Consider the following 94,890-nt stretch of genomic DNA (forward strand, 5'->3'; position numbering starts at 1 on the left):
TATACAGGAGAAGGTAAGTCAGGCATACAAGGACAAAGACAACTGGGCCAAGATGGCGGTTATAAATACAGCGAAAAGCGGTAAGTTCTCCAGCGACAGAACAATAAGAGAATATGCTTCGGAAATATGGAATATAAAGCCTCTTCATATTGAGATTTAAGCACTTGTGTGCTCCGGGCTGCATATAATAAAAATATATGGCGGCTTGGAGAGGTTTATATGTATAGTTTCGGCAGAGATTTTGATGAAGGACTGAAAATGGACGGCATTTTCAGAGAATATATTGAACGAAAAAACAGTGCTGATTTTATGGACAGAGCTTCGGAGGCTCTGTCCGGAAACGGCATTGAGATACAGAAAAAGGTTTTTGATGCGGTGAGCATAAAGCTCGCTCCGTTTGTTCAGGCGGCTGTAAACGGCATTGAAGGTGCAGGCTTTCTTGATATTGAGAATGTATGCAATAAACAGCTTATTGAGGCTGCGGCATCAGATGCCTGTGATGCAGCGTTTGCCTTTTATGGACAGTTTGAAGAATATGCCGATATGATACGATCCTTCTGTGCAAGAAGATTTCTTATCGAGTGCATATGCAGACAGATGATAATTACAGAATTTTTATATAGAATAAATTGCTTATGATAAGCACCTTTGGCTTAATGGATAGAGCGTTCGGCTCCGGACCGAAAGACTGCCGGTTCAATTCCGGCAAGGTGTATTAATAAAATACCGACATCGGCTTTGTTCCGGTGTCGGTATTTTTGGTATTATACTTCAACTATGCCTGTTGTTGTAAGTCGTATTTCGGGAATAACCGTAAGGCTGACAAAGCCTAAGGTCATAAACGGATCAATTTCGGGATTTACACCGAGCTCAGCGGCTGTTTTATGCAGATTATCCATTATTTCGGTAACTTCTTCAACACTCTTATCGCACATAAGGCCGGCAAGAGGCAGAGGCAGTTCGCCGATGATTTTTCCGTCGAGAGCTATGGCAAAACCACCGTTGTTGTTTCTTACGCAGTTTGCGGCAACAGCCATATCCTCTTCGGTTTTTCCGGCAACAATAAGGTTATGTGCATCATGTGCGATACTTGTTGCTATTGCGCCTTTTTTAAGACCGTAGCCGGAAAGATAGCATTTGCCGATATGTCCCGTTCCTTTATGGCGTTCCGCAACGGCAAGCATAACGCAGTCCGAAACATCCGATGTAACGATTTTTTCTGTTGTTATTTGCTTGTTATGCAGGCCGATAACTGTGTATTTATCCTGTTTTTCTATTGAAAAATCGGAAGGCTTTAATTCCTTTATGTTGAAGGTATGGTTAATTCTGAGCATAAGCTTTTTGTCAACCTTCGGCTTTTCAAAAGGAACAAGTCCCGTCTGCTTGTTGTAAATTTCCTTTCCTTCCTTGTATACTGACAAAATATTCAATGCACGAATATCATCAACGATTGAGAAGTTTGCTTTATAGCCTATGCCGATAGCACCTACATTGTCTATTCCGAAATGCTTTGCCGTATTTATTGTAGCTGTTTTGATAGCAAGTATAGGATTTGCGCCGAGAGAAACAGCTTTTTTGATTATATAATCCATATGTCCGTCATGGTATAAATCGCCGGGATGTTTGTCGTCGGTACAGGTCATACAGCGAAAATGATATTTTTCATCAAAAAGTCTTATGAGAGCCTCAAGATTTTTTGCGGCAGTACCTTCACGTATTATTACCCACATACCTTTGCGGAGCTTTTCAAGAGCTTCATCAAGATTTGTACATTCGTGGTCGCTTGTTACGCCGGCGGTTATATAGGCATTTAGTGCCTTTCCTCTTACTCCGGGAGCATGACCGTCGATTTTTTTGCCGTAGGCAAGTGTAGATGTAAGCTTTTCGATCATTTCAAAGTCTTTATTAAGAACGGCAGGGCAGTTCATAACCTCACCAAGACCGAGAACTCTCTTTTCTCTTAAATATGGAACAAGCTCATGGTGAGTAAGAACAGCTCCGTTTTCGTCATCGGGCATTGCCGGAACACAGGAAGGAAGCATAAGAAATACATCAAGCGGCATATCTTCTGTGCTCTGTAGCATATAGTCGATTCCGTCTGTTCCCATAACATTGGCTATTTCATGCGGATCGGCAACGACAGCTGTTGTTCCGTGAGGAATTGTTGCTCTTGCAAATTCGTAAGGCGATACAATGGATGATTCAAGATGAATATGGCCATCTATAAAAGAAGGAATGACGGTGTTTCCTTTAAGGTCAATTTCCGTAATACCTTCGTAATCTCCTATTCCCACAAAATAGCCGTCTTTTATGGCGATGTCGCCGTCAAGAAGCTCGTTTGTAAATACATTTATGTATTTTGCATTTCTGAGAACTATATCAGCCTTCTGGTATCCGAGTGCAGAATCAATTCTGTTTTCCATAAAATAACCTCCTTAAAATATATTTTATACAGTATACTATAAGAAACGGTCAATTTCTACTGCGATTTGAATTTCTGTACTATATTTTTTGACAAACAATATTGGCAAAGGATATAATAAAATATAAACAACAGGGAATTTAGGGGGCATTAATATTTATGACAAAAGTGACTTATCTGCATCACAGCGGATTTATGGTTGAAACAGAGAAAAACTGCCTTGTATTTGATTATTATACAGACGGCGGAAAGTTTGACAACATAGATTTGTCGGCGTTCAACGGAAAAAATGTATTTGTTTTTGTATCTCATTTTCATCAGGATCATTATGACAGAAATGTGATATTCAAATGGAAGGATATGAATGTAAGATATATTCTTTCAAAGGACTGTATGTATGATAAAAGTCTTGAAAATGTTACGGTTGTGAATGCAAATAAGGGTTACATAATTGACGGTGTTGCCATAGAAACGCTTAAATCAACAGACGAAGGCGTTGCATACATTGTTCATTCGGACGGAATAACCATATACCATGCCGGAGATTTAAACTGGTGGCATTGGAACGGCGAAAGTGATGCCTTTAACAACATGATTAAAAAACAGTATACCTCGGAAATATCGAAAATAAAGGGCGTAAGCATAGACATAGGCTTTGTTCCGGTTGATCCGAGACTTGAGGATAAGTATATTCTTGCAATAGATTACCTTATGCAGAATGTAGACATCAAGCATGTATTCCCTATGCACTTCTGGCAGGATTATGCCATATATAACAAGCTTATGGGTGATCCGAGAACAAAGGAATATTGTGAAAGAATAGAGAAGATTACTAAACCGGGACAGGTGTTCAAGTTATGAATAAACAGGAGCTGGACAAGAAGCTGAGAGAACTCGGCGATGAAAAATATAAAGCCTTTCATTCAAAGCTTAAGCCTTCCGAGTCGGAGGTCATAGGTGTCAGGTCGGTGGAAATCAGAAAGCTTGCCAAGAAAATAGCTTTTGATGATTTAGAGTATTTCGTTGATGAACTTACTGTGAATGACAGCTATGAGGAAAAAATAATAACAGGTATGGCTATATTTTATTCCAAGCTCGGCATAGATGAAAAAATAAATTTGTGCAAAAAATATGTTCCGTTTATAGACGGCTGGGCAGTATGCGACGGTGTATGTTCAACAATAAGATTGAAAAAAGCCGAAAAAGAGCCGTTCTGGAATTATATAAAGGAATGCTGTAAATCAGATAAGGAATTTATCGTAAGGTTCGGACTTGTTTCAGCAAGACATGACTACATAAATGATGAATATATAGAAGAAATACTTGCCATATGCAGAGATAAGGAATACATAGGATACTATGACAGAATGGCATCGGCATGGCTTATAGCCGACTGCATGGTGAAGTATCCTGAAAAAATTTATGAATATCTCAAAAATGAAAGCATTGATATATGGGTAAGAAATAAAGCGGTATCTAAAATAAGAGAGTCTTACAGGGTAAGTGACGAAATGAAGGAGAAAACAAATTTACTTACCAAGGCTTAAGGGAGGTGTTTTTATGCTCGAATACGAGATCAAACGAATGGTAAATAACGATATAGAATACTGTAAGCACGAATGGGACGAATATTCCTTTGATGTTGAAAAGATGGCTGTGCTTTTTGACAAAATGCTGTTCAGATATGAAAAAATAATAAAGAATTTTGATGAAGATATGAAGGTTGTTCTCGCATATGAAACGGACAGTGATGCCGGTGATGTTTACAGACATAATGTAAAGCTGATTATTAAAAAGCTTGAAGAATTCAGAGATAACGGTTATAAAAATGACGGACTCGGAGCAGAAAACAATCCCGAACAGGATATACTGCCTTATGATGCCAATGAATTTGATTCGGCCAGACTGTTTTTCGAGCAGTCCGAACAGCTTAGTGAAAGTCAGAAGAGCGAAGCAATACAGAAGATAGAAGAAATAGAGGAAATCTGTATGTCGGATAAGAAACCTTCATATAAGTGGGAACAGCTTAAACCATATGTTGTATGGCTTACAGGGAAAAATTTGATAATTGCCTCCCATATAATGCCTTTATTTATGCTTGTTAAGTAATAGTTATCAAAATATGATAAATTTAACGGTTTAAAGTCTCAAAACATATTGACAGGATAGGATATAAATATATATAATAGACGATAAAGCATACAGTCATTGAAAATCATAATGACTGTATTTTGATTAGGGGGAAATAAAAAAATGAAGAAAAATTTACTTAAAATCTGTACAGGAATTATGTCTGCTGTACTTCTGGTCGGAGCTTTTGCAGGCTGCTCAAGCTCATCATCAACAACCGATAACAAAACAGAGGACAATGCAGCAACAGATGAGGCTGCCGACGGAGAAAGAACACTTGTTGTAGGCGTTCCCGGAACACCCAAGCCTTATAACTATGTTGATGATTCCGGTGAGCTTGTAGGATATGAAATTGACATGCTCAACGCTATGGCAGAAAAGATGAATGTAAAGCTTGACTATCAGGTAACGGAATTTGAATCAATGTTTGCCGGTCTTGATGCAGGACGTTACGACCTTATCATCGGTAACATTTCAAAGAAACCCGAACGTGAAGAAAAATATCTTTTCAGCACAGAGCCGTATTTCAAAAACAAAATCGTTCTTGTAACAGCTAAGGACAACACAGACATCAAGAGCATTGATGATCTCGGTGGCAAGAGAGTTCCCGCAGGTTCAGGCCGTGCAAATGCACTTTTCATGGAAACTTATAACGAACAGCATCCCGATAATCCTATTGACATCCAGTATACAGATGCCGACGCAAGTGCAGCTCTTGTAGACCTTTACAACGGACGTTATGATGCTTGTATCTATAACCAGACATACGTAACAGGCGTTATGGACGAATATGGTTATGAATACAACGTATATGAAATACCTAATGCTGATGAGATCGAAATCCCTGAAGCTTGGATTCTTTTCAGCAAAGACAATACGGAATTAAGAGACGAAATGGACAATGCGCTTGCTGAAATTAAAGCAGACGGCACTCTTTCCGAAATAAGCGTAAAATACTTCGGAGAAGATTATGTTCCTAAAAACTAAGGCTTTTAAATCCTGCTGAAACAACGAAATTTAGCCACTGCCGAGATATTTCGGCAGTGGTAATTTGCTATAAAGACAGGTGTGAATTACAATGGAAAATATTTTTAAACCATCCGCAATACTTGAAGGTATAAAAGGAATTATTCCCAATATTCCGATTACACTTGAGATTGCGGTTGTTGCTGCTATTATAGGTATAATTTTAGGCTTTATTCTTGCACTGTTCAGAGTTAAAAAGCTTCCGGTGCTTTCCCAGCTTGCTACGCTTTATATATCTTTTATGCGAGGAACACCCCTGCTTGTACAGATATTCCTTTCGTATTACGGTATTCCGGTTATGCTCAACATACTTAATTACCGTTTCGGAACAGCCTTCAGCATAAATAAAATCCCTAATATGGTGTTTGTATATGTTGCTTTTTCACTCAATGAGGCGGCTTATATGGCAGAGGCAATACGTGCGGCAATTCTTTCGGTTGATCGAAAGGACATTGAGGCAGCTCATTCAATCGGAATGACAGGCGGACAGACAATGCGAAGAGTAATACTTCCACAGGCTATGATTGTTGCTATTCCCAATCTCGGCAACAGCGTTATAAGCCTTGTTAAATCAACTTCGCTTGCATTTACCATCGGTGTTATGGACATGATGGGACGAGCAAAGGTTATATCGGGAAGTAATATGCGATTTTTTGAGGTATATATAGGTCTTGCTCTTTTATACTGGGTAATGTGCATAATTATCGAGTTTGTTGTTAATAAGCTCGAAAAGAAATTTAATATTCGTGAGAGGAAAGTGGTGCAGAATGATTAAGCTTGAGGGAATAGAAAAATCGTTTGGCAATAATCATGTACTGCGAGGCGTTGATCTTACTGTTAATACAGGTGAAGTTGTATCTATAATAGGAGCAAGCGGAAGCGGAAAATCAACCTTTCTGCGTACAATAAATTTTCTGGAAAGAGCCGATGCAGGAAAAATAACTCTTGATGACATTTGCGTTGATGCGGCAAATGCGGATAAAAAGGATATACTGGCGTTATGCAGAAATACAGCTATGGTGTTCCAATCATATAACCTTTTTCAGCACCGTACAGCTCTTGAAAACGTAATGGAGGCTCTGACTATTGTACAGAAAAAGCCTGTACAGGAGGCAAGAGCCATTGCGGAGGAACAGCTCAGAAGAGTAGGTCTTTCGGACAGAATGAATTATTATCCTCATCAGCTTTCCGGCGGACAACAGCAGCGTGTCGGAATTGCGAGAGCACTTGCAATCAATCCGAAGGTAATGCTTCTTGATGAGCCCACAAGTGCGCTCGATCCGGAAATGGTCGGCGGTGTTCTGGACGTTATCCGTTCCATAGCTGAACAGGGACTTACAATGATTATTGTTACACATGAAATGGCATTCGCCAGAGATGTATCTGACAGAGTTGCGTTTTTTGCAGACGGAAATATAGTTGAATCCGGTACTCCGGAGGACATTTTTGTTAATACCCGTGAAACACGTACAAAGGATTTCTTAAAGCATATGCTTGCACGATGAAAGGAAGGAAAAAAATGCGTTTTATTGTTTGCGGTGATGCGTTGTTTTCAAGCCGTAATCTTGAAAACCGTTTAGATAAAAAAATTGTTGAAAAGCTTAAATCAGCCGACGGCGGCTTTGTTAATGCCGAATTTTGTACACCTAATCCCGAAACACCGCCTGCCTGCGGAAGAGGATACATGACCTCCGTAAGACCGGCAACGCTCAAGGAATTTTCGGATTTAAACCTTAAAATGGTCGGCTTTGTTAATAACCATACAGGTGATTACGGCTGGCAGGGAGTTATGGATACAATGAATGCGGCTGAAGCACATGGACTGATTGCATGCGGTGTCGGACGCGATTTAAGAGAGGCCCGTCTTCCTAAATTCCTTGATACACCTACGGGAAGAGTAGGCATTGTTGCAACAGGTTCAACACGTTCTGAGGTTTTTGCGGCAAGCAACAGCGGTGCCGGAGTTGCACAGCGTCCCGGTTCAAATCCTCTTCGTTGGGGAAGAGCATATGTGCTTACAGATGAGCTTTTTGAACAGCTCCACAATATAGATGTTGCACTCGGAACAAGAAAGAGTATGGACGAAGGCTGTAAGGTGGAAACCTATCCGCCTCAGGGCAATGATTCTTTTAAATTCGGTTCTCTTTTTGAAGGCTGTTTACAGATAGAAAGAGGAGAAAAATCTCATGTGCGTACTTTCGTAAATGAGAAAGATGCCGAAGAAGTGCTTAAGAGCGTAACAGACGCATCAAAGCGTTCTGATTTAACAATATTCAGCCTTCATACACACGAAGGACTTAACGAAAACTGGTATGCGGCAGAACCACCCGAATTTGTGGAAAAGATTGCACATGATGCCATTGATGCCGGAGCAGACGTTGTTGTCGGACACGGTGCCCATTTCCTTAGAGGCGTTGAGGTATACAAAGGAAAGCCTATATTCTATAATATAGGAAGTATACTTATGGAGTTTGAGGCCGGAGAATCCATAATAGCACCGGAAATGTATGAGGCATACGGATATGCGGTTGACAGCAGACCTTCCGACCTTCATACACACAGAGCTAAAGACAAGGATGGAAACTTCATAGGCTTTAATGCCGAAAGACGTTTCTCCGAAAACTGTCTTCTCCAGATTGACATGGACGAAAACGGTAAATTTACTTACGGACTTCTTCCTATCGACCTTTGTATGAATGCCGAAAAGCCTCTTCACAGAGGACTCCCTCGAGTTGCAGACACAAAGACTGCACATGAAATAGCCGAGCACATGACTAAGTACAGTGAGGCATACGGAACAAAGCTTGAATATGATGAAAAAGACGGAATGATTCATATAAAATAAAAAAGAATTTTATTTGGCGGTATGATTGTGCTTTAAAGCATTTCATACCGCTTTTGTCATGTTTATCAAAATACATATTTATATTGCTTTAAAATCGGGCATATGGTTGTTAATATTGTACAAATGTGTTAAAATGAATAAATAAGGTTGGTAAATCACAAAATATCCGCAAAAACCTGTGGAGGAAAAGAATGATTAAGCTTATTGCTTCCGATATGGACGGAACACTTCTCAACAGCAGAGGAGAACTTGACAACGAAATATACGATATAATAAATAGACTTAAAGAGCTTGGCATTATCTTTACGGCGGCAAGCGGAAGACAGCTTGAATCGCTTAAAAAAAGATTTCTGCCTGTTGATAACGATATAATATATCTTGCCGAAAACGGAACCTATGTTGTATACAAAGGCGAGGAAATATACAGCAATGTTATGAATAGAAATATTGTTGAAGAGCTTGTTGATAAAATCGAAAATATAGGTGACTGTGCGTGCTTTTTATGCGGAAAGAAAAGAGCATATTGCGAAAATGACGAACTTATTGAGTTTATGCGCCAGCCTATATTCGGCTATGATATAGTTAAAATAAACGATATAAGCGAAATAGACGATGACATTTTGAAGGTATCGCTGTTTGATTCGGTTGATCCGAGAGAGCGTTCCTATAAAATACTTGAGCTGGAATACAGAGGAAGAATGTACCTTGCCACATCGGGCTATAATTGCCTTGACATAATGAATATCGATGCAAGCAAAGGAACGGCAATAAAGGAAATATGCAGAAAATTCGGAATAGATAAAAAAGATACAGTTTCCTTCGGAGATAATTATAACGATCTGGAAATGTTTGCAGAAACGGGAATGAGCTATGCAATGTTCAATGCCGATGAATATGTGAGAAATAAAGCCGATAAGGTTATCGGCAGTAATGACGAAAATGCGGTTATAGAAACACTTAAAGGTATTATTGAGGAGATATATTGATATGAAAAAGGTTGCGAGCCATGCACTCGGCTGTAAGGTGAACCAATATGAAAGTGAGGCGATTGCCGAGCTTTTTGCGGAAAGAGGCTATGAGGTTGTCGGTATAGATGAGCCGGCAGACGTTTATGTTATAAATACCTGTACGGTTACGAATTTCGGAGATAAAAAAAGCCGTCAGCTTATAAGAAAGGTTAAACGCCAGAATCCCGATGCCATAGTTGCGGCAATAGGCTGTTATGCACAGACACAGCCGGAAAAAATAAAGGAAATCGAAGGTGTAAACCTTATAGTCGGTACAAACAAAAGAAGTGAAATAGTTGACCTTGTGGAAAATTATTCGGCACAGCAGGGAACGATATGTACTGTCGGTGAAATATTGAAGGACCACAGCTTTGAGCATTTGTCTATACAAAAGCTTGAAGGCAGAACGAGAGCCTATTTAAAAATACAGGACGGCTGTTCACAGTTCTGTACCTATTGCATAATTCCATATGCGAGAGGTCCGGTGAGAAGCAGAAGCATTGATGATATAGCCAAAGAAGTTGAAACACTTGCAAAAAACGGTTTTAAAGAAGTTGTGCTTGCCGGTATACATGTTGCCTCATATGGCAAAGATTTAGAAGGAACAACTCTTCTTGATGCGATAAAAAGAGTACATGGGGTTGACGGAATAGAAAGAATACGTTTCAGCTCCATTGAGCCGAATTTTGCAACAGAGGAATTTGTGAGCGAGCTTGCAAAGCTGCCTAAGGTATGCGACCATTTCCATCTTTCTCTTCAGAGCGGCTGTAACAAAACGCTTAAGCGTATGAACAGAAAATATACGGCCGAACAGTATATTGAATCGGCGGAAAGACTGAAAAAGTATTTTCCTAATGTTGCATTTACAACGGACATAATAGCCGGATTTCCGGGAGAAACAGAAGAAGATTTTGAGGAAAGCTATAAATTTGCGGAAAAAATCGGATTTTCAAAAATTCACGCCTTTCCTTATTCGCCCAAGACAGGTACTCCAGCGGCAAAAATGCCTGACCAGGTGCTGAATTCGGTTAAGAATGAGCGTACAAACAGACTCATAAGCTTAAGCAACAGAATGGCTGATGAATTCATAGAAGGCTTTGTAGGAAAAACAATGCCGGTTCTTTATGAACAGGAGATAGCCGAAGGAGTATACGAAGGATATACGACAAATTATATAAGAGTTCATTCAAAAAGCGACAAAAACCTCTGCAATGTTATTGCAGATACAAAAATAATGTCGGTTGAACACGAAACGGCAGAAGGAAGAATAGTTTAATTCATTGCAAAAAACTTTGAAATGGTATAAAATTAAGTATTACTAATGATGATATGATTTCTTTTACATGGGAGTGATAGTATGGAAAAGAAAAACTCGATTAACGAAACAATGAGATTCGGCGCAGTTGAAAAGGAATATACAAGCGAAGCAGAAAAAATAATAATGGACGTTACTGCGGCTCTCGAAGAAAAGGGCTATAATCCCGTAAACCAGCTTGTCGGCTATATACTTTCAGGTGATCCGACATACATAACAAGCTACAAAAACGCAAGAAGCATAATCCGTAAGCTGGAGAGAGATGAGCTTCTTGAGGAAATTATTACGGACTATCTGAAAGGAAAATGCTGATTTGCGTATATTGGGACTTGACCTTGGGGACAAAACCGTCGGTGTGGCTGTAAGCGATCCGTTCGGCTGGACAGCCCAGGGCGTTGAAATAATAAGAAGAAACAATCCGAACGAACATAAACAGAGCCTCGGAAGAATTGCCGAACTCATAGATGAATACGGCGTTGAAACAATAGTTCTCGGCTATCCGAAAAATCTTGATAATTCGGAAGGAACACGCTGCGAAAAAACAAAGGTATATAAGGATTATCTTGAACGCAGATTTCAGAAAATACCTGTTATTCTCTGGGACGAGCGGTTCAGTACCGTTGCCGCAAACAACAGTATGATGGAGGCAGGACTGAGCCACGAAAAAAGAAAATCCGTTATTGACAAAATGGCGGCTGTACATATACTTCAAGGGTATCTGGACAGCAAAAGAATAGAAGGAGAAAAATAAAATGGCTGATGATTTTGAAAGAGACGATATGGACGAAGAAGTACCTGTAATAACTATGGTTGATGATGAAACAGGCGAAGAAACAGAATGCGTTGTTATTGACAGAATAAGCAATAACGGTGCCGAATACATGCTTGTTATAGAAAGCCAGTATATCGACGATGATGAGGCTGATGCAAAAATACTTAAGGTTGTCGGAGAAACAGAGGACGACATTACATATTCGGTTGTTGACGACGGAGAAGAGTTTGAGGCCGTTGCAGCACTTTTCGGAAATGACGAATATGACGTTGAATTTTAATTTTGAATAATAAGTGAAAGCATTTATAAATATATAAGACAGGAGGTGTTTTTTTGGCTTCAAAGAAACCAAAGTTAAAAGTTATATCTTTGGGTGGATTACAGGAAATCGGAAAAAATATGACCGTTTTCGAATACGATAACGATATAATAATTGTGGACTGCGGTCTTGCTTTTCCGGAGGACGATATGCTCGGTATAGATTTGGTTATACCCGATATTTCGTACCTTGTTAAAAATATGGACAGAATAAGAGGTATTGTGCTTACGCATGGACATGAGGACCATATAGGTGCATTACCGTATGTGCTTAAGGAGATAAATGTGCCGGTTTTCGGTACATTGCTTACGCTCGGACTTCTTGAGAATAAGCTTAAGGAGCATGGCATAAACAAGCTTGTTACTCTCCATACGGTTGTTCCCGGGGAAATGGTTAAGCTCGGACAGTTCAAGGTTGAGTTTATCCATACAAACCATTCTATTGCCGATGCGGTAGCACTGGCTATAACAACACCGGTAGGCGTTGTTGTCCATACGGGAGATTTCAAGGTGGATTATACACCTATCGACGGTGGAGTTATGGATCTCCACAGATTTGCGGAGCTTGGCAAGGCAGGAGTGCTTCTTCTTCTGAGCGACAGCACAAATGCCGAAAGAAAAGGCTTTACAATGTCCGAAAGCTCGGTTGGCGGTGTTTTTGACGATATATTCAGCGAAACGCCTAAAAACCGAATAATGGTTGCGACCTTCTCATCAAACATACACCGTATACAGCAGATCGTAAATTCGGCATACAAATACGGACGTAAGGTTGCGATAATCGGCAGAAGTATGGTCAATGCGGTTAAGACATCTATCGAGCTTGACTATCTGAATATGCCTGATAATACACTCATAGATATAAGCGAAATAAAAAATTATACCGATGATAAGCTGGTTATAATAACAACAGGCAGTCAGGGCGAAACTATGTCGGCTCTTTCGAGAATTGCATCAAACGAGCACAAACAGGTTTCCATAAGACCTGGCGATAAAATAATAATCAGTGCTTCATCTATACCGGGAAATGAAAAAAATATTTCAAACGTAATAAACGAGCTTATGCGTAAAGGTGCGGATGTTGTATACGATGGCATTGCCGATATACACGTTTCCGGACACGCAAGACAGGAGGAGCTTAAGCTTATGCTCTCTCTTGTAAAGCCTAAATATTTTATGCCGGTACATGGTGAATATGTTCATCTGTTAAGCCACAGGGATTTGGCTTTGTCACTCGGTATTCCCAAAGAAAATATATTTGTAATGAATATCGGTGAGGTTTTGGAAATATCCAAAAAAGATGCAAAGGTGAACGGAACAGTTCCTTCGGGACAGGTGCTTGTTGATGGCCTTGGCGTAGGCGATGTCGGAAATATTGTGCTTCGTGACAGAAGAAACCTTTCGGAAAACGGCTTGATGATAGTTGTTGTTGCCATTGATTCGGCGTCCGGCTGTATTGTTTCCGGACCGGATATTATTTCAAGAGGCTTTGTTTACGTAAGGGAATCAGAAGACCTTATGGATGAGGCAAAGAGCGTTATTAACGATGCACTTATGAAATGCGAGGCTAACCATATTTCCGGTTGGTCAAACATAAAGAATACAATAAAAGATACGCTTAAAAATTTCCTTTGGCAGAAGATGAAGAGAAGTCCTATGATACTGCCGATAATTATGGAAGTATAACGACAGTATGGCTTTAGGTGAATTTAAGTGAAGGAAATAAACGAACTTATAAACGAGCTTGCCGCACAGATTTCTTATACAAACGAGTATAGAAGCTTTAAAGCGGCAGAGGAAAAAATCAGCTCCGATGAGCTGGAAAAAATCAAAAGATATAAATGCTTAAAAATAAAGCTTATTAATACGTTTTCTGCTGAAACGGAAAACACTGCAAACGAATTATACAGAGAGCTTTCGATAAACGAGGATATAAAGGAATATATGCTTTGCGAGAAAGTACTTTCGGGTATGGTTGCAGATATATATGATAAAATCGGAAAAAGATTGAATATTGTTTAAGTCAGAAAGTCCGCTGTGTTTACAGCGGATTTTTTAATACCACAAATTGACATCAAATAAAAATTGCCATTAATGCCAAAACCTTTTATAATTATGTCAAAAGGAGGTATTTTAATGGCAAAATTGTCAAAAATACTGGTTATTTCCGCTTTAAGCATAATAACGATGAGCACAACGGCATTTGCACAGACGCCGAAGGATACGGACAGCGGTCTGCTTATGCTTGTTAATGCCGAGTACAGAATACCGGACGGGTTTGATCCGGACAAGGTGATGTTTGAGGATACATATTATTTAATGCGTGAAGAGGCGGCAGAAAATATTGAAATAATGCTTGATGATATGGAAAATGAGCTCGGTGAGGCACCTATGGTCGTAAGTACATACCGCACATATCAAAAGCAGGTTGATTTGTTCAATACGGATTATAACGGAAAGCTTGCACAGGGACTTTCGCCCGAAGAGGCAATGAAACAGACAAGAAGATATGTTGCACTTCCGGGAGCAAGTGAGCACCATACTGCATTGGCGATAGATTTATCCAACGACGGAACGCTTGAAGAGAACTTTATAGACACCGAAGCCGGAAAATGGATAAAGAAAAACTGCTATAAATACGGCTTTGTTGTCCGTTACCCCAAGGCGAAGGAAGAAATGACGGGAATAGGCTATGAGCCTTGGCATATACGTTATGTCGGCAGACCTCATTCCGACATTATGTATGCGAATAACTGGTGCTTGGAGGAATACATAGCCGCACTTGAAAACAACGGAATGATAACATGGGCAGACGGTGAAACTATATGGCAGATTTATTATACCGAAAACGAAAATGCGGTATATTCAAATGTTGTCGATATATCAAACAGCAATACCGGCGGATATGTTGTTACAACGCATAAAGGCAAAGAAATTATTACAAAAGCAGAAACGGTAAGCTCGATTGCGTACAGAAGAAATAAACTGCTTTCAAGATTAAACGGATAAATTAATGACAGGCTCGGTACTTAAGGTATCGGGTCTTTTTTTGCGACTTTTTTACAGGTAACTTCGAAAATGTCAATGAAATTCGGGGACTTCTGTTACGGAACCAACGTCAATGTTACAGTTATGTTACAAAATAGCCAAAAGCCTTGACATTTTCGAGGGGGGTAAAATGAACATATACTAATTGATAGATATGTGCATGTTGTACATTGTGCATAACCGTTTACCCGACAAAACGGCGGAAAACAAGGTGCTCTATGAATGTATCGGTCAATTTGTATAAGCCAATACGTACATTTAAAATTAAAGGAGGAAATAAGATGAAAAGAAAATTGGCATTACTTATTGCCGCTGTAATGACAGTAGCAATGGTACCAGCAACAGCTTTCGCATCAACAAAACTTACAGCAGTTGATGAAATCAAAGTTGGTACAGATAAGATCTTCACATCAAGAGTTGAACTTTCAAAGAGCAACGATCAGGTAAACATCACAGATACTTACAAATATAAGGGTAAGAATGCTGCCGGTGATGATGTTGTTGATGTTGATGCATTTGATGTTTATGTAACACTTACAAACGGTACATTTGCATACGAAAAAGATGATGATGACAAAGCACGTTCAATGGAAGTTGCAGCTAACATGAAAAACGCAAAGGGTATTCTTGCAGTAGATGTTCAGAGCGATACAAAGGCTAAGATTACTCTTAATGCTAAAATGTTCAATGGAGAACATCCAGGCTCAAAAACTTGCGTACTTCCTATGATTGTAAAATCAGGTGAAGTTGGTGATGTTGTTGCTAAGTTTACAAGCAACGTAACAGCATTCAAGACAGCTTCAGAAGTAATTGCAACAGCTCAGACTGGTAAAGTTGAAATTACATCAGAGGGCGTTAGAACTTTCGTTGAAGATGCTACAAAGGATGAAGATACTGTAAAAGATATTACAATCAAAGAACTTACACCTGACGTGCTTAAGGGCGGTTCAATCAAACTTAAGTTGAGCGGAAATTGGAAGTTTACAAATGCAGGTACAGTATCATTTCTTAATGAAGATGGGGATGAAAAGGTTGATGCAACAGCTGCGATTGACCCTAAAAATGATGATACTATAATTATTACATTTAAAGACTACAATGAGAATGTTGAGGATGCGGATCCTGATTACAGATTTACACCTAACATGCTTACAGATATGACTATATCTGGCATTAAAATTCAGACACTTAAGAAATGTAAAGCAGGCGATGTAGCTACAATCACAGTTTCATCAATGGCTTCATCAAAGGAATTCTCAAATGTTAAGCTTGAGGTTGCTAAGATGGTTAAGGAAGCAGTTACATACTCAGTTGAAGACAAAGATCTTCCTCAGATCTGGTCAGGTGCTGACAACGATGATGAAAACACACTTAAGGTTTCAGTTGAAGAAAACACAGGCGATATCCTTAATACATCAAGAAAAGCTACATTCACATTCCCTGAAGGAATTGAAGTAGTAGAAGCTATTTTTGATGGCACAAATAATGATGATTTTGAGTACGAAATCGATGAAAATGTTGTAACAATCAAGAACTATTCAAAGAATAATAAAGAATCTGACAAGACAGACTTTGATGTTAAGTTCGTTCTTAACGCAGCACCTACATTTACAGGTGATGTAAACGTTACACTTGGCGGACAGTTTGATGACGTAACACTTAAGGTAGCTACAGTTAAGGCTCCTTACACAGTATCAGCTAAGACAAGCGAGGTACTTATCGACTACAGATATGTACCTGTAAACGATATCGTTATCACAGAAGCTGAAGAAGGTATCCTTAAAGAAGATGACCAGATTATCCTTGGTGTAGAGAAGATGGACTTCGAAGACGCAGGTAAAGTAGAAGTAACAGAAGGCGACATCGACGTTGATGTTGATATTGATGATTTAGGTGACTATGATCTCTTTGATGTTAAGGGAGATAAAGCATACCTTACAGTAACAGTAAATGATGAGTCAACAGAGGCTTCAACAATCGTTGTAAGCGGACTTGAACTTTACCTTGACAGAACACTTCCCGTAGGCGGATATGCACTTGAAAACATCGGTGGATATACAACTAAGACAATCGAAAAAGATGGAGAAAAAGTTACAGTAATTGATAATGTTAATAATATCCTTTGGGAAAACTCATCAAATGTAAAAGATGAATATGATGCAGAGGCAGTTACAAATGAAGCTTACCCTGCATACTTCAAGTACAAAGCAGTAACAGTAAACGACAGCTATGTTGACGTAATCACATCAGCTCGTGACCAGGATGACTCTACAACAAACAAGAAGATCATCATCACAGTTGGCGCTTCAACAATGGCAGTAGGAACAGAAACAGTTAACCTTGACGCTCCTGCATATATCAACAGCGAAAACTACACAATGCTTCCCGTAAGAGCAATCTCAGAAGCATTCGGTGCAACAGTTAACTGGGATGCAGCATCAAGAACAGTAACAGTACTCAGCGGACAGAGAATCATTTCTATGACAATCGGTTCAAGAACAATGTACATCAACGGTACACCTGTTGCAATGAACACAACAGCAGCTATCGTAAACGACAGAACATTTATCCCTGTAAGAGATCTTGCTAACTCACTTGGTATCAGTGCAATCAACTGGACAGAAGCTTCAGGTACAGTTACACTTAACTAATTAATCCGAATTAATTTAATTTAACATAGGATTTATCCCCTCCGTTTTACGGAGGGGATTTTTTTGAGACAATAATACATTAAGTCTCTTGTTCAAAGGAACGAAAAACATATTATATTTGCTATATACCGCCATATTGTGTATAATAAAATATTGAGGTGGTAGAATGTCACTGACTATAACAGAAATAAAAAATATATTGAGCACTACCGATTATGACGGACTTCCGGAGGTTCTGGACGGCTTCAGAGCCGACGAGCGTTCCGGTGTTATAAAGCTTATAAAGCAGTTTGAAAACAAATATTCAGCACATTTAGCCGAGCTGAAAAGGCTTGAAGAAATAACTATGTTTGAAAAAGACCTTTATTCTAAAGGCTACAAGCTTATTGCCGGAATTGATGAGGTCGGAAGAGGCCCTCTTGCAGGCCCGGTTGTTACGGCGGCGGTTATATTGCCGGTTGGCTGTAAAATAGAAGGTGTGAACGATTCCAAAAAGCTTACGGCACATAAGCGTGAAGAGCTTTCATCGATTATAAAGGAGAAGGCTGTTGCTTATGCCTTCGGAATGGCATCACCGATTGAAATTGACGATATAAACATATTGCAGGCTACATATAGGGCAATGCGTAAGGCAATATCGGCATTAAACCCCAATGCGGATTTTGTGCTTGCCGATGCGGTTACAATACCGGAGATAACCGTTCCGCAAAGAGGTATAATAAAAGGCGATGCAAAGAGCATTTCCATAGGTGCGGCAAGCATTATCGCAAAGGTGGAACGAGATGCCATGATGGACGAATATGCTAAAATATATCCCGAATACGGCTTTGAGAAAAATAAGGGCTATGGTTCGGCAGAGCATATTGCGGCAATAAAGGAATACGGCCCTTGTCCTATACACAGAAAAACATTTATTAAAAACTTTATATAATTATGAATAAACGCAGTATTGGAAACATAGGTGAAGATATAGCCGTTAAATGGCTTGTAAAAAATAAAAATTATAATATACTTGACAGAAATTATTCGACAGGCTATGGAGAAATAGATATAATAGCCGAAGACGGAAAAGCACTTGTATTTATCGAGGTAAAGTTCAGAAACGGAACTGACTTCGGTTATCCTTATGAGGCGGTAAATAAAAATAAACAACGCCGTATATGCAAAGCCGCATTGCGGTATGTGCAGGAAAAATATAATAATGATGATATAAATATGAGATTTGATGTTGCTGAGATTATAAATAAAGACGGTGTTTATTATATCCGTTATACTGAAAATGCGTTTGAATGGAGAGAATAATGAAATTAAATATAGATGGCAATTTTAAATATTATACATTTGAGAGTTTGGAAAAAATAGATTTTATCGGACATTGCTTTACATCAAGACATGGCGGCGTAAGCACCGGTTATCTTGAGTCGCTTAATCTCGGCTTTTCAAGAGGCGATGAACCGGAAAATGTTGATAAAAACTTTGATATAGTATGCAATACATTGGGCGTTAAAAAAGAGAATTGCGTAACACTTAAGCAGGTGCATTCGACAAAAATAATAACAGCCGATGAAAGCATTAAAGGCATGGGATTCAGAAAGGATATTAACAGAATAGAGGCAGACGCTTTTGTTACAAATAAAAAGGGTATTGTTCTTGTTACATTCCATGCAGACTGTGTTCCGTTGTTTTTTGTAGATACCGAAAATAAGGCAATCGGCATGGCGCATTCCGGTTGGAGAGGAACTGCCGACGGTATGGCTGCGGCCATGGTTGACAGAATGAAGGACGAGTTCGGAACAAAGCCGGAGAATATAAAGGCCGGCATAGGTCCGTCCATAGGAATATGCTGTTTCCAGGTGGATAAGCCTGTTGTGGACATATTCATGGAAAAATATAAATTTGCTGATAAATATATTGTAAACGATAAGCTTTGCGAAGGAAAATATAAAATTGACCTTTGGGGAATAAATAAAGAAATACTGCTTGAAAAGGGAGTAAAAGCTGATAATATAGAGATCGGCGGAATATGCACAAAGTGCCACCCGGAAACCTTCTATTCACATCGTGTTATGGGAGAAAAACGAGGCACAATGGGTGCATTCCTTTTTTTGAAATGAGGATTTAGTGTGGAAAATTTAAACACAGGCAAAAAAGAAAATGTTATAATCAGTGTTGAAAAGGGAAGTATAGCCGAAGAGATAGGAATAGAACCGGGCGATGTACTTATTTCTATAAATGATAAGGAAATAAAGGACGTATTCGACTACCGTTATATGATAAATGACGATTATCTGGAAATGGTTCTTGTGGACAGCAACGGTGAGGAATATATTGCCGAGGTTGAAAAGGACTATGATGAGGATATAGGCATTGTGTTCGAGAGCGGACTTATGGACGACGCAAGAAGCTGTCGTAATAAATGTATATTCTGCTTTATCGACCAGTTGCCGAAGGGTATGCGAGAAACGCTCTATTTCAAAGATGACGATACAAGACTTTCATTCCTTCAGGGCAACTATGTTACGCTTACGAATATGAAGGAAAGCGATATAGACAGAATAATATATTATCATTTGTCGCCGATAAATATTTCCGTTCACACAACAAATCCGGAGCTCAGAAAAATGATGCTCCATAACAATAAAGCCGGAAACATAATGGAGAGAATGAAAAAGCTTGCCGCCGCAGGAATAGAGCTGCATTTGCAGGTGGTTCTCTGCAAGAATGTTAATGACGGCAAAGAGCTTGACAGAACCATAGGTGATGTTGTAAAGTTATTCCCTCAGGCAGAAAGCATGTCGATAGTGCCTGTCGGACTTACGAAATATAGGGAAGGCTTATATGAGCAGGAGCCTTTCACAAAGGAAGATGCGGAAAAGGTTCTTGACCAGATAGAAGGCTGGCAGAAGAAAAATCTTGAAAAATACGGTTCAAGGATAATATATGCCGCTGATGAATTTTATCTTAAGGCAGAAAGAGAGATACCCCAGCCGGAGAATTATGAGGATTTTCCGCAGTTTGAGAACGGTGTCGGAATGCTTTCGCTTTTTAAGAGTGAATTTTATGATATGCTTCCGGATATAAAGGAGCGGACGGACAGAAAAAGGACTGTGTCGGTTGCGACAGGCGTTGCGGCTTACGGACTTATAAAGGAAGTCTGCGATAAAATTTCGGAAAAATGTGAGAATACAACAATAAATGTATATTGCATAAAAAACAATTTCTTCGGAGAAATGATTACCGTTGCCGGACTTCTTACGGGACACGATATAATAGACCAGCTTAGGGATAAGGAGCTTGGAGAATATCTTGTTCTGCCGGATACACTTCTGAGAAATGGCGAAACGGTGCTTCTTGATGATATATATTTGGAGGATATAGAAAAAGCGCTTGGCGTGCCTATAAGAATTGCACTTAATTCGGCGGCAAGCCTTGTTGGCAAATTGATGAATTTGGAGGATAAATAAATGAGCAGACCGATAGTTGCGGTTGTAGGCAGACCTAATGTAGGTAAGTCTACACTTTTTAACAGACTTGCTGGAGAAAGAATATCCATTGTACAGGATACTCCCGGCGTTACAAGAGACAGAATATATGCTGATATTGACTGGCTTAATTATAAATTTACGCTTATTGACACAGGCGGTATGGAGCCGGACACAGAGGATATTATTTTAAGACAGATACTTGTTCAGGCACAGATTGCCATTGATACGGCAGATGTAATTATATTCGTTACAGACGTTAAACAGGGTGTTACAGAGGCAGACTCACAGGTTGCCAATATGCTCAGAAGAACAAAGAAGCCTGTTGTGCTTGCTGTAAACAAGGTTGACGATATGCGTAAGGAAAACCTTGATGTATATGAGTTTTATAGCTTAGGCATAGGCGAGGTATATCCTATATCAGCCGGACAGGCATTGGGACTCGGTGATATGCTTGATGCCGTATGCAGTCAGTTCCCGGACGGAAGCGAAAATGTTGAGGACGAAGAGGTAATCAAGGTTGCTCTTATCGGTAAGCCCAATGTAGGAAAATCATCTCTTATAAACAGAATGCTCGGCGAAGAGCGTCTTATTGTAAGCAATATTCCCGGCACAACAAGAGATGCGATAGATACGCCTTTTGAATACGACGGACAGAAATATGTTCTTATTGACACCGCCGGAATGAGAAGAAAGAGCAAAATAAAAGAAGATATTGAAAAATACAGTATTATACGAGCCGTTGCGGCAGTAGAGCGTTGTGACGTTGCCGTTCTTGTTATTGACGCACAGGAAGGCATTTCCGACCAGGACGCAAAGATAGCCGGAATTGCCCATGAAAGAGGAAAAGCTGCAATTATTGCGGTAAATAAATGGGACGCTATCGAAAAAGACGATAAAACAATGAATAAATTCCTTAAGGACATTGCCAATGATCTTTCATATATGGCATACGCTCCGAGAGTGTTTATTTCCGCACTTACCGGACAGCGTGTAATCAAGATGCTTGATACAGTTAAGGAGGTTTATGCAAACAACAATCTCCGTGTATCGACAGGTGTACTAAATGATGTGCTTGTAGAGGCAATGGCTATGCAGCAGCCGCCGGCAGAAAAGGGCAGACAGCTTAAGATTTATTATATGACACAGGTCGGAGTAAAGCCGCCTACATTTGTTATTTTTGTAAACGACAGAGAGCTTCTGCATTTCTCATACAGAAGATATATCGAAAATCAGCTTAGACAGAATTTCGGATTCAAGGGAACACCGATTCATTTTGTAGTAAGACAAAAGGGAGATAAGGATTGATATGTTCAGAATAGTATGCCTTGTAATAGGTTATTTTATAGGCTGTATACAGACTGCCTACTTTGTCGGTAAGGCATATCATGTCGATATAAGCAAGGTCGGCAGTGGAAATCTCGGAACAACAAATACGGTAAGAGCACTCGGAGCAAAGGTCGGACTCTTTACATTCTGGTGCGATGTGGCAAAATCGCTTGTTGCGTTTCTTATCTGTAAGGCGATATTTAAGGCTGATCCGATAGTTGCCGGATTCTACGGTTCTGCCGGAGCAATACTCGGACATGATTTTCCGTTTTTCCATAAATTTAAGGGTGGTAAGGGAATAGCGGCAATGGTCGGAATGACCTTTGCCACATGGCCGTTCCCTGCACTTATTATATTTATTATTGCACTTCTTATATTGCTTTCGGGCTATGTTTCGGTTACATCATTGATATTGTCTGTACTTATACCGATATTTTTACATATTTGGGGTTACCCTTCGGAAGCGGTATGGGTGACGATAGCACTTATGTGTCTGGCAATATTCCAGCACAGAGCGAACATAAAACGTCTGTTGAACGGAACTGAAAGCAGATTTGATATTATAGGAAAGCTTAAGCCTAAAAAGAAGGAGAGGTAAGAATTATGAAAATTTCTGTTATCGGAAGCGGAAGCTGGGGCACTGCGCTTGCTGTAATGCTTGATAAATATGGACATGATTTAACTATATGGTCATGGAAGGAAGAAGAGGCAAGAAGAATTCGTGAGGACGGAGAGCATAAGGAATTTCTTCCCGGAGTACCGATAAGAAAAGAAATAAAAATTGTTACATCACCCGAAGAGGCTGTAAAGGACGCCGAAATAGTAATTGCGGCTGTTCCTTCAAAATTTGTAAGACTTAATATAATGAAATTTGCTCCGTATTTCAATGAAAAGCAGATTATCGTAAATGTTGCGAAGGGACTTGAGGACGGAAGCCTTAAAACACTTGCTGAGGTTATAAAGGAATGTGTACCTCAGTGCGAAGTGGCCGTTCTTTCGGGACCGAGCCATGCGGAAGAGGTCGGCAGAGGAATACCGACTGCCGCTGTTATTGCAAGTGAGAATGAAGAAATTGCAAAGATGATACAGCATGAATTTTCAAATCCTGTATTCAGACTTTACACAAATACAGATGTTATCGGCGTTGAAATAGGAGCTGCCATGAAGAACATAATTGCTCTTGCGGCAGGTATGTCCGATGGTCTTGGCTATGGTGACAACACAAAGGCTGCTCTTATGACGAGAGGTATGGCTGAAATAACAAGACTCGGTATGGCTATGGGCGGAAGAAGAGAAACCTTCTACGGTCTTTCGGGAATGGGAGATCTTATCGTTACATGTACAAGTATGCACTCAAGAAACAGAAGAGCAGGTATTATGATAGGTGAAGGAAAGAGCCTTCAGGAAACGCTTGATGCGGTGCATATGGTTGTTGAAGGTGTCAATACCGCACAGGCGGCATCGGAGCTTGCCAGAAAGCTTAATGTAAGCATGCCCATAACCGAAGCGATTACAGGCGTATTATTCAATGGCAAGGACGTAAGACACGTTGTTTATGATCTTATGATGAGAGATAAAATATCAGAGAAATAAATACGGTATACCAAAGGCAAGACCGATAAGTATTCCGGTAAGCACGTCAAGCGGATAGTGTACGCCGACAAGAAGCCTTGTTATGGCAACGACTATTGATACAATAAGACCGATAATGCCTAAATAGGGATTAATATAAAATAAAGATGTTGTTATAACGAAGGAGCTTGAACAATGCAGACTGGGAAAGCTATGTCCGCTGGAATGGCTTTCAAGCGGCGTTACATCGAGAACATCAAACGGTCTTGGACGGTCGACCTTATCTCTGAATTTAGTTACAAGAGTAAGCTCGATAAGCGGACAGGCGGCAAAGGCTATAACTCTTATGTCACGCATTACGACAAGTATAGGCATAAGACCGTAGAACAAAACCATCATAACCTTAGGAGCTTTATCGTTCAAAAATATTACGGGCTTATGGAGCTTTTTATGTTTCATAACGAAATTATGTATTTTCATATACAGGTTTGTGTCAAATAAAATTAACTTATCCAAATAAATTCACCTCACAGATATGTTTATTATGATAGCATATTCTGTGAGGTTTTTAAATGCTTATAAAAATATAAAAGCCCCACAATGTTTGACCACTGTGAGGCAAAAGGAGATATTTAAAGAGGGCAAAGTTATCAGCTTGCTTTTTGTTCAAGTCTTAGTCTGTCGGCAATCAGTGCTATAAATTCACTGTTTGTCGGTTTACCCTTATGGTTGTTTACCGTATAACCGAAAAGCTCATCTATTGCGTCTATTTTTCCTCTGCTCCATGCAACTTCTATGGCGTGTCGGATTGCTCTTTCAACGCGACTCGGAGTTGTGTTGCATTTCTTGGCAATGGCAGGATAAAGCTCCTTTGTTATGTAGTTGAGTACATCCATGTCATTGACCGACATTATTATTGCCTCTCGCATATAATGATAACCTCTTATATGTGCGGGAACGCCTATTTCATGCAATATTCCGGTTACCTTTGCCTCAAGGTCATATGCGGCGGCTTTTTCGGAGGTGCTTCCGACCACAAGCGCCTTGCCGTCTGATTTTTCACCTGTTTTTGTATATTTAAGCTGTCTTATTCTTAGAACAAGTGCGTCCATGTCGAAGGGCTTTACTATATAATATTCTGCACCGAGTTCGATTGCTCTCTGTGTTATTTTTTCCTGATTTATGGCTGAAAGCATTATACAGATTGGTTTCTGTGAAATATCCGAATGTTTCTGTAATTTTTCGAGAACACCAAGGCCGTCGAGTCTTGGCATAATGCTGTCTATGATAGCAATATCCGGTTTTAATTCTCTTATTTTGTTGAAGGTATCAATGCCGTCGTACGCAATTCCGACAACACTTATGTCTTCCTGTTTGTTTAAGTATGAACTTACAACATCGCAAAAATCCTTATTATCATCTGCCAGTATTACTCGTATCTTATTTTGACTCAAAATAATCCCTCCTGTGATTTAAGTTATTTGGTTTATGTAAAATATTAGAAAATATGTAAATAAATTACATCTAAAATCATTATAATGGAAAGATAAACAGATTGCAATATTTTAAATGAAAAAACGTGCAAAAAATATCGATAAAAATAACATGAAAATGACAAAAGATGGAAAATTGCACTAAAATGCAGTAAAAAAATACACCATGCTTTATAATATCGGCATGGCGTACAATTTATTCGGGTTTTCCAAACAATGAAAGGGCAGTGTTTTTATATCGTTTATCATCGGATATGTCCTTTCCGAACCATTTCGGAGGAACAAAAGACATACATTCGGCCATATCGGGAAATTCAACCTCAACGGTTAAAAGTCCGTCAAGATAAAGGTGGTAAATATCAAGCTCGGCATTAAGTCCGCCGTCTATGGGAATTATATATCTTGTCTTTGAAACAAACCTTGTTTCGACCTTTTCGGAAAGATTTTTGTATTGCTCTTCGGTAATTGAAAGCTCAAATTCTTCTCTTGCAACAGCACCTTTACCTTTTACGGTAAGTATATAATCGGAATCGCTTTTGCGTATGCGTATTGTAGGACTGGTGCTTATATAGGCCTGTTCTATTTCATTATGAGGATAACGGTCTAAATTTTCAGGTATTTCGGCAACAAGAAATTTTCGTTCAATTTCCATAATATCACTCCTTACGGTAATTATAATGAAATAATTGATTGAATTCAATGGAATGATTTTACATTAATGTTGTTATATACTTAAATTTATTGTATAATAATTAAAACAATGCGGACATTATTAAAGGAGGTATTTCATATGAAAAAGGTTTATTTATTTTTAGCATATGGCTTTGAAGAGGTTGAGGCACTTACAACAGTTGACCTTCTGAGAAGAGGCGGAATAGAGGCGATTACGGTGTCTGTTTCCACAAGTAATATAGTTACCGGAGCACACAAAATTCCTGTTACGGCCGATATTAAGATTGATGAGATAACTCTCAATGAGGCTGACGCTATTGTACTTCCCGGTGGTCAGCCCGGCGTTGATAACCTTATGACATGTGATACAATGAAGAAAATAATACAGTCTGCTTATGAAAATAATAAGCTTATCTGTGCAATCTGTGCCGCACCGATGATACTCGGAAAAATGGGACTTCTTGAAGGCAGAAAGGCAACCTGTTATCCTTCGTGTACAGGAGCGTTGACGGGAGCAGAGGTTTCCGATGACAAAGTCTGCGTTGACGGAAACATTGTTACATCACAGGGCGTAGGAACAGCCATTGATTTTGCTCTTGAAATAATAAAAATACTTGCCTCCGAAGAAATATCAAATCAGGTAAAAGAAAGCATACTTGCCTGAAAATCAGAGAATTATGTTTTCGAATAATTCTTCGAGCCTGTTAGCAGGTATAAAGGAAATATTCAGTTTTTTGAAAGCATCGGAAACCTTTTCAATATCAATATTGTAAATATATGAAATCTGTTCGGGAAAATATTTGCCGGGAATGCCGCATTCAAGCATTCTTTTAAACATACGGCAAAATTCGTCCGGACAGTTTTTCATTATAACGGGAAACGTACTTCGGTTTATTTCCTCAATATTATGTACAGACATTATAGTATTTATTTCACCATTCGTTATATTAAGAAGCCGTGCGGTATCTGATATATCATACGGTTCTTCTTCGGTTTTAAGAAATATATCAAGCTCCGAAATGCGTGGAGCTATATTTTGCCGATATACAGAAAGAAAGGTTTTTGGATGATTTTTGCCGTACATATATTGACTCCTTGATAAATATGTTTAAAAAATATATAATTATTATATCAAATAAAAAATCAAGTTCCATAAGTAATATATGGTCTTGATCGATGGGTGTGTAGTTATGAACGGCATAGAAAAGTATTTCCGATACAGACAAAGTCTTATTGACCAGTTTGTTAAGGGCGATATGACAAAAAGAGAATATTTGCAGGCAAATTATGAGGCGGTTGTATACAATGATATAAAGCCGTTTAAAAATATAGATACGGTTCTTAAGGGACTTTTTAACTATCAGTATTACAATGCAAGAGCGAAGGAGAAAAAGCAGGCAAGCACTATAAAAGATCTCGGATATGACGAAAAGAAGGAATATCTCGACAGCTGTAATTATTTTTACAGCCGTAAGGACAGGGCAACAATGAAGGTACTCCAGATGATAGATTATAAGGGTGTTGAGGCATATTTTGTTAAGGTACGTTCAAAGGAGCTTAGAGGAAGGCTTTTTGAAATAATACTTACCGATTACAACATGATACTGCATTCAACAAATGAGCAGATATTGAACAGCCTTAAGGAAGAAGGCGTTTTTTCGGAAGGCAGCAGAAAATCCTTAATAGACGGATATATAAACCAAAGGTACTAAAGAAATGACCGCATATTTTATATGCGGTCATTTCTTTTATTTTACTATTTTTTTAGCTACGTCTTTAGAATTTTCTTTTGAGAAAACAGTTAACTTTTCTCTGATAGTTTTCTTTTTCTTGTTTGCAAGATTCATACCGACAATACCGACAATATAAAGTCCGCTGAGCTCAACCTTATAAGTTTTTTTGGGAACCAATACATCAAATACATTTTTATCGCTTATAAGAGTAACAATCTGAGGCCCTACCTTAGCTTTGATCATGCAGAGCTTACGGTTTTTTGATTTGCTGTCAAGCTGTGAAAATACATTTTTGCCTAAATCCTTTTCAGTAGGTTTAGCATTTTTCTTATCAATAACAAATATTGAAGCAGTTTGTTTGTTTGCTGCGATAAAATCCTCTGCTTCGATTACTTTTTTGTAGTTTTTGCGGCTTACTGTATAAAGAATTGCAATAGCAATAGCAACCACAACAATAACGATTATAAATATATCGCTTACACTTAAATTCACTTTAAAATATCCCCCTCTTAGTATCTTTTTACAGACCGAAATTTAATGTACTCTACATTCTATCATTTATCCTAAAATAATGAAATAGTAAATTTAAAAGTCGGTACAAATTTTTTGCTGATTTTTTGCAAACTATATAATAATATAGTATAATATAACTCTAATAAAATTGCAAGGACGATAGATAGGTAAGGAGGCGTTATTTTGTCGATATCGGATATTATACAGATTATTGTAATACTTTTGTTTGTTGCAAACATTGTTTTAGCCGGAATTACGGTGTTTTTTGAACGCAGAAACCCTTCAAGCACATGGGCTTGGCTTACAGTTATATTTTTTGTCCCTGTTATAGGGTTTATTTTTTACTGCATTTTCGGAAAAGAAGGTAAAAAAGAGAAAATGTTCAAAAGAAAGGCTGAGCATGATGTGAATACATATGTCAGCTATCTGCACAGAATGGAAAAATACAGCACTATGATACGTGCACAAAAACAGGCAATAGAGGGCAGAATAGATATTATTGATGCGAAACACCATGATGACCTTGCCTATCTGCATATAAATTCCGGAAACTGTATTACATATGATAACGAGGTCAAATCATATTACGAAGGTAATTCAAAATATGAGGATCTGATAAACGATATAAGAAATGCAAAAGAATATGTTCATATGGAATACTATATATTGCGAAATGACGGACTCGGAAACAAAATAGTTTCGGAGCTTACTAAAAAAGCCGCCGAAGGCGTTGAGGTAAGATTGCTGTTTGACGGAATAGGAAATCACACACTCCCGAAAAAAATGTTTGCGGAATATAAAAAGGCAGGCGGAAAGGTCGGAGTATTCCTTCCTCCGCTTATAACAAGAATCAATTACCGTGACCACAGAAAAATATCCGTAATTGACGGAAAGATAGGTTATGTAGGCGGTCTTAATATTGGTGACGAATATCTTGGAAGGATTAAAAGATACGGACCTTGGAGAGATACACATATAAGAATTGTCGGAGATGCGGTTGATCAGCTTCAGCTCAGATTTATAATGGACTGGAATTTTGTATGCGATAACGAAATAAAGCTTTCCGATAAATATTTTCCGGCAAAGGAATCAAGAGGTAATGCGAAAATGCAGATTGTTTCAAGCGGCCCGGACACAAAGGAAGAAAATATACGGAACGGCTATTTCAAGATGATAAACGAGGCGGAAACAAACGTATATATAACAACGCCTTATTTTGTTCCGGACGACGGTATTTTTTCGGCACTTAAGGTTGCGGCACTTTCCGGAATTGATGTAAGAATAATTATACCGGCGAATCCTGATCACCCGTTTGTTTATTGGGCGAGTATGTCATATTTAGGCGAGCTTCTGGACGCCGGAGTCAAATGCTATCAGTACAATAAAGGCTTCGTTCACAGCAAAACCATGTATGTTGACGGCTTTGTTACGTCTGTCGGTACGGCAAATATGGATATACGTAGTTTTGCTCTCAATTTCGAGGTAAACGCATTTATATATGACAGAAAGTTAACCGAAGAGCATCAGGCACAGTTTATGAGAGATATTGAGGATTCAACGGAAATAACTAAAGAGTGGTATTCAAAGAGATCGGCTTGGTTCAAAATACGAGAGGCTGTATCAAGACTTATATCACCTATGCTTTAATTTTTACAGAATAGGAGAAAACATATGGAAAAACCTTTTGAAGACGTATTTTATGTGCATTCGCATGATACCGATATGAATGCGGTTATGAGTATACAGAATATTGTAAAGTATTATATGGAAACGGCTATTGACCATTCCGAAAGCGTAGGCTATACTTTTGAGTGGCTTGCTAAAGAACAAAGAGGCTGGGTTGTGCTCAACTGGTTTATAAAAATGTATGAGTATCCGAAATTTACGGATAATATAAAAATATCAACATGGGCGAAGAAGGGCAATTCTCTTCAGGCAACGAGATATTTTACAATGGAAGATGAAAACGGCAAGGTTTATTCCGAGGCTGCATCTCGTTGGGCATTCCTTGATCTTGCAAAACGCCATCCGACCAGATTTACCGAAGAAATGTATGAGGTATATACGTGCGATAAGGAGGCTCCGTTTGATCCCGGAAACTTTGCACTTCCCAAAGAAAAAGAGGAAATGCTTATATCTGAGAAAAATATCGAAATAAGAAGAAGTGAAACCGATACAAACGGACATGTTAATAATGTTTGCTATGTACAATGGGCATGTGATAATATACCCGATGATATTTATTCCGGATATATGGCAGAGGAGATACGTGTTCTTTACCGCAAGGAATGCAGATATGGTGACAATGTTACTGTAAAAACATATATAACAGATTATGATGATAACAAAAAACAGACAATTTCGTCTGTGAATGATGTAAACGGAAAGCCTTTATGTAAAATTGCCCTTGTATGGCACCGCAAAAATTGATTTCCGTAAAAGGAGGAATTATGGGACTTCAGTGTATGAGTCCGATAACAGAAAATAAAACAGTATTATCGGATTTTAAAAATTTTGAAATTAAGGATAAACCGCTTATTGACAGCTTTACAAAGCCTTGGAAGCTGGATTGCTCGGATTTGTCCTTTGCAAATATGTTTATATGGGGAGCAGACGGAAAATTCCAGTATACTATATATGAAGATGTGCTTTATATAAAGCTTAATTTCCAGACAGTTCCCGAGTTTTTCTGGCCGCCGATACCGAGATACGGCTCTGATTTTGATTATAAAAAGCTTATGGATAATGTTTATGATTATCTCAGAAGAAAAAATCTTCCGCTTATGATAAGAAACATATGGGAGCCGTTTAAAGAAATAATCGAAAAGGCTTATCCGGGAATATATATGGAGCCTGCGGATATTTCATGGGATTATGTATATCTCAGAGAAAAGCTTGCAACGCTTAAGGGCAAAAAGCTCCACGGAAAGAGAAACCATATAAACAGATTTTTAGAGAACTATCCGGACTATGAATACAGAAAGCTTAATTCTTCAATGTATGAGGAGTGTATTTCTGTATATGACGAATGGAAGGAAGGCAAAGATCTCTCTGAGGTTGAGTTTGCCAATGAAAGAAAATCTGTTGCACTTGCACTTCAAAATATGGAGGCACTCGGGCTTACGGGCGGAGCAATAGTTATTGACGGAAAGATAAAAGCCTTCAGTATCGGAGAAAGGATAAGAGAAGATGTCCAGCTTATCCATATAGAAAAAGCAGATGCAGAGATAAACGGTCTTTTTGCGATAATCAATCAGCAGTATGTTCTTCACGAATGTGAAGGAGTTACCTACATCAACAGAGAAGAAGATATGGGCGTTGAAGGTATGAGAAAGGCAAAAAGAAGCTATTACCCCGAATATATGGTTAAAAAATATTTTGCATCACCGGAAAAACTGACAAAAGAAGAAATGTCGGAGGATTAATAAAAAATAGAAATTTTTTCATGCTGTGCCATAATACGCACAGTATTTTTTTATTGTAAAGGCAAAAAATAATGTTGCAGTAAATATAAAGGAGGAAAAAGACATGAATTTTAAATATATCCCTCTTATGTTTTTAGCGGCAGCATTTTTTATGACAGGCTGCTCATCGGGCAAAAACAATGCCATGGATACCGCCGATAATGCAAAATATTATGACAATACCGGAAACGGAATGAATGATGCACCGACAGATGAGACAGACGGCATAAACGGTGTAAATGGTGTAAACGGAATAAATACACAGGGCATGAACAGTGTAAACGGTATAAATGATATGACCGGTACGAATGGCATGAGTGATATAGGCATGGAAAACAATGCCCATGGAACAGGAATAATGAACGGAACCGATGAAATGTATACAGATGGTGGAATGGGTTCATATTCTAAAACACAATCAATATATTAACCGAGGTTATGGGGTGTCTTTTGACGGCACCCCAATATTAATATATTTATGTTGAAATTTCAGATTGAATATGCGAAAATATGAATTAAATATATTTCAGAAGGAAAGATAAAGCATGATTCGTGTAAGTAACGTTAAATTGAATGTAAACGACAGTGACATAAAAAAAGCGGTATGTAAAAATATTAAAATCTCCGAAAAGAGCATAAAAGAGCTGTATATAAGACGAAAATCTCTTGATGCAAGAAAAAAGGACGATATACATTATTTATATACTGTGGATATTGTCGCTGATGACGAGAAAAAAATACTGAACAACAAAAAGCTCAAAAATGTAAGCATATCAAGCTATAAAAAATACAGTATTCCCGATTATGATACTGAGCTCAAGTACAGACCTGTTATTGTCGGATTTGGCCCTGCCGGAATGTTTGCCGGGCTTGTGCTTGCCGAGAAAGGCTTGAAACCGATAATACTTGAGAGAGGAAAGGCTGTTGATGAAAGAACCGCAGATGTGGAAAACTTTTGGAATGGCGGAAAATTTAATCCGGAAAGCAATGTTCAGTTTGGTGAAGGCGGCGCCGGAACATTCTCCGACGGAAAGCTTACGACAAGAATTAAGGACAACAGATGCAGCTATGTTACGGAAAGCTTTGTTGCTGCCGGAGCGCCGGAGGAAATATTATATGATGCAAAGCCACATATAGGTACGGATAAGCTAAAAGGTGTTGTTAAAAATATCCGTGAAAAGATAATTGAGCTTGGTGGTGAAGTCAGATTTGAAAGCAGACTTACCGATATAATTGTTGAAAACGGAGCTGTTTCGGCAGTTGAAATAAATAATGCTGAAAAGCTTAGCACTGAAAATGTTATAATAGCGTTAGGCCACAGTGCAAGAGATACATTCAAAATGCTTTATGAAAACAATGTATTTTTGGAGCAGAAGCCATTTGCCGCCGGAGTAAGAATAGAACACAAACAGTCTGATATAAACTATGCACAATACGGCGACAAAGCCGAAAGCCTTCCTGCGGCTGATTATATGCTTACATATACGACAAAGAAGGGCAGAGGAGTATATTCGTTTTGTATGTGTCCCGGAGGATATGTTGTTGCGGCAGCATCGGAAGAATGCAGACTTGTTGTAAACGGAATGAGTGAATATGCCCGTGACAGCGAAAACGCAAACAGTGCATTGCTTGTGCAGGTATATCCGGAAGATTTCGGCTCGGACAGTCCGCTTGCCGGAATTGAGTTTCAGAGAAGAATAGAAGAAAAGGCATTTGAAGCCGGCAAAAGAAATTATTATGCACCTGTTCAGAGATATGAGGATTTCGCAAAAGGACAGATAACAAAGGCCGAAGGTGTCGTTAAACATACTTACAGACCGAATACGGTTTTTGCCGATCTGAATAATGTATTGCCGGACTTTATATGCGAGGCATTGAAAGAGGCTATACCCAATATGGGAAAAAGGCTAAAGGGCTTTGATAATCCAGATGCACTTCTTACCGGTGTTGAAACAAGAAGCTCTTCACCTGTAAGAATAACAAGAAATGCAGAAACAGGTTATAGTGTAAATATCAAAGGAATTTATCCGGCAGGAGAAGGTGCAGGATATGCCGGAGGCATAGTTTCTGCGGCTGTTGACGGAGTAAGACAGGCAGAAAAGCTGATAGAAAACAACAGAAAACAGGAGGAAAAAATATGATTAAAAATATGAAAAGTTTTGTGAGCGGAATGTGCGAAACAAACAGCTATATACTTTCGGACGAAGATAACAACTGCGTTATTTTTGATCCGGAAGGAAGTTCAGCACAGTATATTAACTATATTAAGGCAAATAACCTTAAGCCGCTTGCAATAATGCTTACGCATGCACATTTTGACCATGTCGGAGCTATGGAGGCATTGAAAAAAGAATACGGAATAGAGGTAATTGCCGGAGAGGACGAAAAGCCTGTTCTCGAAAATCCTTCGATAAACCTTACAACAATGATTGGCACAGCAAAAAGCTATTCTGCCGACAGATATGTTAAGGACGGAGAAGAGGTTGAGTTCGGAAAAATGAAGTTCAAAGTAATATTCACTCCGGGACATACCTGCGGAAGTGTTTGCTATATATGCGGAGATACAATGATTTCCGGAGATACGCTTTTTATGGGAAGCTGCGGAAGAACCGATTTTCCGACAGGCGATTGGAAACAGATGACCGAATCACTCAAGCTTTTAAAAAATCTTGACGGTGATTATAAGGTTTATTCCGGACATGGCCCTTCAACAACGCTCGAAATAGAAAGAAAAACAAATATGTATATGAGATAAAATAAAAAGCTGCCACAGACAATGTGACAGCTTTAGCTTTATATGTATCAGTCGATATTGATTTCTATTGAGAATTTGTTTTTATCTCCTCTGTATTTAAGTATTTCATAGAGGATAGGCTCTCCGGTTTCTGCCGAATAGCAGATGTTTGTACACATATTTAAAGGATTGCCTTTTTTGATATTGAGGAACTTTGCCTCTGCCTCGGTTGCACCGACAGCCTCGATAGTCTTGGAAATCTTATGAATTTTAGAAGATTTGTTTCTTCCGAGAATTTCATAAATTGAGGTTGTGTTAAGTGCACTTTCGTCCTCTTTAAGAAGAATATCGCAGAGAGGATATTTATAGTAGCTTTCAACATATCCCATTGCCATTCCGTCGGCATATCTGTGTCTTAAAAGATAGATTACGTTGTCACCTTCATTGATTTCAAGCGCTCTTGCCTGTTCGGAATTGGCTTTTACGAGAGTAAGCTCAATCGCTTGTGTTGACGGAGTCATGGCCATGTTGAATATTTCCATGTTATATCCATCATACATATTAACAAGGTCGGTCTTAGCTTTAGGCTGAGAAACGAATGTACCTTTGCTTTTAACACGATAGAGATAGCCTTCGTTAACAAGCTCACTGATTGCCTGACGGATTGTGGTTCTGCTTATGCCATAAATATCGCAGAAAGCCTTTTCTGTGGGAATGGCATCGCCTGCACGCACGCCCTCATTGTTAATCTCATCCAGGATAATCTGTTTGACCTGATAATACAATGGAATAGGGACGTCTTTGTTTATAGTATGCTTTTGAAATTCCATGTACCATTATCTCCTTTTTGACGTATTGTTATCACATAATAATAAAATACATTATACATCAATCTTACATAAAAATCCACTGTTTTGGCTTTGTTTCTAATAAAATACACAATAAGCTACGTTTTTTATACCTAACATATTATTTTAGAATTTTAAGTAAATAAATTATGTTACTATGTATTGACATTATCATTATAATTATGCAAAATATGATATAGGAAAATCGGCTTTAATAATAGGAAAAATAGTGGATTTTCAAAGAAAAACAATATTAAATGAGATTTAGGATATTGATTTTAACAAAGTATTAGGATATAATATATAGGCATTTGTGGACAGCTTTAAAAGAATATGATTTAAGTCAGACGGCTGAACGGTATTATAATTCATTTGATAATTGTGTCTATTTCGGTCGCCGGATTTAATTTATATATAAAAATTTATAATTTTATAATTTAATTTACAGGGGGACTAAAAATGGAAAGCTTTATTTATGTAGCACCGGTACTTGGTGTTATAGCTCTTGTTTTTGCCTTCATTCTTTCAGGAAAGGTTTCCAAAGAAGAAGTAGGTACAGACAGGATGAAAGAGATTTCTACTGCAATCAGCGAAGGTGCACATGCATTCCTTACTGCTGAGTACAAAATTCTCGCAATCTTTATTATCGTATTATTTATCCTTATCGGACTCGGAATCGGTTTCGGTTCAGCTATCGCTTTCGTTGTAGGAACATTATTCTCAATCCTTGCTGGATATTTCGGAATGAGCGTTGCTACAAAGGCTAACGTAAGAACAGCCAATGCAGCAAGAAACAGCGGTATGAACAGAGCTCTTTCAATCGCTTTCAGCGGCGGTGCCGTTATGGGTATGTCAGTTGTTGGTCTTGGACTTCTTGGTGTCAGCATTTTCTACATGGTAACAAACGACACTAACATCCTTTTCGGATTCAGCCTTGGTGCTTCATCTGTTGCACTTTTCGCTCGTGTTGGCGGCGGTATCTATACAAAGGCTGCCGACGTTGGTGCCGACCTTGTTGGTAAGGTTGAAGCAGGTATCCCTGAGGACGACCCTCGTAACCCCGCTGTTATCGCCGACAACGTAGGTGACAACGTAGGTGACGTTGCTGGTATGGGTGCCGACCTTTTCGAATCATATGTAGGTGCTATCGTTTCAGCTGTAACACTTGGTGTTGCTGCTTTCGGAGCAGAGGGTGCTATCTTCCCTCTTGTACTTGCGGCAGTTGGTATTCTTGCAGCAATTATCGGATGCTTCTTCGTAAGAGGCGATGAAAAGTCAAATCCTCATAAGGCACTTAAGACAGGTACTTATGTAGCAAGTGTTATCGTAATTGTTTTATCATTTATCTTAAGCTCAAAATTCTTTGGCTCAGTAAACCTTGCAATTTCAATCATTGCAGGTCTTATCGTTGGTGTTATCATCGGTATCATTACAGAAAGATATACATCAAGCGATTACAGATCAGTAAAGAAAATTGCTGATCAGTCAGAAACAGGTGCCGCTACAACAATCATCAGCGGTCTTGCAGTAGGTATGGAATCAACAGCTGCTCCCATTATCCTTATTGCAATCGGTATTCTTGTTGCTTACGCATTTGGCGGACTTTATGGTATCGCTCTTGCAGCAGTAGGTATGCTTTCAACAACAGGTATCACAGTTGCCGTTGACGCTTACGGCCCTATCGCAGACAACGCCGGCGGTATTGCCGAAATGAGCGGTCTTGATGAAAGCGTTCGTGAAATCACAGATAAACTTGACGCAGTTGGTAACACAACAGCTGCTATGGGTAAAGGTTTTGCTATCGGTTCAGCTGCGCTTACTGCTCTTGCACTTTTCGTTTCATACTCACAGGCAGTTGGTCTTTCAGCAATCGATATTCTTGATACAAAGGTTATTGTTGGTCTTTTCATCGGCGGTATGCTTCCTTTCCTCTTCTCTGCATTCACAATGCAGTCAGTTGGTAAAGCTGCATTCCAGATGATCGAAGAAGTTAGACGCCAGTTCAAAGCTATCCCCGGTATCATGGAAGGAACAGCTAAACCTGACTACAAGAGCTGCGTTGCTATTTCAACAAAGGCTGCTCTTAAGGAAATGCTTGTACCCGGTATCATGGCAGTCGTAGCACCTATCATCATCGGTGTTCTTCTCGGAACAACAGCACTCGGCGGACTTATCGCAGGTGCACTTGTAACAGGTGTTCTTATGGCTATCTTCATGTCAAATGCCGGTGGTGCATGGGATAATGCAAAGAAATATATTGAAGAAGGAAATCATGGCGGAAAGGGTAGCGAAGCTCATAAGGCAGCCGTAGTTGGCGATACAGTTGGTGACCCCTTCAAAGATACATCAGGTCCTTCAATCAACATTCTTATTAAGCTTATGACAGTTGTTTCACTCGTATTCGCTCCTTTATTCGCTTTAATCAACAGCGGTGCAGGATTATTATAATTGATACGGTTTTATAGCTGAAATACTAAGGCAGCCTTTTTAGGCTGCCTTTTACTTTAATATGGCGGTGATATAATGAATGCTGAATTTAAAGGCTTTCCGAAAGAAATTATAGATTTTTTCTGGGAACTCAGAATGAATAACAATACCGAATGGTTCAGAGAAAACAAGGACAGATATGATACGCTTGTAAAAACGCCGATGAAGTTGTTTTCCGATGAAATGGCGGAAAGACTTAATAATATGAAGCTTGGAGAAAGCTTTGTTCCGGCAATATCAAGAGCAAACAGGGACATAAGATTTGCAAAGGATAAATCTCCGTATAAGGACAGAAAATGGGTTGTTTTTAATTACAGAGAAGGTCGTTGGCAAGGTAAAATCTGTTTTTATTTTGAGGTAGCACCGGAAGGCTGGTGTTGTGGTGTAGGCTCATATGAGAGTGATTCTGCATTTTTGACACGATACAGAAATAAGCTTGCGGCTGATAATACGGCTGTCGAAAGACTTGAAAAAAAGCTTGCAGGACAGAGTTTTTTTAAGGCTGATACCAGACTGTATAAAAAGAATTTTATTCCCGAAGGTACACCAAAGAATATTGAAAAATGGTTTCAATTCAGAAATGTTGCATTTGCATCTGATTACAGAATGGACGAGGAGCTGTTCACAAAGGATATTCTTGATGTGGTTGAAGAAAAATTTAAATTCCTTAAGCCGTATTTCTTATATCTTAAGGATATATAAAAACCGAGTGTGCCGTAAAAAGCACACTCGGTTTTTGAGTTTCAGATAAAATTTTCAGCAAGAATATCAACTGCCTTTTCGGCAATAATTGTTTCGGCATATTCCATAAGACGATATTTGGAAAGAGATGTAGCATTCTGTTTCTGACCGTATTCTCCGAGAATGTATGAAAACTTTTCAAAGGTTTCCATGGAGTCCTTATTGACAGAAACAACAAGATAATATTTACCAAACTGTTTATATAATGAACTATCGTTTATTGTTCGTCTGTTTATCTTAATACATACGTCTATAACATCATCGAGTTTTTCAAATGAATATATAAATGTATCGGTTGAGCCTATCGGTTCGCTTCTATGTACATTTATTGATTTGCGTTTATATTTATGGTTATCCTTTGCTTTTGCGGAAGCTGTTTCGCTGTCTTCAGAAGAATTTTCTTTTTCCTCAGAATCAATTTTGGTAACTATAATCATTATACTGTCCATGGCAATGGGCAATGCTTCTATCAAAAGCGGTGCATCATCAATGGAAAATCCACATTCTTCAAGGGCTTTTGCAAGCATATCACGGAAAAGTTCTTTCGTTTTTTCTGTTGATGAAGTAAGATCTTCTAACTTAATATCTTTTCCGGCAAGGTCTTCTTTGCTGAGTATGAATTTAATCTGGGTATCGCTGATTTTTTCTATTTTCATAAGTCGTCACTCCCCATATTAAAGATTATACGGTTTAAGTATAGATAAATAAAAATCGTATGTAAATAGGATAATATATGCAATACATAGGTTTTGTCAATACTTAAAAAATAAAATTCTATTATAGAATAAAGTATATTTGTTTTTTCTATTTATGTAAAGTGTTTAATTAAACCATATATTTTTATAGATATGCGGTGCTTCGATTATCAATGTATATGTTTTAATTTATACAAATTTTGACTGTTTGCATTGTTTTATCCGAAAATCCATGTATATGACGTTTTTCTTTTATTGCGTCTGATATAAATTCAACAATATCAGCAGTAAATACTTCTCCCGGATAGATTACAGGTATTCCCGGAGGATACGGTGCAATCATTTCGGCACTTATTTTTCCTTCCGCTTTTTCAAGAGGGATAGACTCTGTTTTTGAAAAATATGCTGCTCTCGGTGTTAAAGCCATAGATGGAATTGCAGGCATTGAAAATTCGGAATTTCTTGAACTTTCTTTTTTATTTGCAATCTTTTTAACAGCGGCGATTAATCGGTTGGCCTGCTTAATGCTATCGGAAGGACCGAGTATCAGAACCACATTAAAATCATCTGCCATTTCCGCACAAATATTGTAATTGTTAAAAAGCTCATCAAATATATCAAAGCCACATTTGTTGTCTATTGAAAAAACAATTCTTGTTCTGTCAAAATCAAATACTTCTGTGTCGGAATGTTTATCGTAACAATTTACACCGTCTATGGAATTAAGCCCGTTTCGTATATAGTCCGAAAGCTTTATTAAATGCTCAATGTCATATTTTCCGTTTACGGCAAGCCTGTGTCTTGCGGCATCAAGAGATGCCATAAGTATATATGATGGACTTGTTGATTGTACTATCTTTAATGCAGAGTCAACCTTTGAAATATCTGCAAGAGTGCCTTTGATGTGCAGCATTGAGCTTTGCGTCATTGCTCCGGCTGTTTTATGAATGCTCTGTGAGCACATATCCGCTCCGGACTGCATTGCAGAAAGCGGGAGTTTGTCTGAAACAGAAAATGCAGCTCCGTGAGCCTCGTCAACCAGCAGAAGAGCGTTATGTGAATGGCATATATCGGCAATGGCTTTTAAATCACTGCATATTCCGTAATAGGTCGGATTAACGAGAATAAAAGCTCTTATATCAGGATTTTCTTTAAATGCCTGTTCGACCTTTTGCGGTGATATGCTTCCGAAAGTGTTAAGCTTTGAACTTTTTTCCGGTTCTATGTATATCGGAGTTGCTCCGCTTATAATCAGTCCCATAAGAATCGATTTGTGACAATTTCTTGAAATCAGTATTTTATCGCCTTCATGAACTGAAGATATTATCATTGCTTCGTTTCCGCAGGTGGTTCCGTTCACAAGAAAAAAGGTTTTGTCTGCACCGAAAAGCTCGGCCGCAAGCTGTTGTGCCTCAGCTATTGCATATTCAGGTTCGTGTAAATCATCTGTAATCGGTGTTTCGGTTAAATCGTATTTTAATATTGTATCGGAAAGCATTAAAAAGCTTTCGTCTGCACAGGAGCCTCTGTGATGTGACGGCATACAGTAATAATCGGGATTAAGCTTGTCAAATTTAAGCAGAGTATCTATTATAGGCGTTTTAGTTTGATTTATATTCATAAGTGTCACCCCATAAATGATTTTGTTGTTTTACTTAAATACTTTAGCATACAAATCAATAAAATAGAATGATTTTTTTTGACTAATATGGTATACTATTACGATAGGTTTTTATGCTTACTTAAATTTATGAGGTGAAAAATATGGCATCTAAAAAGGCGGCAGGAAGGAGTAATTCAACAAAAACTACATCTAATAAGCCTGCCAATAAAAAAACAGCCGCTAAAAAATCAACATCAAAAAGCAGCTCAAGAGCCAATGCCAAAAGCAGTACAAAAAAGAGTTCGGGAAAAAGTTCCGGAAGGAGTACATATAACAGAGCCGGCAGTAAAAAAGGTTCTTATAAAGCTCCGGCTGATTTATACAGAAACAATGCAGCAGTGAATGAATCCGCAACAATAATAGTTGCAGCAATATCCGTAGTTGCAATAATAAGCCTGTTTTCAAGCAAAATGGGCGTTTTCGGCGAAACGATTTCTGCTGTATTAAAAGGGCTGCTTGGACTTGGCGGCTATCTGTTGCCGTTTGTGGTTATTATATTCAGCATTTGGATATTCATGAGCGAAAAACGTGAAGGCTTTAAGCTGAAAATAGCGGCGTCGGCGTTGTTCTTATGCTCGATAGCTGCGTTTGCATTTGCACTTTCGTCCGACGGACAGGGCAGTATATCCGTTCAGAGACTCTATGATACCGGAGGAGCACTCAACGGAGGAGTTATCGGCGGAGTTTTTGGAAACTTTCTTATAAGCTTTTTCGGTAAAATGGGTACATACATAATACTTACGGTATTGATAATAATTTCGATTGTTCTTGTTACCGAACTGTCGTTTATAAACGGAATGTCTTCTGCGGCAAAATATGTCGGCGATGCTCCGAAAAAACATAATGAGCATGTTAAAGAAAGAAATGAACGCAGACTTGCAAAAAGAGAAGAAAAGGAATACAGAATTGCCCAGCGTGCGGAAAAGGCGGAAAAACGTCGTGAGGTATTTAATATACTTATGGACGAGAATGACTTTGACGATAATGACAGTTGGGATTATGACGACAGAATTGAATATGATGAGGAAGAACCGGAGAAATTCCCGGAAGGAGAGCTTCCTTCGGATTATCTTATAAGAAATATTGCAAGACACAACGGTACAGCCGCACCTGAAATGAATATTAAAAATGATACAGAAAATACACGTATCGATTTCAATAAAGAAAGAGGCATTCAGAGTGTAATAAGCGGTGACGAGTACTACGACGATGATGATATTGATGAAAAAATAGAAGAGTATGACGGCGAGTTTGAGCTTAACGCATCAAATGAAGAAAATGCTCAAAACGAACCTGTTATTGAAGAGGATTATAAAGAAAGCATACCTGTACAGAATGTGAATGTAGAAAAAGCCGTATCAGAGCCTAAGTTTGAAATAATGTTCGATGATGAGCCTGATGACGAAGAAATATCACCGGTGCAGAATAATACAGAAAATAATGCTAAGAAAAGCGATACAGAGCTTCCGAGCCACATAGACAGTGGAATAATAGGCGGAGCAATATATACAGAAGAGGAAAAGAAGGCGGTTACAGGCGTTGATTCGAATATGCCTGCCGAACCGGCATCAAAACCGGAAAGAAAGCTTATTCCATATAAATTTCCTCCGCTTTCACTTCTCGGAAAGGATCCCAACACAGGCGGAAAAGAGTCAAAGGCTGAAATGCTCAATACGGCAAGCAAGCTTGAAAGCACTTTAAAGAGCTTCGGCGTTGAGGCAAAGGTTATGCAGATAAACCAAGGCCCTACGGTTACAAGATATGAGCTTTCTCCAAGCCAGGGCGTTAAGGTAAGCAAGATAGTTAATCTTGCAGACGATATTGCTCTTAATCTTGCGGCAAGCGGAATAAGAATAGAAGCGCCTATACCCGGAAAAGCGGCAGTCGGAATTGAAGTTCCGAACAAAAATCCTCGTTCGGTATATTTAAGAACAGTGCTTGAGTCTGAAGAATTTCAGAAATTCCCGTCCAAGCTTGCATTTGCACTGGGACAAGATATTGCCGGAAATCCGGTTGTAACGGATATTGACAAAATGCCGCATCTTCTGATTGCAGGTGCGACAGGTTCCGGTAAGAGTGTTTGTATAAATACACTTATAACAAGTATCATATATAAGGCAAAGCCTGATGAGGTCAAGCTTCTGCTTGTCGATCCCAAGGTTGTTGAGTTGAGCGTGTATAACGGAATACCTCATCTGCTCATACCTGTTGTTACCGATCCGAAAAAAGCGGCTGGTGCACTTAATTGGGCTGTAAGGGAAATGCTCCAGAGATATAATGATTTTGCCGAAAATTCCGTAAGGGATATAAAGGGCTATAACAGACTTAAGGCGGAAAAAGGCGAAACAGACTTTATGCCGCAGATAGTAATTATTATCGACGAGCTTGCCGACCTTATGATGGCGGCTCCCGGAGAAGTAGAGGACAGCATATGCCGACTTGCACAGATGGCTCGTGCGGCAGGAATACATCTTATTATAGCGACACAAAGACCGTCGGTTGACGTTATTACAGGTCTTATCAAGGCCAACATTCCGTCAAGACTTGCCTTTGCGGTTTCATCGGGAATTGACTCAAGAACAATACTTGACTCGGTCGGAGCAGAAAGACTTCTCGGAAAGGGCGATATGCTCTTTAATCCTGTCGGCATGAGCAAGCCTGTCAGAATACAGGGGGCATTTGTGACAGACCAGGAAGTTGAAAGTATTGTTGAGTTTTTAAAGCAACATAAATCTGTGGAATATAACACCGCCGTACTTGATGAAATAACATCATCGGTTAAAACAGGCGGCAGTGAAGAGCATGACGAATATTATGACAGAGCGATAGAGCTTGTTGTAAATAAAGAAAAGGCATCGGTTTCCATGCTGCAAAGACAGTTCAGAATTGGCTACAACCGTGCGGCAAGACTTATGGATGAGCTTGAGGCAACCGGAATAGTCGGACCAGAGGACGGCAGTAAGCCGAGAAAGGTTCTTATATCAAAGGCAGAATATAACGCCGCAAAAAACAGTGAACAAAACGAATAATCGTTTTACGGAGGTAAATTATTTTGAAAGCAAATATTGCATTTGTATCACTTGGGTGTGATAAAAACAGGGTAGACAGCGAAGTAATGCTCGGAATACTCAGAGAAAGAGGATATACAATCGTTTCAGATGAAACAGAGGCGGATATTATTGTTGTAAATACGTGCTGTTTTATTAAAGACGCACTTGAAGAAAGCATTGAAACGATAATAGAGATGGCAGAATACAAGAAAAACGGAAAGTGCAAGGGACTTATTGTTTCCGGCTGTCTTGCACAGAGATTTGAAAAGGAAATGTTCCACGAAATGCCGGAGGTAGATGCGGTTATCGGTACAACAGCTTACGAAAGTGTTGCCGATGTTGCCGACAGAATACTGAACGGAGAAAAAAGCATTAAGGCAATGGAAAATATAGACTCACAGATGAAGGAGGAAAACGCTTCGAAAAGAGTTCTTTCCACCGCCGGACATTATGCTTATCTCAAAATATCGGAAGGCTGTGACAACCACTGTACCTATTGTGTAATACCCAAAATGCGAGGAAAGCACCGTTCCAGAACAATGGAAAGCCTTGTTGAGGAAACAAAAATGCTTGCCGAAAACGGAGTTAAAGAGTTATTGGTTGTTGCACAGGACACCTCGATATACGGAAGAGATTTATATGGAAAGCCTATGCTCCATGAGCTGCTTAAAAGACTTTGCCGTATAGAAGGAATAGAATGGATAAGACTTCTGTACTGCTATGCCGAAACACTTACGGACGAAACAATACAGACTATGGCAGAGGAAGACAAAATCTGCAAATATATTGACATACCTATCCAGCACGGAAGCGACACAGTGCTTAAGAGAATGGGAAGAAAAACATCTTCCAAGCTTATATCTGATAAAATTGCCGCACTCAGAACGGCTATGCCGGATATTTGCATAAGAACAACAATAATAACAGGCTTCCCGGGAGAAACGGAAGAAGAGTTTGCGGAAGTATGCGGCTTTGTGGAAAAGATGAGATTTGATAAGCTCGGTGTATTCACATATTCACCGGAGGAAGGAACGCCTGCGGCGGAAATGGATAACCAGATTGACGAAGAGGTAAAGGAAGAACGCAAAAATTATATAATGGAAATCCAGAAAAGAATTTCAGCCGAAAAATGCGAAGAGATGATAGGAAAAACAATTAAAGTCATTACAGACGGAAAAATTCCGGAGGAAGGCGTATATTGCGGAAGAAGCTATAAAGACGCTCCAGATATTGACGGACTTGTGTTCTTTAAAGCCGATTATGAAATTATGTCCGGAGATTTTGCCGATGTAAAAATAAACGAAGCAAGTGATTATGACCTTATAGGGGAGGCTGTTTATTAATGTCTATGAATTTACCTAATAAGCTTACTATGTTCAGAGTTGTTCTGATACCGGTGTTCATTGTTGTTCTTATGAGCGGACTTATTGCAGAGCCGGCAAGCAGATATATAGCCGTTGTTATATTCTGCGTTGCATCGTTCACAGATTATCTTGACGGACATATAGCAAGAAAATATAATCTTGTTACCAATTTCGGAAAATTTATGGATCCGCTTGCGGACAAGCTTCTTGTGTCTGCGGCAATGATATGTATGATTGAGCTCGGTATGCTGCCTGCATGGGTAGTAATAATCATAATCAGCCGAGAGTTTATAATAACCGGATTCAGACTTATTGCGGCAGAAGGCGGTCTTGTAATTGCCGCAAGCTGGTGGGGAAAAATAAAAACGGTTACACAGATGGCAATGATTATTCTTATGTTACTGGGTGTAAACAAGGTAATCGGAACAATACTGGTTGTTCTTGCAACAATATTTACGGTTGTTTCCGGAGTTGATTATATTGTAAAAAATATATCGGTGCTTAAAAACTAAGCTGTTTGGGAGGCTTTTATATGAATGCTGAAATTCTTGCAGTCGGAACAGAGCTGCTGCTCGGAGATATTGTAAACACTAATGCACAGTTTATTGCACAGGGCTTGGCAGAACTGGGGATAACGGTTCATTATCAGACGGTTGTCGGGGATAACCCGGAGAGAATGAAAAAGGCTATGAACATAGCCTTTGAGCGTGCGGACGTAATAATAACAACAGGTGGTCTTGGGCCGACAGAGGACGACTTAACCAAAGAAATAGGTGCGGAATATTTCGGACGTGAGCTTATACTTGACGAAAAGGCACTTGAAAGAATAAAAACAGCATTCCGGAAAATGAACAGGGAAATGACCGAAAACAATGTTAAACAGGCTATGGTGCCAAAAGACGCAATAGTTATGTATAACGACAATGGAACAGCTCCCGGAATTATAATAGAAAACAAGGACAAAATACTGATCATGATGCCTGGACCTCCTAAGGAAATGAAGCCTATGTTCAGTGAACAGGTAAAGCCTTATCTTGCCGGAAAACAGGAATATACTCTTGTATCAAGAACGCTCAGAATTGCCGGAGTAGGCGAAAGCTCAATGGAAACAAGAGTTAAGGACATTATCGACAGCCAGACCAATCCGACAATAGCACCCTATGCAAAGGAAACCGAGTCGGTTTTAAGAGTTACGGCAAAGGCAAAAACAGCCGAAGAGGCAGAAAAGCTTATAGAGCCTATGGCAGAGAAAATATACAGCCGTTTCGGAATTAACGTATATGCCGAAGGTGAAACAACCATGCAGGAAACTGTGGCTAAAATGCTTATAGACAGCAAAACAACAATAGCCGTTGCCGAAAGCTGTACCGGCGGCCTTGTTGCGGCAAAGCTTATCGAATATCCGGGAATATCGGAAGTGCTTATCGAAGGTGCGGTAACATATACAAACGATGCCAAAATGAGAAGGCTCGGCGTTAAGAAGGAAACACTTGATAAATACGGAGCTGTAAGTCCACAGACAGCGGTAGAAATGGCAGAAGGAATAGCCAAAACAGCCGGAGCGGCTATCGGTCTTTCGACAACGGGAGTTGCAGGACCGGGACCTTCGGAAGGAAAACCGGAAGGTCTTGTGTATGTCGGGATATATATAAACGGCGAAACATATACAAAGGAACTTCATTTTAACGGAAAGAGAAATGCTGTAAGAGAAAGAGCCGCATATTCGGCACTTGATATTTTAAGAAGAAAAATTGTTAAAAATATATAAGCATGATTTATTTACTTGACAGGCGAAAATATGTATTCTATAATAAGAACATAATTTCGATATTAGATATGCTTTACGGCATTGAAAGGAGATAGACAGCTTTGGCAGAGAAAAAGAAGGATTTAAAGGATTTCAGTAAATTTGACGATAAAGAAAAAGCACTTGAGGCGGCACTTGCTTATATTGAAAAGCAGTACGGCAAGGGTGCGGTAATGAAGCTTGGTGATGACAAAAGCAGAGTTAATGTTGAGGTTATACCGACAGGCTGTTTAAGCCTTGATATTGCACTCGGTGTAGGCGGTATACCAAAGGGAAGAATCATAGAGATATACGGTCCCGAATCATCAGGTAAAACAACAATAGCACTGCATATGGTTGCAGAGGTTCAGAAAAAGGGCGGCATTGCCGGATATATCGATGCAGAGCATGCGCTTGATCCCGTATATGCAAAAAATCTCGGTGTAGATACGGCAAATTTATATCTTTCACAGCCCGACGATGGTGAACAGGCACTTGAGATTGCCGAAACAATGGTGCGTTCCGGTGCTATCGACATAGTTATTGTGGACTCTGTTGCGGCACTTGTTCCCAGAGCCGAAATACAGGGCGAAATGGGCGATTCACACATGGGACTTCAGGCAAGACTTATGTCACAGGCGCTCCGTAAGATTACGGCTTTTGCAAGCAAATCGAATTGTACGATTATATTTATCAACCAGCTTCGTGAAAAAATCGGTGTTACATTCGGTAATCCCGAAACAACAACAGGCGGCCGTGCGCTTAAGTTCTACGCATCGGTACGTATTGATATAAGACGAATTGACGGAATTAAGGCAAACAATGAGCTTGTCGGAAACAGAACAAGAGCAAAAATCGTTAAGAATAAGGTTGCACCTCCCTTCAAATCAACGGAGTTCGACATTATGTACGGACAGGGTATTTCAAAAGAAGGAGATACGCTTGATCTTGCCGTTGAAATAAATATAGTAAATAAGAGTGGTGCATGGTATACATACGGCGAAACAAGAATAGGACAGGGACGTGAAAATGCCAAGGCATATCTCAAGGAGCATCCGGACGTTCTTGCCGAAATTGATAAGAAGGTCAGAGATTATTACAGCATAAGCGAAGAGGCAATAAAAGAGGCTGTCGAAGAGGATAAGGCGGCTGAAAAGGCTAAAAAAACAAAGAAAACAAGAGTTGTTGCCGAAGATGACGATGATATACTCATAATTCCTTCCGATGCTTATCTTTCAGATGAAGATGACGGCCTTGACACTTCTATTGACGATGAAATGTTCGATGATGACGGCTTTGATGAATAACTGATGTCGGTGCTTTGATATGATAGTTACATCAATAGAACAGCAGAAAAAGGACAAAAGCAGATATTCGGTATTTATTGACGGCGAGTTTGCTTTCGGCCTTATAATGGACGACATTCTTTATTTTAAAATAAAAGAAGGAATGGAGCTGCCTCAGGAAAAATACGATTATATAATGGATTCCGTCATTTATATAAAGGCACAGGACACAGCGGCAAGATTTCTCGGCTACAAAATGCGTACCAGAAAAGAAATATATGATAAGCTTATGAACTCCGGATATACGGAGGAAATATGCGAACGGGTTATAAGAGGCCTTGAAAAATACAACTATATAAATGACGAAATTTACTGCAAAAAATATATAAAGGAAACCTTGAGAATACGTCCTAAGGGCAAATATCTTATTAAGCAGGAGCTTAAAAACAAAGGTATAGAAGCGTCGGTTGCCGAAAAAATGGTTGAAGAGGCGGAAATAGACGAGCTTGATGCGGCAAAAAAACTGCTTATGAAAAAATATGAAGATTTTGCCGGAATGGACAGAAAAGAGCTTGCCAAGGTTTATGGCTTTTTACAGCGTAAGGGCTTTTCCTACGGCACAATAAAAGAGGCGGTAAGAGAGCTTGCGGATGAAGGCATTTAAGTTTATAATGGGGATACCCGGCGTTTTAACTGGGTATCCTTTTGTTGTTTGGAGGAAATGAATTGGGAAGCTATCTTAAAGAACTTATCGAATTAAGAAAAAATTTTGTGAACGCATATGAAAAAATGAAATATGCAGAGGCACTTGACTGCGGAAACAAAATTATTGATATTTATAAGAAAAATAATGAAACAGATACGGCTGAATATGCCGAAGACATAAATAATATCGCAATACTTTATGATGATATGCACATACCGGAAAAGGCTAAGGGCTATTATCTTGAGGCGGCAGAAATAAAAAAGAAGGTTCTCGGTGAGGACAGTGAAAGCTATTATGATACTCTGACCAATCTCGGAACACTTTACAGCATAACCGGAGAATATAAGAATGCAGAAAATATACTTAAAGATATAAGAGATCATGCAAAGGAAAAGCATGGAATAAATTCCGTTCCGTATATAGAGGCAGTCTATAATCTCGGAAATATGTATGCCGACAACGATAAAAGCGATATGGGCATTACATTTCTTGCGGAGTCGCTGGAATGTGCAAAGAGAACAAAAGAATGCGACGCAAATATGTTCACCGATATTCATGTAAGCATAGCAGAGGCGGCGGAAAATACCGGAAATTACAGAAGAGCCGCAGACGAATATGAAAGAGCGGTAAAAGCAGGCGAAAGAGCCGGAGAAAAAGATACATATTTCAAAATGACTTATCTTATGAATTATGCAAATGTTTGTCAGAGCTTGGATAAGTTTTCAGAGGCTGCAGATATTTATATAAAGGCATTGAATATACGCGAAAAAATTATGGACATAAATCATCTTGATTATATTTCAATGCTAAACGGACTTGCGGCGATTTATACAAAGGACTGTAAGTATGAAAAGGCTCTTGAGGTACATAACAGAATACTCGGAATGATAGAAAATATGCTTGGCAAAAACCATATATTTTATGGTGATGTGCTGACCAATATAGGTCTTGATTACAGCCGTATGGGCGATTTTAATAAGGCTGTTGAGTACCATAACAGGGCATTGAATATAAAGAAAGATGCGGTCGGAGAAAAAAGTATGCACTATACGGCAACACTTATGGCTTTGTCTGAGGTTTACGAAAATATAGGCAAATATGACAGAGCTATTGAGATACAGGATAAGGTTCTTGAGCTTAAGAGAGATATGTTTGGTGAAGTGAATGAGCAGATACCGGAAATTCTTATTAATCTCGGAAGAATTAATATGGAAAAGGGCGAACTGCTTAAGGCACAGGGCTTTATAATGCAGGGTTTGATTATGAGCAAGGAGCTTATGCTTATAACTCCTGGCAAAATAAGAAGCTATACGGAAAACGTCAGAATAATGGCTGAGGCCTGCTGTAAGAAAAAAGATGTTGATAAAACGATACAGTTCTGCAACAGATATTTGGAGCTCAGAAAATCAAAATACGGTGACGAGCACCCTAAATATGCAAGAGCACTGCATTTTTGTGCAGAGCTTTATGAACAGCTCGGCGAAAACGAGAAGGCCTCAGAATGTCTTGACACTGCCTGCGACATTGCTGAAATGATGATGGGAAACGATACGGTTTTCTGCCGTCAGTGCTATTATCACAGCGGTGCATTGTTGTATAAGGTTAAGAAATACAATGAGGCGGCAGAAAGACTGAGAAAGGCCGCATCAATGTATAAAAGATATAACGGCAGTGAAGAGGATTTAATAAAAATAATGTATCTTCAGGCAAAAACGCAGTATATGCTCGGATTTCCGAGAAAGGCAGACGAATGTGCCTTCAGAGCCGAAGGGGCGGCATCAAGAGCAGGATGTAATACCGATTTCATAATAAATGAGCAGATTGCTTATGCAGAGCTTATGCTGAACGGCGGAGATTATGACAAGGCTGCGGAAAAACTTTCGGCTGTTGAACAGAAGGTAAAGGAAAGCGGCGAAAATGCCGTTATTTATGAGGTTATGAGCATATATGCGGAGGCATGCTATAACGCTCAGAAGTATGAAGATGCGGCATTAAAGGCTGAAAATGCACTTGAGTATGCCAAAACAGGCATTGAAAAAGCGGATATGCTGCTGCTTATGGCAGAGGCACAGCTTAAGCTTGAAAAATATGACAAATCGGTGGAATTGCTTGAGAAAAGCAAGAGCCTGATTGAGGCGGACAGCAATGTGTTGGAGAAATATAAAAGCATTGTATATTGTATGCTCGGTGAGGTATATGGCAATCTTAACGAAACGGAGAAAGCCGACAAGCATTTTGATGAAGGCATAAAAGAGGCGAAAAGCAGAGAAAATATTGATGTCGAGAATTACTGTATGTTTCTGGATATGGCGGCGTCTGTGGCAGAAAAAATCGGCAAATACTCAAAGGCTGTTGAATATATAAGCGAAAATGCACTTATGATAAGAAAAAGTGAAGGCGAGTCGATAAGATTTGCCGAATATATACTCAATTCCGCAAGACTGTACTGCATTCAGAACAGATATGAGGAGTCCATATTGCTTTATGAAAAGGCTTTGGAAATATACTCAAAGGTTTACGGAGAAAAATCCGATAAGTACATAAATGCTTTTACTGATATGTGCAAGGCACTTGCAGCACTCGGAAAAAACGGCGAAGTGATTGAGAAAATCGAAAAGCTCGACTCATACGGAAACCATAAAAAAGAATTAACCGGTATGCTTGCGGAGGCTTATAAAAACACAAAGGCATATAAAAAACTGGTTATGCTGAAATTTAAAGAAAAGTAAGTATTTTAAATTAAAACCATATATCAAATAAAATTGAAAAATATTACAATGTAGTATATAATTAGATTAGTTGCTTTATAGATGTTTTGTACAAAGGAGAGATTACTTTGAGAACATTAAAAAGATTATGGGCAGTTTTGATTATGGTTTTAATTATTGTGCCGGGAAACTGCGTTAATGCTTTTGCCGACAGCATTAATGTTGTATCTGACGGAAAAGATGTCACATTGGGTACTGAACCGATAGTATCAAACGGAATTGCATATGTTTCATTGGAGGATTTTGCCGTAAATGCTCTCGGAATTAAAAATATAACTTACGGAACTTCGTATAATCAGGTTGAAATTTCGATAAATGGATTTAAGACATTAAACTTTAACAAAGCTCAAAAGTCGATAGAACTGTACAAAATCGGCAATAATACAATTAACAAAATTATACTTAATGAGCCATACAGATTTTTGACATACGGCAATAATGTTCTGGCTTCGTTAGATACAATAGAGGCTTGCTTTGACTGTACTGTAAGATATAATCCGGAACAGCAGAAAATAAAAGTTAATAAAAACGGATATTCATTCTGTGTTTCTAATAACTTTAACAGTGAAGAAATAGCTTTAAATGCTGGCGAAAAGGCATATTTCAATATAAGCGGACTGGATTACAATGCCAATTTAAAGTATGCTGTTGTTGATATGGCAAATAACACGGTACTTATAAATTACGGAGTTACGTTTGATGCTGTGTCAAAATGTGTAACTGCCGTTAATTCCGGCGATTATGGACTGATTATCAGCTATTCCGACTTTGATACTCCTTATGCAGAACACAGCGGAGAAAAAATATCTGTGGACACAGGAGTATATGCCGTTTTGATTCATGTAAACGGCAATCCTATACCGGATTATATGAAAACCTCGAATTTTCCTGCCGGAACAGTGCAAAGCGAGAAAACAATTCCGCTCTATTCCGCAGACGGAAGAATAAGATATACCTTGGAGTCAGAAGTTGAGGCATATAAAAAGGTCGGCTGGTATGAAAGCTGTCCGATAGTCGGAAAAACAGTATGGATTAACGACTTATGTCTGCCATATTCGGATTTTCCGTATGATTCCGAATATATGTCGAAGAGAACAGTGTGGAAATTGGATACTATATCCGGTTTTAATGTGGATAATTTAGAAAAAATAAATGACAATCAATATAAAATAAAGGAGTTTTATTTCTGGGAAGATAATAAAAGAGTAGCTATTAATTCTGATATTTTGTTTACAGGAGAAGATTATAGAATAAATTCGTATTGCATTGCAAGTTGGGATAATCCGAAGAATGTTTATAAGCTGTCTGATGATGAATGGAATGGCATTCAGAACGGAAAGGTATGGGTAGGAATGTCAAAAACAGCATTCCAACTTTTGGGCTATACAATGCCGGACGCAGTTAATTCAAGAAACACTCTTTATGGAATATATGATGAATATGTGTACAGATATAATTATTCATCGGATACATATTATTTTTTAAACGGTTATTTAACGGAATTTAATATTAATTATTAAGAAAAAGCTATATAAATATTGACATATACCAATGTTGATGTTATTATAATCAAGTGTGTTCAGCCGCACGAAGAGGTTTGAAATTCCGACAAAGGGTTGGAATACCGTATTCGGCGAGTAAATTGCGAGGAGGTGTATGTATGTACGCAATTATCGAAACAGGTGGAAAACAGTACAAAGTAACTGAAGGAAGCATGATCAAGGTTGAGAAGCTTGCTGTTGAAGCAGGTACAGCTTATGCTTTTGATAAAGTTCTTGTTGTTTCAGACGATAACGGAGTTAAAGTTGGTGCTCCTTACGTTGAAGGTGCAAAGGTTAACGCAACTGTAATCGGCGATGGCAAAGCAAAGAAGGTTATTATCTACAAATATAAACCTAAAAAAGGCTTCCATAAGAAAAACGGTCACAGACAGCCTTACACAATGCTTAAGATTAATTCAATCGCTCTTTAATTATTATGATACGAGTAAAAATATTTCGTAATAATTCAGGAGATATTTACGGCTTCCGTCTTACGGGACACGCTGACTATGCAAAAAGCGGCAGAGATATTGTCTGCTCGGCGGTGTCGGTGCTTACGGTCAATACGATTAATTCCATTGAGCGTTTTACCGATGAACATTTCAGTTGTGAAACCGATGATAAAAAAGGCGGATATTTGGAATTGGTGCTCCCGGCCGTTAAGGACGGAGAACACAATCATGATGTTCAGCTTTTGCTTGATGCAATGCTGGGCGGACTAAACGACATTGAAAATGAATACAGTCGTTATATATCGATAAACGAGGAGGTGCTCTAAATGTTAAAATTAAACCTTCAGCTTTTCGCTCATAAAAAAGGTATGGGTTCTACAAAGAACGGTCGTGACTCTAAGTCAAAAAGACTTGGTGCTAAACGTGCAGACGGACAGATCGTAAGAGCCGGCAATATCTTATATACACAGAGGGGAACAAAAATTCATCCCGGTATCAACGTAGGCATCGGCGGAAACGATTCACTCTTTGCTCTTGTTGATGGACGTGTAAAATACGAAAGAAAAGGCAGAGACAAAAAACAGGTTTCTGTTTATCCCGTTGAAACAGTGGAAATCGCAGAATAATCAAGTTGAAGGTTTCAAATCCAGTATTTGAAACCTTCTTTTGTCTTAAGCTGATCAGAGTTTTATACCGAAATGACAGCATAGGTGATTAATTCTGATGAACTTAAGGTATGATAGTTAAGAGGTGAATAAAAATGTTCGTAGATAGAGTTAAAATTCATGTAAAAGGCGGCGACGGCGGTGACGGCTTCGTATCTTTTTACAGAGCAAAATACATTACACATGGTGGCCCGGACGGCGGTGACGGTGGAAAAGGCGGCAGTGTTATATTCGTCGGTGACGACAGCATGAACACGCTTATGGATTTCAGATACAAAAGAATGTTCAAGGCTGAGCCGGGACAGGCAGGAGCAAAAAGAAATCGTTTCGGAAAAGACGGAGAGGACATAATCATAAAGGTTCCTAAAGGAACAGTTATACGTGAGGCGTCCACAAACAAGATAATGGCGGATATTGCCACAAGCAATGAGCCCGTTGTGCTTATAAAAGGCGGAAAGGGCGGCAGAGGAAACCAGCACTTTGCAACGCCGACAAGACAGGCTCCAAGATATGCAGAGCCGGGACAGAAATCTAAGGAATACGATGTTATACTTGAGCTTAAGCTTATTGCTGATGTCGGACTTATCGGTTTCCCTAATGTAGGAAAGTCAACATTCCTTTCAATGGTTACAAACGCAAATCCTAAAATTGCAAACTATCACTTCACAACACTTTCGCCTAACTTAGGTGTTGTACAGCTCAATTCCGGCAAGGATTTTGTTCTTGCGGATATTCCCGGTATTGTTGAAGGTGCAAGCCAGGGCGTAGGACTCGGAATAGAATTTCTCCGTCATGTTGAAAGAACAAAGGCTTTCATACACGTTGTTGATGCGGCGGCAATCGAAGGTGATGATCCTGTTGAAAATGTTAAGAAGATAAATAACGAAATCATTAGCTATAATCCGGAGCTTGCAAAGCGTCCGCAGGTAATTGCGGCAAACAAGACCGATATTCCTGGTTCGGAGGAAAATGTCGCAAGACTTAAGGCTGAATTTGAACCGCAGGGCATTAAGGTAATTCCGATATCGGCGGCAACAAACACAGGACTTAATGCTGTTATTGAAGAAGTAAGAAAAATTCTTGACGATTATCCCGATGATATTGTATTTGAACCGGAGTATGAAGAGTTTGACGACGTTTCAGCTGGCAATGAGCCTTATACAATAGAAGTATTTGACGGAAATTACTACGTTGTATCCGGTGTCGGTGTCGAAAAGATGATGGGCTATACAAATCTTGAGGACGAAAACGGCTTTGCATTCTTCCAGAGATACCTCAGAGAAAAGGGCATTATAGAGGCTCTTGAAAAGAAGGGTATCAAGGAAGGCGACACAGTCCGTATATACGACCTTGAATTTACTTTCTATAAATAAAACAAAAGACGCTTTGTATTCAGCCGAAACAAAGCGTTTTTATTAATGATTTATTGCAAAAAACGATTTTGTTGGATATACTTAGAATGATATAAAAGAATAGGAGAGAACTATGTTAACAAGTAAACAGAGAGCTTATCTCAGAAGCATGGCAAACGGACTTGAAACAATTTTTCATATAGGCAAAAGCGGTGTTACACCCGAACTTACAGATGCGGTGGACAATGCACTTGAAGCAAGAGAACTTGTGAAAATCAATATACTTGACAACTGCCTTATGGGCACAAGAGAAGCGGCACAGATAATTGCCGAAAGAACACACGCTGATGTTGTTCAGGTTATCGGAAATAAATTTGTTCTTTACAGACAGGCTAAAAAGCCGTCTATAGAGCTTCCTAAAACAAAAAAGGATTGATACGGTTGGGTAAAGCGGATTTCAAAAAATACAAAAGCATAGCGATTATGGGCGGAGCATTTGATCCTCCGCATTTCGGACATTTTGTTACGGCACAGACGGTTTATGACAGCTTTGATGTTGATAAGGTTATCATAATGCCGCTGGGAGATGCACCGCACAAGGCAAACAGCCGCACAAAGGCTGAGGACAGATACAATATGGTGCTTGCCGGAATAGACGACAACGCTGCTTTTGACATTTCCGATATGGAAATAAACCGCAAAGGAAAGACGTATACCGTTGATACAATAGCCGAAATAAAGAAAATCAATCCGGAGCTTAAGATATATTTTGTTATAGGAGCAGATGAGGCAAAAATGCTCGATACATGGCATGAGCCGGAAAGACTGCTTAAAATGTGCAGCTTTATTGCCGTATCACGTCCCGGCTTTGACAGAAACGAGCTTATTAAAATCGTTGATGAGGTAAGAAAAAAATACTGCTGTGATATTCACTATATTGATGTTCCGGCACTGGATATATCCTCCTCCGATTTAAGAGAGAAAATATCGGAAGGTAAGTCAATAAAATATCTTGTTCCGGATAAAACGGAAAAATATATCAATGAGCATAATTTATATAGAAGGTGTAATTAAATGTTATCTGTTGATGTTATAAAAGAAAAACTTCAGTCGGCACTTTCGATTGATAGATATATTCATACGCTCGGCGTTGCGGAAGAGGCACAGAAGCTTGCCGCAGTATACGGTGATGCGGAGCTTGTAAAAAAAGCCGAATATGCCGGACTTCTGCACGACTGTGCAAAGGACTATCCCGACGACATGAAAAAGCGTTTCTGCAAGGAATATCATGTTCCGGTTGATGACGTTATGAAAAAACAGCTCGGACTTATTCATCCGTTTCTCGGTGCAGAGGTGGCAAAAAGAGAGTACGGCGTTGAGGATGAGGATATAATAGGTGCGATAAGATGGCATACGACAGGAAAGCCGGAAATGACTGTGCTTGAAAAAATAGTGTTCATTGCCGATTACATCGAGCCGAACAGAAAGCCTTTTGACGGACTTGAAAAGGCAAGAAAACTTGCTTATGAGAACCTTGACAAGGCTATGGCATATATTCTTGAAAGCACTATTGAATATGTTAAAGAAAGAAACAGAGCGCTTCACCCGTATTCGGTTGAGGCACTCGAATACTATAAAAGAATTACCGAATAAGGAGGAAATATATGAACGAAGAATTACACAACGAAGCGTTAAAGATGGCCGAAATCGCAAAAGAGGCTCTTGATGATAAAATGGGTGAGGATATAAAGGTACTTGACCTTTCGGGCTTAAGCAACATTGCCGATTTCTTTGTTATCGGCAGCGGAAGCAATCCTAACCAGGTAAGAGCTATGGCAGACAGTGCAAACGAAAAGCTTTTTAAAGCCGGATATAAGCTTCATCATTCGGAAGGATATTCCGGCGGAGCCTGGATACTTCTTGATTACGGCAATCTTATAATCCATATTTTTGACAGAGAACAGCGTTCGTTCTACAGTCTTGAAAGAATCTGGGGCGACGCAAAAGAATGCTGATAAACAGGTTTATTATTGAATTTTGACATAATAATGATATACTGTTCTTAGTGCGTTAAATTTTAATACTATTGTTTTAAGGAGATAAATTACTATGGGAGAAGCAATGACAGGCTTAAAAAGAAGCCATATGTGCTGCGATGTCAGTGAAAATCTTATCGGAAGCGAAGTAACTGTTATGGGCTGGGTTCAGAGAAGACGTGACCTTGGCCAGCTTATCTTTATTGCCCTCAGGGACAGAACAGGAATTGTACAGGCTGTTGTAGACGGAAACAATTCTGATAAGGAGCTTTTTAATAAGGCTGAAACAATAAGAAGCGAATACGTTGTAGCAATCAGAGGTAAGGTTGCGCCGAGAACAGAGGGAAACGTAAACAAGAACATGAAGACAGGTGCTATCGAGATTATAGCAGACGAGCTTCGTATTCTTTCCGAAAGCGAAACAACTCCGTTCCAGGTTGAAGACGAAATTACTGTTAAGGACGATTTAAGACTTAAGTACAGATATATTGATTTAAGACGTCCCTGCCAGTTCAAAAATATTGAAATGCGTCACAGAACAGCACAGGTTATAAGAAAGTTCCTTTCCGATGAAGGCTTCCTTGAAATCGAAACACCTATGCTTGGCAAGAGCACTCCCGAAGGTGCAAGAGATTATATCGTTCCCAGCCGTGTGCATCCCGGCAGCTTTTACGGACTTCCTCAGTCACCGCAGCTTTTCAAGCAGTTACTTATGGTATCCGGAATGGACAAATATTTCCAGATAGCAAAATGCTTCCGTGATGAGGACTTAAGAGCAGACAGACAGCCTGAATTTACACAGGTTGATATGGAGCTTTCATTTGTTGATGTTGACGATATTCTTGACGTAAACGAAAGACTTATCAAGAAGGTATTCAAGGAAATTCTTGATGTTGATGTTCAGATTCCCCTCCAGAGAATGAAATATGCAGAGGCAATGACACGTTTTGGTTCAGACAAGCCTGATGTACGTTTCGGCATGGAGCTTCACGACATAACAGAAATCGTTAAGGATACAGAGTTTGTTGTATTCAAAAATGCCATTGAGGCAGGCGGCAGTGTAAGAGCGATCAATGCGGAAGGCTGCGGTCATTACCCCAGAAAACAGATTGATTCGCTTGTTGAATTTGTTAAGACATACAAAGCAAAGGGACTTGCATGGATCGTTGTTAATGATGACGGTTCACTTAAGTCACAGATTGCAAAATTCTTTACACCCGAAAAGCTTCAGGAGATTGTTTCCGCACTTGACGGAAAGCCCGGCGACTTAATTCTTATCTGTGCAGACAAGGATAAGGTTGTATTTGATTCACTCGGAGCTTTAAGATGCGAAATAGCAAAACGCCAGAACTTAACGAAGCCCGGCGATTTCAGATTCTTATGGGTAACAGAATTCCCTATGTTCGAGTGGGACGAAGAAGAAAACAGATATGTTGCTGAACATCATCCGTTCACATGCCCTATGGACGAAGACCTTGAGCTTCTTGACACAGATCCTTCAAAGGTTCGTGCAAAGGCTTATGACATGGTACTTAACGGCTTTGAGCTTGGCGGCGGAAGTATCCGTATCCACAGACGTGACATACAGCAGAAGATATTTAACCTTCTCGGCTTCTCTGATGAAAGCGCACAGGAAAGATTTGGTTTCCTTCTTGACGCCTTCAAATACGGAGTTCCTCCTCATGGCGGACTTGCATTCGGCTTTGACCGTATAATAATGCTTATGAGCGGAGCAACAAGCATAAGAGATGTAATTGCATTCCCTAAGGTTAAGGACGCGTCATGCCCTATGACAAATGCTCCTGACGTTGTTGACCAGAAACAGCTTGATGAGCTCGGAATCGCAATAGTTGCAAAAGAAGAAACAACAGAAGAATAATATAAATGCTTATACAAAAGCCGTTTTCTTTTAAAGAAGATGGCTTTTGTAATATTCAGACCGGAAGGAAAAATTTTATGGACATAAGATTGGCAGAAAACGAAGATTTACCGGAAGTTATGGAAATATACTCATATGCGAGAGAATTTATGAAAACCGTTGGAAACCCGACACAATGGGCAGGTGGCTATCCCAAAAGAGAAATGCTCGAAGATGATATTGCAAAAAACAATTTGTATGTAGGTGTTGAGAACGGAAAAATTTGTGGCATATTTGCGTTTATAGTCGGTGAGGACGAAACCTACAAGATAATTGATAACGGTGAATGGCACAGCAATGCCGTATACGGAACAATTCACAGAATAGCATCAAACGGACAGGTTAAAGGCTTTTCAAAAATATGCTTTGATTTTTGTAAAGAAAAGAATAAATACCTCAGAATCGATACACATAAAAACAATAAACCCATGCAGTCGGCCGTTAAGAAATACGGCTTTAAAGAATGCGGAACTATTTATACATATGACGGAAGTTCGAGAATTGCGTTTGATTATATAGGGGAGTAAGAATCAATTAAATATTTTCACCAAAAACAGATTGTCGGTTGGCAGTCTGTTTTTTGTTTGCCGATCGTGGAAAATGTCAAGACCGATATGCTCGCATATCGGTGAAAAATGCAAGGCTGTGGATAAAGGTATAAATGCCAATGTTACAGTTATGTTACAAAATGCCAAAAACCCTTGACATTTTCCGGGGGGGTAAAATGAACATATACTAATTGATAGATATGTGCATGTTGCACAGTGTGCATAACCGTTTACCCGACAAAACGGTGGAAAACAAAGTGCTTTATGAATATATCAGTCAATTTGTATAAGCCAATACGTACATTTAAAATTAAAGGAGGAAAAAAGATGAAAAGAAAATTGGCATTACTTATTGCCGCTGTTATGACAGTAGCAATGGTACCGGCAACAGCTTTCGCATCAACAAAGCTTAATGTAGTTGATGAAGTTAAAGTGGGTACAGACAAAACTTTTACATCAAGAGTCGAAATGAAAAGAGATGACAAAGTTGTAAAAGCAGAAGACACTAAGACATTTACAGCAAAAGATGGAATTAACAAAGATGGTAAGGCTGTTAATGGAAGCGACGCTGTTGGCAAAAAGTATTTTGATGTTGAAGTAACACTTACAAACGGTAAATTTGCTGATGATGGCGAAGATGATGATGACAACACAATTTACTTAATGGAACAGTATGGTAAAGATAAGTATAAAGATAATACCTATGTAAAAGATATGGTTGATAATGCATATGGTATTCTTGCTATTGATGTAAAGAGTGATACAAGAGCAGTTATTTCACTTAATGCAGATGTATATAACGAAAAAACTTGTGTACTCCCGTTAATTGTTAAGGCTGGCGATGCAGGTGATGTAGTAGCTAAATTCTCAAGCAATGTAACAGTTTTTGGTACAAAGTCAGAAGTTATTGCAACAGCTCAGACTGGCAAGGTTACAATCGAAAACGAAGGTATTACAACATTTGTTGAAGATGGAGAAAGCACAAAAGAAATCAAAGCTATTACTATTACAGAGCTTACACCCGATGTACTTAAAGAAGGCAAAATCAAGCTTAAACTTAGCGGCAACTGGGATTTTGACAAAGTAAAATCTGATGTTTCGATCGATTTCTTAAACGAAAGTATTGGATTTAGAGATGATACTGAAGAAAATATAGAATATGATAAGAATGATAACTTAAAATTACTTGAAGATGATAAAGACGTACATGTACAGATAATTGATGGTGATGAAATGGTTATCACATTATCTAAAGCTGTTATTGATAAATTAAAAGCTAATGACATTAATTCACAGCTTACAATTTCTGGCATTAACATTAAAGCTGCTAAGAAATGCAAAGCTAATGATGTAGCTACAATCACAGTTTCAGCAGACAACACAGGTTCTAAGGCATTCTCAAATGTTAAGCTTGAAGTTGCTAAGATGGTTAAGGAAGCTGTTACATACTCAGTAGAAGACAAAGACCTTCCTCAGATCTGGTCAGGTGCTGACAACGATGATGAAAACACACTTAAGGTATCAGTTGAAGAAAACACAGGCGATATCCTTAATACATCAAGAAAGGCTACATTCACATTCCCCGAAGGAATCGAAGTAGTAAACGCTATCTTTGATGGTACAGATAACAAAGATTTCGAATATGAAATCGACGAAAACGTTGTAACAATCAAGAATTATTCAAAGAATGACGACGAGTCTAAGAAGACAGATTTCAACGTTAAATTCATCCTTAATGCAGCACCTACATTCACAGGTGATGTAAACGTTACACTCGGCGGACAGTTTGATGATGTAACACTTAAGGTTGCAACAGTTAAAGCTCCTTATACAGTAACAGCTAAGACAAGCGAAGTACTTATCGATTACAGATATGTACCTGTAAACGATGTTGTTATCACAGAGGCAGAAGAAGGTATCCTTAAGGATGGCGACAAGGTTATCCTTGGTGTTGAAAAGATGGACTTCGAAGATGCAGGTAAAGTAGAAGTTACAGAAGGTGACATCGATGTTGACGTTGATATTGATGACAACCATCCTGATGATGTTGAACTTTATGAAACAAGAAACGACAAAGCATTACTTACAGTAACAGTAAACGATGAGTCAACAGAGGCTTCAACAATCGTAATCAGCGGTCTTGAACTTTACCTCGACAGAACACTTCCTGTAGGCGGATATGCTCTTCAGAATATCGGTGGATATTTCACAAAGACAGTTGATAAAGTAAAAGTATATGATAAGGCAGTCAACATCCTTTGGGAAAACTCAGACACAGACAAGGATGTATATGATGCAGATGCAGTAACAGTTACTAAGAAGAAAGATACAAAAAAAGCAACTTACGATGCAATCTTCAAGTACAAAGCAGTAACAGTAAACGACAGCTATGTTGACGTAATCACATCAGCTCGTGACCAGGATGACTCTACAACAAACAAGAAGATCATCATCACAGTTGGCGCTTCAACAATGGCAGTAGGTACAGAAACAGTTAACCTTGACGCTCCCGCATACATCAACAGCGAAAACTACACAATGCTTCCTGTAAGAGCAATCTCAGAAGCATTTGGTGCAACAGTTAACTGGGATGCAGCATCAAGAACAGTAACAGTACTCAGCGGACAGAGAATCATTTCTATGACAATCGGTTCAAGAACAATGTACATCAACGGTACACCTGTTGCAATGAACACAACAGCAGCTATCGTAAACGACAGAACATTTATCCCTGTAAGAGATCTTGCTAACTCACTTGGTATCAGTGCAATCAACTGGACAGAAGCTTCTGGCACAGTAACACTTAACTAATTGTTCTGTACAAATTAATTTAAGGTAATTAAAATTAAAGCCAATTTTAATTATATGGGACCGAGGTCTCCGGGAAACCGGAGGCCTCATTTTTTTTGGCGTGTACGCCCTAAGGCAAAGCCCCATGGGTTTTGATGTGTATAAAAAAATAACCCATGGCTTAGCCATGGGTGAGTGAATACATATATTATTTTGCAAGCAGAAAATCTATTGTGCGGTTTGCAACATCGGCATATTTAACGACGATTGTTATTTCATCGCCAAGGCTGAATTTTTTCAGCGAATGCTCGCCTGTAACGCACATCTTATCCGCATCATATACATAGTAATCATCTGTAAGCGAATTGAGAGATATAAGGCCTTCTACTGTGTTTGGCAGTTCGACAAATATACCCCAGTTGGTTACGCCGGATATAATGCCGGTGAAGGTTTCTCCGATATATTTTGTCATATACTGAACCTTCTTTATTGTATCGGTTTCTCGTTCTGCCTCTTCTGCACGGCGTTCGAGCTTTGAGCTTTGCTCCGCAACATCGGCAAGTATTTTGTCGTAATGCTTGATTCGTTTTTCGTTTAAGCCTCCGGACAGATTTTCTTTTATTATTCTGTGTATCTGGAGGTCGGGATAACGTCTTATTGGGGAAGTAAAGTGGCAGTAATATTTTGCCGCAAGACCGAAATGACCTAAGTTTTCCGGCATATATTTTGCCTGTTTCATACTTCTTAACACAACTCGGCTTATTATATGCTCCTCGGGCTTTCCTTCAACGCTCTTTAAAAGCTGGGCGATTGCTTTAGGATGTATTTCCTCTGTAACATTGCCCTTAAATCGGTAGCCGAAGTTATAAATAAACTGCGAAAGCTTTTTGATTTTTTCTTCATCCGGTGCTTCGTGGTTACGGTATACAAAGGGAAGCTCCTGCCAGAAATAATCCTCTGCTATTGTTTCATTGCAGATAAGCATAAATTCTTCGATTATGCTTGTTGCCGTATTTCTTTCATGAGGTTTGATTTCTATTGGCTCGCCTTTGTCATTGAGAACTATCTGGCATTCGGGAAGGTCGAAGTTGACAGAGCCGCGTTTCTGACGCTTTGCAAGAAGTATATTTCTTAATTCAAGCATTGTTTTGAACATATCGACAAGGTCTGAATATTCGGCTTTGTATTCTGCATTGTCGTTTTCGAGTATTTCATTTACTATATGATAGGTCATTCGTCTGTCGGAGCGAATTACGCTTTTGGCAACTTTGTGTGAAACCACATTGCCTTTTTTGTCGATTTCCATTGTACAGCTCAATGCAAGCCTGTCTACATTGGGATTGAGCGAGCATATGCCGTTTGAAAGCTTATGCGGAAGCATAGGAATAACTCTGTCTACCAGATATATGCTTGTGCCTCGTTTTAATGCCTCTTTGTCAAGCGGTGAGTTTTCCTTAACATATTCCGTTACATCGGCAATATGGACGCCTAAGAGGTAATTTCCGTTATCCAGCTTCTGTATTGAAACCGCATCATCAAAGTCCTTTGAATCATCACCGTCTATTGTTACCGTAAGAATATCCCTGTAATCATCTCTGCCTTCGACAAGTCTTTCGTCGATTTTATCCGGATCAATGCTTTCAATTTGTTTCATTACGTCTTCGGGAAAGCTCTCCGGAAGGTCGAACTGCTTTATTACGGAAAGAATATCAACGCCCGGATCATTTATATGACCGATTATTTCGGTTATGATGCCTTCGGGGTTAGTGTTTCCGACGGAACGCTTCGTTATTTTGGCAACTACCTTGTGACCGTCAACAGCGCCCTTTGTTTTTCCGGCAGGGATAAATATATCCTGACTGATTTTTTTGTCGTCGGGGATAACAAATCCAAAGCTTTTTACGGACTGGAAGGTTCCGACAATCTCGTCCGAGCCTTTTTCGATTATTCGGATTATTTCACCTTCGGCTCTCAAGCCGTCATGAGACTGCTTTGTTATTTTGACAAGAACAGTGTCTTTGTTTAGTGCTCCGTAGGTGTAATCAGCCGGAATGAATATGTCGTTTTCGAGGCTTTCAACTTTTACAAAGCCATATCCTTTTTGCGTTCCGTTGAATATACCGGTATAGATGTTCATTTTTTCGGCTGCCATGAGCTTGCCTTTTTTTGTTTCCACAACAGAGCCTTCTTTTATAAGCTCGGTTATCATATCCTCAAAAACGGGAGCATCCTCCGGCGGCACGTCAAGCATAAGACGGATTTCGTGTCGTTTAAGCGGAATATAGTTTTCACTGTATATATAAGCTTTTATTTTTTCTTTTCGTTCTTTATTTATATCGTTAAGCTCCATTTTTAACACCTGCCTTTAGTATTATTAAATTATTAATCTTAAATTCCCGATATAAAACAAAAGGTCAGGCACAACCGTACCTGACCGTAATGGCATTTAGCCGATAAGACTTATAACAAATGCAATAATCATAAATAATGCACCAAGAATTTTTGTAAGTCTTGAAAGAGAACCTTCGATTGAATTTCCCTTATTTTTGCTCCAGTATGAATCAGTGGAAGTAGAAGCACCTACTGCACCGAGACCGGCTGCACGGTTAGACTGTAAAAGTATAATTACACATAATATTACGCCTACGATTGCTAAAATAACAGTTAATACTGTTGATAATGTATTCATTCTATTTTCCTCCCAAGTGGTTTCTCATAAAGACACTTATAACATTTTAGCACAAAAGATATTATACGGCAATATTATTTTAAAAAAATCACAAAAGTTTAATAATTCTGTCAACATCTTCATTACTGCCGATAATCATAAGATGGTCGTTTTCTTTTATAACATAGTTTGCCGGAGGAAGCATATTAATATCCTCTCCATTTTTGATGCCGAGTATGCTTATATTATATTTGTGGCGAATATCCGAATCCATTATTGCTGTGCCTATCCATTTTTTGAGCGGAGGCACCTCGTACATAGAATATTTTTCCGTAAGCTCGATATAATCGAAAACATTGTTTGCGGTAAAGCGTTTGGCAACCTTTTCGGCAATATCCCTGTCGGGATATATTACCTCGTCTGCTCCGTTTCGAAGAAGAAACTTTGCGTGAATATCTCTGCTTGCCTTGCTTACTACATATTTTGCACCAAGCTCCTTGAGCTGACTTGTTATCTCGAGACTGCTCTGGAAGTTTGAACCTATGCAGACAAAGCAGATATCGTAATTTCCTACGCCAAGGTTTTTGAGAATTTCAGGATCGGTACAGTCGCCTATAAGTGCGCTTGTTACGATGTTAGTAAGATCGGCGATTGATTTTTCGTCCTCGTCGATTATCATAACCTCATTTCCGAGTTCAACCATGTTTTCACATAAATGATGACCGAAACGGCCCATTCCTATCATTAATACTGATTTCATAAGTACCTCCGTATATTAACCTACAGTTATTTTTCCTTCGGGACGAGTGACTCTTGCTACGTTTTTCTTTTCAGTGAACACAAGAGCAAATGTTATACTGCCTATTCGACCGCAATACATAAGTATAGCAATTATGATTCTTGAAGGAGCGATAAGCTCTCTTGTTATGCCTGTGGACATTCCTACGGTGCCTATTGCGGAAAACACTTCAAAAAGAACATCGCTTATCGGAGCGCTGTTTTGAAGATGGCATATTATAATTGTTCCTATAAGACCGATAAGAAGGTTTACACAGACTATTACGCAGGCTTTTTTGACGGTTGCATCGGCAATACGTCTTTTGTAAATGTTGCAGTCGGGTTTGCCTGTTAACGTATTTATAATATAGCATATAACAACAGCAGCAGTTGTTGTTTTTATACCTCCGGCAGTAGAACCGGGACTTCCGCCGATGAACATAAGGGCAACCGTAAGAAGCTTACTGCTTGATGTAAGAGAAGCAGTATCAATGGTATTAAAGCCGGCTGTTCTTGCCGTTACCGAGCTGAAGAGTGATGCAAGAATTTTGTCTTTTGTGCTCATATCGGAAAGCAGGTTAGGACTTTCAAATATATAGAAAAGGACAGCACAGCCAAAAATCAATATTGCTGTAGTTGTAAGCACTATTTTGGTATGGAGCATATATTTTCTGAAATGAAATTTATTTTTTGATAAATCGTCCCATACGATGAAACCAAGACCGCCTATAACAATAAGAGCCATTATTGTTACATTTATCAATATATTGCCGTAGTCGTTGGTAAATGATGAATATGGAGCTTTGTTACCCATAAGATCGAAGCCGGCGTTGCAGAAGGCCGATATTGAATGAAATACTCCGTAGTATATACCTCTGATAAGGCCATATTCTTTTACAAAGTGGAATGACAGAACGATAGCACCTATGCCTTCGAATATTACCGTACCTATAAAAATTTTTTTTACAAGCCTGACAACACCACCTATGTGTATTGTGTTTACGCTTTCCTTCAAAAGACCTCGCTGTTTAAGGTCGATGTTCTTTTTAAGAAGTATTGAAAAAAGCACGCCGATTGTTATAAAGCCAAGGCCGCCTACCTGTATCAGTATGATAATAATAAGCTGACCGAAAAGTGACCAATGTGTATAGGTATCAACAACAACAAGGCCTGTAACGCATGTGGAACTTGTTGCAGTAAAAAGTGCAGTCAAAAATCCTGCACTGTGTCCACTCCTTGAAGCTATGGGAAGCATAAGAAGAATAGTTCCGATTAATATAATTATAAGAAAGCCAAAGGCTATTGTCTGTGCCTGAGTCATTTTATTTAGAAATTTATTCATAATAATCCTCTTGAAGTTTGTATATGTTGATGTTTATATGCCAACACGATATATTATATAGAAAATTTAATATATATCAAGTATAAGTTTAGTCTGTAAATATAGAAAGCTTATATACGTAAAATAAACATAATTTATTGGGGATAAATGTCCTAAATCGAAAATAATACTTACAAATATTTTAAGATAGATAGGCTTGTATTGATTTTTATGGCCTTGAAAATATATAATAGAAACAAACTTACAAAACGATATATTCATCTGAATATAAGGAGGAAATATAATATGAAAAAGAATTTTATAGCACTGGCTATGGCGGCTGTGTGTTTTGCGGGAACAGCAAGCGTTCCGGCTTTTGCTGCTTCAAAATTTGCGGATATAAATGATGTTCCGTGGTCGGGAGCAGAACAGTATATCAATCAGGCTGCGGATCTTGGACTTATGGCAGGATATACAGAAAACGGGAAATTGCTTTGTAAGGCAAGAAATAACGTAACATACTGCGAGGCTGTTCAGCTTATGTATTCCATTATGACAGCAAACGATACTTCACAGAAGGTAGACAGTATGACTGTTTCGAGATGGATGCAGACAATGCAGAGTGCAAACATTCCTTCATGGGCATATGAGGCTGTTGCATACGGTCTTGAAAATTCAATACTTACAACAAATGATATTTCTATATTTGTAAGAAACGGAAAACAGGGCAATGCGAGAAGAGAGGACGTAGGAGTTATATTCGGAAAGGCTCTTGCAAAGAAATATACTCTTACTGCAAATCCTGTACTTACATATAACGATAAGGATAAGGTAGCTTCAACATCTGTTACATATCTTGAGCTTCTTAACAGACTTAACTTAATGGTAGGTGACAGTAGCAACAACTTTAATCCTAAAGCAAATATCAACCGTGCAGAAATGGCTGTTCTTTCAACAAAGACATATAATAAGCTTAAGGAAAACGGTTCAACGGTCGTTGTGCCTCCGGTAAGTACAAGAGAGCAGTTTACAGGTATCGTAAGCAAGGTTGATGCAAACGGCAGCTCAGCAGACGTAACTGTTACGGTTGATAAAAAGGACAAGACAATAAAGGTTGATTCTTCTACTGTTATATTAAAGAACAACGAATATGTAAACGCATCAAAAATAAGTGAAGGTGATACGGTAGTTGCTGTTGTGGAAAATAATAAGGTTACATTCCTTACTATCCTTTATTCAACAGGAAAGGATACTTCAACAAAGGATGAAATCAAAGGTGACGTTAAGTCAATAACAACAAAGAAAATTTCTATTGAGCAGAACGGAAAGTCAACGTCATATACATTGGATAAGAGATATGAGGATGTTGTTGTTAAGCTTGACGGAAGCAGCTCGGATGTAGATGAGCTTATCAAGCTTTACAAAGATGGATATACAATCAATGCAAAGATAACATTGGACAAGAGTGATTATGTTACAAGAATAGATGCAACAAAATCAAAACCTCTCACAGGTGAGATTACATCACTTTCTAAAACAAAGATTACTATCGAGGCAAATAAGAATGAATATTCTTATAACCTTCCCGATGATACAGATGATATTAAAGTAACACTTGACGGTTCATCATCAACATACAGCAAGCTTAAATCTGCTGTATCGGATACAACATGCACAGCAACAATAACTCTTAACAGTGATAATGAGGTTTCTAAAATAGTTGCTAAGAAAAAAGCATCTTCAACTTCAAGCACAGTCAGCGGTGAGCTTGTATCAATAAGTAAGTCTACAATCAAAATAAAGAAATCCGATGACAGCAAAAAGACATACGATCTTGATGATGATGTTACGGTAACGATAGACGGCTCTTCTTCTAAGCTTTCAACTCTTATATCAAGAGTAGATGATGATAAGGAATATGATGTTAAGCTTACAATATCAAAGAATGATAAAGTTACTAAGATAGCAGCAACACTTTCTAAAGGAACAAGCACAGCCGGCACAACGGGTACATTAGTTGATGCAGACTATTCTGATGGAATCAAAATTAAATCAGGCTCAAGTACAAAATGGTATGAATGGGCGACTGCCGGATATGAAATTAAGCTTAACGGAAGTTATTCAAACATTGATAAGCTTCTTGATAAGAAAAAATCAGCAACAGTAACTGTTAAGCTTACACTCAACGGAGCCGACAGAGTTACTTATGTAGAAGCAACAACAAAGGATGGAACAAAAAAAGATGAGCTTGAAGGACAGATTACATCGCTTTCATCTTCAAAGATAACGATAAAGACTGACAGCGGTTCAAAGAAAACTTATACTATTTCAGATGAAGTTTCTGTATCGGTTGACGGTGATATCAAATCAATAAAAAAACTTAAAAATTTAATGGATGATGATGATTACACAGCTAAGCTTACACTTAATTCAGATGATGAAGTTAAGAGAATCGTCGCTTCTAGCTCTATGGAATCAAGAACCGGAAAGCTTGTATCCGTTGATAAAGATAAAATTAAGCTTACTATCGGTTCAACAACATATAGCTATGATATATCATCCGGAGCAAAGGTAAAGGTAGACGGAGATGATATGGAACTTTCTAAATTTATAAACATTTATGTAATGAAGGATTATACTGTTACAATCACAAGAAATGCAGAAGGCAAGGCAACAAAGATTGTAGCAACATCAAAATAAGCTAAACAATAAAAACGCCATTCGGTTTAATCACCGAATGGCGTTTATTATATATATTAATATTTTTCGTAATGAACACGGTCTGCTTTGAATCTGTCATCAAAATCTTTTTCCTTTGTAGGATATCCGAAAGCAATCATATTGAAAGGAATTATATTTTCGGGAAGATTGAATAAATCTCTTATGTAAGCAACACGATCTTCGATAGGAGCTATTGCCATCCATGTAGCACCGAGTCCGAGCTCAACTGCTTCAAGAAGCATATTTTCGGAAGCGGCTGAAAGATCCTGCTGCCAAAGGCTGTCGATAGCAAAATAGTTTTTGTTGGCAAGAACGAGTATTGCAAGAGTTCCGTTTTTCATTGCCATTGCATAATCGTGAGCATGAGAAAGCTTTTCAAGTGTATCCTTGTCTTCTACAACAATGAATTCCCAAGGCTGCTCGTTTACAGCGGAAGGAGCCTGCATAGCTGCTCTTAAAAGAAGATCGATTTTTTCTTTTTCGACCGGTTTATCCTCAAATTTTCTGATACTGCGTCTTTTGTTGATTGCGTCAATTACGTTCATTGAAATTCTGCCTCCTGATATGTGATGTAATAATAGATTAAATAATGATACTCTTTTTTTAAAAAGTGTCAATAAATCAAAAATGTTTTTGTAAAAATGCACAAATAGACCTTGTAAAGAATGTAGCATATTACAAAATGTTAAAAATACTATTGACTTTTGGTTAAATATATGTTTAATTAAAGTGCCATCTACTTTTAGGACATTGGTTCTAAAGGCAAGCAGTTATAATAAATATTTTCGTATTAAAACGGATACCGGCTGTCGGGTTTGATTTTAACAAATACGGAATATGGCTTATGGCTGTTTTCAGTAAAAGATATTTTAACATTAAAAATTTTATTAACTGGAAGGAGAAAGAAAATGTTAAAGAAAGTATTGGCAGTACTTATGTCCGCTACATTTGTATTGGGCGTGGCAGGCTGCGGAAGTTCTAAAACTTCAGACGAAAAAACAACAGAAACAGAAAACACAGGGGACTCAACAAAGGATACACTTACAATAGCGTATACAACAGATCCCGAAGGCTTTGATCCTCAGAGAACGGCAGCAATCTCTACACTTGAGGTAACAAGCAACATTTATGACACACTTATAACATGTGATGCAGACTGGAACATAATTCCCGACCTTGCAAAGGACTGGACAATTTCAGATGACGGCAAAGAGATTACATTCAATCTTAACGAAGGCGTTCTTTTCCATAACGGAAGAGAAATGACAGCCGATGACGTTAAATACTCATTCGAACGTCTTCAGGACGCAGAAAGCCCTAAGGCTAAGATGTATGCAAACATTATAGGAATTGACGTAATCGATCCCTATACAATTAAATTTACAACAGAAAAGCTTGACGTTGATCTTCTCGATTCATTTGCTTATCCCTGGACAGCAATCGTTCCTGAAGAAGCAGCAGACAATCTTAAAACAGAGCCTGTCGGAACAGGAGCTTATAAGTTTGTTCAGTGGACTCCTCAGGAATCAATTACACTTGTAAGAAATGATGATTATTTCGGAGAAAAGGCTAATATTGAAAATGTTCAGTATAAGCTTATTCCTGATATGACATCACAGCTTGCGGCTTTAATGGTAGGCGATGTTGATATAACAGAGGTTACAGCAGACCAGATTGATGTACTTAACAATACAGACGGAGTTAAAGGATTTTCAAAGCCTCAGAACTCAATTCAGATTCTTGCACTTAACCAGGAAAATGAATATCTTTCAAATGAAAAGGTTAGACAGGCTATTGCAATGGCAATAGATAAAGATGAAATTATAAACACAGTAGTTTGGGGTAACGGAACAAAGATCGGTTCACATCTTCCCGTATCATCACCTTACTATGTTGATACAACAGATGTAATGCCTTACAATGTTGAAAAGGCTAAGGCTCTTCTTGCAGAGGCAGGCTATCCTGATGGAATTACATTAAGCCTTAAATTACCTAAAACATATCAGACACACGTTGACACAGGTACAATCATTGCTGACCAGCTCAGCAAAATAGGTGTTAAATGCAACATTGAAATAATCGAATGGGCTACATGGATGAGCGATGTATACACAGACCACAAGTACGATATGACTGTTGTTGCACATTCAGGCAGACTTGATCCTTATAACTTCCTTTCAAGATATAAATCAACAAGCGGTGACTATATCAGCCTTCTTTCAGGTGATGTAGACGATCTTCTTGATGAAGCTGTTCAGGAGCAGGATGAAGCAAAGCGTAAGGAAATATATGCTGAAATCCAGAAGATTCTTGCAGAAGAGGTTCCCTGCGTATATATCCAGTCACTTTCAAAATTCTATGGCCTCAATGACAAGGTTGAGAACTTTGAAATCTATCCTATTGATATGTTGAATCTTAAGGCAGTCAGCTTCAGCTGAGTATAAATAATATTTCGGGAGCGGATAATGAGCGTTATCCGTTCCCTCTTATTTTAAAAAGGGTGAAGTGATATGCAGAATTATATAATTAAAAGAATTTGGAGCGCACTTGTAGTAATTTTCGTGGTGTCGTTTATTACTTATTTTGTGCTTATGCTTATTCCGGGAGATGCCGCACAGCTTATACTCGGAACAGATGCAAGCCCTGATAAGCTTGCAGAGCTCAGAAATGCAATGGGACTCGACAGACCATGGATTGTACAGTATCTTGAATGGCTCGGAGGCCTTTTAAGACTTGATTTCGGTAAATCATATTTATACAGTACAAGCGTACTCGGACTTATAATAGACAGACTTCCTGTAACTGCTTCGGTTGCAGTTCTTTCTATTTTAATCGCAATGGTTGTGTCAATACTTCTCGGAACGGTTTCCGCAATAAAAAGAAATACAGCTATTGATTATTTTTCAAGAAGTGTAATGCAGATTGGCTCGGCTATACCTACGTTCTGGATAGGTATGCTTTTCATAATTTTCTTCGGGCTGAAGCTTAAGTGGTTTCCTATTTCGGATTATTCACCGTTAAGCGACGGTCTTTTTGTGCATCTCAGAAGTCTGGCAATGCCTTGTACGGTTCTTGCAATAGGCGAGACAGGAATGATGCTCCGTTCAATAAGAACGAGTATGATTGATACACTGGATCAGGATTATATGGATATGGCAAGAGTTAAAGGACTTAAGAACAAAACAATATACTTTAAATATGCAATAAGAAGTGCAATGATTGCACCTATAAATGTAATAGGTATGCAGTTTGCAAAGCTTATGGGCGGTACGGTAGTTGTGGAATCTGTATTTTCACTGCCGGGACTCGGAAGACTTCTGCTTATTGCGGTTGAGCAGAGAGATGTTGTCCTTTTACAGGGTATAGTTATGTTCATAACAGCTGTTGTTGTGTTTACATCGCTTGTGGTTGACCTTATAGTCATGCTTCTCAATCCTAAAATAAGAATAAGGACAAGAGGTGAATGATGCTATGAAAAAAAGTATGAATAAATCAAGAAAAAAATGGAACGTGAGTCTTGCTATTGGCACTGTACTTATATTGGCGGTTGTGATTGTGTGCATAGTATCGTTTATATATATGCCGCATGATCCCATTGAAATGAATACCACCTTAAATTTCCTCAGACCGGGAGCGAATGAATCTTATATACTCGGAACGGACAATTTCGGAAGGGATATACTTAGCCGAATAATGATGGGCTCAAGAACGGTATTGCTTGTCGGAGTTGTTTCAACGGCTTTCGGTGCCGTTATCGGAATAATTCTCGGCGGCTTTGCGGCAATGAGCAAAAATATCGTTTCTTCAATAATAATGAGATTTGTTGACGGTATGATGGCTTTTCCCGGAATACTTCTTGCCATGATGCTTGTGCTTGTTGTCGGCAGAGGAGAAAAAGGTTCAATAGTGGCAATAGCAATGTTTATTGTTCCTACTTTTGCAAGACTTGTATATTCAATGGTGCTTGATACGGAAAGCATGCTGTTTGTTAAGGCGGCAAAAAGCTACGGAATAACAAAAAGAAGATTGTTCAAAAAACATTATATTCCGCTTATGGCAACACGACTTATTACACAGTTCAGCTCAAGCATAGCCCATGCGATTATGGTTGAAACATCACTTTCCTTCCTTGGTCTTGGTATACAGGCACCTAATGCAAGCTGGGGACTTATGCTGAACGAATCAAGAAAATATTTCCTCACTTATCCTTATCTTGCGGTTGCTCCAGGTATAGCAATCGTGTTTACGGTACTTGGATTTAATTTATTCGGAGACGGTTTAAATGAGCTCCTTGAAAACGGCAAAGGAGGAAAACGATGAACGGTTCGGAAAGTATTGTTGAAGTTAAAAATCTTACTATAACAGACAGCGCAACGGACAGGGTTATTGCAAGCAATATATCATTTGAGCTTAAAAAAGGCGAAATACTGGGATTTGTTGGCGAATCCGGCTCAGGAAAGACACTGTCCATGAAAACTGTCGTAAATCTTTTGCCGAGCAATCTTGCTGCAAAAAGCGATAAATTTATTGTGCTCGGAAACGATTATAACGAAATTTCGGAAAATGCAAAAAAGGCTTTGATAGGCAAAAATATAGGACTTGTTCCGCAGAATACCGTATTCTATCTTCACCCTATGTTTAAGATAAAAAATCAGATTGCCGATGGATATATGCTTTATAACAAAAAGAAAAAGTCGGAAGGCATAGAAAGAGCTAAGGAAAAGCTGAGAATAGTCGGCTTCAAAGATCCCGACAGAATACTCGAGTCATATCCTTGGCAGCTTTCCGGCGGTATGCGACAGAGAGTAAACATTGCACTTGCTCTTATGAACGATCCGCAGATAATAATTGCAGACGAACCGACAACGGCACTTGACAGCACTCTTCAGGCACAGGTGCTCGATTTGTTTAAAAGCATAAACGAAAAAACCGGCGTTTCGATAGTTATAATATCCCATGACCTCGGAGTTATAAGAAAATACTGTCACAGAATAGCGGTTATGTATGCAGGACAAATTCTTGAATCTGCTCCTGCCGATGAAATTTTCGAAAATGCAAGACACCCTTATACAAAGGCACTTATAAGGGTTATTCCGTCACTTAATATTAAAAAAGACGAAAGACTTATGGAAATACCGGGCTTTGTTCCTGAAAAGAATAGGGAACGCAAGGAGTGCATTTTTAAAAAGAGATGCTCAGAAGCAGATGAAAGATGTAACGGAGATGTTAAAGAAGGCATAGAAGGCTTGCACTATTGCAAATGCAGCAAATACTGCGGCGGTGAGGTGTGATTATGAATAAAGAAGATTATGTTCTCTGCGGAGAAAATATATATAAAGAATATATTCTGGCGAAAAATCTTATAGGAAAACCTATTAAGGTTTTTAAATCCGTAAAAGGTATTGAGCTTGGAGTTAAATGCGGAGAAACTCTCGGAGTCGTAGGTGAAAGCGGAAGCGGAAAATCCACAACGGGAGAAATCCTCGGCGATTTACAGAAGCCGACAAGCGGAAACGTATATTATATGGGCAAAAATATTTCCGAAATGACCGATGAAGAATACAGAAAATACCGCGGTGATGTACAGTTCATTTTCCAAGATCCAAAGAGCTCAATGAATCCTAAATTCAATATATATGAAGTTCTTAAAGAGCCGCTTATTACGCTCGGTATAATGTCCGAAGGCGAAGAAATGGATAATCTAATAAAGGACTATATCCAAAAGGTTGGGCTTGATGAGGATATTTTAAATAAATACCCTTCAAGATTAAGCGGAGGTCAATGCCAGCGAATAGCCATTGCGAGAGCGCTTATAGTAAGGCCGAAGGTTATTATATGTGATGAGCCGGTATCGGCACTTGACGTATCGGTACAGGCACAGATATTAAATCTTCTGCGTGATTTACAGAAAGAACTTAAAATAGCTTATATATTTATTTCACATGACATAGGTATAGTCAATTATATGTCGGACAGGATAGCTGTAATGTATCTCGGAGAAATAATAGAAACAGGAACGGCAGATGAGGTATTTGCCACACCAAAAGAGGATTACACTAAAAAACTGATTAGTTGTGCATTGATATAATTTCAACGGACATTGTTAAACTTTTGCTTGTAAAAGCATTAAATATATGAAAATTTGTCTAAAAATACATTAAATGGATTGAAAATGGAAAATAAAATAACTAAAAAACAGATGATAAATGACAAATAAATTACTTAATGGATTTATTGTGAAAAAAAAGTCACAATGTATTGTGTTATATTAACAAAATGGAAAGCAGAGAATGTGATAGAATTTTATAAAAACGTCAAAAAACAATTAATTGTTAAAAAATGCTTTAAATATAGTTGCAAATAATACAGAGGAGTGATATATTATCTGTAGAGGTTATGAGTAATCGGATATGAATAACGGCTTATCCGTAATGCTTGTACCACTTAAAATTCAGTTAATTATCCTCGGATGTTCGGTCGCCTCGCAGGTCGGATGTCTGGGAAGGTATTCCAAAATGAATACCTAAAATCCATATTAATATATGAAAAGGAGATAGGAATTATGGGACAATTAGACGGTGTTAAAGTTGTAGAACTCGCAACATACATTGCAGCACCTTCATGTGCAAGAATACTTGCTTCTTATGGTGCAGACGTTATCAAAGTTGAGTCACCTAAAGGCGATGACTTACGTAAAGCACAGGTAAGCTACTTCTATCCTGCAGAAACAGATACAGCAAGCTATGGTATGGATGTTCAGAATGCTGGTAAAAAAGGTCTTGCTATCAACCTTAAAGATCCCGCTGGTATGGAAGCTTTCTTAAAACTTCTTGAAACAGCAGATGTTTTCGTAACAAACAACCGTGTTAAAGCGCTTGTTAAGATGGGCCTTGATTATGAAACATTACATAAGAAATTCCCCAGACTTATCCATGCTTCAATCCTTGGATACGGCGAATTAGGACCCCTTAAAGACAAACCTGGTTTCGACTATACAGCATACTTCTCAAGAGGCGGTATCGCTAATTCACTTATGGAAAAAGGCACATCACCTGCTATCCCTGCATCAGGATTTGGTGATAACTACGCTGGTATCGCACTTTCATCAGGCGTTTGTGCTGCTCTTTACAGACAGCAGAAGACAGGTCTTGGTGAAAGAGTAACAGTTAGCCTTCTTGACACAGCTATTTACGGCCTCAACTGGCTCCTTGGTGCTTCTAACTTCGGTTCAGAAATGCCTTCAACAAGAAAGAAAACAAACAGTGCAGTTTGTACAACATATAAGACAAAAGATGGCAGATGGATTCAGCTTGCTCTTATTCAGTATGACAACTGGTTCCCTAAATTTGCTAACCTTCTCGGAGCTCCTCAGCTCTTAACAGATGAAAGATTCTCAACATACGCTGCTATGCTTAACAACATTACAGCTCTCGTTGAAGAAATCGAGCCTCTCTTCGCTCAGAAGACTATGGCTGAATGGGATAAGCTCCTCACAGAAGCTGACCTTCCTTTCGAAATCGTTCAGACAATGAATGAAATCGCTATCGACCCTCAGAACTGGGCTAATGACTCTATCTTCAAGAAAGAGTGCGACGGAAAGGACATCTACTACATCAGAACACCTATTAAATTCACAGAGTCTCCTATGCTTAAGGAAGAAGAAGCTTGCCATGGTAGATCACCTAGACTTGGTGAGGACTCATCTGAAATCCTTAAGGGACTTGGATATGATGATGCAACAATCGCTGATTATCTTGCAAAAGGTATCATCGTTCAGAAGTAATTTCATATCTTATGATATTATTAAGGCTTCGGGTTTACCCGAAGCCTTTTTATGCGTTCAAGCGTGGTCAAATGCAGGAAACAGACAGAGCAATGATTCCGGGCAATAAAAAAGATACAGCAGCAACTGTATCTTAAAATAAAAAAAGTGCCCAGAACCGGAATCGAACCAGTGACACGAGGATTTTCAGTCCTCTGCTCTACCAACTGAGCTATCTGGGCAAAATGTCTTAAATTTTTCACGCAAGAATTATTATACAGCAAGGATATACTTTTGTCAACAACAAAATCATTATTTTTAAAAACGATTTCGTTGTTGACAATTTTTGTTATTCCGGATAATTAAATATTATATCCTTTCCGAAGCCATCGGAAAAATAGTATTGCTCGTTTTCATCAATAAACACAGCCTCAACACCGTCAATGCTGTTTATAAGTTCCATTCCTTTATCAAGTCCGAGAACAAAACAGGTTGTGCTTAAGCCGTCGCCGTCTACCGATTTATCGGAAATAATTGATACGGCAGTAAGCCCGTTTTCAACAGGATAGCCTGTTTTGGGATCAAGTATATGATGATACTTTTTGCCGTCCTGTATAAAATATCTTTCATAGCTTCCTGATGTAACAAGAGATTTATTTGATACGGAAACATAGCCGATTATACTTCCGTCTGTACTCGCCGGATCCTGTATTCCGATGTTAAAATCTGTTCCGTCGGTTTTTGAACCGAGTGCAAATACATTTCCGCCGAGATTTATTGTTGCCGAGGTTACGCCGTTTGCTGAAAGATATTCTGCTGTTTTGTCGGCTATATAGCCCTTTGCAATTCCGCCAAGGTCTATTTCCGCTTCGGGATTTGTTAATGTTACGGTGTTTCCGTCGATTTTAACAGCCGTATAATCAACGTCATTTAATAGATTTTTTATTTCATCGTCCGGAGGTACAGTAGGATTTTCACCTTGGAAATCCCAGAGTATACTTAACGGAGCAATGGTTATATCGAAAGCACCGTCCGATATACTGCTGAAATACTCTGCTTTGCTGATTACCTCTATTGTCGAGTCGGAAACCTCAACCGAAGCACCGCCGGCATGATTGATTTTATATACATCACTGCCTTCTATGGTTCGGCTCAATGTATTTTCGTATTCACGGCAAAGGTCGAATGCCTCGTCAATCAGTTCATCAGCCGTTTTTTCGCTGTTGTCTTCGTTGTATATTTTAATTTGGCATACGGTGTTTAATATGAAATCTGTTTTATCGCCGGATTTATCATCAGATTTTTCGGCAGAAGAACAGCCGGAAACCATTATACAACTTAGAAGTATAAAAAATAATTTTTTCATGTTTTTTCTCCTTAAAATGTGTATAATATATTATGTACTATTTTGTCTACAATTTCAACTTAAAGAGGATAGTGTATGAAAAAAATTGATATAATCATTGCGGTGATAGCTGTGGCTGTTGCCGGAATTCTTTATTTTAGTGGAATTATTTCACCCAAAGAAAAAGGCGTATACGCCGTTGTATATGTTGACGGCAATGAATACGGAAGACTTCCGCTTGATAAGGACGGAAGCATTGATGTTGTGACCGAATACGGTGAGAATAAAGTTATTGTGAAAGACGGCTATGCAGACTGCATATATGCGGATTGCAGGGACGGTCTTTGCGTTGAGCAGAAGGAAATCAATAAAGTAAATGAGTCTATTATATGTCTGCCACATAAGCTTGTTGTGGAAATCGAAGGCGGAGAAAAAGCAGTGATAGATTCGGTTTCGGAGTAATTTGGAGGATTTATGAGTAAAAAAGTAGCATATTACGGCATTTTTGCCGCACTTGCGGTGCTGATGGGGTATGTTGAATTTGTATTGCCATCGCCTGTTCCTATCCAGGGAGTTAAGCTTGGACTGGCAAACGTAATAGTCGTTATTGCAATGTATTTTATGGAAGAAAAATCGGCATTGGCTATTTCGATTGTGCGAGTTATTATGTCATCATTGTTGTTCGGAGGATTTTCCGGATTTTTATACAGCATTGCCGGAGCACTTGTGAGCTTCGGCGCAATGTGTATTGTAAAGAAAATAAAAGCGGTGAGCATTATAGGAGTAAGCATAGTCGGCGGTATATTTCACAATATAGCACAGATAACGGTTGCGGCTCTTGTGTTGAATACAAAAGGCGTATTTTATTATCTTCCGGTATTGCTTATTTCAGGCGTTATTACGGGAATAATTATAGGACTTATTTCTAAATACTGCCTTGCACATATAGAAAAAGCAGGAATAAGATTTTAGTTTGTATACAGGCTGTCTGTCCAGCATAAATTATAATAAATATAATTTAGGTGGAGATAGAATGGCTAAAAATAAAAAATCGGAAGATAACTGTATAAAAGTACTGAATGAAATTGATAAAATAAAACGTGAGCTTGAAACGGCGAGAATAAATTTTGATATGGTGTCGGATAATGAGCTTACGGACTATTATATTTACGAAATGGCGGCACTTAACAGTAAATACAGATATTATATAAAAATTGCGAAACAGTCCGGAATTACGGTAAAAGAATTTGATGGAATAATTTTTACTGCATAAAGGAGGCTTTATAATGGACGGAGCTACTTTTATATCGGTAATGATTGCAATATGTATGATATTTTTTGCTATTGTATTGTTTATGGGGCCGCTAAAATTTATTGCAAAGCTGCTCATAAATGCCGGAATAGGACTTTTCGGTATTTATATGCTGAATATGTTTTTTCCGTCTGTTGCGGTTGGAATGAATTTGTTTACGGCAGCTTTTACCGGAGTGCTCGGAATACCCGGATTTGCCGCACTTATTATTGCGGCATCAATATTATAAAAACGAAAGAGATAATTTATGTTTGAAGAACTTTTAAGAAAAATAACAGTTGAACTACCGCTTATGCAGTTCAAAATGACTGCAATGCTTAAGAACAGCGGAAATACAACATCTGCGGCAATATTCGCAAGGGCGGAAAGCCCGGTGATATATGTTGTATCGATTGTTGACAACAAAAGAATTTTAATTGGAGAATTTGATAAATACATAAGAAAGGTTGCGGCGGAACTTAACGAGAAAAACAAAAGCTTTATAAATAATGTTATATGCGTAAATATTCTTGCCGATACTGACATAAGTGAGATTAAAAAGTTTTCTGATGAACGAGAGCTTGAAACAGACGGAAATACACATTGTGTATGGTGGTACACGGATGGAGAAAAATTATATTTCGGAAAAAATCAGCCGAGTAAGGTCTTTGGCATAGAAAAAGCGATAAATAAAGCACTTACGTATGGAAAAGAACAGAAAAACGACGAAAATATGTCTTTGGAAGAAATACATAAAGCGGCAGTTGAAAAATCAAAGCTTAAAGAGGTTACGAAAATTCCTTTTGCTACATACATATTGCTTGCTGTAAATATTCTGATATTTATATGTGAGTTTATTCTTGGCGAAGAAAGCATAGTAAACAAATTTGCGGTAAATGGTGCATATGTGTTTGAATATCATCAGTGGTACAGAATTTTTACATATATGTTTCTGCATGGCGGAATTGAGCACATAGCAATGAACAGCCTTTCTTTGTATATATACGGCACAAGAACGGAAAAATACAGCGGAACGGCAAAATTTATTTTTGTTTATATTATTTCCGGAATTGCCGGCGGATTGCTTTCGGCATTGTTCAATGACGGCTTTGCTGTCGGAGCATCAGGAGCAATATTCGGAATAATCGGTTTTATGCTTGCGTTATGCAAAAAAACAGGAAAGCAGATAGACGGACTTGGATATATGACAATGCTTCTTATTGCCATTGTCAGCATAGGCTTTGGATTAGCAGATCCGCAGATTGACAATTTCGGACATATAGGTGGTTTTATTGCAGGATTTATTGTCGGCAACATAATGTACAGAAAAAATAAGGAATAATACGGCAGTGGCAAGGTATATTAATAATATATTGATATACGGAGCTGATGAGATGATAGAAAGTTACAGCAGTATTAGTGACGCCTGCAAAATGATAATAAACAAAACCTCGTCTGCCTACGAAAGCAGTATAAAAAGCAGATGTATAGAATATTTTATGAAATATGTATCGGGAATGTCCTGCGGAATGGACAATCCCGGATTTTTTCAAAACTATTTTCTGAGATGGCTTCCATATAAAATCTGTCTGGAAAGCGATGAAGTGATAAAATATATGTTTACGGCGGTAGAGGAATATTTAAAGCTGAATGATATGCTGACCGGTGGAAGGCTTTATAGTTATTTCAAAGACAATATATCAGAACTTGAAGATGAGAGTCTAAGGCTTATGCGTCTTAAACATATGCTTATAAAATTTAATAAAAGCTTTATTATTTCTAAGGTTCCTGTTATTATAGATTTAGAGAAATACAGGGATAAACAACGTCTGCTTTCAGATGAAACAGTTACCGAAACAATGGAAGGAGAATTTTTTGTTGAAAGTATTTTTCCTTCTGATTCGTTGATTTTAAGGCAAAAAAGCTATATTTCACATTTTGTAAGACTATTTTTTGACAAAGAAGTCATTGAATATGTCAGAGAAAATGATATACTGGATATAAGGATAGTAAAAATTAATAATAGATGGAGGCTTGACGAAATTAAAGGATGCAGTATCAATATTGAAATGACATGGTGAAAGATGGGTAGCAATATAAAACTTAAGGATATAAACAAAAGAATAAGTCTTATGGCCGAAAAAGAATTTACAGGGAGAAAAATTGTTTTCGGTGACGGTAATGTAAATTCAAAAATATTGTTGATTGGTGAGGCACCTGGTGCAAATGAGGAAAAAGAAGGCAGACCGTTTGTAGGAAAGGCCGGAAAAAATTTGACGGAATTTATGGAGTCCATAAAAATCGACAGAAGCGAATTATATATTACCAATGTCGTAAAAATAAGACCTTACCGAATAAGTCCGAAAACAGGACGGGCAATAAACAGAGCTCCGGATAACAACGAGAAAGCTCTTTTTACACCGTTTCTTTATGAGGAGATAGAAGCGGTTAATCCGGAAATAGTGGTTACATTGGGAAATGTACCATTACAGGCGGTTTTGAACGACAAATCAGTGAGTATAGGTGAATATCACGGAAAGTTAATCAATTTTATGGGGAGAAATATATTTCCGTTATATCACCCGGCGGCTGTTATTTACAACAGAGCACTCAAAGAAATATATACAAATGATTTAAAAGAATTAAGGGAATACGTGAAACGCATGGGGGTAGATATAAATGAGTAACAGGAATGTAATGCTGTCCGAGAAGGTGGCAGACCAAATCCTAAAAATGATAACGCTTGAAAAGAGATTTAATTTGGGAGATAAGCTCCCGAACGAAAATGAACTTGCGGAAGAATTGGGCGTCAGCAGAACAACATTAAGGGAAGCTGTCAAATTTCTTATAGCACACAACGTACTTGAAATAAGAAGAGGCAAAGGTACGTTTGTTGCAAACAATAAAGAGCTTAATGAGGATTACGGTTTCAGCGAACTGGACAACCTTCTTCTCGGCGCTATGGATTTGTTCGAAATGCGAATTATGTTCGAGCCGAGCATGGCGAGATATGCGGTTGAAAGAGCGACAGACGAGGACGTTGCCGAAATAGTAAGACTTGGAGAGATTTTACAGAAGCCTATAACAGATCCGCATGCAAGAACGGAATATGACCAGGAATTCCATTTTGCTATTGCAAGGGCGACCAAAAACGAATTTGTTGTAAAAATTTTGTCTATTATATATGCCGGAATAGAGGTTGAAAGAGTATTCTCGCTTGTAACAAAAGAGGTTAATCAGTATACGGTTGTAGACCATACTCTTATAATGGAATTTATAAAATCAAGAGATGCCGCAGGAGCAGAGGCGGCAATGAGAATGCACATACTTCACGCTTATGATTTGACAAAGAAACTCAAATGATTAAGTCGAAATCGTTGACCGCACAAGAGGGTGCGGTTGCGTAGCAACTTTTGCAAAGCAAAAGTCATGACAAGATTTCGACACCTTGTAAAACCCGATGAAAAATCGGGTTTTTTATATGTCCCGGAATTGTTGAAATAAGATGAAGAATGTAATAATATAAATACGCAGACAAAAATTGATGAAAAGGGGAAATAAAAAATGAATGAGGAGAGCGGTTATATAGAAAGGATAAAGACGGTTGCCTTAAGATTTGTAAGAAGTATAGTTTTTGCGGCGGTGGTAGGCGTTGCAGTCGGACTTGTCGGGGTGCTTTTTCATCTTTCGGTAGAAAAAGCAACAGAGTTGAGGACGGAATTTCCTTGGCTTTTATGGTTACTTCCGATAGGTGGTATAGCAATAGTGTGGTTATACAAAAAAGCAGGTATGGAAAAGGATAAAGGAACGAATTTTGTACTTGAGGCGGTAAGGCTTAACAATGATTTAAGCATAAAGACTGCTCCGCTTATATTTATAAGTACTGTTATTACGCATATTTTCGGTGGTTCTTCGGGCAGAGAAGGAGCGGCACTCCAGATAGGCGGAAGTATAGCTGAATATATAGGAAAATTTACTAAGCTTGACGAGAAGGATCAGAGAGTTATAGTTATGTGCGGAATGAGTGCCGGTTTTGCGGCTCTTTTCGGAACGCCGATTACGGCAGTTGTTTTTTCCATGGAGGTTGTAAGCGTCGGAGTTATGTATTACTCGGCCATTGTGCCTTGTGTTATATCTGCGGCTGTCGGAGCATATATTGCCGGACTTTTCGGAATAGAGGCAACTTCGTTTGCAATAACCAAAATTCCGGATATAAGTGTAATTATGTCAGCGAAGGTAGTTATTCTTGGTGTACTGTGTGCACTTATAAGTATGCTGTTCTGTTTTGTGCTTAAAACTGCACATAAGCTTTATGACAAAATACCCAACAAAATGCTTACTGCATTTGTAGGCGGATGTGTTGTTATCGGTCTTACATATTTATTCGGTACAAGGGATTATAACGGTGCCGGAATGAATGTTATTACCGCTGCAGCTATGGGAGAGGACACAAGACCGGAGGCGTTTATTTTAAAGATGATACTTACTGCGGCTACTCTCGGAGCAGGATTTAAGGGTGGAGAGATTGTACCTACACTGTTCGTAGGAGCAACATTCGGCAATGTTGCCGGAAAGCTTCTCGGAATAGGCTCGTCATTTGGTGCCGGACTTGGTATGGTGGCTCTGTTCTGCGGTGTCACAAACTGTCCGCTTACTTCCATAATACTCAGCATTGAGCTTTTCGGAAGCGAAGGTCTGCTTTATTATGCAATAGCCTGTGCCGTTTCTTATCGCCTTTCTGGTTATTATGGGTTATATAGCTCACAAAAAATTGTATATTCAAAACATAGAGCTGAATTTATTGACCAAAAAACTTTATAATTATACATATTTATACTTGTTTTATGTTTTTCTTTGGTTTATAATATAATTTGTTTTTTATACAGCTTTAAAGTAGTGTTAAAGCAGTGTATATATAAAATTCTTAAGGAGGAATAATTTATGAAGAAATTTTTAGCAGTAGCTATGTCTGTTGCTATGGTATTTGGTGTTGCAGCTTGCTCATCATCAGATAAAACAACAGATACAAAGAACGAGGAAACAACAACAGAAGGTGAAGCAACAGATGCTGAGGGCGGAGTTCTTAAAATGGGAACAAGTGCAGACTTCCCTCCCTTCGAGTCTTATGATGATGACGGAAAGACAATCGTAGGCTATGATGTTGATATGATGACAGAAATCTGCAACAGAATCGGTATGACTCTTGAAATCACAGATATGAACTTCGATTCAGTTGTAACAGCTGTTCAGACAGGCAAAATCGATGTTGGTGTTTCAGGCATAACAATTACAGACGAACGTAAGGAAAATGTTGACTTCTCTGATTCATACTATGTAGCAGCTCAGTCAATCCTTGTTCCCGAAGGTTCAGCAATCACAAGCTATCAGGATCTTCTTGACGGAAGCTATACAGCAGGCGTTCAGCTTGGAACAACAGGCGACATCATGGCAACAGAAAAGCTTGGTGACAGAGTAAGCCAGTATGAAAAATACGGCGATGCACTTGCTGCACTTCTTGCAGGCAAGGTAGACTGCATGGTACTTGATACAGGTGTTGCAGATGCATTTGCAAAGGCAAACAACCTTGTTGTACTTGAAGAGCCCTTCGGTGGCGAAGAAGACGCTGAATACTACGGAATCGCAGTATCTAAGGACAACACAGAATTACTTGATAAAATCAATGCGGCTTTAGCAGATATGACAGCTGAAGGCTTCTTTGATGAATTAAATGAAAAATATGCAGGCTGATTTAGAGGACTAAGTTAACCTTACACCATGCAGATCTGCTCTGCATGGTGTTCTTGTATACATTACGGTGAATAAATAAAGCTGTCGTTTTGAAAATACAGGAAGGTTTTATTTATTTTCCGTTAAATTAATTTACTAAGAGAGAAGAAGGGGAGTGCTGTTTTGACGGAATGGATTAATAGTATAAAAGCACAGTTTGTTTTAAACTTCATTGAAGGTGACAGATGGAAGCTGCTTGTAAGCGGTCTTGGGGTTACGCTTAAAATTACACTTATTGCCATGGTTCTCGGTATTGTTATCGGTGTTATACTTGCAACAATACGTTCGACTTATGATTTAACAAAGGATGACGGCAGAGGTGGATTTGGAAGAGTTCTGCTCAAGATTTTTAATGTTATTGCTAAGATATATCTTACAATAATAAGAGGTACACCTGTTGTTATCCAGCTTCTTATTATTTATTTCGTAATATTTGCATCATCCGATAACGGCGTTCTTATTGCGGCACTTGCTTTCGGTATGAACTCCGGTGCATATGTTGCCGAAATTATCCGTGCCGGCATAATGTCAATCGACAGAGGACAGATGGAGGCCGGAAGAAGCTTAGGCTTTAATTATATCGAAACAATGAGATATATAATTATTCCTCAGGCATTCAAAAATGTTCTTCCTTCGCTTGCAAATGAATTCATTGCATTGCTCAAGGAAACATCGGTTGCCGGATATGCGGCTATACAGGACCTTACAAGAGCCGGAAACATAATACGTTCAAAAACATTCAGTGCATTTATGCCTCTTGTTGCGGTTGCACTTATTTATCTTGCAATGGTTATGATACTTACGTACTTTGTAGGTAGACTTGAAAGGAGACTGCGTAACAGTGAGCGATAATGATGTATTAATAAAGGTTAGAAATCTTGAAAAGAAATTTAACGGAGTAACTGCACTTAAAAGTGTAAATGCCGATATTAAAAAAGGCGAGGTTGTAGTTATGATCGGACCTTCCGGCTCAGGCAAAAGTACATTCCTCAGATGTATGAACCTGCTTGAAATTCCTACAAGCGGAACTATTACGTTCAATGGTGTTGACATAACAGACAAAAACGTAGATATAAATGTCCACAGACAGAAGATGGGCATGGTATTCCAGCATTTTAATTTATTTCCGCATATGACAATTCTTAAGAATATGACGCTTGCTCCTATGAAGCTTCAGAAAAAAAGCGAAGAAGAGGCAAATGCAGAGGCTATGAAGCTGCTTGAGAGAGTTGGACTTGCCGACAGAGCACAGGCATATCCTTCACAGCTTTCAGGCGGACAGAAACAGCGTATTGCCATCGTAAGAGCATTATGTATGAAGCCGGATGTTATGCTTTTTGACGAGCCGACATCAGCTCTTGACCCAGAAATGGTAGGCGAGGTTCTTGAGGTTATGAAGGAGCTTGCCGAAGAAAATATGACAATGGTTGTTGTAACGCATGAAATGGGATTTGCGAGAGAAGTAGGCGACAAGGTACTTTTTCTTGAAGACGGTATAATAATGGAACAGGGAACACCTGACGAAATATTTAACCATCCTAAAACAGAAAGACTCCAGAACTTCCTTGCGAAGGTTCTTTAATAAACAGAAAATGGCTCCATGTTCAAATGAACATGGAGCCATTTTCTGTTTGGGGGATTATTTAAATCAAGTAGATATTATTCAATCTGAATATATTTATTAGTTTCTATTGCTTTAGCAGCTTTCTTAGGAACAGCAAGTTTCAAAATACCGTCTTCGTATTTAGCATGAATCTCTTCCTGCTTTACATCGTTGCCGACATAGAAGCTACGGCTCATACTGCCGGAATAACGTTCCTGTCTGATATAATGAGATTTTTCGTGCTCATCTTCTTTTTCAAGACTCTTAGAAGCAGCTATTGTAAGATAACCGTTATCAAGCTGAACATTGATGTCTTCTTTCTTAAATCCAGGAAGGTCAATGTCAAGTTCATAGCTGTTATCGGTTTCTTTAACGTCGGTCTTCATAATGTTTTTAGCATGTTTACCATAGAGAGGATTTCTTTCACCGAAGAAATGTTTCTCAAAAGGAAAATCATTCATAAAATCATCAAATAAGTTTTCTCCAAAAATACTGGGCATCATCATAAGTCATATCTCCTTTCAAATGACATATTGATAAATATTTAAGCACTGTCGGAGAATCCGAGGTGTTGAATTTTGACTGTTTAATTAGATTACTTAAAACTTAAAATATATCGGATTTACTCAATCTGAATATATTTATTAGACTCTATTGCTTTAGCGGCCTTCTTAGGAACGGCAAGTTTCAAAATACCGTCTTCGTATTTAGCATGAATCTCTTCCTGCTTTACATCGTTGCCGACATAGAAGCTACGGCTCATACTGCCGGAATAACGTTCCTGTCTGATATAATGAGATTTTTCGTGCTCATCTTCTTTTTCAAGACTCTTAGAAGCAGCTATTGTAAGATAACCGTTATCAAGCTGAACATTGATGTCTTCTTTCTTAAATCCGGGAAGGTCAATGTCAAGTTCATAGCTGTTATCGGTTTCTTTAACGTCGGTCTTCATAATGTTTTTAGCATGTTTACCATAGAGAGGATTTCTTTCACCGAAGAAATGTTTCTCAAAAGGAAAATCATTCATAAAATCATCAAATAAGTTTTCTCCAAAAATACTGGGCATCATCATAAGTCATATCTCCTTTCAAATGACATATTGATAAATATTTAAGCACTGTCGGAGAAATCCGAGGTGTTGAATTATTAACTCAGGTAGGTTTATTTTTTAATATCTTTATCTTTTTTATTCCCTTTCCTTTGTTCTGAGGTTAATATACAACACTTTGTTAGCACTGTCAAGAGGTGAGTGCTAATATTCATAATTGCTTAAGAAAGTTCACATTTCGTTCACAATTCGATTGAATTAATCAGAATTTGGAGGTCGTTGAAGAATTTTGAAGTGTGATAACCGTCGGCAGCGGCATGAGATACATTGAGCGTGAACGGCATTGTATATATGCCTTTTTCGTCAGCAGTAAATTTTCCGAATGTTATTATAGGAAAAAGGTTAGGTTCACCGCCGGGAACGCTTGTGTTATATGAAGTGTATGTAAGCCAGGGAACACATGATATGCAGAAGAAATTTTCCGGTTGTTCCTTACGGGCTTTTATTCCATGAACATCTTTATACTTTTCCATTGTGTTTACTGCATTATCATAGAATGTTTTAAAGTCCGGATAGTATTCGGTCCATATATCGGAAAAGGTTTTTGTATCGTCATGGAATATGGTGAAATTAGGATACGAAACATCAAAATAACCGGGATTTCCGTCCTTATCCACGGTCATTCGGAATTCTTTGGTTTCATTAATAAGCTTTGAAACGCAGTATATAAAAGATGGATAGAATTTCAGATGTTTACTTTTTACCTGTGAAAGGAATTTAGTTACATCAAGCCGGATAGTACAGCTGTATCCGCACTTTATTTTTGTTCGGTAGTATTCAAAGTGTTCTTTGCGTGGCCATGTTTCCATATCTATCGGTATAAACATATTATCAGCTCCTTAAAGTTAAAATACAGTAATTATTATAGCATACAAACGAAAAAATAAGTAATAAAAAAGGAACCGTTTTGTCGGTTCCTTTGGAGTACAGTAAAATTATTTATCATAGCATGTATATTTCTTTGAGTAGGCAAAAGCGATTACATTAGGACCGGTATGCGAACCGATTGTAACACCGATTCTTCCCATATCCTTTAACAGGCTGTATTTGTTCGGATCACCATAATGCTCAAGTATAACATCTGCAACCGGATCATATTTTTCGGCATGGAAAAGAGTCATATAATAATCGCTTTCGTGATCCTTTATTTCCTTATCTGTTTTGTCGATGATAGCTTTCATTGCTTTTTTGATACCACGAACATTTTCAACAGGGAAAAGTTCGCCCTCTCTCAGACAAATGATGGGTTTAACATTAAATATTGTTCCGGCGAGAGCGGCTGTTTTTCCAATACGTCCACCGTGCTGAAGAAAGTCAAGTGTACCTACTGTGAAGTTAATTATCGTTTCATGCTTTAACTGTTCAAGTACTTTAGCATTTTCTTCAAGTGTATATCCGGCTTCATGCATAAGATGTGCCTGATATAATATAAGACCGAAGCCGAGTGTAGCATTGAGGCTGTCGATTGTAATAATCTTTCTGTCGGGATATTTTTCAAGCATCATTTCTGCAGCATTTACAGCACTCTGATGTGAGCCGCTGAAAAGACCTGAAATACTTAAGCAAAGAATGTCAAGGCCTTCCTGAAGTATGGGCTCGAAAACTTCAATATAGTCAGCTATTATAGGTTGTGATGTTGAAGGAAAAGCTTTGTCAGTATGAATTTTTTCATAAAAAGCGTCAACAGACATTTCTGTGATTTCTTTATAGTAGTGTTCTTTATCAAATGTAACATAAAAAGGTACTCTCGGTATTACTGAAGTATCGATAACAGAAGGGTAAATATCACTTGATGTATCGGACACAATTTTATATGCACACATAATATAAATTCCTTTCAAAATAGATTTAATACTCTAATTTTATTATAGCAATATGTGCTTGTCAAACATATTTAATAAAAAAGTTTCTCATGGAAGAGAAACTTTAATAGCGGCGGTAAAGACCGACGACTTTACCTATTATTGTAACATCACGAACGAGAATTGGTGACATTGAAGGATTTTCCGGCTGAAGTCGGATATAATCATTTTCCTTATAGAAGGTTTTAACGGTGGCAAAGTCTTCGATGAGAGCGACAACTATATCACCGTTTTCTGCGGTACTCTGTCGTTTAACCATGATAAGGTCTTTATTGAATATACCGGCATTAATCATACTGTCACCTTTTACACGAAGCATGAAAATATCTCCGGAAGGAGCATAATCAAGCTGTATAGGAAATGTATCTTCTATATTTTCCACAGCAAGAATAGGCGTTCCTGCGGTTACTGTTCCCACGATAGGAATGTTGATAATCTCCTTGGAAAGATTTTCCTTGGATTCGGGAGATGATGTGTTCGTAAAAATTTCGATAGCACGAGGCTTTGAAGGATCTCTTTTGATATAGCCTTTACGCTCAAGTCTTTCAAGATGGCCATGCACAGTAGAAGTTGACTTGAGTCCGACAGCATCACATATTTCACGAACTGAAGGCGGATAGCCTTTTTCACGCACTTCTTTTTTCATATATTCAAGTATTTGCGCTTGTTTCTGCGATAATTTTTCCATAGCATAATCTCCTTATAGGATTATTTTTGTATATCATAACATATATTTGAAAAAATATCAAACAAATGTTTCATAAAAATATAAAATATATTGACAATGAACGATTGTTCGTATATTATAAAGCTGTAAATACGAACAGCTTTTTGATAAGGGGGATACTATGAGAAAATTAGTTTTTATAGCGTTGATTTTTATTACAAGTGTTTGCATAGTGACAAATGTTTTCGGCAGAGGAGATAAAAAGGAAACATATACATATTATGAGGAAGTTAATATATTAAATGGTGAAAGCTATTGGAACATTGCTCAAAAATATCAATCAGACGGTATGGATAAAAAAGAATATGCAAATTATATAATGGAGTTTAATATGGCAGATACAGATGAATTGAAAGCAGGACAAAGAATAATAGTACCGGTAATAAAATATAAAGAAATATGAATTTGATGAATAAAATATTCTGTTTTTTAAATACTATTGCTGTGCATATAAAAGCACTAATATTTGAAAGGTGGAATATAAGATGGATAAAAACAGCAAACGTAATTCATCGAAAAACAGTGAAAAGAATTCTGAAAAGAATAATAACAGAACAGAATTTGCGGAAGAGTATAGTATTGAATCAGGAAGAAACTGCAACAGAAACAAGCAGAGCAATAAAGAAAGCGACAAAAAATAAGTAATATTACAGAGGTATAAAACTCCTCCAATAGAAAAACGCACAGACCGAGACAGGCCTGTGCATTTTTTGGCTAAAGATAAATATAGCTTATCACAGACGATAGATGAATTGATTTCTGATACAGATGAATACCGGAACTGGCTTATTTCTCATGTGGAAGAATTTACGGAAGAAAACAGAGTAGACAGTTAGTCCTACTTCAATGCAAAGTTTTTTGAATAAAGGAGTTAATAAGAGTGAAAAAACCGATGAAATTCATAGCAGATAAAATTAAATATATTGCTAATGTGGCGGCTATACCGATTATACTGTTGCTTATATGGCAAATTTTATCCAGCCGAGGAATTTTGTTAAATGTAATTTTGCCATCACCGTTAAATGTTGGAAAAGCGATGTATAAAATTATTGTGGACGGTACACTTAAAATAGATATTTTAACAAGCTTACGCCGCATAGCGATTGGATATTTTTGCAGAGTAATTATCGCAATTATTCTTGGTGTCGGAAGTGGACTTAACCGGATCTTAACCGGCTTTATCAACAACAATCAGTGATCTTGAAGAAGAAATAGGAATAAGAAATTTCGAGAGAACAAATAAGGGAATAAAACTGACTGAAGAAGAAAATGAATTTCTTACGTTTGCAAAACAGGTGGTAAGTCAATATGAACTGGTCGAACGTAAATATTTGAAACAGAGAAGAGGAAGGGACTACTATACCATATCAATGCAGCATTATGTTTTTGTAGTTCATGCTTTTGTAGATGCAATCAAGAATAGAAACGCATATTCATTTTCCTATCTGATTAAAGAAACAAGAACAGATGAAGTGCTGATAAATGTAAGAGATAATAGAAGTGAAATAGATATTCTTTCCTATTCAAACAGTAACAGAAATGTAATACATAAGTTGTTTAGAGAATATGAACTTGAATTTCATCCGTTGATGGTGTGCGATACATATGTTTATTTGAGCAAGGAACATCCTCTTGCAGAGGAAAAAGAACTGTCGGTAGAGAATTTAAAAGATTATCCATGTGTTTCTTTTGACCAGACAAATGAAATGGAGTTTTATTTATCGGAGGAAGCATTATCCGGTTATGAATTTGATAAGATAATAAGAACAAATGACAGAGCAACCTCCTGTGAGATAATAACTATGTTGAACGGTTTTTCAATCGGAACAGGAATTATGATAGACAGTAATACACTTCAAGATAATTTTGTAGCAATAAAATTAAAGGAAGAAGATCCGCTTACGATAGGATATATTAAAAAGAAAAATCACGTTCTCAGTGAATTCGGTGAGTTATATGTAAAGGAGATAGAGAGCTACAATACAATGAGAAACTAAAAATATAAAAGCTTTTTGATACAAAACCGATCAAAACTTAAAAAATCGGATAGGTTTTTGTTGTTGTATGCCAGTTAAATCGTTGTTTGAAATTAATTTTAAATAATTGTGAAAAAATTGTTAAAATGTTGTTGACAAAATGAAAAAATAATGTATAATAAATAAACGTGTCAGCCATACAAGTGAGTTGATACGATGATTGTCACATTAAGTGTTTTGATAAAGTGATTTCAAAAAAGAAATTTAAAAAATCAAAAAAAGTGTTGACAAATCAAATAAAACGAGTATAATAAATAAACGTTGCTGCTGAGAGCGGCGAAGTCAACCGATAAAGACTGATTTAAAAGAATTGCTGATAACAAAAGATTTTAAAAAAGTCGAAAAAAGGTGTTGACAAAAGAAACAAAATAATGTATTATAAATAAGCTGTCTGGTGAGACAGTGAGTAAGAAAAGAATTGATCCTTGAAAACTGAACAGTTGATGGTAAAAAATTAAACCCAAGTCAATAACGAGTTTATTGAGATTGAGATAAACTACCAAGTAATAAATGGAAACAAAAAAGTCAGAGTTAACTGACGAAGGATTTTAACATAAGAGTTTGATCCTGGCTCAGGATGAACGCTGGCGGCGTGCTTAACACATGCAAGTCGAGCGGAGATATTTAGAAGCTTGCTTTTGAATATCTTAGCGGCGGACG

Annotated in this window: 98 protein-coding genes, 2 tRNA genes and 1 rRNA gene (1 of these 101 only partly in view); 80 read left to right on the forward strand and 21 right to left on the reverse strand. The window is 38.4% G+C overall.

All coding sequences use genetic code 11. From position 1 onward, the window contains the following. From KQI66_RS05700 to KQI66_RS05710, 3 genes are all read left to right on the forward strand, one after another. Nucleotides 1-160 carry the 3' end of a glycogen/starch/alpha-glucan phosphorylase gene (locus KQI66_RS05700; RefSeq protein ID WP_216427714.1) on the forward strand. The gene continues 2,279 nt to the left of window position 1, outside the view, so only the last 160 of its 2,439 coding nucleotides appear in the window; its start codon lies beyond the left edge, outside the window; its stop codon occupies nucleotides 158-160. 59 nt (nucleotides 161-219) lie between these two features. After that, the gene (locus KQI66_RS05705; RefSeq protein ID WP_216427715.1) at nucleotides 220-639 is read left to right on the forward strand and encodes a hypothetical protein; all 420 of its coding nucleotides are present in this window, start codon (nucleotides 220-222) and stop codon (nucleotides 637-639) included. A gap of 3 nt (nucleotides 640-642) precedes the next feature. Beyond that, nucleotides 643-715: transfer RNA gene (locus KQI66_RS05710), tRNA-Arg, on the forward strand. Between the two features lie 49 nt (nucleotides 716-764). On the opposite strand, the gene ade is transcribed toward KQI66_RS05710, so the two are convergent. Next, entirely contained in the window at nucleotides 765-2,423 is a 1,659-nt protein-coding gene (gene ade / locus KQI66_RS05715) for an adenine deaminase (protein WP_216427716.1), read from the reverse strand. Nucleotides 2,424-2,581: 158 nt separating this feature from the next. On the opposite strand from ade, the gene KQI66_RS05720 reads away from it, so the two are divergent. The 23 genes from KQI66_RS05720 to KQI66_RS05830 all read left to right on the forward strand — a co-directional run bounded on the left by KQI66_RS05720 (nucleotide 2,582) and on the right by KQI66_RS05830 (nucleotide 23,938). After that, nucleotides 2,582-3,283, forward strand: coding sequence for an MBL fold metallo-hydrolase (locus KQI66_RS05720; RefSeq protein WP_216427717.1), 702 nt, complete (start codon nucleotides 2,582-2,584; stop codon nucleotides 3,281-3,283). Next, entirely contained in the window at nucleotides 3,280-3,969 is a 690-nt protein-coding gene (locus tag KQI66_RS05725; RefSeq protein ID WP_216427718.1) for a DNA alkylation repair protein, read from the forward strand. Before KQI66_RS05720 ends, KQI66_RS05725 begins: the two co-directional genes overlap by 4 nt. 13 nt (nucleotides 3,970-3,982) lie before the next feature. Then, nucleotides 3,983-4,531 carry a hypothetical protein gene (locus KQI66_RS05730; protein ID WP_216427719.1) on the forward strand — a complete coding sequence of 183 codons (549 nt, stop codon included), beginning with the start codon at nucleotides 3,983-3,985 and terminating at the stop codon, nucleotides 4,529-4,531. A 144-nt stretch (nucleotides 4,532-4,675) separates the two neighbouring features. Further along, entirely contained in the window at nucleotides 4,676-5,539 is an 864-nt protein-coding gene (locus tag KQI66_RS05735; RefSeq protein WP_216427720.1) for a transporter substrate-binding domain-containing protein, read from the forward strand. Nucleotides 5,540-5,630: 91 nt separating this feature from the next. Further along, complete coding sequence (locus tag KQI66_RS05740) at nucleotides 5,631-6,353, forward strand: amino acid ABC transporter permease (protein WP_216427721.1); 723 nt, start codon at nucleotides 5,631-5,633, stop codon at nucleotides 6,351-6,353. Beyond that, nucleotides 6,346-7,083 carry an amino acid ABC transporter ATP-binding protein gene (locus KQI66_RS05745; protein ID WP_216427722.1) on the forward strand — a complete coding sequence of 246 codons (738 nt, stop codon included), beginning with the start codon at nucleotides 6,346-6,348 and terminating at the stop codon, nucleotides 7,081-7,083. The genes KQI66_RS05740 and KQI66_RS05745 overlap by 8 nt, the downstream gene beginning before the upstream one ends. Nucleotides 7,084-7,097: 14 nt before the next feature. After that, complete coding sequence (locus tag KQI66_RS05750) at nucleotides 7,098-8,423, forward strand: CapA family protein (protein WP_216427723.1); 1,326 nt, start codon at nucleotides 7,098-7,100, stop codon at nucleotides 8,421-8,423. A gap of 191 nt (nucleotides 8,424-8,614) precedes the next feature. Then, nucleotides 8,615-9,409 carry an HAD family hydrolase gene (locus KQI66_RS05755; RefSeq protein ID WP_216427724.1) on the forward strand — a complete coding sequence of 265 codons (795 nt, stop codon included), beginning with the start codon at nucleotides 8,615-8,617 and terminating at the stop codon, nucleotides 9,407-9,409. 1 nt (nucleotide 9,410) lies between these two features. Further along, entirely contained in the window at nucleotides 9,411-10,706 is a 1,296-nt protein-coding gene (mtaB, locus tag KQI66_RS05760) for a tRNA (N(6)-L-threonylcarbamoyladenosine(37)-C(2))-methylthiotransferase MtaB (RefSeq protein ID WP_216427725.1), read from the forward strand. An 81-nt stretch (nucleotides 10,707-10,787) separates the two neighbouring features. Next, the gene (locus KQI66_RS05765; RefSeq protein WP_253287684.1) at nucleotides 10,788-11,057 is read left to right on the forward strand and encodes an IreB family regulatory phosphoprotein; all 270 of its coding nucleotides are present in this window, start codon (nucleotides 10,788-10,790) and stop codon (nucleotides 11,055-11,057) included. 1 nt (nucleotide 11,058) lies between these two features. Further along, nucleotides 11,059-11,496, forward strand: a complete 438-nt coding sequence (gene ruvX, locus KQI66_RS05770; protein ID WP_216427726.1) for a Holliday junction resolvase RuvX — start codon at nucleotides 11,059-11,061, stop codon at nucleotides 11,494-11,496. A 1-nt stretch (nucleotide 11,497) separates the two neighbouring features. Then, the gene (locus tag KQI66_RS05775) at nucleotides 11,498-11,797 is read left to right on the forward strand and encodes a DUF1292 domain-containing protein (RefSeq protein ID WP_216427727.1); all 300 of its coding nucleotides are present in this window, start codon (nucleotides 11,498-11,500) and stop codon (nucleotides 11,795-11,797) included. A 53-nt stretch (nucleotides 11,798-11,850) separates the two neighbouring features. Beyond that, nucleotides 11,851-13,521 (forward strand): ribonuclease J, encoded by a 1,671-nt coding sequence (locus tag KQI66_RS05780; protein WP_216427728.1) that lies wholly within the window; start codon nucleotides 11,851-11,853, stop codon nucleotides 13,519-13,521. 27 nt (nucleotides 13,522-13,548) lie between these two features. Next, the gene (locus tag KQI66_RS05785) at nucleotides 13,549-13,857 is read left to right on the forward strand and encodes a YlbF family regulator (RefSeq protein WP_216427729.1); all 309 of its coding nucleotides are present in this window, start codon (nucleotides 13,549-13,551) and stop codon (nucleotides 13,855-13,857) included. A gap of 114 nt (nucleotides 13,858-13,971) precedes the next feature. Then, complete coding sequence (locus KQI66_RS05790; RefSeq protein ID WP_216427730.1) at nucleotides 13,972-14,844, forward strand: M15 family metallopeptidase; 873 nt, start codon at nucleotides 13,972-13,974, stop codon at nucleotides 14,842-14,844. 320 nt (nucleotides 14,845-15,164) lie between these two features. Continuing rightward, complete coding sequence (locus KQI66_RS05795) at nucleotides 15,165-17,534, forward strand: copper amine oxidase N-terminal domain-containing protein (RefSeq protein WP_216427731.1); 2,370 nt, start codon at nucleotides 15,165-15,167, stop codon at nucleotides 17,532-17,534. A 166-nt stretch (nucleotides 17,535-17,700) separates the two neighbouring features. Beyond that, nucleotides 17,701-18,465 carry a ribonuclease HII gene (locus KQI66_RS05800; RefSeq protein WP_216427732.1) on the forward strand — a complete coding sequence of 255 codons (765 nt, stop codon included), beginning with the start codon at nucleotides 17,701-17,703 and terminating at the stop codon, nucleotides 18,463-18,465. Nucleotides 18,466-18,467: 2 nt separating this feature from the next. After that, nucleotides 18,468-18,836 carry a YraN family protein gene (locus KQI66_RS05805; RefSeq protein WP_216427733.1) on the forward strand — a complete coding sequence of 123 codons (369 nt, stop codon included), beginning with the start codon at nucleotides 18,468-18,470 and terminating at the stop codon, nucleotides 18,834-18,836. Next, nucleotides 18,836-19,648, forward strand: a complete 813-nt coding sequence (gene pgeF / locus KQI66_RS05810) for a peptidoglycan editing factor PgeF (RefSeq protein WP_216427734.1) — start codon at nucleotides 18,836-18,838, stop codon at nucleotides 19,646-19,648. Before KQI66_RS05805 ends, pgeF begins: the two co-directional genes overlap by 1 nt. A 9-nt stretch (nucleotides 19,649-19,657) precedes the next feature. After that, a complete protein-coding gene (locus KQI66_RS05815; RefSeq protein WP_216427735.1) occupies nucleotides 19,658-20,998 on the forward strand; it encodes a DUF512 domain-containing protein in 1,341 nt (446 codons plus the stop codon). Then, entirely contained in the window at nucleotides 20,999-22,324 is a 1,326-nt protein-coding gene (gene der, locus KQI66_RS05820) for a ribosome biogenesis GTPase Der (protein WP_216427736.1), read from the forward strand. Between the two features lies 1 nt (nucleotide 22,325). Beyond that, a complete protein-coding gene (locus KQI66_RS05825; protein WP_216427737.1) occupies nucleotides 22,326-22,943 on the forward strand; it encodes a glycerol-3-phosphate acyltransferase in 618 nt (205 codons plus the stop codon). 2 nt (nucleotides 22,944-22,945) lie between these two features. Further along, a complete protein-coding gene (locus tag KQI66_RS05830) occupies nucleotides 22,946-23,938 on the forward strand; it encodes an NAD(P)H-dependent glycerol-3-phosphate dehydrogenase (RefSeq protein ID WP_216427821.1) in 993 nt (330 codons plus the stop codon). On the opposite strand, the gene KQI66_RS05835 is transcribed toward KQI66_RS05830, so the two are convergent. The 3 genes from KQI66_RS05835 to KQI66_RS05845 form a co-directional block, all read right to left on the reverse strand. Further along, entirely contained in the window at nucleotides 23,927-24,376 is a 450-nt protein-coding gene (locus tag KQI66_RS05835; RefSeq protein ID WP_216427738.1) for a phosphatase PAP2 family protein, read from the reverse strand. The two genes, KQI66_RS05830 and KQI66_RS05835, sit on opposite strands and share 12 nt — an antisense overlap. A 191-nt stretch (nucleotides 24,377-24,567) precedes the next feature. Continuing rightward, entirely contained in the window at nucleotides 24,568-25,371 is an 804-nt protein-coding gene (gene spo0A, locus KQI66_RS05840) for a sporulation transcription factor Spo0A (RefSeq protein WP_216427739.1), read from the reverse strand. A 235-nt stretch (nucleotides 25,372-25,606) separates the two neighbouring features. Next, a complete protein-coding gene (locus tag KQI66_RS05845) occupies nucleotides 25,607-26,062 on the reverse strand; it encodes a CYTH domain-containing protein (protein WP_216427740.1) in 456 nt (151 codons plus the stop codon). A 138-nt stretch (nucleotides 26,063-26,200) separates the two neighbouring features. On the opposite strand from KQI66_RS05845, the gene KQI66_RS05850 reads away from it, so the two are divergent. Further along, on the forward strand, nucleotides 26,201-26,746 hold the full coding sequence (locus tag KQI66_RS05850) for a DJ-1 family glyoxalase III (RefSeq protein ID WP_216427741.1): 546 nt from the start codon (nucleotides 26,201-26,203) through the stop codon (nucleotides 26,744-26,746). A 3-nt stretch (nucleotides 26,747-26,749) separates the two neighbouring features. Here KQI66_RS05850 and KQI66_RS05855 read toward each other — a convergent pair whose 3' ends face one another. Beyond that, nucleotides 26,750-27,166, reverse strand: a complete 417-nt coding sequence (locus tag KQI66_RS05855) for a hypothetical protein (protein ID WP_216427742.1) — start codon at nucleotides 27,164-27,166, stop codon at nucleotides 26,750-26,752. A gap of 106 nt (nucleotides 27,167-27,272) precedes the next feature. On the opposite strand from KQI66_RS05855, the gene KQI66_RS05860 reads away from it, so the two are divergent. Further along, the gene (locus KQI66_RS05860; RefSeq protein ID WP_216427743.1) at nucleotides 27,273-27,794 is read left to right on the forward strand and encodes a DUF6648 family protein; all 522 of its coding nucleotides are present in this window, start codon (nucleotides 27,273-27,275) and stop codon (nucleotides 27,792-27,794) included. Between the two features lie 36 nt (nucleotides 27,795-27,830). Here the strand turns inward: KQI66_RS05860 and KQI66_RS05865 are convergent, their stop codons facing one another. Further along, a complete protein-coding gene (locus KQI66_RS05865) occupies nucleotides 27,831-28,307 on the reverse strand; it encodes a hypothetical protein (RefSeq protein WP_216427744.1) in 477 nt (158 codons plus the stop codon). Between the two features lie 204 nt (nucleotides 28,308-28,511). On the opposite strand from KQI66_RS05865, the gene cls reads away from it, so the two are divergent. From cls to KQI66_RS05895, 6 genes are all read left to right on the forward strand, one after another. After that, nucleotides 28,512-29,975, forward strand: a complete 1,464-nt coding sequence (gene cls, locus KQI66_RS05870) for a cardiolipin synthase (protein WP_253287686.1) — start codon at nucleotides 28,512-28,514, stop codon at nucleotides 29,973-29,975. A gap of 24 nt (nucleotides 29,976-29,999) precedes the next feature. After that, nucleotides 30,000-30,758 carry an acyl-[acyl-carrier-protein] thioesterase gene (locus KQI66_RS05875; protein ID WP_216427745.1) on the forward strand — a complete coding sequence of 253 codons (759 nt, stop codon included), beginning with the start codon at nucleotides 30,000-30,002 and terminating at the stop codon, nucleotides 30,756-30,758. Between the two features lie 20 nt (nucleotides 30,759-30,778). Next, nucleotides 30,779-31,753: a DUF2156 domain-containing protein gene (locus KQI66_RS05880; RefSeq protein ID WP_216427746.1), complete on the forward strand. Its 975-nt coding sequence runs from the start codon at nucleotides 30,779-30,781 to the stop codon at nucleotides 31,751-31,753. A 103-nt stretch (nucleotides 31,754-31,856) separates the two neighbouring features. Next, nucleotides 31,857-32,222, forward strand: a complete 366-nt coding sequence (locus tag KQI66_RS05885; protein ID WP_216427747.1) for a hypothetical protein — start codon at nucleotides 31,857-31,859, stop codon at nucleotides 32,220-32,222. 115 nt (nucleotides 32,223-32,337) lie between these two features. Then, complete coding sequence (locus tag KQI66_RS05890; RefSeq protein WP_216427748.1) at nucleotides 32,338-33,933, forward strand: NAD(P)/FAD-dependent oxidoreductase; 1,596 nt, start codon at nucleotides 32,338-32,340, stop codon at nucleotides 33,931-33,933. Continuing rightward, nucleotides 33,930-34,547 carry an MBL fold metallo-hydrolase gene (locus tag KQI66_RS05895; RefSeq protein WP_216427749.1) on the forward strand — a complete coding sequence of 206 codons (618 nt, stop codon included), beginning with the start codon at nucleotides 33,930-33,932 and terminating at the stop codon, nucleotides 34,545-34,547. The genes KQI66_RS05890 and KQI66_RS05895 overlap by 4 nt, the downstream gene beginning before the upstream one ends. A 47-nt stretch (nucleotides 34,548-34,594) precedes the next feature. On the opposite strand, the gene KQI66_RS05900 is transcribed toward KQI66_RS05895, so the two are convergent. After that, nucleotides 34,595-35,356 carry a GntR family transcriptional regulator gene (locus KQI66_RS05900; protein ID WP_216427750.1) on the reverse strand — a complete coding sequence of 254 codons (762 nt, stop codon included), beginning with the start codon at nucleotides 35,354-35,356 and terminating at the stop codon, nucleotides 34,595-34,597. A gap of 477 nt (nucleotides 35,357-35,833) precedes the next feature. Between KQI66_RS05900 and KQI66_RS05905 the strand changes: the two genes are divergently transcribed. Continuing rightward, nucleotides 35,834-37,822, forward strand: a complete 1,989-nt coding sequence (locus KQI66_RS05905) for a sodium-translocating pyrophosphatase (RefSeq protein WP_216427751.1) — start codon at nucleotides 35,834-35,836, stop codon at nucleotides 37,820-37,822. 75 nt (nucleotides 37,823-37,897) lie between these two features. Further along, entirely contained in the window at nucleotides 37,898-38,563 is a 666-nt protein-coding gene (locus tag KQI66_RS05910) for a DUF2461 domain-containing protein (RefSeq protein WP_216427752.1), read from the forward strand. Between the two features lie 41 nt (nucleotides 38,564-38,604). Here the strand turns inward: KQI66_RS05910 and KQI66_RS05915 are convergent, their stop codons facing one another. Continuing rightward, nucleotides 38,605-39,258: an adaptor protein MecA gene (locus KQI66_RS05915; RefSeq protein ID WP_216427753.1), complete on the reverse strand. Its 654-nt coding sequence runs from the start codon at nucleotides 39,256-39,258 to the stop codon at nucleotides 38,605-38,607. A 223-nt stretch (nucleotides 39,259-39,481) separates the two neighbouring features. Further along, complete coding sequence (locus KQI66_RS05920; RefSeq protein WP_216427754.1) at nucleotides 39,482-40,918, reverse strand: aminotransferase class I/II-fold pyridoxal phosphate-dependent enzyme; 1,437 nt, start codon at nucleotides 40,916-40,918, stop codon at nucleotides 39,482-39,484. 143 nt (nucleotides 40,919-41,061) lie between these two features. On the opposite strand from KQI66_RS05920, the gene KQI66_RS11435 reads away from it, so the two are divergent. The 19 genes from KQI66_RS11435 (at nucleotide 41,062) to KQI66_RS06015 (ending at nucleotide 63,243) form a co-directional block, all read left to right on the forward strand. Continuing rightward, complete coding sequence (locus tag KQI66_RS11435) at nucleotides 41,062-43,989, forward strand: FtsK/SpoIIIE family DNA translocase (RefSeq protein ID WP_305832462.1); 2,928 nt, start codon at nucleotides 41,062-41,064, stop codon at nucleotides 43,987-43,989. Nucleotides 43,990-44,012: 23 nt separating this feature from the next. Further along, on the forward strand, nucleotides 44,013-45,353 hold the full coding sequence (rimO, locus tag KQI66_RS05930; protein ID WP_216427755.1) for a 30S ribosomal protein S12 methylthiotransferase RimO: 1,341 nt from the start codon (nucleotides 44,013-44,015) through the stop codon (nucleotides 45,351-45,353). Nucleotides 45,354-45,358: 5 nt separating this feature from the next. Then, nucleotides 45,359-45,886, forward strand: coding sequence for a CDP-diacylglycerol--glycerol-3-phosphate 3-phosphatidyltransferase (pgsA, locus tag KQI66_RS05935; protein ID WP_216427756.1), 528 nt, complete (start codon nucleotides 45,359-45,361; stop codon nucleotides 45,884-45,886). Between the two features lie 20 nt (nucleotides 45,887-45,906). Next, the gene (locus KQI66_RS05940; protein WP_216427757.1) at nucleotides 45,907-47,142 is read left to right on the forward strand and encodes a competence/damage-inducible protein A; all 1,236 of its coding nucleotides are present in this window, start codon (nucleotides 45,907-45,909) and stop codon (nucleotides 47,140-47,142) included. Between the two features lie 101 nt (nucleotides 47,143-47,243). After that, on the forward strand, nucleotides 47,244-48,467 hold the full coding sequence (gene recA / locus KQI66_RS05945; protein ID WP_216427758.1) for a recombinase RecA: 1,224 nt from the start codon (nucleotides 47,244-47,246) through the stop codon (nucleotides 48,465-48,467). Nucleotides 48,468-48,486: 19 nt separating this feature from the next. Continuing rightward, nucleotides 48,487-49,110, forward strand: a complete 624-nt coding sequence (locus tag KQI66_RS05950) for a regulatory protein RecX (RefSeq protein ID WP_216427759.1) — start codon at nucleotides 48,487-48,489, stop codon at nucleotides 49,108-49,110. 62 nt (nucleotides 49,111-49,172) lie between these two features. Beyond that, nucleotides 49,173-51,881 (forward strand): tetratricopeptide repeat protein, encoded by a 2,709-nt coding sequence (locus KQI66_RS05955; RefSeq protein ID WP_216427760.1) that lies wholly within the window; start codon nucleotides 49,173-49,175, stop codon nucleotides 51,879-51,881. 107 nt (nucleotides 51,882-51,988) lie between these two features. Then, nucleotides 51,989-53,440, forward strand: a complete 1,452-nt coding sequence (locus KQI66_RS05960) for a hypothetical protein (protein ID WP_216427761.1) — start codon at nucleotides 51,989-51,991, stop codon at nucleotides 53,438-53,440. 140 nt (nucleotides 53,441-53,580) lie between these two features. After that, nucleotides 53,581-53,892 carry a 50S ribosomal protein L21 gene (rplU, locus tag KQI66_RS05965; protein WP_216427762.1) on the forward strand — a complete coding sequence of 104 codons (312 nt, stop codon included), beginning with the start codon at nucleotides 53,581-53,583 and terminating at the stop codon, nucleotides 53,890-53,892. Nucleotides 53,893-53,897: 5 nt separating this feature from the next. Beyond that, nucleotides 53,898-54,239, forward strand: coding sequence for a ribosomal-processing cysteine protease Prp (locus KQI66_RS05970; protein WP_216427763.1), 342 nt, complete (start codon nucleotides 53,898-53,900; stop codon nucleotides 54,237-54,239). Then, nucleotides 54,240-54,539 (forward strand): 50S ribosomal protein L27, encoded by a 300-nt coding sequence (rpmA, locus tag KQI66_RS05975; RefSeq protein WP_216427764.1) that lies wholly within the window; start codon nucleotides 54,240-54,242, stop codon nucleotides 54,537-54,539. Between the two features lie 134 nt (nucleotides 54,540-54,673). After that, complete coding sequence (obgE, locus tag KQI66_RS05980; protein ID WP_216427765.1) at nucleotides 54,674-55,951, forward strand: GTPase ObgE; 1,278 nt, start codon at nucleotides 54,674-54,676, stop codon at nucleotides 55,949-55,951. A gap of 112 nt (nucleotides 55,952-56,063) precedes the next feature. Further along, nucleotides 56,064-56,366: a YhbY family RNA-binding protein gene (locus KQI66_RS05985; protein ID WP_216427766.1), complete on the forward strand. Its 303-nt coding sequence runs from the start codon at nucleotides 56,064-56,066 to the stop codon at nucleotides 56,364-56,366. A gap of 5 nt (nucleotides 56,367-56,371) precedes the next feature. Further along, nucleotides 56,372-57,004, forward strand: a complete 633-nt coding sequence (gene nadD, locus KQI66_RS05990) for a nicotinate-nucleotide adenylyltransferase (protein WP_216427767.1) — start codon at nucleotides 56,372-56,374, stop codon at nucleotides 57,002-57,004. Further along, on the forward strand, nucleotides 57,005-57,583 hold the full coding sequence (gene yqeK / locus KQI66_RS05995; protein ID WP_216427768.1) for a bis(5'-nucleosyl)-tetraphosphatase (symmetrical) YqeK: 579 nt from the start codon (nucleotides 57,005-57,007) through the stop codon (nucleotides 57,581-57,583). An 11-nt stretch (nucleotides 57,584-57,594) separates the two neighbouring features. Further along, nucleotides 57,595-57,945 (forward strand): ribosome silencing factor, encoded by a 351-nt coding sequence (gene rsfS / locus KQI66_RS06000; RefSeq protein ID WP_216427769.1) that lies wholly within the window; start codon nucleotides 57,595-57,597, stop codon nucleotides 57,943-57,945. A gap of 94 nt (nucleotides 57,946-58,039) precedes the next feature. Further along, on the forward strand, nucleotides 58,040-59,845 hold the full coding sequence (gene aspS / locus KQI66_RS06005) for an aspartate--tRNA ligase (protein ID WP_216427770.1): 1,806 nt from the start codon (nucleotides 58,040-58,042) through the stop codon (nucleotides 59,843-59,845). A gap of 77 nt (nucleotides 59,846-59,922) precedes the next feature. Further along, entirely contained in the window at nucleotides 59,923-60,411 is a 489-nt protein-coding gene (locus KQI66_RS06010) for an N-acetyltransferase (RefSeq protein WP_216427771.1), read from the forward strand. 348 nt (nucleotides 60,412-60,759) lie between these two features. Next, nucleotides 60,760-63,243 carry a copper amine oxidase N-terminal domain-containing protein gene (locus KQI66_RS06015; protein ID WP_216427772.1) on the forward strand — a complete coding sequence of 828 codons (2,484 nt, stop codon included), beginning with the start codon at nucleotides 60,760-60,762 and terminating at the stop codon, nucleotides 63,241-63,243. A 187-nt stretch (nucleotides 63,244-63,430) separates the two neighbouring features. Here the strand turns inward: KQI66_RS06015 and rnr are convergent, their stop codons facing one another. From rnr to KQI66_RS06035, 4 genes are all read right to left on the reverse strand, one after another. After that, nucleotides 63,431-65,572 carry a ribonuclease R gene (gene rnr, locus KQI66_RS06020; protein ID WP_216427773.1) on the reverse strand — a complete coding sequence of 714 codons (2,142 nt, stop codon included), beginning with the start codon at nucleotides 65,570-65,572 and terminating at the stop codon, nucleotides 63,431-63,433. Between the two features lie 96 nt (nucleotides 65,573-65,668). Further along, complete coding sequence (gene secG, locus KQI66_RS06025) at nucleotides 65,669-65,911, reverse strand: preprotein translocase subunit SecG (RefSeq protein ID WP_216427774.1); 243 nt, start codon at nucleotides 65,909-65,911, stop codon at nucleotides 65,669-65,671. Nucleotides 65,912-65,999: 88 nt separating this feature from the next. After that, nucleotides 66,000-66,650, reverse strand: coding sequence for a potassium channel family protein (locus tag KQI66_RS06030; protein WP_216427775.1), 651 nt, complete (start codon nucleotides 66,648-66,650; stop codon nucleotides 66,000-66,002). Between the two features lie 15 nt (nucleotides 66,651-66,665). Beyond that, on the reverse strand, nucleotides 66,666-68,009 hold the full coding sequence (locus KQI66_RS06035) for a TrkH family potassium uptake protein (RefSeq protein WP_216427776.1): 1,344 nt from the start codon (nucleotides 68,007-68,009) through the stop codon (nucleotides 66,666-66,668). Nucleotides 68,010-68,294: 285 nt separating this feature from the next. Between KQI66_RS06035 and KQI66_RS06040 the strand changes: the two genes are divergently transcribed. After that, nucleotides 68,295-70,688: an S-layer homology domain-containing protein gene (locus tag KQI66_RS06040; protein WP_216427777.1), complete on the forward strand. Its 2,394-nt coding sequence runs from the start codon at nucleotides 68,295-68,297 to the stop codon at nucleotides 70,686-70,688. A gap of 56 nt (nucleotides 70,689-70,744) precedes the next feature. On the opposite strand, the gene KQI66_RS06045 is transcribed toward KQI66_RS06040, so the two are convergent. Further along, nucleotides 70,745-71,254 (reverse strand): nitroreductase family protein, encoded by a 510-nt coding sequence (locus KQI66_RS06045; RefSeq protein ID WP_253287687.1) that lies wholly within the window; start codon nucleotides 71,252-71,254, stop codon nucleotides 70,745-70,747. Nucleotides 71,255-71,617: 363 nt separating this feature from the next. On the opposite strand from KQI66_RS06045, the gene KQI66_RS06050 reads away from it, so the two are divergent. From KQI66_RS06050 to KQI66_RS06075, 6 genes are all read left to right on the forward strand, one after another. Continuing rightward, a complete protein-coding gene (locus KQI66_RS06050; RefSeq protein ID WP_216427778.1) occupies nucleotides 71,618-73,147 on the forward strand; it encodes an ABC transporter substrate-binding protein in 1,530 nt (509 codons plus the stop codon). A 72-nt stretch (nucleotides 73,148-73,219) separates the two neighbouring features. Beyond that, nucleotides 73,220-74,176 (forward strand): ABC transporter permease, encoded by a 957-nt coding sequence (locus tag KQI66_RS06055; protein WP_216427779.1) that lies wholly within the window; start codon nucleotides 73,220-73,222, stop codon nucleotides 74,174-74,176. Between the two features lie 4 nt (nucleotides 74,177-74,180). Beyond that, on the forward strand, nucleotides 74,181-75,029 hold the full coding sequence (locus KQI66_RS06060) for an ABC transporter permease (protein ID WP_253287688.1): 849 nt from the start codon (nucleotides 74,181-74,183) through the stop codon (nucleotides 75,027-75,029). Continuing rightward, a complete protein-coding gene (locus KQI66_RS06065) occupies nucleotides 75,026-76,000 on the forward strand; it encodes an ABC transporter ATP-binding protein (RefSeq protein ID WP_216427780.1) in 975 nt (324 codons plus the stop codon). The genes KQI66_RS06060 and KQI66_RS06065 overlap by 4 nt, the downstream gene beginning before the upstream one ends. Nucleotides 76,001-76,002: 2 nt before the next feature. Next, nucleotides 76,003-76,797, forward strand: a complete 795-nt coding sequence (locus KQI66_RS06070) for an ABC transporter ATP-binding protein (RefSeq protein WP_216427781.1) — start codon at nucleotides 76,003-76,005, stop codon at nucleotides 76,795-76,797. Nucleotides 76,798-77,271: 474 nt separating this feature from the next. After that, nucleotides 77,272-78,492 (forward strand): CaiB/BaiF CoA transferase family protein, encoded by a 1,221-nt coding sequence (locus tag KQI66_RS06075; protein ID WP_216427782.1) that lies wholly within the window; start codon nucleotides 77,272-77,274, stop codon nucleotides 78,490-78,492. A 148-nt stretch (nucleotides 78,493-78,640) separates the two neighbouring features. Here the strand turns inward: KQI66_RS06075 and KQI66_RS06080 are convergent. Then, a tRNA-Phe gene (locus KQI66_RS06080) sits at nucleotides 78,641-78,713 on the reverse strand. A 107-nt stretch (nucleotides 78,714-78,820) separates the two neighbouring features. Further along, on the reverse strand, nucleotides 78,821-79,837 hold the full coding sequence (locus KQI66_RS06085; protein WP_216427783.1) for an FAD:protein FMN transferase: 1,017 nt from the start codon (nucleotides 79,835-79,837) through the stop codon (nucleotides 78,821-78,823). A gap of 75 nt (nucleotides 79,838-79,912) precedes the next feature. Here KQI66_RS06085 and KQI66_RS06090 point away from each other — a divergent pair, with 75 nt between their 5' ends. The 12 genes from KQI66_RS06090 (at nucleotide 79,913) to KQI66_RS06145 (ending at nucleotide 88,476) form a co-directional block, all read left to right on the forward strand. Beyond that, nucleotides 79,913-80,278 carry a NusG domain II-containing protein gene (locus tag KQI66_RS06090; RefSeq protein WP_216427784.1) on the forward strand — a complete coding sequence of 122 codons (366 nt, stop codon included), beginning with the start codon at nucleotides 79,913-79,915 and terminating at the stop codon, nucleotides 80,276-80,278. Between the two features lie 12 nt (nucleotides 80,279-80,290). Further along, nucleotides 80,291-80,788 carry a Gx transporter family protein gene (locus tag KQI66_RS06095; protein WP_216427785.1) on the forward strand — a complete coding sequence of 166 codons (498 nt, stop codon included), beginning with the start codon at nucleotides 80,291-80,293 and terminating at the stop codon, nucleotides 80,786-80,788. 61 nt (nucleotides 80,789-80,849) lie between these two features. Beyond that, on the forward strand, nucleotides 80,850-81,089 hold the full coding sequence (locus KQI66_RS06100; protein WP_216427786.1) for a DUF2508 family protein: 240 nt from the start codon (nucleotides 80,850-80,852) through the stop codon (nucleotides 81,087-81,089). Between the two features lie 13 nt (nucleotides 81,090-81,102). Next, nucleotides 81,103-81,357, forward strand: a complete 255-nt coding sequence (locus KQI66_RS06105; protein WP_216427787.1) for a pro-sigmaK processing inhibitor BofA family protein — start codon at nucleotides 81,103-81,105, stop codon at nucleotides 81,355-81,357. 18 nt (nucleotides 81,358-81,375) lie between these two features. Continuing rightward, the gene (locus KQI66_RS06110; RefSeq protein ID WP_216427788.1) at nucleotides 81,376-82,449 is read left to right on the forward strand and encodes a rhomboid family intramembrane serine protease; all 1,074 of its coding nucleotides are present in this window, start codon (nucleotides 81,376-81,378) and stop codon (nucleotides 82,447-82,449) included. 52 nt (nucleotides 82,450-82,501) lie between these two features. Continuing rightward, complete coding sequence (locus KQI66_RS06115; RefSeq protein WP_216427789.1) at nucleotides 82,502-83,188, forward strand: hypothetical protein; 687 nt, start codon at nucleotides 82,502-82,504, stop codon at nucleotides 83,186-83,188. Nucleotides 83,189-83,191: 3 nt separating this feature from the next. After that, nucleotides 83,192-83,794 carry a uracil-DNA glycosylase gene (locus KQI66_RS06120; protein ID WP_216427790.1) on the forward strand — a complete coding sequence of 201 codons (603 nt, stop codon included), beginning with the start codon at nucleotides 83,192-83,194 and terminating at the stop codon, nucleotides 83,792-83,794. After that, nucleotides 83,787-84,470, forward strand: coding sequence for a FadR/GntR family transcriptional regulator (locus KQI66_RS06125; protein WP_216427791.1), 684 nt, complete (start codon nucleotides 83,787-83,789; stop codon nucleotides 84,468-84,470). Before KQI66_RS06120 ends, KQI66_RS06125 begins: the two co-directional genes overlap by 8 nt. Before the next feature lie 201 nt (nucleotides 84,471-84,671). After that, on the forward strand, nucleotides 84,672-85,928 hold the full coding sequence (locus KQI66_RS06130; RefSeq protein ID WP_216427792.1) for a chloride channel protein: 1,257 nt from the start codon (nucleotides 84,672-84,674) through the stop codon (nucleotides 85,926-85,928). A gap of 120 nt (nucleotides 85,929-86,048) precedes the next feature. Then, nucleotides 86,049-86,855 (forward strand): basic amino acid ABC transporter substrate-binding protein, encoded by an 807-nt coding sequence (locus tag KQI66_RS06135; RefSeq protein ID WP_216427793.1) that lies wholly within the window; start codon nucleotides 86,049-86,051, stop codon nucleotides 86,853-86,855. A 162-nt stretch (nucleotides 86,856-87,017) separates the two neighbouring features. Then, nucleotides 87,018-87,746, forward strand: coding sequence for an amino acid ABC transporter permease (locus KQI66_RS06140; RefSeq protein ID WP_253287689.1), 729 nt, complete (start codon nucleotides 87,018-87,020; stop codon nucleotides 87,744-87,746). Next, on the forward strand, nucleotides 87,736-88,476 hold the full coding sequence (locus KQI66_RS06145; protein WP_216427794.1) for an amino acid ABC transporter ATP-binding protein: 741 nt from the start codon (nucleotides 87,736-87,738) through the stop codon (nucleotides 88,474-88,476). Before KQI66_RS06140 ends, KQI66_RS06145 begins: the two co-directional genes overlap by 11 nt. Nucleotides 88,477-88,553: 77 nt before the next feature. Here the strand turns inward: KQI66_RS06145 and KQI66_RS06150 are convergent, their stop codons facing one another. From KQI66_RS06150 to lexA, 5 genes are all read right to left on the reverse strand, one after another. Next, nucleotides 88,554-89,003 (reverse strand): Hsp20/alpha crystallin family protein, encoded by a 450-nt coding sequence (locus KQI66_RS06150; protein ID WP_216427795.1) that lies wholly within the window; start codon nucleotides 89,001-89,003, stop codon nucleotides 88,554-88,556. Between the two features lie 116 nt (nucleotides 89,004-89,119). Beyond that, nucleotides 89,120-89,569: an Hsp20/alpha crystallin family protein gene (locus tag KQI66_RS06155; RefSeq protein WP_216427796.1), complete on the reverse strand. Its 450-nt coding sequence runs from the start codon at nucleotides 89,567-89,569 to the stop codon at nucleotides 89,120-89,122. 218 nt (nucleotides 89,570-89,787) lie between these two features. Beyond that, complete coding sequence (locus KQI66_RS06160; protein ID WP_216427797.1) at nucleotides 89,788-90,432, reverse strand: chloramphenicol acetyltransferase; 645 nt, start codon at nucleotides 90,430-90,432, stop codon at nucleotides 89,788-89,790. A 108-nt stretch (nucleotides 90,433-90,540) separates the two neighbouring features. Beyond that, nucleotides 90,541-91,428, reverse strand: a complete 888-nt coding sequence (locus KQI66_RS06165) for a DegV family protein (protein ID WP_216427798.1) — start codon at nucleotides 91,426-91,428, stop codon at nucleotides 90,541-90,543. A gap of 103 nt (nucleotides 91,429-91,531) precedes the next feature. Beyond that, nucleotides 91,532-92,155, reverse strand: coding sequence for a transcriptional repressor LexA (gene lexA, locus KQI66_RS06170; RefSeq protein WP_216427799.1), 624 nt, complete (start codon nucleotides 92,153-92,155; stop codon nucleotides 91,532-91,534). Between the two features lie 160 nt (nucleotides 92,156-92,315). On the opposite strand from lexA, the gene yneA reads away from it, so the two are divergent. From yneA to KQI66_RS06195, 6 genes are all read left to right on the forward strand, one after another. After that, nucleotides 92,316-92,597, forward strand: a complete 282-nt coding sequence (yneA, locus tag KQI66_RS06175; protein ID WP_216427800.1) for a cell division suppressor protein YneA — start codon at nucleotides 92,316-92,318, stop codon at nucleotides 92,595-92,597. A gap of 82 nt (nucleotides 92,598-92,679) precedes the next feature. Then, a complete protein-coding gene (locus tag KQI66_RS06180) occupies nucleotides 92,680-92,835 on the forward strand; it encodes a hypothetical protein (RefSeq protein ID WP_216427801.1) in 156 nt (51 codons plus the stop codon). Between the two features lie 69 nt (nucleotides 92,836-92,904). Further along, the gene (locus tag KQI66_RS11405; RefSeq protein ID WP_256441577.1) at nucleotides 92,905-93,030 is read left to right on the forward strand and encodes a hypothetical protein; all 126 of its coding nucleotides are present in this window, start codon (nucleotides 92,905-92,907) and stop codon (nucleotides 93,028-93,030) included. A gap of 44 nt (nucleotides 93,031-93,074) precedes the next feature. Then, the gene (locus tag KQI66_RS06185; RefSeq protein WP_216427802.1) at nucleotides 93,075-93,392 is read left to right on the forward strand and encodes a hypothetical protein; all 318 of its coding nucleotides are present in this window, start codon (nucleotides 93,075-93,077) and stop codon (nucleotides 93,390-93,392) included. Between the two features lie 133 nt (nucleotides 93,393-93,525). Beyond that, nucleotides 93,526-94,191 carry a LysR family transcriptional regulator substrate-binding protein gene (locus tag KQI66_RS06190; RefSeq protein ID WP_216427803.1) on the forward strand — a complete coding sequence of 222 codons (666 nt, stop codon included), beginning with the start codon at nucleotides 93,526-93,528 and terminating at the stop codon, nucleotides 94,189-94,191. 588 nt (nucleotides 94,192-94,779) lie between these two features. Then, a 16S ribosomal RNA gene (locus tag KQI66_RS06195) occupies nucleotides 94,780-94,890 on the forward strand; the annotation flags it as partial.

The sequence above is a fragment of the Anaerotignum sp. MSJ-24 genome (assembly GCF_018918145.1).
In the GTDB taxonomy this organism is placed as follows: Bacteria; Bacillota; Clostridia; order Lachnospirales; family Anaerotignaceae; genus Metalachnospira.

Coding starts and splice junctions, on each gene's coding strand:
- KQI66_RS05915 (WP_216427753.1), bottom strand. CDS start 39,258: ATGAAAATAGAAAAAATCAGCGATACCCAGATTAAATTCATACTCAGC.
- KQI66_RS06055 (WP_216427779.1), top strand. CDS start 73,220: ATGCAGAATTATATAATTAAAAGAATTTGGAGCGCACTTGTAGTAATT.
- KQI66_RS05725 (WP_216427718.1), top strand. CDS start 3,280: ATGAATAAACAGGAGCTGGACAAGAAGCTGAGAGAACTCGGCGATGAA.
- KQI66_RS05805 (WP_216427733.1), top strand. CDS start 18,468: ATGAATAAACGCAGTATTGGAAACATAGGTGAAGATATAGCCGTTAAA.
- KQI66_RS05835 (WP_216427738.1), bottom strand. CDS start 24,376: ATGAAACATAAAAAGCTCCATAAGCCCGTAATATTTTTGAACGATAAA.
- KQI66_RS06095 (WP_216427785.1), top strand. CDS start 80,291: ATGAGTAAAAAAGTAGCATATTACGGCATTTTTGCCGCACTTGCGGTG.
- KQI66_RS05875 (WP_216427745.1), top strand. CDS start 30,000: ATGGAAAAACCTTTTGAAGACGTATTTTATGTGCATTCGCATGATACC.
- mtaB (WP_216427725.1), top strand. CDS start 9,411: ATGAAAAAGGTTGCGAGCCATGCACTCGGCTGTAAGGTGAACCAATAT.
- KQI66_RS05825 (WP_216427737.1), top strand. CDS start 22,326: ATGTTCAGAATAGTATGCCTTGTAATAGGTTATTTTATAGGCTGTATA.
- KQI66_RS06010 (WP_216427771.1), top strand. CDS start 59,923: ATGGACATAAGATTGGCAGAAAACGAAGATTTACCGGAAGTTATGGAA.
- KQI66_RS05910 (WP_216427752.1), top strand. CDS start 37,898: ATGAATGCTGAATTTAAAGGCTTTCCGAAAGAAATTATAGATTTTTTC.
- KQI66_RS06100 (WP_216427786.1), top strand. CDS start 80,850: ATGGCTAAAAATAAAAAATCGGAAGATAACTGTATAAAAGTACTGAAT.
- KQI66_RS05970 (WP_216427763.1), top strand. CDS start 53,898: ATGATACGAGTAAAAATATTTCGTAATAATTCAGGAGATATTTACGGC.
- KQI66_RS05950 (WP_216427759.1), top strand. CDS start 48,487: ATGATAGTTACATCAATAGAACAGCAGAAAAAGGACAAAAGCAGATAT.
- KQI66_RS06050 (WP_216427778.1), top strand. CDS start 71,618: ATGTTAAAGAAAGTATTGGCAGTACTTATGTCCGCTACATTTGTATTG.
- rplU (WP_216427762.1), top strand. CDS start 53,581: ATGTACGCAATTATCGAAACAGGTGGAAAACAGTACAAAGTAACTGAA.
- KQI66_RS05740 (WP_216427721.1), top strand. CDS start 5,631: ATGGAAAATATTTTTAAACCATCCGCAATACTTGAAGGTATAAAAGGA.
- KQI66_RS06130 (WP_216427792.1), top strand. CDS start 84,672: ATGAATGAGGAGAGCGGTTATATAGAAAGGATAAAGACGGTTGCCTTA.
- KQI66_RS06105 (WP_216427787.1), top strand. CDS start 81,103: ATGGACGGAGCTACTTTTATATCGGTAATGATTGCAATATGTATGATA.
- KQI66_RS05890 (WP_216427748.1), top strand. CDS start 32,338: ATGATTCGTGTAAGTAACGTTAAATTGAATGTAAACGACAGTGACATA.
- KQI66_RS05895 (WP_216427749.1), top strand. CDS start 33,930: ATGATTAAAAATATGAAAAGTTTTGTGAGCGGAATGTGCGAAACAAAC.
- KQI66_RS05765 (WP_253287684.1), top strand. CDS start 10,788: ATGGAAAAGAAAAACTCGATTAACGAAACAATGAGATTCGGCGCAGTT.
- secG (WP_216427774.1), bottom strand. CDS start 65,911: ATGAATACATTATCAACAGTATTAACTGTTATTTTAGCAATCGTAGGC.
- KQI66_RS06030 (WP_216427775.1), bottom strand. CDS start 66,650: ATGAAATCAGTATTAATGATAGGAATGGGCCGTTTCGGTCATCATTTA.
- ade (WP_216427716.1), bottom strand. CDS start 2,423: ATGGAAAACAGAATTGATTCTGCACTCGGATACCAGAAGGCTGATATA.
- KQI66_RS06110 (WP_216427788.1), top strand. CDS start 81,376: ATGTTTGAAGAACTTTTAAGAAAAATAACAGTTGAACTACCGCTTATG.
- KQI66_RS05900 (WP_216427750.1), bottom strand. CDS start 35,356: ATGGAATTTCAAAAGCATACTATAAACAAAGACGTCCCTATTCCATTG.
- KQI66_RS06160 (WP_216427797.1), bottom strand. CDS start 90,432: ATGTTTATACCGATAGATATGGAAACATGGCCACGCAAAGAACACTTT.
- KQI66_RS06125 (WP_216427791.1), top strand. CDS start 83,787: ATGAGTAACAGGAATGTAATGCTGTCCGAGAAGGTGGCAGACCAAATC.
- KQI66_RS05720 (WP_216427717.1), top strand. CDS start 2,582: ATGACAAAAGTGACTTATCTGCATCACAGCGGATTTATGGTTGAAACA.
- der (WP_216427736.1), top strand. CDS start 20,999: ATGAGCAGACCGATAGTTGCGGTTGTAGGCAGACCTAATGTAGGTAAG.
- KQI66_RS05800 (WP_216427732.1), top strand. CDS start 17,701: ATGTCACTGACTATAACAGAAATAAAAAATATATTGAGCACTACCGAT.
- yneA (WP_216427800.1), top strand. CDS start 92,316: ATGAGAAAATTAGTTTTTATAGCGTTGATTTTTATTACAAGTGTTTGC.
- KQI66_RS06035 (WP_216427776.1), bottom strand. CDS start 68,009: ATGAATAAATTTCTAAATAAAATGACTCAGGCACAGACAATAGCCTTT.
- KQI66_RS05860 (WP_216427743.1), top strand. CDS start 27,273: ATGAACGGCATAGAAAAGTATTTCCGATACAGACAAAGTCTTATTGAC.
- KQI66_RS06070 (WP_216427781.1), top strand. CDS start 76,003: ATGAATAAAGAAGATTATGTTCTCTGCGGAGAAAATATATATAAAGAA.
- KQI66_RS06040 (WP_216427777.1), top strand. CDS start 68,295: ATGAAAAAGAATTTTATAGCACTGGCTATGGCGGCTGTGTGTTTTGCG.
- rsfS (WP_216427769.1), top strand. CDS start 57,595: ATGAACGAAGAATTACACAACGAAGCGTTAAAGATGGCCGAAATCGCA.
- pgeF (WP_216427734.1), top strand. CDS start 18,836: ATGAAATTAAATATAGATGGCAATTTTAAATATTATACATTTGAGAGT.
- KQI66_RS06015 (WP_216427772.1), top strand. CDS start 60,760: ATGAAAAGAAAATTGGCATTACTTATTGCCGCTGTTATGACAGTAGCA.
- KQI66_RS06135 (WP_216427793.1), top strand. CDS start 86,049: ATGAAGAAATTTTTAGCAGTAGCTATGTCTGTTGCTATGGTATTTGGT.
- KQI66_RS06180 (WP_216427801.1), top strand. CDS start 92,680: ATGGATAAAAACAGCAAACGTAATTCATCGAAAAACAGTGAAAAGAAT.
- KQI66_RS06120 (WP_216427790.1), top strand. CDS start 83,192: ATGGGTAGCAATATAAAACTTAAGGATATAAACAAAAGAATAAGTCTT.
- aspS (WP_216427770.1), top strand. CDS start 58,040: ATGGGAGAAGCAATGACAGGCTTAAAAAGAAGCCATATGTGCTGCGAT.
- KQI66_RS05795 (WP_216427731.1), top strand. CDS start 15,165: ATGAAAAGAAAATTGGCATTACTTATTGCCGCTGTAATGACAGTAGCA.
- KQI66_RS06065 (WP_216427780.1), top strand. CDS start 75,026: ATGAACGGTTCGGAAAGTATTGTTGAAGTTAAAAATCTTACTATAACA.
- KQI66_RS05735 (WP_216427720.1), top strand. CDS start 4,676: ATGAAGAAAAATTTACTTAAAATCTGTACAGGAATTATGTCTGCTGTA.
- KQI66_RS05905 (WP_216427751.1), top strand. CDS start 35,834: ATGGAAAGCTTTATTTATGTAGCACCGGTACTTGGTGTTATAGCTCTT.
- yqeK (WP_216427768.1), top strand. CDS start 57,005: ATGTTATCTGTTGATGTTATAAAAGAAAAACTTCAGTCGGCACTTTCG.
- rpmA (WP_216427764.1), top strand. CDS start 54,240: ATGTTAAAATTAAACCTTCAGCTTTTCGCTCATAAAAAAGGTATGGGT.
- KQI66_RS05750 (WP_216427723.1), top strand. CDS start 7,098: ATGCGTTTTATTGTTTGCGGTGATGCGTTGTTTTCAAGCCGTAATCTT.
- KQI66_RS05755 (WP_216427724.1), top strand. CDS start 8,615: ATGATTAAGCTTATTGCTTCCGATATGGACGGAACACTTCTCAACAGC.
- KQI66_RS06090 (WP_216427784.1), top strand. CDS start 79,913: ATGAAAAAAATTGATATAATCATTGCGGTGATAGCTGTGGCTGTTGCC.
- rnr (WP_216427773.1), bottom strand. CDS start 65,572: ATGGAGCTTAACGATATAAATAAAGAACGAAAAGAAAAAATAAAAGCT.
- KQI66_RS05730 (WP_216427719.1), top strand. CDS start 3,983: ATGCTCGAATACGAGATCAAACGAATGGTAAATAACGATATAGAATAC.
- KQI66_RS06045 (WP_253287687.1), bottom strand. CDS start 71,254: ATGAACGTAATTGACGCAATCAACAAAAGACGCAGTATCAGAAAATTT.
- KQI66_RS05850 (WP_216427741.1), top strand. CDS start 26,201: ATGAAAAAGGTTTATTTATTTTTAGCATATGGCTTTGAAGAGGTTGAG.
- KQI66_RS06155 (WP_216427796.1), bottom strand. CDS start 89,569: ATGATGATGCCCAGTATTTTTGGAGAAAACTTATTTGATGATTTTATG.
- KQI66_RS06085 (WP_216427783.1), bottom strand. CDS start 79,837: ATGAAAAAATTATTTTTTATACTTCTAAGTTGTATAATGGTTTCCGGC.
- KQI66_RS05885 (WP_216427747.1), top strand. CDS start 31,857: ATGAATTTTAAATATATCCCTCTTATGTTTTTAGCGGCAGCATTTTTT.
- lexA (WP_216427799.1), bottom strand. CDS start 92,155: ATGGAAAAATTATCGCAGAAACAAGCGCAAATACTTGAATATATGAAA.
- KQI66_RS06075 (WP_216427782.1), top strand. CDS start 77,272: ATGGGACAATTAGACGGTGTTAAAGTTGTAGAACTCGCAACATACATT.
- KQI66_RS06150 (WP_216427795.1), bottom strand. CDS start 89,003: ATGATGATGCCCAGTATTTTTGGAGAAAACTTATTTGATGATTTTATG.
- KQI66_RS05790 (WP_216427730.1), top strand. CDS start 13,972: ATGGCAAAATTGTCAAAAATACTGGTTATTTCCGCTTTAAGCATAATA.
- KQI66_RS05705 (WP_216427715.1), top strand. CDS start 220: ATGTATAGTTTCGGCAGAGATTTTGATGAAGGACTGAAAATGGACGGC.
- KQI66_RS05920 (WP_216427754.1), bottom strand. CDS start 40,918: ATGAATATAAATCAAACTAAAACGCCTATAATAGATACTCTGCTTAAA.
- pgsA (WP_216427756.1), top strand. CDS start 45,359: ATGAATTTACCTAATAAGCTTACTATGTTCAGAGTTGTTCTGATACCG.
- KQI66_RS11435 (WP_305832462.1), top strand. CDS start 41,062: ATGGCATCTAAAAAGGCGGCAGGAAGGAGTAATTCAACAAAAACTACA.
- KQI66_RS05855 (WP_216427742.1), bottom strand. CDS start 27,166: ATGTACGGCAAAAATCATCCAAAAACCTTTCTTTCTGTATATCGGCAA.
- KQI66_RS06165 (WP_216427798.1), bottom strand. CDS start 91,428: ATGTGTGCATATAAAATTGTGTCCGATACATCAAGTGATATTTACCCT.
- KQI66_RS05745 (WP_216427722.1), top strand. CDS start 6,346: ATGATTAAGCTTGAGGGAATAGAAAAATCGTTTGGCAATAATCATGTA.
- KQI66_RS05775 (WP_216427727.1), top strand. CDS start 11,498: ATGGCTGATGATTTTGAAAGAGACGATATGGACGAAGAAGTACCTGTA.
- KQI66_RS05880 (WP_216427746.1), top strand. CDS start 30,779: ATGGGACTTCAGTGTATGAGTCCGATAACAGAAAATAAAACAGTATTA.
- KQI66_RS05845 (WP_216427740.1), bottom strand. CDS start 26,062: ATGGAAATTGAACGAAAATTTCTTGTTGCCGAAATACCTGAAAATTTA.
- KQI66_RS06115 (WP_216427789.1), top strand. CDS start 82,502: ATGATAGAAAGTTACAGCAGTATTAGTGACGCCTGCAAAATGATAATA.
- KQI66_RS06060 (WP_253287688.1), top strand. CDS start 74,181: ATGAAAAAAAGTATGAATAAATCAAGAAAAAAATGGAACGTGAGTCTT.
- obgE (WP_216427765.1), top strand. CDS start 54,674: ATGTTCGTAGATAGAGTTAAAATTCATGTAAAAGGCGGCGACGGCGGT.
- KQI66_RS05940 (WP_216427757.1), top strand. CDS start 45,907: ATGAATGCTGAAATTCTTGCAGTCGGAACAGAGCTGCTGCTCGGAGAT.
- KQI66_RS05985 (WP_216427766.1), top strand. CDS start 56,064: ATGTTAACAAGTAAACAGAGAGCTTATCTCAGAAGCATGGCAAACGGA.